Here is a 115,343-nt window from a genome sequence, read left to right on the forward strand (position 1 = left end):
TCAATCACCCTTCCACTGCAATGCGATGGGATGTCGTAGCCAAGGATATCGAAAATCGTTGGCACCATATCGATGGCATCAACTTCGCCCCGGTAACGACCGCTGTGAATGCCACTTCCCATCCAGATCATTGGAATGTGCGTATTGTCCGTGTACACCACTTTGCGGTATTTAAACTGTGGTTGCCAGCCATCCTCGAGCATAAACAGAATATCGCCCGAACGCTTAAAGTTGTATGATTTTGAAATTGTCGTCAGCAAACTGGTCGCATAGTCTCCTTGTTCAAAACCCGATGACGGCAAGGCGATTTTCACCCCTTCGAACTGGTTAATGAACGACGCCGCTTTGCTCATGAATTCATCAATCGAAATCTTTTGTTTCTCGATCAATTGCCGGTTGAAATAGATTTGCTGATCCATCACAAACTCAACCCAGTTTCCCTGTCCGTAAGTGATATTCAAATACGATTTCAACAGAGCAACCATACTTTCAGGCGACACGTAGCCGGCAGGCATATTGTATTGCTGTTGTAAAAAATCGACTGAGTAGGAAGAAGAGCATGATGAGGTAAGAATGACCAATGTGTTAGCCAATCCAATGTTTTTATCCACATAATCGAGCAAACCGGCGATATCCTGATCCAAGCGCAAATAAGTATCTTCCATTTCCACAGACGACGGCCCGAACAGGTTATTGGCGAAGTCCATAGACGAAAAATTGATAGTAAGCAAGTCAGGAACATCATCGCGTCCCAAGCGTTCATTTTCAATCAGGTTGACCGCGAAATCTTTGATCAGGCGATTGCCGTAGGGCGTTGTCTTCAGCACCCGGTAACTACCTTCTGTAGAGATCAATTTTTTCAAATCATACGGGAAGGTGTTCCATTTTTCGTAATAGCCTCGTTCAAATGTATTGTCATCTTCAACGCTTGCCTCGTAGCTCCCCATCGGCAACAAGGTTGTCCAATCACGATTGGCGAATGATTCAACCATCTGCTTGGCATTAAAGCTGAAGGCCCACGATGGAAACTGATCCACGTAATAAGAACTGGAAATCATATTTCCGGTTTGGTTATCCATCCAGTAGGCACCATCCGCCGCGTGACCGGACGAAAGTACGGCGCTGTAATCATTCAAACTAACCGAAAACACTTTGGCGTTTCCGTTGGTCGAAAGTTTTAGTCCATCACCTAAAGTCGGGCTTAACAGCTGTTTCGCCGAACGTTGTCCTTCATTCGAGTCACTCCCAACAGTAATGTAATTCTTATCTTCTACAGCATCCACCTGTTTCTCTTTCAGGCGATCCATCCAAATTTCATTGATAATCCCGTGACGGTCCGGATAGGCTCCGGTCATCAAAGTGGGAACGCCAGTCACACATTTCTGAATGTGCAGGTTCATGCTGGCGTTGGAACAAACAGCACCATGATTGACCAGGCGCAGAAAACCGTCGTTCTGAAACTTATCGGCATATCGCACAAGGTAATCGCTCCGCATCTGCTCCACATTGATAACCAATACCAACTTGGTTTTCGGGCTGGCCGAAGATTGCCCTCTAGCTGCACCAAAGCTGAAAACAGACAGGATTAGGAAGATTGAAAGTTCTCTGAATAATATTTTCATAGCTGTTTGTTCTTGAAAAGTCCCAAAAATAAGAAAAATGCGCTGATAAGTTCAAAAATCCATACAAATCCTTAACAAACCGTCATTCTAACTATTTAACTGAAAAAGAACAAACTAACTTTCAAGTTGTCAAAAAAGTCACAGCGAATTTGAAAAAATGTGTGCGGACACATCATTTTTTGACTATATTGCCGGTCACTCCTCTATCCTCAACCTGCTTTGTGAAATAATCCTTGAGAAACAGTATAACTTCAAATTGAATTTTTATGTCGAAAAAGAACAACAAAATTGTGGTTGCATTGCTGGTAGTGGGCGTCATGTTCTTTGCTATTGGGTTTGCACTTGGTATCAACAGCTACCTTATTCCGTTGCTTAAAAATGCACTAAACGTATCTTCAGGTGAGTCTTACCTTATCCTGGCTGCTACTTTCTCTGCATTCCTGATTTTTGGTTACCCGGCTTCGTTGGTGATCGGCAAAATCGGTTACAAAAACACGATGACCCTTTCGTTCCTGATGTTTGCCGTTGGTTTTTTGCTGTACCTGCCATCGGCAAGTAACGAAAGTCTGCCGCTTTTCCTGTTGGCATCATTCGTAAGTGGTATGGGAAATGCCTTCCTTCAGGCATCAGTAAACCCGTACATTACCATTTTAGGACCTATTGACAGTGCGGCAAAACGTATGAGTTTCATGGGTATTGCCAACAAACTGGCCTGGCCGGTAGCACCCTTATTCCTGTCGCTGGTAATTGGTAAAAGTGTTGAAAATGTACAGTTGGCCGACATCACGCTGCCATTCTACATTATTATCGGCATCTTCCTGTTGTTGGGTGTTTTGGCTTACTTCTCACCGCTTCCTGAAGTGAAAGCTGCAGGTGAAGACGAAGACAGCGCCGAAGAATGTGCCTATGCTGCCAACAAAACATCAATCTGGCAATTCCCGCACTTGCTGCTGGGTGTTTTAGCCTTATTCCTGTATGTTGGGGTTGAAACAATCTCGCTGAGTACCCTGGTTGACTATGCACAAAGTATCAATCTGCCGAACGCTGAGTATTACGCGTGGATTGCCCCCATCGGGATGGTTATCGGCTACATTTGCGGTATCATTTTCATTCCGCGTGTCATTTCACAGGCAACAGCTCTGTTGATTTGTTCTATCTTGGCCATCTTCGGATCCATCATGGTGGTGTTTACTCCTGAAGCCATTTCAATCTGGTTCATCGCCTTTATGGCCGTGGGTTGCTCATTGATGTGGCCGGCTCTGTGGCCGCTGGCAATGACTGAACTGGGTAAATTCACCAAAGCAGGTTCATCGTTGATGGTCATCGCCATTGTGGGTGGTGCATTAATCCCAACGCTGTACGGTTTTGCAAAAGACAGCTTTGGACCGCAAAAAGCTTACTGGGTTTGTATTCCATGCTTCCTGTATATTCTTTACTACGCGCTGAAAGGCCACAAAGTAAGAAGCTAATTCGCGAAGAAAATATTCATAAAAAAATCCGGGACGACAATCCCGGATTTTTTATGCTCTGTATTTGAGTTATTCTTTTGTTCTAAATTGAATCGGAGTGCAAATACGATTTGATGTTTTCCCGTGTGATGATCTCCAACGGGAACAAATCGTTTACCGGAGGTTGTTTTTTGAACAACAGGTAATTCACCAGGAAGTTAATTCCCCGAACCGCCTGTTTGCGCGGATTCTGGTGAATCAGGAAGTTGATCACCCCTTCGTACATATAGTGAATGTTGTCTTTCAGCAAGTCGTAACCAACCAGCGCCACATTCTTTTTGCCGGCCTTGTCCAACACTTGGGCTGTCAGGTGAGTACCTTTCGATGTTGCCACAAAAATACCGTCGATTGTTCGCTTACTCAGTACATCCTGGAGCTCGCGCATAAAAGCAGCATCGTTGAAATCGGTGAATTCGTACGACTCAATATTAAAATCGGTCAGATTGTTACTGGTGAAATAATCGCGAAACCCTTTTTCCTTTTCCTTCACGTGCATCGCGTTCAGTTTCTCTTCGTACACGTGCACCACCAAAATATTCCCTTTTGTTCCCAACTTGGTCGCAATCATTTCGGCCCCCACTCTACCGCTCTGGTAAAGGTCCTGGCCGATAAAGCTTAATGGATCAGCTTCGGGAATGTTCGTGTTGAAAATCACATAGGGGATATTCCGTTCTTTCAAATCACCGAAAAACTCCAGCGATTCGTGATACTGAATCGGTGCCAGCAAAACACTGTCCGGGTTGAAATCAAGAATTTTCTTGGACACCTGTTTAAACGACTTTTTATCGTACAGGTTGAAGTAGAATGACTCGATACGAACGTTGTACTGTGCCCATTCTTCGGTTGCTTTAAATATTCCGGAACCCGATTGATTCCAGTAATCATCCAAAGCCGGATCCGGCAACATCGCCGCTATTCTGTAAACTTTATTCGATCCCAAGGTACTGGCGATCAGATTCGGTTTGTAGCCGGTCTTTTCGAGTGCTTCGAGCACTTTTGCCTTGGCCTTCTCCGAAATCTTTCCCCGCTCGTGCAAAACGCGGTCAACGGTAGCTACCGAAACACCTGCGAGTTCGGCCACATCTTTGATACGAATATTTTTAAACTGATCCATCTAGTAATAATTCGAGTCTGTAAATTTAACGTCTAGCTGATGCAAAAATGAATTGTGAATTAGGCATGTTTGCGCACACAAAGATACAATATTATTAAACTGATCTTAATCCACGCCTCTAATTTATGGATAAATTAACATCTTAGTAACTGAAAATCTGCATTTTATTTCACTCCTGTCCCCATTAACTGCTTTTTCAACATGGAAAACGCTATCAATAAATGACTTTACACATTTTACGATTTACAAGTCCGACTAATTTTGCGCCCACCAAACAATAAAAATACACAGATGAAAATTGTTGCTTTTGAGACGAGAGAGGATGAACGCCCGACGTTCAGGAAGTTGGAACAAAAACACCAAATTGAGATTGTTTGCCTGCCGGAGGAAATATCGAAACAAAATATTGGACTGACGAAAGGAGCCACTGCCATTTCAATTTTAGGACACAGCCAGATAAATGCGGAATTGCTGAACCTGTTGAAGGAAAATGGCATTGACTTCGTTTCAACCCGAACTGTTGGCTACAACCACATCGACCTGGAAGAAGCCAATAAACTGGGCATCCGTGTTGCCAATGCTTACTACGATCCGCATGGGGTTGCAGACTACACGGTGATGCTGATCCTGATGTCGCTACGCAAATACAAGCAAGCAATGTGGCGCGCCAACGTAAACGACTACTCGCTAAAAGGATTGAAAGGCCGTGAAATGCGCAACCTTACGATCGGCGTGGTTGGCACCGGGAATATCGGGGCACAGGTAATTCAAAATCTTTCAGGTTTTGGTAGCCGCCTGCTAGCTTTCGACACCCGCAAAAACCCCAAAGTGGAAAGTTTGGTAGAATACATGCCGTTGGAACAACTGTATGCCGAGGCCGACATTATCAGTTACCACGTGCCGCTGCTCGCAAGTACTCACCGCATGGTTAACCGAGAAACCTTGGCACAAATGAAGGACGGCGTGGTATTGATCAACTGTTCTCGCGGCGAACTGATGAACGTGAGCGATGTCATCGACGCTATTGAGTCGCATAAAATTGGAGCGCTGGCGATGGATGTTTTTGAAAACGAAACCGGCATTTACCACCAGGACCGTCGGACAGACATTATCAGCAACCGCGACATGGCCTACATTCGCCAGTTCCCGAATGTCATCATGACCCAACACATTGCCTTTTATACCGATGCTGCCGTTGAAACCATGGTAGAATGCGGCGTCGAGAGTTTGTGCGACTTTGTTGCCAAAGGCGAAACCAGTCGCGAAATCCTCGCCCGTTAACAAGAAATAACATCTCCCCGGAGATCTTCAATAGAAACACAGCAAACGAAACTGTGTTTCTATTCAACTTCCATTATCTTGCATCTGCAAATACCTATTTGATTCGTATGCTGGATATCATTAATACTTTCTTTCTCCTTTTCGCCGTCATCGACCCCATTGGTACAGTACCTGTCTTCCTTTCGGCCACTCAAAATTTCGATGTGCCCGAGAAGAAAAAGATCGCAGTGCGGGCTTCAATCACGGCTGCCATCATTTTAATCTTTTTTATTGTCGTTGGGCAACTCATTATCGAAGGCATGGAAGTGACCCTGGATGCGTTCCAGATATCCGGTGGCATCATCCTCTTCCTTTTTGCGTTGACCATGATTTTTGGTGAAGGAAAACCGGAGAACGAAATCCACATGATCAAAGATTTCAAGCGGGTGACCATTTTCCCGATTGCCATTCCGTCCATCGCTTCTCCCGGAGCCATTATGGCCGTAGTTTTACTAACCGACAACCACATGTATTCGATCGGGCAGCAGGCTGTCACAACCTTTTTAATGCTGATCGTTGTCGCCATCACTGCCGTGCTGCTGGTCGTTGCCCGCTACATCCAAAGCTGGATTGGCGAGCAGGGCATTACCGTCATCAGTAAAATCATGGGGCTCATCCTGGCTTCGTATGCCACTCAAAGTATTCTCTCGGGCCTGAAAAGCTTCTTCATGAGTTAGTAAGCGGAGATTTCCTCAAGCCATACTTGGGGTTAAAAGGGAATTAACCTTGATCCCGAAACCAGACTCAACATACGAGTTCTTCGTCCTATCGGACTGATTTTCCTTTTTGGCTTGACCCTAAAAGGAAACAAAAAACTCAAGACTTATTTTTATCATCAGGCGTCAACTCCTGAAAGCTAAGTTCAGCCGGGTGATCTCCTCCTAACGTCGGAGCTTCCCGGTTTCACTAAGCTTCCAGTTCGTTTCTCACCTTCAATAAAAAGTAGGCCGAAAGCGATCCAAGCCAATTTATTACTTCCGTCACTTGTATTCTATTGATTTCAATAGCCTCCAATCCCTTCCAATTGCCTTCCGCCATTACAATGATTTCCTTGAACACGGATAGTTCAACTGTCTTTCATTTAACTATCTTTGCCGCCGATTTAAAAATTGAAGCATGATTTCAGCAGACGGATTAACGGTCGAATTTGGCGGCCAAACGCTATTCAAGGATATTTCATTCGTTGTGAATGAAAAGGACCGCATCGCCCTGATGGGGAAAAACGGTGCCGGTAAATCAACGCTTTTAAAGTTGATGGCCGGTGTGCAAAAACCGACGCGCGGTAAAGTTTCGGCTCCCAAAGAAGCCGTCATTGCGTACCTGCCCCAGCACCTGATGCACGAAAGCGACCGTACGCTTTTCGAGGAAGCGTCGCAGGCTTTTGCCGAAGTGCTGGACATGCAAAAAAAGCTGGACGAGCTGAATCATGAGCTAACCGTGCGCACCGACTACGAATCGGACGAGTACAGCCAGATTATTGAGCAAGTATCTGAACTAAGCGAGAAGCTTTACAGCCAGGGCGAGATTAATTTCGATGCTGAGGTTGAAAAGATTTTGCTGGGGCTTGGTTTCCTGCGCGAAGATTTCAACAAACCCAGCAGCGAATTCAGCGGTGGCTGGCGCATGCGTATCGAGCTGGCCAAAATCCTGCTTCAAAACCCGGATCTGATCCTGTTGGATGAGCCTACCAACCACCTCGACATCGAGTCGGTGCAGTGGCTGGAAGAATTCCTGATCAACAACTCGAAAGCGGTGATCGTGATTTCGCACGATAAGAAATTCATCGACAACATCACCACCCGCACCATCGAGGTGACCATGGGCCGCATTTACGACTACAAAGTCAACTACAGCAAATACCTGGAGCTGCGTGCCGAGCGCCGCGAGCATCAGCAAAAACAATACGACGAGCAGCAAAAAATGATTGCCGAGAACCAGGCTTTCATTGAGCGCTTCAAAGGAACCTACTCGAAAACCCTGCAAGTGCAGTCGCGCGTGAAGATGCTCGAAAAGCTGGAACTGGTTGAAGTGGACGAAGTGGATACTTCGCACCTGAAGCTGCGTTTCCCGCCATCACCTCGCTCGGGTAGCTACCCGGTAATTGCCGAACATGTGGGTAAAAGCTACGACGATTTCCTGGTGTTTAACGATGCCAGCTTTACCATTCAGCGTGGAGAAAAAGTAGCATTCGTGGGAAAAAACGGTGAAGGGAAATCGACCATGATCCGTGCCATTATGAAGGAACTGGAGCACGAAGGCAACATTCAGTTGGGCCACAATGTGCAGATCGGTTACTTCGCCCAGAACGAAGCTTCATTGCTCGACGAGCAACGCACGGTTTTCCAAACCATCGACGATGTGGCTGTGGGAGACATCCGCACCAAGATAAAAGATATTCTCGGCGCTTTCATGTTTGGGGGCGAGGACTGGGATAAGAAAGTTGGCGTGCTTTCGGGCGGCGAGCGTACCCGTCTGGCGATGATTAAACTCTTGCTGGAACCGGTGAACCTGCTCATTCTCGATGAGCCGACCAATCACCTGGACATCCGCACAAAGGACATTCTGAAGCAGGCGTTGCTGGAATTCGACGGAACACTGATTCTCGTTTCCCACGACCGCGACTTCCTGGATGGCATGGTGTCCAAAGTGTACGAATTTGGAAACAAGCGCGTGAAAGAACACCTGGAGGGCGTGACCGAATTCCTGGCCCGTAAAAAAATGGAACACCTCAACGAGCTGGAGAAAAAAAATAAATAGCGATTTGAGACTAGTTATTGAGGGTTTCACTTCAAGTGAAGCCCTCAATTGAATTTGCTAGCAGGTAACATGAAACATGGCAATCACTTTTCCTTCCAACACATTCCACACTTTGGCTGCTGTTGGTGTTGTAACCAGTTTCACCGGGCATTCCTTCTCCCGAAAAAATAAGTCAGCTTCCGTCGACAGTTCAATGTAGCCAATTTGCCCGGTACCAATAATCAGCTCCAGTGCACCTTCTTCGTAAATCTGCACAGCCTCTTCCAGCGAAATTTTGTGTGATGTGCCATACTTGGCTTTCGACAGACGCTTCTTGCGTTTTTCCACATGACCATCCAACCGAATGAGGATGTCGTATTCATAGCGTTTTCCGCCAACTTCAATGCTTCCGAACCCCGTTTTCGTAATTTGTGGTAACATCGCTTTACCTCCTCCCTTTTTCCGAATAAGGTATACGCAATTAATTGGAAATGGGTATGCGAGTTATTGAAGTTCAAGTTTTTGGGGACGGTTGAGTACTTTTACTCATAAGAAAAACGGGACACAATGAGACACATGCCTAGCGCATCGGCAAAGTTCCGTGACACTGTGCTGATAATAAACGTTACTCTTACAAAACACACATTGATCCAATGACTTCAAATTTCCTAGGCATTCGCCCCCAATGTCCTCCATCACATGATGGTGTGAATAGACACAACATCGGAGCGCGCATGCTCAGTAGATATTAATTTCTTAGCTCACACACTTTACCTAATTTAATGGACGGTATCATCAATTGACATCTTCTTGTTTATTTCCAGTTGAGAAACAACTCTAAATTCGAGTTCCTTGAACTTTTTTGTAATATTCTTGAGTTTTTTGACAATAGCTTCAATCCCACGCCCTGAGAATTCATTTTCCTGAAGTGCTTCAATTAGCAATAAGTCGTTTACGGTAGATTTCACCCAGTCAATATCTGTTTTGTAGCCACAAACAGCTAATGCCCCCGTTCTTTTGAGAAATCTTGCTATGTTTCTCCTATCTATATTCAACGTACTGCATGAACCAAAAATTAAAACTCTTCCTTTACATTTATCCTCAAGGATTTCGGATAGTTCATCGAGTGTGATGTCATCATCCGCTAAGGACAACGAATTTTCACTACCATGAAACGCAAGATATAGAATTGGAAAGTCATCATACTGTTTCAATCCCCATTTGTTCAAGTAAAACTTCATTTCAACTTTTGTAGCGCAGTTTTTATGAATGTATCTGACAGTTCCTCTTTTCTCAAGAAGCTGTAAAACTGGCTCAATCGTAGATTGATATTTCAAATTAACATCCCACATGCCTTCAAGGCAGAATACATTCTTCATTTGATTCTTTTTCCTCATAACATTTACGTTAAATTAATCCATTTATTTTTCAGTCGGTCGTTAGGTTTTAGAAATCGTTTGTCCACTCAAATCCTACAATTGCCCGATTCGCCCGGTCAATCACTGATCACCGTCTTTCCTTCCACTCCGGATAATCTTTCAGCACCACTTCGGGCCAGAAACCATACCACTCGTAGCCCACGCGGCGGTCGAAGGAAATGTCTTTCAAGTCGTACACAATCGTACCGTCAATCAGCGACAGGAACGGTTCTCCTTTTTCGAGGTCGTAATAACGGGCCCACACAGGCCGTGCGGTAGAGTCGGGTACAAACTCGCGGTCGAAATCGATGGTGGTTTCGTGGTAAGGGCGCTCCTCAATCGGGAAATTGCCGTAACGGTGGCCGGTGATTTTGGCTGCTTCGAGCCAGGCGACCGATGATTCGATGGCAGCCATAACAGCCGAATCGGGCTGCTCAATCCGCATCAGGAAGAGGATGATGTCGCAACTTTCGCGCGCAGTCACCGAAGGGTGCTCGTAAGCCCTCCCCTGCACCGGCGCATAGGTGTCGAAATCGTGCTGCTGGCACCAGGCCGTTTTCACACCGTTAATCGACACCTGGCATTTCAAGATCACCTGTAATCCGCGCTCGTACGCCGCCAACAGTTTGGTACGCATGTCGGGCTGCAGCCAGTTGTAGTTCGAATCGTTGGTTTTCACATCCAACAGCAGGTCCATGATGCCCGTCATCACATCGTCATTGAAGGTGACCACGTCGGCATCCCAACCGCGCCAGCCTCCAGTTGGGTATTCGGTATTCAGAATGTATTGAAAGCCTTTTTCGGCTGCATCGCGATATTTCTGGTCGCCGCTTTGTCCGTAAACCGCCGACAGGTATTCAATCTGTGGAAAAATGTTCCGGTTGTCGTAAGTGCTTTGGCGATAGTGTTCGCTCAGGTCGTTTACCACCGAGTCGCGCGGAACCAGGGTCAGCCAGTCGATATTTTTGGGCCAGCCTCCATCTTCATTTTGATAGGCCAGCAGATTGTCGGCAATACCAATGATATCGGCCGTATCCAACCGGTCGGTACTGTGAATGCGGCTGTACAGGTTCCAGTGATGAATGCCGTCCTCAAATTTCGACAGGTCGATGTAGCTGTATTTTTTGGCTTCGGGTTGATGCATACAAGCGGCCAATGCGGCCAGGCATAAGAAAAGGATGATTGGTTTTATTGATTTCATGTTTGGTTTTATTTCGTCGTCAATACAAAGAAAGCAGCTTTGCTTTTAATCAGGCAATTGATCCAGCACGTTTTTCAGATCACGGATCAAATCGTCGGCATCCTCCAATCCCACCGAGAGGCGGAAAATTCCTTCTCCGGCATAGTCATTCCAGGATTCCTGCTGCTGCTCAGTTGCAAATTTGAAGGAGGTTTCCAGTAAATCGGCCGAGTGCAGGTAGAAAATCAGCGAGCGGTGATGCCCCAACGAAACAGCATAGTGAATCACCTGCAACTGCTTCGAGAAATCGACCGCTGCCTTTTGACCGTTCTTCAGCTGGAAAGTCAGCATGCCCGAGAAATTCCGCATCTGCTTTTTCGCCAACTCGTGCTGCGGGTGCGACTCCAGCCCGGGGTAGATCACGCGCAATACCTTGGGATGGCTTTCCAGGAAACGAGCCACCGCCATCGCATGATCGGCATGGGCTTTCATGCGGATGGGCAAAGTTGCCATGCCCCGCATAATCAGCCAGGCATTAAACGGACTAATAATTCCACCCAAACGAATGGCCGTGCTTTTGCGCATCGGTGCCAATAACCGTTTACTCCCCACAACGGCACCACCAATGGCATCGCCATGGCCGCCCATGTATTTGGTTAGCGAGTGAATGACCAAATCGGCACCAAGTTCCAGTGGCTGTGTTGCCAGTGGTGTGGCAAAAGTTGAATCGACAGCCAGCAGTGCCCCATGCTCATGAGCCAGTTTGGCAGCCGCTTCAATATCCGTCAATCGTAACAGCGGGTTGCAGGGCGTTTCAATGTAGACCAGCTTCGTGTTGGGCTGAATCGCTTTTTCAACGGCTCCCAAATCAGATGTATTCACTTTGGTGACGCTGATGTTCAGCTTCGGAATTAGCTCGTTGGTCATTTCGGACATCGCGGCATAAGCCACATCGCTCACCACCGCATGATCGCCGGCCTGCAGAAAATGAAACAGCGTTGCCGAAATGGCGGCCATACCACTACCAAAGGCAATCGCCGACTCCCCTCCTTCCAGCGCAGCCACTTTTTCTTCCAACTGATGGATGGTGGGATTACCCCAGCGGGTGTAAATCCAGGCCGCATCTTCGTCCATCTCCTCCACCGAAAAACCGGCATCGGCATCGGTTAAAAAGGTGGTTGACATCGCAATATTGGGAGCAGAAGCCCTGCTCACCGGATCGGGTTCTTCGCCACAATGAATCGCTTTCGTCCTCTCCCCGATCTGAAATTCTATTTTCGACATAATCTCTTATTTTTTGAATCCCCCAAGTTACCAAGCTTAGCCGAATACCTGATGCGTATAAAAGTGGATTTTACGAAAAAGATTCCCGCGGGAAAGCCTGATTCCGCTGAAAACATCTTCGATTTGTTTTGAAGAAGTGAATTAACCCAAGCTCGAGTAATATCGTATGCCTAATTACCAATCGAGAAACCCGAATCACGCGAAGGCACATGTATAAGCGGCAAAATGGCGGTCAGGAATTTCTGGAGAGGTTGCAGCGAGTTATCGAAGAAAACCTTTCCAACAGCGATTTCGGAGTCTCTGAACTGGCGAGAGAAATCGGGATGAGCCGTTCCGCATTGTATGCCAGAGTTAACCTGCTTACCCGTAAGTCTGTTTCCTGTTACATCCGCGAAATTCGTTTGGCAAAGGGCTTGCACCTGTTGAAAAATTCAGAGTTGACGATTTCGGAGGTGGCTTATGAAGTTGGCTTTGGCAGTCCCAGCTATTTTATCAAATGCTTTCACGATTACTATGGTTTTCCCCCGGGAGAAGTCAAACAAGGCGAGAATACACAAATTAATCCCGATGCCGTTCATACGCGCGAAAAGAAGCCTACCAGCTCGAAAAGCAAACGCAAATGGACATATCGAATCGTAGCAGCATTGGCAATGATTCTTATCGCAGTTTCAATCATTGCTATTAAACCTTTTTCGTCTTCCAACGATATCGGCACAAAATCCATCGCTGTGCTACCTCTGAAAAACCTCAACAAAGACCAGGAAACTCAAATTTTAGCAGATGGCATTATGGAAGATATTCTTACCCGCCTGACGCACGTTAGCATGTTTCATATCAAATCGAGTAGCTCGACAGAAAAATATAGAGACTCCCAAAAGACGACGACAGAAATTGCAAAAGAACTGAATGTAAGATATGTGCTGGAAGGCAGTCTGCTAAGAGAAGGTGAAAAGATCCGCCTATACATCCAACTAATCGATGCCAAAAACGACAATCATATCTGGTCTGCTCACTATGAAAGAGATTTAACGGGAATTCTGGTGTTTGTTGCAGAGGTTTCTCGACAAGTGGCAGATGAACTCGAGGCCGTACTGACTCCTCAGGAACAAAAAGATATCGAGAAACAATACACTCTAAATACCAGTGCCTACGAAGACTATTTGAAAGGCCGGTATTTTTGGTCTCGAAGAACCCCCGAAGACCTGCAAAAAAGTGTCGTCTATTTCAACCGGGCAATTCAAACGGATCCAAATTACAGTCTGGCTTACGCAGGTTTAGCTGATTCATACTTTATCATGATATACTGGGGTTGGTATCCGCAACGCGAAGGATATATCCGGGCTAAGGAGTTTGCCTTAAAAGCCCTTGAGCAGGACAATCGCCTTGCTGAAGCACATGCCGTACTAGGCGGTATAGCGCTTTGGTTCGACTTAAACAACCTGGAAACGGCGGAACATGAATTTCGACTTGCGATCGAACTTAACCCAAATTTTGCAGTTGCCCATCAATATTACGGGGAATATCTGATGATCAGAGGCCGTTTCGAGGAAGCAACCGAACAATTGGATAAAGCAATTCAACTCAATCCAAATGCTCCGGCAACCTATGCCGTCAGAGCCCGTGTTTGTTACAATCAAGGAAATTTTGAAGAAGCGTTAAAAGACTCCAAAAAAGTGTCGGAACTGAACGGTTTTTACCAAACCACGCGAGTATTAAACTTTCAAATATACGTACGAACCGGGAAAAATAAACAGGCTATCGATGAGCTGAAAGCACTTTTCCAAATTGAAGAGCCCGATTCCGATCCACTAATTCTGGATAAAATTTATGCCGCTAAAGGGATAACAGGTATTATTGACTGGCTTATTCGTTGGCTTTTAACAAAAGGCTCGGACAATAACCGAACCGGATTATTTAACGATAACGGGAAAATTGCTGCCTTATATATGCTTGAAAATAAACCGGACTCGAGTCTGATATTTCTGAAGCAGCATTTTTTGTCTACATCACCAACACGCTTCAGCAATAAATACAGCCTCGACTTTAAACCACTTCGTGATGATCCCCGCTTTGATGCGCTGATAAAAAAACTGGGGTTGGAAAACATGTAGCACAACTTCGATCATTATGCACTTATCCCAGCGTCGACAGGAAACAACGCAGACGAAATCGCAACTTTTCTGCTTCAACGCGACATAGTTTAAATCAATTCGTCAATTTTTAAAGCCTATGGAACATGTGTCATATGTGTTGCGCGGGCTTTCTTCGGAACTTATAGGTCGGATTAAATCGATTTCAAGCCGACATGTTAAACCAAAAACTAAGAACTATGAAAGCATTGTTAAAACTCCTGTTTTTACTGGCAGGCATGGGGCTCGCCGTGATGTGTTCCGAATCCGACATCATTAATGAAGACCTGTCTGACTCAAATCTGAAAAGCGCCCGCATCGTGAATCATGATGCACCCGGTCTGGATCAGGACCGCTGGGTCACGATGAAAAATCTTGATCTTGATATTCACTACCGGATCATCGGGAAAGGTCCCATCGACCTTGTATTTCTTCCGGGATGGACAAACCCTCTGACTGTTTACAGCAAACAATTTGACTACTTCCGGGATAAGGCACGCTGCATTTATGTCGATTTTCCTGGTCAAGGAATGAGCAATGCTCCGGTGCCCGGTAATCCGATGGATGCCGACAATCCGGGTTTCCAGTATACAGCTGAGCTTTTAGCCGAAGCGGTCTACGATGTTGTGAAAAAAGAAGGACTCCACCAATTTGTTGCGGTTGGATTCAGCATGGGTCCCGCAATCTGGGCAATGTTCGAACGCAACTACCCCGGTATGATCACGAAATTGGTTGCCATTGATGGCGACATTGCTCCTTGGCCAACCGATCCTACTGAAAGAGATGCCCGTCAGGCAGTCCGCGAAGCAACCTATTGGGCAGAACTCTCCTGGGATGAGACAATCAAAGAAATGCTGGTTGCCTTTCTGATTCCGCCGGAACTGGCAGGAGACGATGCCGAAGAGCTAAAAGAGTTCGGAAAATATTTTATCACCTATCCGTCTGATATTCTTGCCGACATGGCTTATAACATCGAAGCTGAGAATGTTCAGGAACTGGTCGGTTGGGCTTACCCGATTCTGGCATTCTATTCTGATCCGGATACCGATATGGAAAAGGTGAACCTGGTCTATCCAAATAACACCACTTACTTTTTCCCCGGTGGCGGGCACGTCATTCATTGGATGTTTCATGAAGAAATAAATCCGATGATTTGGGAATTTGTAAAAGACAAACCCGGTAAAAAATATTGACCTAATTCTATGTAAAAACCAAAACAATGAAAACAATAGTCAGATTATTATTCGCTGTTCTCCTCATTTTAGCAAGTTGCTCCAAGGATGATGACTTTGCTCCGGAAAACAGCAACGATTACAATTTGAAATCTGCAGAAACCAGATCTGTCAATATTGACTTTTTGAGTGAATATTACGGACCGCTAATTTGCGATGGCGAAGTTGTGGATATTTTGTACGTACCTCTGGAGTCAGAACTAACATCACATGCAACACTCCACACGTCCGATGGAAAGCTAGTCTGGATGAAGGTTCATTTTATGGTAACAATTACCGGTCAGTTAACCGGCGAGACTTACAGAGTAAACGACCAAACGACTCTAACCTTTGATGAAAACGGGGAGATGGGTATGATTACCTATCACGTTCATGCGAAGAGTGACAACGGCTCTCATGTAAATCTATTCTTCGACTTCGATCCGAATGATCTGACATTTGAATTTATTCGAGGCGTCTGTCTGCAAAATAATGCTAACTGATTTAATTCGAACGATGAAAGTCAAGTTGACTATGAGAAACCTGGGGTTCAGTTTTCCGATCATTGCACAAATGCAGTTGATTGAAAGAAAGCGATAAGAACTTACATTTCCCCTTGTCACATATCTATAACTTAAAAGAATTAAAATCAACGTAAAAACTGGTCCTGGATTTCTCTCCTTGTCGATTTAATCCGATAAACTCCCCAGCGATACAGTTTTCCCCTTTGTCCGACAAAAGATTCATGTTGGGCAAAGGGGTTTTCTGTAGATACGGGCAATTACCGGGCACCTTGGGAGTTAAACAAAATAGCTTGAAATCCGTACAATCCGGCAACGCACTATTCACAACAGCCACCCCGAAAAAACCATTATCACCAAACCGGGAAAAGGGATGAATAGACGGCAATTTTCGGATTCTGAATTCGTCGACAAGCTAAGCCTGATTATTGAAGACAACCTGAAGAACGAGAAATTCGGTGTTTCCGAACTTGCCCGGGAAATTGGAACCAGCCGCACCAATCTATACCAAAAAGTCAAATCAATCACACACAAGTCAGTCAGCCGTTTTATCAGCGAAATTCGTTTGAAAAAAGCCATGGAGCTTTTAAAACAAACCGCGCTGAATGTTTCAGAAGTGTCTTATGAGGTCGGATTTGGCAGCCCCACCTATTTCATCAAATGTTTTCACGACTACTACGGCTTTCCTCCGGGCGAAGTGAAACCGGAAGACAGCGATAAACTCGAAAAAACAGAGCTCCCCATTGACAAACCGAAGCCGGTTCAACAGAAACGAAAAATCCGGAAACCAATCATCATTAGTTCGTTCATATTGATCCTGTTGATTTTGATGTCTGTTTTCATGACCACCTCTTTGTGGTCGCAAAACCAAAAAACGGAAAAATCAATTGCTGTTCTGCCGCTCCATAACCTGACCGGTAACCCTGATAATGATTATTTTGCCGATGGACTTCAGGATGCTATTATTGGCCAACTGGGACAAATCAGTTCGCTACGGGTAATTTCAAGAACCTCCACTCTTCGTTTTCGCAAAAGTAATCTCCTGCTCAAAGATATTGCCAGACAACTCGACGTCGACATCATCATGGAAGGTTCGTTGATCGGTGCCGGTGACTCGCTCCGGGTATTGATTCAGCTTATCGATGTTTACCCGAACGAACGGCACCTTCTCGCCAAAGAGTACAACGATGTTATGAAAAATGCTTTGTCGGTTCAAAGTTCCGCCGTAAAAGAAATTGCACAAACAATCCGGGTGAAACTGACAAACACGGAATCGGACAAGCTGGATCAGGTCAGAACCGTGAATCCGGAAACCTATAAAGCTTACTTGCGTGGCATGTATTACGTGCAACAGGGCAGCGAAGAAGAATTCGAAAAAGGGATCAGTTATCTGGAAGATGCAATCAAAAACGATCCGGGTGATCCGCTGGCTTACGCAGGGTTAGCACTATGCTACGCGACCAAAGGGCACGGCGTACTTGATCCTGCTGAATCGTTTCAGCGGGCGATGAGTGCAGCACAAAAAGCAATCAAACTCGCCCCGTCACAAGACGAAGCCTATACCGCTATGGCGCTACTTTACCTTTACGATCTTTGGGACTGGCCCAAAGCAAAACAAACCTTCGAGGAAGCCCTGAAAAACAACCCGAACAATGCTGTTGCCAATGCTCACTTTGCCTGGTACTACGTCCTTTTTAACGATTTTGACAAAGCCGTCTACTATGGAGAACAGGCGATCAAGGTTGACCCAATGTCTGCAGGTTACCAATCCTGGCTGAGCTTGCTTTACAGAGATCATGGACAAGAAGATAAAGCAGTTGCAACAGCGAAACGTGCTCTTGAACTAAACAACCAAACGCCTTACTCGTGGATACTTCTGGCCGAAGTAAGCCTGGATCGCAAGGAATTCAATCAGGCAATCGCCTATCTCGAGAACCTACCTGACGATATTTATTGGGATATGTACAGAGCCTACATTTACCTGAAAGTCGGACAACGAGAGAAAGCATTAGCTTACTGGGAGCATTACAAAAATATCCCCAACGAAAACCCCTGTATGTTAGGAGTTATGGCTGCATTCCTTGGCTATACCGATCGTGCCTTTGAGCTATTGAACGAGGCCGTCGATCGAAAGATATACCCTGTTCCTTATTTTGTAAACGGTTCCGGGTTCACCGAATCGCTCGCCACAGACAGGCGTTTAAATGAACTTCGTCGAAAATTAAACCTTCCCGAACTTGATCTCAAATTAGCCGTCCACCCTTGAATTTTCCACGATCCTCACTAATTTGAACCAATTTTTGGACATAATTGCTAGTTTCGAAACATAGTTGCTATCCGATGGCGCAATTTTAAGTTAATCAGAACATGGCTGCTAAGCTCCGGACACCCTGTGCGGGTATCTTTGTGTCGTTAGTTTTTCCTGTTGTCTTACCACCCCGTTTTATAGTAACTTAAATTCTCACAGCCATGAAAAGAATTATTTTATTGAGTTTTACACTCTTGATGACATTGGGCTTGTGGGCCCAGGAACCACTTGTTTCTGAAGAAGTGACCGTGAAACCACCGAAGTTTACCGGAGAAAAAGTACAACTTCAAAGCAATGAGATGTCAATTCAAAACTACATTATTGAAAACATGCAGTATCCGGCAGAAGATCTCACCTACAAACGCGAAGGAACCGAAGTGATTCGCTTCACCGTTGAAACCGACGGACGCCTGAGTAACTATGAAGTAGTTAATAGTGTTTCCCGTGCGATGGATGATGAACTGATTCGTGTTTTGAGCTCAACCAGCGGCTATTGGCTACCTGGCCAAAACAACGACGTTGACGTTGCTATGGAACGGGAAGTCGCAATTGCCTGCAAAGTACTGAATGAAGGTCTGGAAACTACGCAGACCAACTTCAAAGTTGTGGCTACCAACTATTTCAGACAAGGCTCTAAACTGCTTTACACCAAACATCATCCTCAACGGGCAATTGCCAAATTCGATCGAGGAATCCGCTACATGCCCTACGATGCCAACCTGTTGGTTTTGCGGGGCTATGCTCGTTTTGCGGCAGGCGATCGTGACGGAGCTATCGCCGACTGGAAAATTGTGAAAGAAAAAACAAACATCGACAATCTGAAATCGCTGGCCAGTACTTACAGCGATTTGGATGGCTATGCAGAATTAATAAAAGAAGTGGATGAATAATTCCACCGTCGATTAAATTTCTACAAAGTAGCAAAGGTGCACAGCTTGCTCCCATGAAACGGGAAGGAGCTTGTGCACCTGTTTTATGTAACAAAAGAGAAAAAAGGCTGCTATCCGTCTTCAAATCCGGGCAAAAATCGATAACTTGAATATTAAGACAGACACATTCAGTAAAAAATCCTTTTTCAAAAACATAGAACATTATGAAAGCTGAAGATCAATTTGGCATCTCGGATGCACTGCATCAACTCGGAATACAGGCTGTTAACGATGGCATTTGCACCGGAACTATTTGGATGGCCGGAAGCGGAGATTCCATCTCCTCCTACTCACCAGCCGACGGGACAAAAATCGCTCAAATCAAACAAGCCACACTCGACGATTACAAGGCTGTTGTGGACACGGCAAAAGCAGCCTTCCCAAAATGGCGGAAGATTCCGGCTCCGGCCCGCGGCGAAATTGTTCGCCAGATTGGTCTGGAACTACGCAAGTACAAAGAGCCACTAGGCAAACTGGTCTCCTACGAAATGGGGAAAATTTACCAGGAAGGCTTGGGTGAAGTTCAGGAAATGATTGACATCTGCGACTTCGCTGTTGGCCAATCGCGCCAGTTGTACGGGTTCACCATGCACAGCGAGCGCAAGGCGCACCGCATGTACGACCAGTATCATCCGCTGGGTATTGTTGGTGTTGTTTCCGCTTTCAACTTTCCGGTGGCAGTTTGGGCATGGAACGCCATGCTGGCGCTCATTTGCGGCGATGTGGTTTTGTGGAAACCTTCGTCCAAGGTGCTGCTTTGTGCCATTGCCGTGCACCGGATAATTGCCAAGGTTTTGAAAGAAAACAATGTTCCCGAAGGCGTGGTCAACCTGGTAGCAACCAGTTCAAAATATTTAGGTGACGAACTGTTCAGCGACCCCAACATTCCGCTGGTCTCCTTCACCGGCTCGACCAAAGTGGGCAAAAAAGCCGGTGGATTGATCGGTGCCCGGCTTGGAAAAGCGATACTTGAACTTGGAGGAAATAATGCGATCATCGTCACCCCAAATGCCGACCTGGAAATGGCGATGCGGGCAATTGTTTTCGGCGCTGTTGGCACCTGCGGACAACGTTGTACATCAACCCGCCGCATCATCGTCCACGAGTCGGTTTATCAGCAGTTAAAAGACAAGCTCATAGCCGTTTACCAAAGCGTACGAATCGGCAACCCACTCGATCCGAAAACGTTGGTTGGCCCGCTGATTGATCGGGCTGCGGTGCAAACCTACCTCGCAGCGGTTGTAAAAGTGACCGCGGAAGGCGGTGAGATCCTTTGTGGCGGAACCATTGTCGAAGGTGAAGGTTTTGAATCAGGCTGCTATGTTGTTCCGGCCATCGCCGAGGTCGAAAATCATTACAGCATTGTGCAGGATGAAACCTTCGCCCCTTTGCTGTACCTGATCAGATATACAGAACTCGACGAAGCGATCGCTATCCACAATGATGTTCCGCAGGGTTTATCATCAGCATTGTTTTCCACCAATCTGCTGGAAACCGAAAAATTTCTGTCCTGTGAGGGCTCCGACTGTGGCATTGCCAACATCAATATTGGCACTTCGGGCGCTGAGATTGGCGGTGCTTTTGGCGGCGAAAAAGACACCGGTGGCGGCCGCGAATCCGGTTCCGATGCCTGGAAAACCTACATGCGACGACAAACCAACACCATCAACTACAGCACCGAATTACCCTTGGCGCAAGGAATCGAGTTCAATGTTTAATTCGCGCAAAAAAGAGACAGAATGAAAAGAATTCTCATCATCGGGGCAGGACGCTCCTCCTCCAGCCTGATCAAATACCTGCATCAGCATGCCGCCGGGTTTGACTGGGAAATTGTTGTTGGCGACCTCGATCCCGAAACGACTGGTCAACGAATCGGCCATACTGCCAAACTCATCCGCTTTGATATTCTTCAGGAAGAAGCAAGTAGCCAGGCTATCGCCCAGGCTGACCTCGTAATTTCAATGCTGCCTGCAAAATTTCATATCCTGGTAGCCAAGCTCTGCCTAAAACACGGGAAGAATCTGCTGACACCTTCCTATGTAAAAAGCGAAATGAAAGCCCTGGAACCTGAAATCAAGGAGAAAGGATTGTTTTTTTTGAATGAAATGGGTCTCGATCCCGGTATCGACCACATGTCGGCCATGAAAGAAATTGATGCCATTAAAGCCGCCGGGCTGGAGCTTCTGGGTTTCGAGTCGTTCACTGGTGGCCTGGTAGCTCCCGAGTCGGACGATAATCCGTGGCACTACAAGCTTAGCTGGAATCCGCGTAACGTGGTGCTCGCCGGGCAGGAAGGAATTGTGAAATTCCGTCAGGAAGGAAAATACAAATACATTCCGTACAACCGCGTTTTTCGTCGTACCGAGATCATTGAAATTGAAGGATACGGCACCTTCGAAGGTTATGCCAATCGCGATTCTCTTCAATACATTGACCGGTATCATCTGCACGGAATTCCAACCATTTATCGTGGCACGCTGCGGCGCCCTGGATTTTGCCGGGCCTGGAACGTATTTGTGCAATTGGGCATGACCGACGACAGCTTTGAAATGGAAGGTTTGCAGGAAATGACCCGCAGGGATTTCACCAACTCGTTTTTGTACTACCACCCCAGCGATTCGGTGGAGACCAAACTCTTTCACGATCAAAACATCGCGCAGGATTCGGAGATCATTCCCAAGCTGAAATGGCTGGGCATTTTCGACAACGAACCCATTGGGCTCGAACGGGGAACTCCCGCTCAGGTACTCGAACATTTATTGAAAGAAAAATGGCTACTACTACCTACCGACAAAGACATGACCGTGATGTGGCACAAATTCACTTATCGCGACAACTCAACAAAACGGGTTATCGAGAAACACCTTTCGCTGGTTGTAACTGGTGAAGATCCAATCAACACGGCTATGGCGAAAACAGTTGGCTTACCATTGGGTATCGCCGCCAAACTCATTTTAACCGGCAAAATAGAGCGGTCGGGACTCTTCATCCCAACCCTACCGGAAATATACGAACCGGTTTTGACCGAACTTGAAGAACACGGCATCCAATTCAAGGAAAGCTTTAAAAACCCGGAATAAACTGAAGTCAACTCTTTCCCTTTTCCGTCGTAAACAGGATCGAAAACCATCAAAAATTCTGAAGTCATGAAGATAAACCGAAATGAGATTTTGACCAGGTTGCTGGATTCTCTTTGGCAGAAATACATCCAGCGGGTTTCATACGCAAAAACTTACGCTCATTTAGTTCAAAGCAAAGGCGGAAGAGTTGTCAACGACCACATTGCTTTTCGAACGTTCAACACCATAACCGGGAAACAGCCACACGGCATTGGCGGCATCTGGCATATTCTGGATGCATTCGACTATAAACCGTCGGGCAATTACACCTTCACCGAGAAAAAATTACACGCGGTGCATTTCCAGCATCCCGAGCCTCAATTTCCAAAAATATTTGTTAGCCAGCTGGAGGTAGGCGAATTGCCAAAATGGGCGCAGGACATGATTAACAAACATGTAAAAGACACGCCTTACCACTTGTCGGAAACTGCAGTGCTGGATCTTCTTGAGATCAATGAAAAAGGCGAGCTGGAAGAAGCGGCCGTGAATAACCTAGTTCGCGAATTAACCGCCTATTTTTCGCGGCCATGGGGTATTCCGGATCAAATGGTGGTGGAACAACTCAACGAAATATCTCAGTACGCTGCATGGACGTTGCTGCACGGTAATTCAGTCAACCATTTCACGGCCTTCATCAATTACCAGAATGTAGCCGACTGGCCCGATCTGCAGACAACCTGCGAAGCACTTGCTGATTCCGGCGTACCGATGAAAACATCGATCGAAGGTGAAAAAGGAAGCAAGCTGCAGCAATCGTCGACTCAAGCAGTCACTGAAATGGTGAAAGTGAAGAAACCTGACGGAGCTGTTGGCGAAATCCCCTGGACCTATGCCTACTACGAGTTGGCGGAACGAGGCTACATTGACCAAAACGGAGAGCAGATTCTATTCTCAGGTTTCCTGGGAGAACAGGCTACTCACCTCTTCGAGATGACGAAAACGAATTAGACTGGAGCTAGTCTGAAAAGAGACTCGAAAGATCTTCGAAAGAAACGGGATGTCAAACAAACGAATAATTGACATCCTTTTCTATTCACTTTACCTTACCAACAGCAATCACCGAATCCGATTTTTCGGGAAAGCTTATTTCATTTAAAAGGCTAACTTTGAATAAAAAACAGCATGGGATACGACGCATTGAAACTGGAATTAATTGAATGGCTTTCAAAATTGGAAGATCCTGAAACCATTGAATATCTGAAAATCGTTAAGGATTCAAAAAACAGCAATAAAGACTGGTGGAACGATCTTAGCGATTCAGAAAAGGCAGGAATTGCACGAGGTCTAAATGACATTCAAAACGAACAAACAGTTGCCCACGAAGATGTTATGAAAAAATATGGCCTATAAACTACGCTGGTCTGCGGAATCGATTCGAAATTTAGAAGAAGTCATCAACGACATTCAACAAAAATGGTCAGATAAGGAAGTCCGAGGATTCAAGCAGAAATTAGGGCGCCAACTGAATCTGATTATTCGATTTCCAACGCTTTTCCCGGTATCGCTGAGTAACCCAAATTTGAGGAAGGCTGTTTTGAGCAAGCAGACTACCGTATTTTACCAAATTACGAATAACACCATTTACTTGGTTCACATCCACCTCAACCGAAAAAATCAAATAGAATAGAGTTATCAGTTACTCGTAAAAAATGAGTCATTGATAACTCTACTCCGGAATTATTCGGCACGTTCTTTAAACTCTCCCATTGTTTTCGAGAAAACATAGAGCGCAACAATGCCCAATGCCATGTGAATGGCCAGTGTGTACATAATGTATTCCGGCTTTCCGGCTTCTTCAAAGTGGCCCATTAAGCCAGTGTACGAACCACTGAAAAATGCTCCAACTGCCGTAGCCAGGAAATTTGTTCCCATGTACAAGCCCGCTTTTTCTTTCGGCGCAATCCAGGTGATATACTCCTGAATACGCGGTGACGAAATCATTTCGCCAATTGAGAACAGGAAGACTCCCAGGAAAACAAAGTTATTTGATACTGTTACCGACAAAGCCAACACGACAAAAGCCGACGCAATAATGAAGAAACCAAGCAAGAACGATGGAATAGCAGCTCGCTTTTCAAAAATTCGTGAAACCAGAATCTGGAACAATATAATGACATAGCCCGTTTGCGAAATTGCCTCGGCGTTGATTTTCCAAACACCATTGTCATTCGTCGAAATAAAACGGGCTACAGGCCCTCCCAATACCGAACGAATCGATTCGTATAACAGGTTTGTGTCCATGTAATCGTTGATATAGACCGCCAGTGTATTGAAGAAAGCCCAGAAAGGCAACCAGAAAAACACACCTAACAAAGCCAAAAAGACCAGGAACTTTCCATCGGAAAGCGCCTCGCCCATATCCCGAAACTTCTGTCTCAAAGTAACTCCTTCCAGATCGCGAGCAGGTTCTTTGTAGAAGAACAAAGTCACCAAAAACATCACCGCGATGGCACCTGCAGCGGTGTAAAATACCGCGTCCCACGACCAGCCACGCAGTTTCCCCATGACGATCGGCCCAAAGGAAGCTCCAATGTTGACCATGGCGTAAAAAATACCAAAGCCAAGGGTTTTGTTGGTCGAGTCGGTTGTTGCCCGAACCGTCGATGCAATTAACGGTTTAAAAATCCCGGCAGCAAAACCGATCGTCAGCATCGACAGGGCAATGCCACTAAACGTTTTGGTCAGAATCAATAACAAAATGGACGGCAAATACGCGACATAAGCGATCAGCAACATTTTTTTAAAGCCGTAGCGATCGGCAAAGGTGCCCGAGAACAAGGGCATGAGATACGACAATGCCAGGAAGATGGACTGGATAATTCCCAGGTCTCCTTTCGAGAAACCCAGCTCGCCCAGGTAAATACCAAAGCTGAGGTAAATACCGTAATAGGCGAATCGTTCCAGTACTTCAATGCCGTTAGCCACCCAAAATACCGGTGGAAATGACGTTCTTTTACTCATGGTTTTATTTTTCAGGATTTAACAAATGCGTTCAAGTTGCAGCCGAAGTTAACGAATAAATGAGCAACTACCCCGGACTTTTGGCAGCTTTTTGGATCGGCTTCAAGCTCACTTCCTCGGATCAAAAATTACAACTAAATGCGATGTTTCCACATTCAATTCAATCCCGACTGTAATCAGCACAAAACCAAGCATTTTTTTATTTCGAACAATTCAATTAAAAACCATACAACCAATGATAAACTCGATTACTTTTGCCGCAAATTTGAATGATTAAAATGGAGAATGACAAGGCAGAGAAGCAGGCACTGAAAGCCGAAGAAATTGAAAAGTGTATTTCGGTGTTGGAGCATTTGCTTGAAAACGGCGACCAGCTTGTTCACCTCAGCGATGAACAACGCATCAAACTGATGAAGGCTGCGGGACAAATTACCCGACCGGACCGAGCCGAGCGCAAAAAACGCAACAAGGGCGTCAATAAAGTGAAAAAGCAGGAGCTTTCGGAAATTAACCGGAAAGCCCGTGCGGCATCAAGCATCCGTACTGCCCGCTTGGCCAGCGTATTCGAGGCACCCGAACAAATTGCACTTGAAGAAGCACAGGAAGCTACCGGCAAACACATTCTGACCACAGAGCACAACTGCTACGTCTGCAAAAAGAGATACACCGAGGTACACCATTTTTACGATGCCATGTGTACCGAATGCGGCGACCTGAATTACCAAAAGCGATTCCAAACCTGCGACCTGACCGGACAGATTGCCCTGATTACCGGCTCGCGGTTGAAGATTGGCTACCATGCCACGCTGATGATGCTTCGCTCGGGCGCTACCGTTATCGCGACAACGCGTTTCCCGGCCGACTCAGCCATTCGCTTTGCCAAAGAAAAAGACTTTGCCGACTGGGGCGACCGCCTGCACATTTACGGCCTCGACCTGCGCCATATTCCCAGCGTGGAACTGTTTGCTGCCTACATCGAGCAAAAGTACCAGCGCCTGGACATTCTCATCAACAACGCCGCTCAGACCGTGCGTCGTCCTTCAACCTTTTACGCTCACCTGATGCCGGCTGAAAACATCGGCTATCACGAGCACTCGCCGAAAGTGCAACAATTGCTGGCACACCACCACCAGTGTTTGCTGGAAATTGACGGGTACTCGGTTCAGGAAGGCGATCACCAAAAAGCGTTGTCGGTAAACTGGAACAGCCAAACACCGGGGATGGGTATCAAAGCCTCGGCACAGCTGTCGCAAATTCCATATCGCATCGACAACTCGCTGGACGTGGCGGAAGTGTTCCCTGAAGGCCAGTTGGATGCCGACCTGCAACAAGTCGACCTGCGCAAAACAAACAGCTGGCGTCTTCGTATTGGCGAAATCGCCCCGGTTGAAATGATGGAAGTGCAACTGGTCAACTCCATTGCTCCTTTTGTTTTGTGTAACCGTCTTTCAAGCTTAATGCGCAAAGATTACACGGGCAAAAAGCACATTGTGAACGTGTCGGCGATGGAAGGGAAATTTCACACCTTCCGCAAAGAAGATCGCCATCCGCATACGAATATGGCCAAAGCGGCCCTCAATATGTTGGTACATACTTCTGCCAGCGACCTAGCGAAGGACGGCATTTTCATGAACGCCGTGGATACGGGCTGGGTAACGGACGAAGACCCAGCCGATATTGCCAAGTACAAACAGGAAGTGCACGATTTTCAACCGCCGCTCGACATTGTTGACGGGGCAGCGCGTGTGTGCGATCCGTTTATCGATGGCATCAACACCGGCAAACACTGGAGCGGTAAGTTCCTGAAGGACTATTTCCCAATTAGCTGGTAATTTTCGACGACAAACAATCCACTATAAAAAGCACCCGCTCACATCAGCTGAACAGGTGCTTTTCTATTTTCAAAACAAAAAAGTATTAGAGTTCTTTTATCCGCAGGTTGCGCCAGTAGATTTTTATGCCGCCACCATCGTGAATCTGAAGGGCGATCTTCCCGTTGCCTTCACCGATTTTATCATCTTCCAGATGAATCATTTCCTGCCCGTTTAGCCAGGTTTTAACCGAGTTGCCGATAACCCGGATTTTCATCGTATTCCATTCACCGTATTTTAGCAACTTTTCTTTTTCTGCATCGGGTTGAATGAGCCAACCACGCCCGTAAGACTCATAAATTCCACCGGTGTGCATGTCCGGCGGAGCCACTTCAACCTGCCAGCCCGAAATCTTTGAACCTTCAATTCCAGATCGAAAAAAGATTCCACTGTTCCCTTCGGCTTCCTGTTTAAAATCAGCAGTCAGCTCAAAGTCACGGTAATTCTTGTCGGTGGTCAGGTAGCCGTATTGGGCGTCGGGTCCGCTTTCCGAAACCAGCAAGCCATCGGCCACATACCACTTTTCGGTTCCATGTTTCTCCCATCCCCGCAAATCCTTTCCGTTAAACAAGGACATCTCGGCCGACTTACAGCCAGCAAATGATACGAGGATTAAAAATAGCCATCCGATCCTCATAACTCCCGGATTTTGATGTTGCGGTACCAAACAAAACTGCCATGATCCTGCAAGCCAATCAAGCCCGTTTTTTCATGCCCGTAATCCGGGTAATCTTCCCATTTACCGGAATCACGTCTTTTTTGCCAGTCATCGGACCAAGGCACAAAACTCACCGTTTTTTGCCCGTTCAAATAATAAGCAGCAGAGTCAGGTGTAAACACGATCCGGGCACTGTTCCATTCACCTGCCGGCTTAACGACTCCTTCAATATTCGGCGTGTACATGCCATAATCGGCACCAACCGACTGCCAGTCTTCCAGCTTTTCGGGAAAACCAATTTGGTCGATCACCTGGTACTCCGGCGCATTAAAATAAGGTGCAGGATACTGTTCGCCCTCTAACACATGATAGAAAATTCCGCTGTTTCCGCTATCGGCAATTTTCCATTCCAGCTCCAGTTCAAAGTTTTCGAATGACTTGGCTCCGTAAACAATATCGCCACCAATATCACCGCCACGGCCCAACGATTTCAGACTACCGTCTTCGATAATCCAGCTTTCCGGAAGCTTGTCACCATTAAAAGCCCGCCAGCCATCCAGCGATGTACCATCGAACAAATACTGCCATTCGTGGCTCTTTGGTACTTCCTGATTGACTTCGGGATTAGGATTTGGCTTTTTAGACTGACAGCTCAGCAAAGCAAAAACTGCCAATAGCATCAACAAGTTTGTTTTCATGTTTTTGTTGGTTATTGATTGGTATAGGTTGATATCGGCTGCAAATCCTATCCCAAAGGGGCATCAGAACCATATGCAACCGATTTGAACGAATTTAGGGAAAATCGCCAGTTAATCAGTTAACTCCAAATATGTTCAGGAATACATCAACCGAAATCGGCGCACATCGCCTTCCGAACTAGTTTCATTTTTTATTTCTTTGCGGCATGAATTTATTGCTGCTTTTCGACTATATCGGAACCTTTGTGTTTGCCATCAGTGGCACACTGACTGCCGCCAACAAGCGACTCGACTTTTTCGGGGCAACCATGATTGGCTTTGTGACAGCGGTTGGCGGTGGCTCGCTGCGCGATGTGATGCTGGGCGATACACCCGTTGCCTGGATGCGCGATCTCAACTACTTTTGGCTGATTATTGCGGGCGTGTTGGTCACTATTGTCTTCGGGAAAGTGGTGATGACACTGAAAAAAACACTCTTCCTCTTCGACACCATCGGGATCGCTGTGTTCACGATCATCGGTCTAAAAAAAGCACTATTAATGGGCATCAACATTCCGATGGCTGTGATGATGGGATTGGCATCGGCTGTAGTCGGCGGCGTGATCCGCGACACGCTTTGCAACGAACTACCCTTGATCTTTCACCGCGAGATTTACGCCACAGCCTGCATTATTGGCGCACTAGTCTATTTACTTTTAAACTACCTCGGAATGAACGAACACATCTGCGAACTGGCAACCGTCGTTACTATCATTGCCATTCGGATTGTGGTTGTGCGTTTCGATATCGCCTTACCGAAAGTGGAACTGAAAGAATAGATTTTAACTAAAGAGGCTGTCCAAACGGTCCGAAGAGTTTTTTCGTAGCCTTTTAAAAAAGTACGCATTTCTTCAACCTATTTTCTGAACAACCTCTTTATTTCATCAGGGAATATCGAGATGCCGAGACTTTCTCGATTTTCTATTTTTTTTACGCTTATTCCACCAGACAAAAAATCCGGTAACAGACAAACTCGAAGCAATCAGGCCACCAAGAAACGTTACTATTTTACCGAACAAACCAAGGTAATTTCCCAAGTGCAGTGTCCAATACATATTGCTGACTGCTTCATTAATCACAAGTTCCTTTTGTAACGGTACACGCTTACCTGAGTATTTGTCGTAAGCAGCAAGTTTTCCATTCATCGCGCTTTTTATTCCAATTTTATTGGCCACATACATCGCATAATAGCCCCAATCATCCAGCCAGTAAGTGTATAACTGAATCTCCGTTTTTTCCGGGAAATCAACAAAAGCCTGCTGCACAACCTCATTAATAGGTGAAGCTGTCTTCGTACTGTCGTTGACTGAAACAAAAACAGATCTCATTTGGACTTCGGGATCTCCGCCAAAGCTTTTTTGAGTGAAATCGGAGAAGGGTTTGAAGGCAATGAGAAGGCCGGTGATCGTTAACAACAACCCGAGGCCCAGACCATAAAATCCGCCGACTGAATGAAGGTCATAATTCAGGCGTTTGCGGGAGCCACTCAGCTTGAATGTGAATGCCTTTTTCATATTCTTCCGTTCAAGACTTCGGGGCCACCAAAGCACCAAGCCAGTTATTAAGGCGATCAGAAAAACGATTGTACCGATATCAATAATCCACTCGCCCGGACCATGCCACAACAACGAGTGGTGCAGATGGGCGACTATGTAAAAAAAGTTAATCGTGGGATCGTCTTTCAAAATCTCACCGGTGTACTGATTCATATAAACCATGTGCAAGCCCTCCGTTGGGCCGAAACTATTAATGCGCACACTTCGGCGAGGATCGCGGTAATAAACAATGTAACTTGGGTTCCATCGGTTGGGGAACTCCGTCTTCAAAATTGAAATCAGAGCTTCGGTTTCCATCGGCTCTGCCTTCACTTCGTTCACGTAGCGCGCATCTCCGGCGGAAAAATCCATTATCTCGTCGCAAAAGACGATAATCGTTCCGGTGATACAAATAAAAAATACAAGCGGTGCTGTAAACAGCCCCAGCCAGAGGTGCAATTTTTCAATGAGGGTGCGGATTGAGAAATTCATAGGATAATTTTTGGTTGCTGAGATTATTCGTGATTTTTTTTGCAGTCCGGGAACTTAACCACCACTGCAGTTCTGCTTTTCGAATCTGAAAGAAAGCCAAAAACTACCGGAGCAACTCCGGTAGTTCGATTATGAAATGGGTCGCGCTTAGAAGCGCATTGTGAAATTCGCTATAAATGATCGCGGACTTTGCGGCTCTGCATCGTAGTCCGACATCCAGTATTCTTTGTCCGTGAGGTTATTCAATTTAAGTCCGATCCGGAACTTGGGGCGATCCAAAAACAGCGTTCCGTCAAATTTAAAGTGCCCGGGAACTGTTATCGTATTGGCGTCATTCAGGTAATAATCGCTGGAATAATCTCCTCCAAATCCAATTCCCAGTCCTTCACACTGCCCTTTTGTAAGGCGATGGCTAATCCAGAAATTTGCAACCTGCTCCGGTGCTGAGTAAGGACGATTTCCATCCAGATTTTCAGAAATATTCGTGTATTCACTATCGTTATAACCATAGCCCAACACAATGTGCATCCCTTTCACCGGGTTGGCAATTAAATCCATTTCGAAACCAGAGCTCTTCTGTGTTCCATCCTGAACACTGTAAGCAATGTTGTCCTCGCCGGTTACGCTACGTACTTTGTTTTCAACCTGAATATCGTAATAGCTTAGCGTACCATTCAATTTATTCCCGATCAGCTCAAATTTGATACCTCCTTCAAACTGATTGGCATGTTCGGGTTTAAAGGCAACTGTTTCGTCGGGACTCGCTTCGGTATAACCGGGAGCCACATTGGAAAACCCGTTCATGTAGTTCCCAAACAAGGAAATTTTATCGTCGACAAGCTGATAAATTAAGCCGGTTTTGGGCGACCATGCTGTTTGGTCGTAGTCTTCAACAATATCGTGGAAGCTATCAAACCGCAGACTGACCATTGCAATCAGGCGATCGGTCACATGCAAAACATCCGATGCATAAGCAGCATAAGTTCGGCGGGAACGTTTGTTGCGAAGGAAAGGTGCACTGGACGCCATTTCCTGTTTCGCCTGTCCTGCATCGAACTCTGAATCTTCAGCGTTAATTTCAACTTGATCAAATGATGTTATCCGGTAGCGGGTATCCGTTGTCTGTAGCTGTGTATAATCTAAGCCAACCAGCAACTTGTTATCCATTCCTGCAATTTTGAACTTCCCTATGAAGTTTTGTTGTAACTGCAGCGTATTGAAAAGGCTGGGAATATTCATCACCATCCGGGTTAGGGTTGTCGGAGCACTTTCTCTCAGCAACAAAAACAGGTAGTTGGCATTGTTATCGGTATTTGAATACGAAAGAGCCGTTTGCGACTCCCAGTTTTCTGACAATTTGTAGGTTGCCTTAGCCAGGGTATTAAATACTTTGGCCGAACTTAGAAACTCATTTGACGTGTATGATTTTTCGAAGTTCCAATTCAGCTCGTCCAAATTAGTTACCGGAGTTCCCGAAATACGCACATAAGTGGTATTTCTGTTCGATTCGAAATATTCAAGATCAAAATTCAAAGTTAGTCTGTCCGATACCAGGTAGGTGAAGGTCGGAGCAAACATCATTGTTTTATTTACACCGTAATCCTGAAAGCTTTTTTCACGATGAATAGCAGTGTTCAGTCGAAAGAATAACGTTTTATCACTGTTCAAGGGCGTATTGTAGTCCATGGTAACACGGCCCAAGCCGTTGGCTCCCGTTGAAAAGCCAACTTCTCCACCAGTACCATTAAAAGCTTGCTTAGTAACGCGGTTAACCAAACCACCGTACGAAATCAGAGTCGAGCCAAACAATGTAGCCGATGGCCCTTTGATAATTTCAAGGCTTTCCAGATTTACCGGATCGGACAAAGAAACCCAGTTTGTAGCCATTCCGTTACGTATTGCTCCGGCGCCGTTCGCCCCGCTAAAACCACGCATACGCATTGACAAACCTGTACCTCCGGAACCTACTCCCAGCACAACATTGGCTACACCCGGAGAAGACATCAGAGCTGATCGGAAATCAACATCTATCTGTTCTGTGAACAGTTCCTTCGGGACGACCGTGTATACCTGTGGATTATCCAAATTTTTCAGAGGCATGCGGGCTACGATCTCCGATTCTTTTTTCGAGAATTTTGTAATCATTCCGTCGACCCGTATTTCATCGATCATCTCACTCGATTCCTCCAGGACAACCGTTCCTACACTGGTTGTCTCTCCAGCCTTCACGATTACTTCCTTTTCAACGGGTTTGTAACCGGTAAACGACAGATACAAAATATGGCTACCAACAGGCACATCCAAATTGAAATTACCGGAATCATCCGTTGTCGTTCCGATCCTTGTGCCTTTAATACTCGCAGTGGCAAAAGCCAATCTTTCTCCGCTAGTTGCAACAATGGTTCCTGTCACTGAGCCACTAAGTCCTTGTGACAATACATAACTATGACACACAAGACTAAAAAAAAGAACAGATAATACTCTGTAAATGAATTTTGATTTGGGGGTGGTTTTTTTCATGTCTTAAAAGAGATATTTATTATAACTAGTAAAACAGAAACAACAATTTTATCCCAATATGTAGATCCTGTACATTACAAAATTGCGTTTAGGAAGTAGCGCTCGACCACTCCCGCGATTAAATTATTTCGGTGATTTATATCGTCGTCCTGTTTCAGTTCAAAAGTACTGACCTCCCCAGACTGACACAATCGCTAAATATTGGGATTTTTAGCAGCTAAATGATAGAAATAATCCCCAATAAAAAGATTGACGCATCCCTCATTGAGGGGAGTGTCATCAATACCCAATTCTAATCAGGGAAATCGAATCCTACGAATGATAGAGTTGTGAATCTACCTGACACCTGTTAATGCAGAAGTAACAAAATTCAAATTTATTATCAAAATGAAGCTTTAACCAGCAATTCTCTGAAGTCCAGGTGATGCATCACCTCCCGAATAATCAACAGGTAGGCCGCAAAACCCAAATCATCGGGGATGACATCCTGGCTTGCGGGCAGGCCTTTAACAATCTCGGCAAAACGATCAAATACATTCTCGAGTTCGATCTGAGGCACTAAAGTCTCTCCTGCTTCCGTTTTGGTGGTATTAAAAGCCAGTTCTGCAATCACCTCTACCTGCGGATCATCGGATTGCAATATCGATTCGTCTCTAAACTTCACTTCTAACTCCGCTAGAACCTCTTCGGTAAAATTGATGGCCCGATCCACGTCATCATAAGTCGGCGGAAAGGCTGTATAAAACTGCTCAGCCAATTGTTTCCAGCCAATATTCAAGGTGGTTCTAATTTCCGAATTGTTACGACTCTGAACAAAGTCACTTGCTTGTTCGCCAATATGCAGGTATAGGGTATTATTTGTTTTCATGACAAAAAAATGAAAGAATCTGGTTTCTTAGAAAAAAGCAGAGCAACAAAAATTACTTCTCGTTGCTCTACTCCAAAATTAAAACTTATCTGTTTTCTGCAACAATTGCAGTCATGGCTCGCGATAAATTGTTGTCGACAAAGAAATCAACATAAGAGTGTAGCTCAAACTCGTCAGCAACAGTCTTTATATTTCATTATTACATTAATCCCAATTGCGTCATGTACGTTTTGTTGTCCCAGAACAACCATTCTTCAACCATAACTCCGTTTTCCCAGCGGCCGATGGTACACATTGGCATTTTCACTTTTTTACCGGTAGGTTGAATGAACTTGCCATTTCCAATGGCCATGGGTTCGGTGAAGGTGGCCTCAAACACGCCTGTCACAGCAGTCCATTGTCCGTCGGCACTACCGAATTTTACGGGGTGCTCGGTAATACGGGTATCGGGAGCATACGGGAACATGGCATCCAGATCTTTAATGTGCTGCTCAATTCCGACTACAATGCGTCCGTCGGGCCAGTGCACTTTAATGTCTTTGGCATGGCTCTCGTGCAGGCGAACCCACTCCCGATGACTAAACACCGTAAAATCGAGCGTATCAAATTTCATCAGGTTTTCGGCTAAGACGGCGTTGCCGACAACCATTTCGTTTACCTGGTTGCGCAATGAGTCTAGTTCGGTTTTGCTAACCGTAACCTGGTTTGGGTTCGTATTACAAGACGATAGTGTACTTATGAATGCAATAACAGCAGCCATTGCTGCTACTCGGATGGTTAATTTTTTTGTTTTCATCGTTTGTGTTGTTTTGATCAATGATTGTGATACAAAGATCTCCTGAAAAGCAGCGCAGGGGGTATCACTTTTCAGAAATAGAGTATCAGTTTTAGGAAATGTGAACAAAAACTCATATTCCACACCCCCAAAACAGAAACAAACAAGAAAAACAGCGGCTTAATCAGCTCGTTTTGCGGTAGCGCCAAATGGCTAAAGTCAGAAAGGAAATGCCGATGATGGTCAGTGAAACAAACTCGGTTATCAAATCACCAAAGCCGGAGCCTTTCAGACAAACCATGCGCATGATGCGAATGAAATAGTAGATGGGATTGAGCCGGTCGAGTTGTTGCGCCCAATGCGGCATACTTTCAACCGGGGTGAAAATTCCGCCCATCAAGACAAAGATCATCATGAAAAAGAAAGTGATGAACATGACCTGCTGCTGGGTTTCGGTCACGGTGGAAATAAACAATCCGAGTCCTAGCACGCCAACCAAATAGAGCGCACCAAAGCCAAACAACAATACCAGGCTTCCCTCAATCGGCAGGTTGAAAACAATGCGGGCGATCAGCAAACCAAAAGCCAAATCGAGCAAAGCGATCACAAGGAAGGGCAACAGCTTACCGAGGATGAACTGCCATTTTTTAATCGGCGTGACGTTCAGCTGTTCAATGGTTCCCATTTCTTTTTCACGCACCAGGTTCATTCCCGACAGGAACATACCAATAATAGTCACCAAAATGGACAAGATTCCCGGTGCCATGTACCATTTGTAATCCAGTTCGGGGTTGAACCAATAGTTGTCATGTGCTTCCACACGCATCGGTGGATTGAACTCGGGCAAGCTTTTCCAATGCATGATGATTTGCTTGTTGTAAGCTGAAATAATACTGCGTGTGTATTGGTAGATCAATGAAGCTTTGTTGCCATCGATCGCATTAATTAGTAGTTGCACATCGGCTTCATCCTCCCGAATCAGAGAGCGCTCGAAGTCCGGCGGAATCACCAGCACAAAGTCTGACTCTTCCTTTTTCAGTTGATTCATGCCATCCTCCAAATCGAACGAGGCATCGTGAATATTGAAAAAGGGAGATGCTTCGAAATGATTAATCAAGCCGCGGCTGGTGTCCGACAAATCCTGATCGACCACGTAAATATCGACATTCTTCAGGTCGTAAGTGGCAGCAAAAACCAGCACCAGCATCTGCATCAACGGCAACATAACAATCATCCGCAACATGGTTTTGTTCCGCAAAACCTGGATGAATTCCTTTTGGAGGATGTATTTGATCGTTCTCATCTTTCTATTTTTTGTTTCGCTCCGTAAGCTCTGTGCCTTACTCCGTGTCACTCTTCGGTTTTAATTACAAGAGCTAACCACCTAGTAATCATGGTTTATCACGGAGTTACACAGAGAGTATTTAGTTTTTTCGCTCTTTGAAAACGTTGCCCACATTTTTTACAATGAACCTATTTTCGTTGCGGCGCATGAAAGCATTGATCATTTGTCAACTTTGCAGTTGCGCCTTTTTTCATTTCTTATATTCATCCCCGGGTGGCAATCACCTCCTTCGTCGGTTCATTTACCCGGGGCTATTGCTGTCTAACCCCTTCGGGGTAGAATAAAATCACTCATATCCTCTCTCCCTCTTCACTCATTTCTCACGACTCATTACTCATATCTATTTCTTGCGGCTTCATTCTAACCTCGTCTTAAACTTCTTCACGGCAACTGCCACAAAAAACGCAGTCATTCCGAGCAGCACCGCTGTTTCTTTCCAGACGTAAGCCAGGCCAACTCCTTTCAACATTATATTTCTAAGGATGACAATAAACCAACGCGGTGGAATGATATGGGAGACCACTTGTAACGGCAGGGGCATGTTCTCGATTGAGAAGATGAAACCTGACAATAGAATTGTCGGCAGCATCAAGGCTATTACCGAAATAAACATGGCAACCATCTGTGTTTTGGCCAGCGACGAAATCATGATTCCCAAACTTAGGGCCATCATGATGAACAGGATACTCTCGCCCAACAGCAACACCCAGCTTCCCTTGATCGGAACTCCGAAGATGAAATGCCCAATCCCCAAAATGACGAGTGCATTGATGAAAGATAAAACCAGGTAAGGCGTCACCTTCCCCAGAATAATTTGTGCCGGACGCAGTGGTGAAACCAGAAGAATTTCCATGGTTCCAAGTTCCTTCTCACGCGTGATGGAGATGGAGGTCATCATGGCGGAGATCAGCATCAGGATCATCGCCATAATACCCGGAACAAACATGTACACCGACTGCAGTCCTTCGTTGTAAACCATGCGTACTTCCGGCTCAATTTGCATAGGCAGGTGCAAGTCGCCCATTTGCTTCAGGATGTAATCGTTAATAATTCCGGTGGTGTAAGAGGCCAGCATCTTCCCAAGATTTGGGTCAGAAGCATCGACAATAATTTGCACATCTGCTTTTCCCTCGCGCTGCAATTTTCGGCTGAAATCGCGCCCAAAGACCAGCACTTCCTTGACGGTACCTTGCTTAAAAATGGCTTCAATATCCTTTGTACTCTCCAGGTTTCGGTCGAGCAGGAAATAGCCCGAGGACAATAACTTGCTGGTGATTTCCGCTGTTACTTCATCTTTCGACTGGTCGTAAATCGCAATGCGAGCATCTTTAATCTCGTTGGTTATCACCGTTCCAAACAGCATAAGCTGAATAATCGGAATCCCAAACAGGATAATCATTGTTCGCCGGTCGCGAAAAATGTGAAAGAATTCTTTTTTGACAAAACCCCAGAAACGGTTCATAGTTTCGTTATTCTGTTTTAATTTATTTTTACTGTTCTGTTTCGAGCAAAAAGTCTCAGTTTTCAGTCACAGTATCCAGTAAAGCTCTCTGCAAACCGCGACTGCGACTGAAAACTATTCTGTCCGCTGCGCGGATCTCGCCAACTGCAAAAACACGCCGTTCATATCTTCGGCGTTAAATTGCTTTTTCAGGGCATCGGGTGTGTCGAGTGCGGCAATGCGGCCATCCACCATGATGGAAACCCGGTCGCAGTATTCCGCTTCATCCATATAGTGAGTGGTCACGAAAATGGTCTTCCCTTCAGCGGCAGCTTCGTAAATAAAATCCCAAAATTGGCGCCGGGTAATCGGATCAACGCCTCCTGTTGGTTCATCGAGAAATACGATTTGTGGATCGTGTAACAAGGCGATAGAAAACGAAAGCTTCTGTTTCCATCCGAGTGGCAGCGATGCAATCAGCTTGTCGCGCTCGGGTTCGAGCCCAAGTTTTTTCAACATCCGATCTTCCTTTTCTTTTCGCTGCTGACGCGACAATCCGTATATACCGGCGTAAAACCGGATATTTTCAGCGATCGTCATGTCCTCGTACAAGGAAAACTTCTGGCTCATGTAGCCAATATTCCGCTTGATTAATTCGGCCTGTTTGTAAACGTCGAAACCGCTAACAGTCAACTCTCCTGATGTGGGACTACTCAAGCCGCAAAGAATACGCATCGCCGTGGTTTTTCCAGCACCATTTGCTCCGAGGAAACCAAAAATCTCCCCTTTGTAAACCTCGAAAGTCAGGTGGTCGTTGGCCACAAAGTGCCCAAACTTTTTGACAAGATTTTTGACTGATATCACAGGAATTGTTTTGTTCATATTTTCAATTTTAACCACAGAGGACTCAGAGTTTCACCGAGTCGTTTCTCACCTTCTCATTTTTCAACGCTCACTCTCCCCCATCAGTGCCATAAACACATCTTCAATTCCAGCTTTGATGAATGACGATTTCACCTGCTGATGACTGAGCTTTTCCAGATGTATTTTTACATCCTCCGGTTGAAGTTGATCATTCGACGGCGTGATATGCACAAACTGACCAAAAGCATAGGCTGTTTCTACCTGGTTCCATTCCCGTAAATCCTGAATCAGTCGGTGCATCTCATCGGAGCGGGCAGCGAGCAACGGGCGATGGTAATTATCGATGATCCCCTGCGGCGTATCAATGCTCAGGATCTCTCCTTTTTGCATCAAGGCTACCCGGTCGCACAACCCGGCTTCATCCATGTAGGGGGTTGAAACCAGGATCGTAATTCCCTGCTGCTGCAACTTTTTCAGCATCTCCCAAAATTCCTTCCGCGAAACGGCATCCACACCGGTAGTTGGCTCGTCCAAAACCAAAATCTCAGGTTTGTGAATCAGAGCACAGGATAAAGCCAATTTCTGCTTCATCCCACCGGAAAGCCTTCCGGCCAAACGATCTTTGAATGGTTCGATCTGCACATAAATATCGCGGATGAGTTCGTAGTTTTGCTCGATTGTTGTTCCGAATACCGTCGCAAAAAACGAAAGATTTTCTTCTACTGTCAAGTCCTGATATAACGAGAACTTCCCGGGCATGTAGCCTACAATCCGACGAATCTTTCGATAGTATTTCACCACATCCAAGCCGCTCATGCTGGCTTGCCCGCCATTGGGTAAAAGCAAAGTCATCAGGATGCGCATGAGGCTGGTTTTACCGGCACCATCGGGACCAATCAAACCAAACAACTCTCCTTTTTCAACCGAAAAAGAAATGTCTTTCAAGGCCTGTACATCGTTGTAAGATTTCGATATGTTTTCGACTTTTATCATCGTTTTACTCTTTTAATCACAGAGGACACAGGGGGAAACACAGAGCTCCACTGTGAGCGTGCAATGGTAAATCGTAAATAGTTAGTTTGTAAATTATTGAAAATTCACTTCGCCCGGCATGCCAATTTTCAGGCGGCCGTCGTTTTTCACTTTTACTTTCACAGCATAAACCATCTTCACCCGTTCTTCTTTGGTTTGGATGATTTTGGGCGTAAACTCTGCCTCTGATGAAATCCAGTTCACAACTCCAATCAGGTGTTGATTCGTTTTCTTGTCTTCATCAATCAATACTTCAACCTGCTGTCCGAGTTTCACATGTGGCAATTGAGCTCCGCTAACATACACCCGCAGATCAAGTTCCGACAAATCTGCGAGCTTAACCAAGGCTTTGGAAGGTGCTGCCAATTCGCCCAATTCGGTGTACTTCTCCAGAATCGTCCCATTCACCGGACTAGTAATCACCGATTTTTCCAACTGATTTTCGGCAGATGCAATTTGAGCCTGCAGCACCGCCAGCTCGCTGTCGATGGAGGCAAACTGGGTCTGCTGACTCAAAACCTGCTGTTCAAGCACACGAACCTGCCCGTCCACATCATCGACCTGTTGCTGCGTTGCCGCCTTATCGGCAAACAATTTGTGCACCCGATCCTTCGTGATCTTTGCATTCTGCAACTGTTGCTGCGACACATCAATTTGCCCGCGAAGATTGACCTTTTTTACAGCCACCGCTTTCATCTGTGCCTGCAGTTGCTGAATTTGAAGGTTTACCGTGCTACTATCGATAATGGCCAGCACGTCTCCCACTTTCACCTGTCGACCTTCTTCACCGTCAAAACGGATCAGTTTTCCGGCAACCTCCGAAGAAATAATTGTTTCATCGGCCTCAAAGTTGCCGTATGCGTCGGATGTCTGATCACCATTATTGCACGCTGATGCCATTACAACGAGCAAGAGTAAAAGATAAATTCGATTCATGGTTATGCTTGTATTTTATTGTCCGAGTAAATTCTGATAATTAACTTTTGCTGATTCCAGCTGCACTTTGTGCGTTTCAAAAGTGATCCGGGCGACCAACTCTGCATTCAAGTCCTGCAAATAATCTGCTGTTGTAATTGTTCCGTTTTCTAGCTTTGAGGCCGAACTTTTAGTGATGCGTTCCTGCAGTTCGATCAGCTCCCGGTCACTTTTTAGTATTTGTTGCAATTGCTCTATTTTTCGCCTTTGGCCATCCAAAGCAATCGTAATATTTCGTTCAAATTGTGTCTGTTGTGTTTGCACCATTTCTTGCTGCAGCTGAATCACTTCTTTCGACCTTTTGGTTTGTTTCCAATCGAACAGTGTCCAGTTCAGGCCAATGCCAACCAGGTAGTAGGTATCAAAATCATCGTTCAACATGTTTATCGCCGGACGACCATAGCCTGCCTGCCCAAAGCCGAACAATTTCGGATTGCGCGCCTTTTGAGTCAAGTCGGCCGAAGCAGACAGCAAATCGGTTTGTTGGCGAAAGAGGTCGATTTCGGGACGCACGATTTCATTTTCCGTTCTCACTTCGCTGGTTTCAATCTGAAGATTTTGCAGATCAGAAGGCTCTTTGCCGGTCAGGATAGCCAAAGCGGCCAAGGTCGTTTCCCGACCAGACTGCAGCTCCAACTGTTGCTGCTTCACTTTTACCAACTCTGCCAAAACCTGATCCAAATCAGATTGAAGAATTGCCCCGTTAGACAATGCACTCTCCATTTGCTTCTTCCGAGCCTCGAGTGTTTCCTGTTTTTTAGCCAGTAAGTCCAGGTTTTGTTGAATGAGGAATGATGAAAAAAACAGGTTGTTCACTTGCTCCTTCACTTGGTACAAATCAACTTCAACACCTTGCTGATTCGTGAGGTCCTGTGCCTTTTCAAGCTCACCTTTCGCTTTCGACACGCCTCCATCCCAGATATTTTGCTTCACATCGAGGTATGCTTTATACTGGTCTTTGGAAACAGATGGAATATCAATTCCGGGCAAGGACGCTCCCAATCGCGTCACATCCGACTGGTAACTGGCCTGTGCTTTCAGGTCGAGCGTTGGATACCAGGCTGTCTGAATATTATCCAGTTTCAGCTCGCTCATTTTCTGGTAAATTTCCTTTTGTTTGAGTAACGGATGGACTTCACGCGCCCACTGCTGGCAATCGAACAAAGTCACCCCCTGCTGTGCAAACAACCATTGAGCAGGCAGCAACAATAACATAATTAGACTAATTCTGGTCTTCATAAAATCTGATTATTCGGGTTGAATAGCTTTGAGAACAAACTCCTTCGCTTCTGCTTTCCGTTCCTCAAGGAAATTTTTCAATCCCTGCTCATCACCATGGAAAGCGACGTATCGAATCATCGGGCGAGCAGCAAACGGGAAGACACACAATGCAATGATATTCACCAACAGATGCTCCGGTTTCATCCGTCGGATTTCTCCGCGATCCATGGCGTCCTGAAACATTTTTATAATCGGGGCGATCGTGAAACCGGAACGTTCAACAAATCCGAAAAACGGGGTGGCATCACGATTCATTTCCTTGATGATAAAAGCAGGCAGAAACGGATATCTTACAAGTAGGTCGAGATAAGTATCGATCGCCTGCTCCACCTTTACTGCAAACGGCAGTTCCGAGAACAAGATTTGTCCAATCCGGGGGAAAGCGATACCAATTAACTTGGCGAAAATCGCATCAAACAACTTTTCTTTACTTCTGAAATAGTAGTGCAGCAATGCTTTATTAATCCCCGCACGGTCAGCAATCTCCTGCATACGAGCACCGTCCATTCCCTTCTGAACGAACACATCGGTAGCTGCATCGATAATCTTATCCTCTGTATTGTCTTTTTTAGTTTCCATTTTCTATTTGGTTTAACTACTTGGTTAAATCTTCAGCAAACGTAAAACATTTCAAGACACAAGTCAACACTATTGACTAAATATTTAAACCATTTGGTTAATTTTTAATCCAGATGAACAATAAGCATGAAATCAAGTGACGAGCAGACGGGTAATCTATTTTTTTAATGTAAATAAAAAGTAAACAGTGTTACAAAGACACACATGAAAAACTGTAGATATTCTTCTCTAATTATACTTTTAGGGCGCTTAAAAGACCCCTTGGAATGAAACTTCACTTAAAAATTTCGCTGCTACTATTTTCGTTTGCGGCTGTATTGATTATTGCTTTCACCTCGCTGAACTACATCAACCGATCGGTACAGGATGTTTTCATGAAGGAAAATCAACGCAACCAAGCTCAGATCATAGACAAAGTTATTGCCATCAAATTCGGTTCCCTCAAACAAATTGTCGACGACAATTCAGCCTGGGATGAGTTGGTAGATTTTACCGGCAAGCCCGATTCGGTTTGGGCAATCGACAACATCGACTTCATGGTCAACGTTTTCAACCACTCAACCGTTATGGTTTTTAACAAAGATGACGAACTTATTCACCAGTTTTCGGATTCAAGCCTGCTTTGTCAGCATTTTCAGCCAGACGAAACGAAAATAAAACAGTTATTTGCGCAATCGCCCTACTGTCATTACTTTGAATATTCGGGGAATCGTTTGATTGAGTTCTGCGGAGCTACAATTGTTCCTTCTGCTGATGCGACCGATAGACAAACAGTGCCACAAGGTTATTTGCTTGTCGGCGAAGAATGGAATGAAGCTTACCTGAACAATCTTTACGAGTCGACAGGATTTGAGCCTGAACTAGTTGCTGCAGCCGATTCTACTCCAATCGAACTCGATAAAAACCGAGAGTACATTATCAAGGAACTTCACGGAGCTGACGGGAAGACTTCTGCTAAAATTATTTTCAGCCGGGTGAGCCCCATTCAACAGGATCTAAAAAATTTTCTGATCCTAACCATACTGGTTTCCTTGATTGCTTCATTAGCTCTCCTTGTTTTCATACTTTATTTCCGGCGCATTGTAGTGGAGCCATTCTCTGTTATTAACCGAACTCTTGAAACCCACAACCAACAGCACTTGCATCGTCTTCGGTCGAAAACGCCGGAATTTGTCAAACTAAAAGAACTCATTCTGAATTTCTTCAAACAACAAAACGAGTTAAAATCAAATAACGTCCGGCTAGTCGAGTTAAACGGAACGAAAGACAAACTTTTTTCCATTATCGGGCACGACCTGCGAAACCCGATTGGGAATATCTTATCAGCCTCCGGTATCATGATTGAATCAATTCAAGAACAGGACTTTGAAAACATCGAAATCCTGTTGAGTCTAATTGAAAAAGAAAGCGGCGAGGCTCTGAATTTATTGGAAACGCTTTTGGACTGGGCGAAAACTCAAACCGGCAAATTACAATACTCCCCCAAACAAATTCAACTTAAAGAGATTATCGATCGGGTGTCGACGAACTTAAGCTTTGCAGCCCGCATGAAAGAAATCAAGATTGAAACCGTGAGCAATGTTGATTTTGAAGTTTACGCCGACTACAACATGATTGTAACGATTCTTCGCAATCTGATTTCGAATGCCATAAAATTCACGAACCCGGGAGGCTGGGTCCGAATTTCAGCATTGAGAAACGAAGATGGAATTGAGTTCCGGGTTGAGGATAATGGTATCGGCATGGACGATAAGGCTGCAGGTAGACTATTTAAAGCCGAAACCAACTACTCGACTTACGGCACCGCAAACGAAAAAGGAACCGGATTAGGTTTGATAATTTGTAAAGAGTTTATCGAAAAACACGGAGGAAACATTCGTGTGCAAAGCGAAAAAGGAAAAGGAACCTGTTTTATATTCAACATTGTGGAGCACAAAAATTAGCAAAAAACAAAAAGGGCAACATCCGTTGCCCTTTCATATATCTAACATTTTCGGTTATTTCAATTCTTCCGGTTCGTCCGCTACAACTTCAGTTGACTCCGGCTTTGTGGTTCCTTTCAGGTAATCGGGCAACTCCAAACCAGCGGATTTGAATACATCATCCAGTGGCGGGATCGATCCCAACATGCCCTGCATGAAGTTCGCAGTGGAAGTTTTACCATCTTTTCCATTGCCGGTTTCCCAAACAGTAACTTTATCGATTTTGATATTTTTGATGGCCTCAACCTGGGTTTTAACAAGCTCCGGCAACTTGTCGGCAATCATCATCATCACGGCATCTTTCGAATTATTTCCGGCAGCTTTCACCAGCATCTCGAAACCTTCGGCCTGCTTGCTCAGGATTTCGTAGATACCTTTCGCCTGTGCTTCCATCTTCATATAAATCGCATCGGCCTCCCCTTTCGCTTCGCGGCGGGTTTGCTCGGCAATCGCTTCAGCAGCAATTTCAACTTTTTGCTTGTCAATTTCGGCATGCACAACCACGTTCGCAATCTGCGTCGCCTTGTCGCGGGCAGCACGAGCTGTTTCTGCCTCTTTCTCAGCCGCATATGCTTCTTCCAGGGCTTTTGCCTCAGTCACCTTTTCGGCGGCAACCGCTTTCCGGCGAGCTTCAGCTTCCTTCTCACGACGATCGGCATCCGAGTTTGCAATCGTTACTTTCGCAATGTTTTCCCCTTCTACAGCAACAGCATCAGCCTGCGCCACTTTCACACGTTGTTCCTGGTGCGCTTCTGCCTGACCAATTTCACCATCACGGTTTTTCTCGGCAACGCTCTTCTTCGCATCGTTAATCGCTTTTGCGGCAGCTTCTTTACCCAAAGCATCAATATAACCCGACTCGTCGTTGATGTCGGTGACGTTTACGTTGATGAGCTTCAAACCGATTTTTTTCAATTCAGCTTCAACGTTCGACGAAACAGCGGCCAAAAACTTATCGCGGTTACTGTTGATTTCTTCGATATCCATGGTCGCAACCACCAAACGTAATTGACCAAAAATGATGTCTTTTGCCAGGTTGCTGATGGATTCCTGCGACAAGCCCAACAAACGTTCAGCAGCATTGGTCATAATGCTTGGCTCAGTTGAAACACCAACCGTAAAACGCGAAGGAACATCGACGCGAATATTTTGCTTACTCAAAGCACTCTTCAAATTAATCTCGATAGAAATCGGAGTCAGATCAAGAAACTCGTACGAATGAATAATGGGCCAGATGAAAGCGGCACCACCATGAATACATTTAGCCGAGCGGGATTCGCTGTTAATACCTTTCCCAACCTTACCGTAAACAACAAGAATGCGATCGGACGGACAGCGCTTGTAGCGCTTGACCATAGCCATAATAATGATAAACAAGAACAGTACAGCAACGCTGACCATTACAACAAAATAATTGTCCATAGATAGTAATTTTAGATTTATGCGTTAAAGGTTTCTTTTGACAACGAGAATCTGATTGTCGATTATCCGCTCAACCCGTACAATGGAACCAGTCGGGATCGGCTCCTCGTCTTCGGTCATTGCGTCAAGCGTTTGCAGACTTTCCTGGAAGGTAATTTGCACTTTCCCCAAGCCCTTCGATTGAGCAGGAATAGTCAGGTAAACTTCCCCCAGCCTTCCGACAGCATTATTCAGGTTCAGGTTTCCGGTTTCTACCAATTTCGACATGAGGTAAAAAACAGTTGCCATTGCCAGCATCATCAGAAAGCCGCAAGCAATTGAGGCCAGAATAACCTGGTAATCCGGCCAACCCAACCCGATAAAGCCGAGGCCCGACCAGGCAAACATGGTGAAAAAGCCGATAATGTTCTTCAATGACAGAAACTGGAACGGGATGCTGTCCCCGTCTGCTAAAACAGAATCCATATCCGTTTCTACGTCAACATCAACACTTGATCCGATGACTGTAGTTACTAAAATAAAGAGGAAAATGAGCGTCGACGGAACAGCAACAACCCAGTAGATTTGCTGCAAGAGGCTTAATTCAGCCCAATTAGGTAAGATAGAAAGTAGCATAGCACAGGTCTAAATAATAGTTTTGTTAAAAGTAGAAATTAATCCACTTCATTTGAACTATTTTTCAGATTTAAGTCGGAATAAAATAGGTAGACTGTCGAAAAAAGCGGGCAAACGACTTTTATAGTTGGTTCCCTGATCGCGGTATCGAACCTTATTATTACACCCCTGATTCTACAGTGCGAACCCGAAAACAGGCCTCCTCCACGGAATCAATATTACCTCTTGCCTGCTGCTATCCGGTTATTTCTTCGATTCGAGTAGTTCATCACCAATAGCGATGAAGCAATCACCAGCATACCAATGATAGAGACAAGCTCCGGCTCTTCATCGGGCATTATTAACCAACTCAAAATGGCACCCGAAACCGGGATCAGGAATTTCCAGGTATTCAATTCAGATACCTTCACTCCCGGCCGACCAAGCAAAGTAAACCAAATCGCAAAAGCCGCGGCTGAAAGAAAACTCAGCCAGCCTAACGAAACGAAATACTCAACAGAGACGGCCTTCAATCCATATCCCTCGATTGGGATCGAAATAAAAACCAAAGCTACGCCACCGAAAAACAAGGACGCTGAACTTAATACAACAGGCGACAATTCCTTGGGCTTTTTAGTCACCAAAACATTGGCAAAACCGGAAACCAGGTTATTACACAACAACAGCAAAACACCCAATAAGCTAATCTGCTGCCCCACCGGCAAGCTCGAACGAGAAAAAGTGATCAGCGCGACGCCCACCACACCGAAGATGATGCTGATACTTTTCAGCCAATCCATTTTATCGTTGTGTAGTGTGAAATGGGAAACCAACGAGATGAATAAAGGAGATGAACCAATAATCATGGCAGAAACCGAAGCCGGCAACAAATTAATACCGGAATAGAAGAGCATATAAATCAATACTGTCTGTAAAGCCGCTACTTTGGCTATGAATTTCCAGCTACTTTTCAATTGCCCCCAATACGACTTCCGGTTGTTGAAGTACATCATAATCAAGAGACCCGAAATCATAAACCGTACACCCGCAAACTGAAAAGGCGAATGATATTTTAAGCCAATTTTAACCCCAACAAAGGCGGAAGACCAAAGCAAGCAGGCCACAATCGCCAGGAAAACGGTATTTGAAAAAAATGATTTTTGAGTCATGCTGCAAAGATGCACTTTATTTCCCATTACCCCCGGTTTCCACGAATAACGAATCAGGCTTTCCACGAAAAGACAAAAGAGCATACGCCTGTCTCCAAAAGCCTGAAAAATCAACTTCGATATCTCAAATGACATTTTCACACACCAAAACATGCTATTTGAAAAATAAAAATATCTTTACACCACAATTTAAAATCGGGTTTGTGCGTTTAAACTCGAAACTTGTGCGCAATTTCTTAATCTATTTTTCACAGTGCTAAATAACGGATGAATGTGTCTTTTTACCGACAAATCCGCTATAGTGTGATTGATTGGTAATTACCCAACACAGGAACATCTAAAACCACGATTTACATACGTGTAAATATATTTCTAAAAGCAACAATGGAAGAGGTATCATTCGGTACCTCTTTCTAATTTATCATGATATACAGAGCTGTTTTTCAATCGTTTCAATAAGAAACTTCAAACAATTATTATTAAGATTAATATCTACATATGTGATGCTTTTCCTATGGTTATTTTACTATATTTGTCAACCAACAAATTAATCCAACAGAGACCCGGATGTTGCAGGACTTAGATGAAAAAGAATGGTTCGCGCTTGTTTTCGATAAGCATTACGACTACATCAGGAATTACCTGTATTATCTTTCCGGGGATATTGTGCTCGCTGAAGATTTGAGCCAGGACGTCTACCTCCAAATTTGGGAAGAAAGAACCAAAATCAACCGCGATACCGTTCGCTCCTACCTTTTTACGGTTGCTAAAAATTTATACTTCAAATATTACCGAAGGCAGAATGTAAAACTCAATTTTGTCAATTCACTTGCAAAAGAGGACAATAACGAGTCGCCTGAATTTATTCTGGAGCTAAAAGAATTTGATCGAAGGCTTCAACTCGTACTTGCAGAGATTCCGGATAAGACCAGGGCAATCTTCCTCATGAGTCGAATCGACTCCATGAGTTATAAAGAAATAGCTGTAAATTTGGAAATAAGCGAGAAAGCGGTTGAAAAGCACATGACCAAAGCCCTGAAGATATTACGAACCAAAATGGACAGAAAACTTTAATTAGCATGAAAAATACTGACAAACATATCGATCGGTTGCTTTCAGGCTACGAAGTTCCTGCAACAAAGTCCAGGAGGGAAGCATGGGAGCAACTTAACCGTAAAATATCCGCGAACGAGAAGCTGCCAAAACGCCAACCGGTTCGTCGCATCAACTTCGCTTATTACCTGACCGGAGCTGCCGCGGCTGCCGTCATCCTTGTTTTGGTTCTGTTCAATTTCTTCCGGCCCAAAGAAGAATTCAGCAACAAACAAATGGCCATTCAGGAAACCATTCTGCCCGATAGCAGCCAGGTTGTGCTGAAAACAAACTCGAAAATTGAATACCACGAGCGACTGATCGATGGAGCCCGCCTGGTTAACTTAGACGGAGAGGCTTTCTTCTCGGTTACCAAAGGCAAAAAGTTCCAGGTCGATTTCCCGGGTGGAAACCTGCACGTACTGGGAACAAAATTCAACATTCGGGCTTATTCTGAAGACATGGGTCGCGTTGATTGTTTTGAAGGATCGGTAAAACTGAAGATCAACCAGCAGGATATTGTTTTGACAAAGGGTCAGGCAGTGAGTTTCAGCCCGGACCATATCGAAGGGCCGTTTGAGATAAAGGCCGACAACCTGACCGGCATCACCGACAACCTGTATCATTGGTCTGACCGGCCGTTGCAAGAAATCCTGTCGCTCATTTGTGCGCGCGAGGGATACCAGTTGAGCGCTTCAGAAAGCATTTTGGAGAAACGTTTTACCGGCTCGCTGAATCTGACGAACGGCAAACAGGCCCTGACAATCTTAACGAAAGCAATGAACCTTGACTATAACCTGACTAAAAACCAACTAAAAATTGTTGAAAGCAATTAAAACTCAAATTATCTTTTGCCTGATCGCCTGCTTCTTATCGGTGCAGGCATTTGCGCAGCAGAAGCAAGTAACCGTCAACGCCAAACAACAATCGCTGAGTTCACTGTTGGAGGATATCGCTTCTAAAAACGACATTCAATTCGCTTTCGACGCCAATTATTTTTCACAAATCAAGGTTGATCTAAAGGTTGAAAATCAAGACATCGCTGATTTCGTCAACCTCATTTGCGACAAATATCACCTGCTGTCGGAGACCATTGACGGCACCATCATTCTTTATAAAAACCCGGCTCCACTCCTGGAACCCGTTGCAGAAATGATCAAAATATCGGGGGTTGTGCAGGATGAAACAACAGGCGAACCGCTGCTTTTCTGTCATGTTGGCTTTGTCGATTCGGAAATGAAAGGAACGACAACGAACGAACTCGGGATTTTCACGGCGACCATTGAAAAACAAGCGCAACTCCAAATCGCGATCAGCCACCTCGGCTACCAGCGTTTGGATACCACGCTAAACCTGCAGACGGGTCAATTTTTCACCATCAAACTGCATCCGTTCTCTATTAATATTGAAGCCATCCAGGTTTTTCAGCAAGAGAAAAACGTGATTGAAATGGGAAACCAATCCGAACGAATTGCCTTCAACCCGAAACAATCGGCTAATTTGCCGCGCGTTGACGACAGCGACCTAATCAGCTCGCTGAGCCTGATTCCGGGTGTCAACTTTCTGGGCGGGCAAACTTCCGGGATTTCCATTCGCGGCAGCTCCCCGTCGGAAAATATGGTCATGCTCGACGGAATTCCGGTGTTGGAAACGAGCCACTTGTTTGGCAACCTCAGTGTACTAAACTCAAAATACATATCGCAAGCATTTGTTTCGCGCGGTGCGTTTGACGCCACTTACGGTGAAAGAACTTCCGGAGTGGTTGAGTTGAAAGGGAAAAACAATTTTTACAAACCAAGCCTCGATCTTTCGGCCAATCTCCTGAATGTAAGTGGAACCGCCAATGTTCCGATCGGCAAAGTCGTTTCGGTAAGCGGATCATACCGCTTTTCGTACATCGACCGCTGGGAAAATTACCTGTACAAACAAATACTCGAGCAAGGAAGCAGCGACGACGAATCCACCGTCTCGCCATTCATTCAATACGATGACGTGAATGTGAAAGTGGGTATCAAGCCGTCTGACAAACACGAGATCTCCTTCAACTTCTTGAACAGTTACGACCTGCAGGTCCGCGACTACCAGTTCAAGGACGGTTCCCGACTTTTCCGCTACGAAGATGCCGTGAGCGAAAACCGTGGGATGAGTGCCAACTGGTTCTACCAAACAACTCCGAATTTCCAGCAACAAATTACCGCCGGCTACAACGACCTTACCCGCGATGCCTACGCACACTCGGGCATGGGCCCCAACAGCCAGGGCAATGGTGGTAAAGATGAAAAAGATGAAGGCAATAACTACCTCGAGGAATTCTCTGCAAAATGGTCGGGCGAGCTGAAAACCGGGCGGTTTACGCACCAGGCCGGATTTGGAGCCAACATCAACCAGGTAACCTACGACTACCGCTCCGAAAGATCAACCGGCAACAAGCTGACTGACTCGATCGTTTTCGACTCAGAAACGAATTTATACCATGTTTATCTGCAGGAAAAAATTACGCTGTTCGACAAGTTGGAGGCCCGTCTTGGTGTTCGTGGAAACTACTTTGACATAACACAAAAATTCTACCTGCAACCACGCTTCGGACTGCGATACGAGATTAATGACTATCTGGCTGTGCTTTACGCCGGTGGTATTTACAACCAGTTCCTGACGCGAATCCGGAAAGTAGATATCGATGGAAACAGCGATCTGGTCTGGTTTCTACCCGACGAATCGGGCGAAGGAATCTTGAAAGCACAACAGCATGTTCTGGGACTTCAGTTCGATCAAAATGGCTGGGCCGTCAACGTGGAAGGATATTACAAAAAGACCGATGGCCGCGTTAACCTGTTTGCCGAACAAACAGGCGGGCAACAAAAGTTGATTGAATACAACCAGCGAAACGGAAAATCCAACAACTTCGGAATGGATCTCCTGCTTCAATACAAACACGGAAAGTTCACACACATCCTGACTACCTCGGTTTCGAAATCAGAAGAGCAATTCGAAGTCTTCAATAATGGTGAAACTTATCCGTCATTCGACGATCAGCGCGTACGGCTGCGCTGGACAGAAATGGCCAAAATAAAAGGATTTGTAATCGCTGCAAACCTGGTTTACAACAGTGGCAGTCCGTATCTGGTAACGGAATCCGGTTCGGGTAATTCGGAGTTCGATCGGTTACCCTATTTCATGCAGGCCGACATCTCATTCATCAAACGCTTCCAGTACAAATTCTTCAATCTGAGTACAGGCATTTCATTAATGAATATTACCAACCGGGAAAACATTTTGGAAGTCGACTACTTCAACGTGTCAGATGCTACCGGCTCATATTCAGTCAGAACAGACGTAACCGCCATGCGGTTTACACCGGTTTTTTTCCTCAATATCTTGCTTCAATAACTTACTCCGAGAAAAAAAATGAAAAAATTTCGATTTTAGGGGTAGGGTATTTCCCTTCGAAAGGATAATAGCTTCAGACAACGAAAAAAACGACATGTTTGAAGCAAGCAAAATAAGTCTATTCTCTGCCTTACTTGTTCTTCCGAATTCAGAAAACAGGATTGAACAAGTAATTCGTGCTTACAGCATTCCGGCACGAAAAGACAAACATGCTGCTTACAAAGAAACTCTGAGAAAGATTGAAGAAGGTAAAAGACGACGGACTGAGCACGGAGCACTATTACTAAGTCCTGTTTATCGAATCGCAATTTCAACCGCTGCTTCTCTCATCCTGATTTTCCTTCTTCAACTTCTTCTTTTTAGTCAGACGCGTTTCGAGAGTACTGGTCAGGCTGCATCTTTTCGCTTACCCGATCAATCAAGGGTCGTGCTAAGCGAAAACAGCTCGATCAGCTTTCCCAAATATAGATGGAATAGAAAAATAGAATTGCAGGGCGAAGCCTACTTCGAGGTAAAAAAGGGGAATAAGTTTATTGTAAAGACCGATGAAGGTAGTGTGAGCGTTCTGGGCACCCGTTTTCTGGTGACCGAAAAAGAAGACAACTTGCAAGTAAGTTGTTTCGAAGGAAAAGTTTTGTACGCAAACAAAAAGTTGGAAGAGGAAATTCCGGCAGGCTACTCTAAAGAGTTCAAAAAAGATGACTTGTTAACGACGCAACAAATACAGTCAGCCTACCCTACTTCCGCTCTTTTCTCGACAAATTATTCCGGCGAAAATTTACAGCAGGTTGTTTCCGACCTTGAAAATTTCTTCCAGGTAAAAATCCAATTGCAAACCGCCGGTAGCCACTTTTTCAGTGGAAACCTGGAAACTGCCAATCTGGATTCAGCCTTGAAAATCATTAGCCGCTCATTAGACCTTCATTACTCTTTCAAATCGAATGACGAAATCCTTTTAACAGAAAAACAGAAGAGTTATGAAAAGAAAAATTAAATCGGCCCTGGTATTATTAACTGCTATTACGTTAGGTATTTTCTCATCATGTACGAGTACCGACGACGGTATCTCAGGAAATGATTCAACAAAGGGAAGTTTGAAAATTTTACTGACCGACGCTCCATTCCCAAGTGATTTGGTTGCTGAAGTTAATGTGGTAATTGACGAAGTATCGATCAAAAAAGTAAACGACGATTCTTCGGAAGACGACGATTCCGGCTGGTCTGTCCTTTCATCAGAAGAAAGTTCCTTCAACTTGTTGGATCTGCAAAATGGCGCGGTAGCTGTCTTAGCCGACTTTGAAGAATTCCCGATTGGCACTTACAGCGAAATCAGACTTCATATTGTTAGTGCAGAGGTTGTGCTGACTGAAGATGCCGGTGGCGAAACCTACGATCTCAAAATTCCCAGCGGCACCAGCAGCGGCCTGAAAGTAAAAATCGATGGCAATTTGGAAGTGCGCGGAGGGAACGCTGCGGCTCTAATCGTTGATTTTGACGTGGCTCAAAGCTTCCTGGTACAAGGAAACCCAACTAAAAACGGAAAAGAAATTACCGGATTCAAATTCAAACCGGTTATCCGCGCAACTGCTGAAGATATTAGCGGAACTGTGGAAGGCTACGTTTCCGTTCAGCAATTAACTGACGGCGTTGTGTCTGAAGTCCCCGGTGTTGGTATTCAGGTAACTGTTACCGACGGAACAAACACCTACATCGCCATTAGCAGCGACAACGGCTACTACGCCATCATAGGTGTGCTGCCCGGCGAATATACTGTTTCAGCAACTGCTGATGGTTACAAAGATTTCTCAGCCACCACGAATGTTGAAACAAACATGGTCGCTACAGCGAACGTTCTGCTCGAGCTGCCACTAGGAACTATTACAGGAACTGTTACAGATGTGAGCACAGCAGCATTGATTCAAGCTGCAGCAGTCGAAATCCTGAATGGAGAAAGCACTGTGATTGCAACAGCAACGACGAACGAAAATGGAGTTTACGCAGCAGGAAACATTCCAGTGGGAACCTATTCAGTTAAGTTCACAGCAACCGGCTACGATGTATTAACTGTTGCCGACGCGGTTGTTAGCGATGCGACGACAACAACTGTTGACGCCGCGTTGACCGCAACTGTTGTATCTGAATAAAAAGAGGAACCAAGTTTCCTCGCCTAAGTTTTGAATTACCGTATTTACATACGTGTAAATATATTTCTAAAAGCAAATAGAGGTATCCTGTGGTGGGATACCTTTTTTCGTTGTCACTAAAACAAAAAAATCGCTGGCTATAAAGCCAACGATTATTCTAACCCATGTTCATGTCTTCCTCCGGTTTAAAAATACCATTCAACTCCGAGACGGGTTGAAAAACGCTTCATATTCGAATCGTTGCCATCATACAACTTTTTAAAGTAGAGCGTGTATTCCGGTGAAAGTGTCAATCCCAAATGCTTGTTTATATTGTATTTTAAAATCGCAGCAGTTGCAAAACCACTCATATTTTCGGAATAAGCTGATGAAACGTAGCTCCCGTCAGAAACTGATCCATCTGTCTTTTGTGTTTCCTGATCTGAATCAGAGATGTACTCCAATTTCAAACCGGGCGACAAGAACAGTTCAAACTTGTTCTTCGTCCAAACCCGAAAATCAAAGTAGGGGCTGATGCTGAAATAGTCCAGAGTCATGGTAGTGTTTAACAAATCGGCTCCAGAATAGGACTGTCCGTAGCTGTACTGTCCAAATCTCGACTCAACCCGAAAACGTACAACATCCGAGAATTTCATCCCAACTGACGCACCCAAACTGTATTCCATACCGTCGTGCTCATAAATATCATAATTGTTGTAATTATAATACTTATCGGTTGTGTAGTCCCAACCGCCATTCAGGTTAACGAAGAAACGGGATTGCGAAAATCCTACAAAGGGAATAACAGAAATAGCAAGTAAAATCAAATACTTTTTCATGGTAGTTCTAATAGTTATTTGTCTTAAAAAATAATCCGTGTCAAAGTTGAATAGGAACTACCAAAACTTCAAACCAAACCGATCGAATCAGAGATTTTACCGACGTTTAGCCAAATTTTGGGGAATCCACAGGCCACCTCTCCACAATGATTATTCCAATATTCCCAAACAAAGTCTCGTCACCCTACTTTATAAATTGTCTATTTCCGATTTTCGTCCTACTTTTGCGCTCAATTTACTGATAGCAAGAATGTAATCAATTCGGGCAAAAAGTAAGTTTTTTTTCACTGTTGAAATTTGGAATTTGAAATATGAAAAGGGTCGTTATTGGTTTATCGGGGGGAGTTGATTCGAGTGTGGCAGCGTATCTGCTAAAACAACAGGGTTACGAGGTTATCGCATTATTTATGATTAACTGGCACGATCGTACCGGCACGCTTACCGGGCAGTGTACCTGGGAAGATGATGCGTTGATTGCGGAGATGGTTGCAAAAAAACTGGATATGCCTTTTCACATTGTCGACCTGAGCACACACTATAAAAAGCGGGTCGTTGACTACATGTTCGACGAATACAGCAAAGGGCGGACGCCAAACCCGGATGTACTGTGTAACCGTGAGATCAAGTTCGATATTTTTATGGACGAGTGTCTGAAACACGGCGCCGACTTTGTTGCTACGGGACATTACTGCCAAAAAAGCGAATTCGAAAAAGACGGAAAAATGATTTACCAGCTTCGCGCCGGTGCCGACAACAATAAAGATCAAAGCTATTTTCTTTGTCAATTGAATCAAGACCAGTTAAGCAAAGCGCTATTCCCAATTGGCCATTTGGACAAACCCGAAGTTCGTCGCATTGCCGCTGAGCAACAATTACCCACTGCCACCCGCAAGGATTCGCAAGGAATTTGTTTTGTCGGAAAAGTTGACTTGCCGACTTTTCTTCAGCAACAGCTGGAACCGAAAACCGGCAACGTCATTGAAATACCGACCGAATTCATCGCCAAGAAAAAACAGGTAGAACGCACACCCGAGAATTTCCGGAAATTGTGTTTCGCTTACCCGTACAAACCTTGGAACGGCAAAATCATTGGCGAACACGGAGGCGCCCATTTCTATACCGTCGGCCAACGTAAAGGGCTGAATATTGGCGGGCACAACGAGCCGCTTTTCGTCATCGGAACCGATGTGAAACGCAATATCATTTATGTAGGTGAAGGCTCCGAACATCCTGGATTGTATCGTCCTGGACTATTTATTTCCAACGAAGAAATTCACTGGATCAGAACCGATATCGCCATGGAAGTTGGTGAAACGCGTCAATACGATGTTCGGATCCGTTATCGCCAACCGCTGGAAAAGGCAACACTCTACCGCCATGAGGATGGAATTTACATGTTGTTCGACGACGAGCAGCGCGGGATTACCTCCGGCCAATTCGCTGCCTGGTACGAGGGCGACGAGTTAATCGGCTCCGGCGTGATCGCCTGATTTGATGGCTAAACCAAGCGATTATTTGGCGAACACTATTCAACTAAAAATTGTACCTTTGGGCACCTTTAAATAAATACACACATGATCAAATCGATGACCGGCTATGGTAAAGCCGAATTTGAAAGCGGAAATAAGAAGATTACACTGGAGTTGAAATCACTGAACAGTAAACAACTGGATATCAACTCGCGTCTGCCAATGCTTTATCGCGAAAAAGATTTGATCATTCGGAAAGAGATTTCTGAAAAACTGATTCGCGGTAAGGTCGACTTTTCGCTATTCCTCGAAAACCTCGGAACAGAAAGTAATTCGGCGATCAACGAGTCAATTGTTACCGCGTATTTCAATCAACTGAGCGCGCTTCAAACAAAGCTTGGTCTTCCGGTTTCGGAGCAAATCATGCAAAACGTGATGCGTTTGCCCGATACGGTTAAGACAGTTTATGAGGAACTGGATGAAAACGAATGGCTGATTATTTTCGCAAACATTCAGAAAGTGATTGCCACTCTTGAGGAATTCCGTGTTCAGGAAGGTGCTGCCTTAGAAAAAGACATCCGCTCGAACATCTCCGATATTCAGCAATTGCTGAGCCAAATTGAGCCTTTCGAAAAGCAACGCATCGAAAATGTAAAAGCTAAAATTCAGGATGGCTTGAACGAGATTACCTTGAACGGCAATATGGATAAAAACCGTTTCGAGCAAGAGCTGATCTATTACCTGGAGAAACTGGATATCAACGAAGAAAAAGTGCGTTTGACCAACCACTGTGAATACTTCCTGGAAACACTGGATAACACGCAGGATGTTGGTAAAAAACTGGGCTTCATTGCACAGGAGATCGGACGCGAGATCAATACCATTGGTAGCAAAGCCAACGAAAGCAACATTCAGCGCTTAGTCGTTCAAATGAAAGACGCACTGGAGCGAATCAAAGAACAGCTGTTGAACGTATTGTAGAAGATAAAGTGAGAAAGCAAAAGTCAAAAGTCAAAAAAACAAAAATCGACCTATGGAAAGAGATTTGATGGAAAGGCTTTTCAATTTTGCTGTTCATGTAATCAAATTTTTGCGCGAAATTCCTTCAAATCAAGAAAATCGAGTTATTCGCTACCAACTGACGAAATCAGCTACTTCATCAGGAGCCAACTACGAAGAATCGCAAGCTGGCAGCTCTAAAGCGGACTTTATTTTCAAGGTTGAGATTTGCTTAAAGGAAATGCGCGAAAGCAACTATTGGTTACGAATTATTAAAGCTACTCACTTAGCCAGCGAAATTCCGTCAGCGGAATTGGAATTTTTGGTAAATGAATCTGAAGAATTAAAGAAGATATTGGCCTCAATCGTAAAGAAATCAAAAGCCCAATGAGCGCCTCTCACTTTTGACTTTTGACTTTACACTTTTGACTTTATTATGCAAAAAGGTAAGCTAATCATATTTTCAGCTCCGTCGGGGGCAGGCAAAACAACCATCGTCAAGCATTTATTACAGCAGGATTTCGGACTGGAATTTTCGATTTCGGCAACCAGCCGTGCTCCCAGACATACCGAGACACATGGTGTTGACTACTATTTTCTGAGTCCTGACGAGTTTCAACAAAAAGTGCAGGCCGACGAATTCCTGGAATGGGAAGAAGTTTACAAAGGCACTTGCTACGGAACATTGAAAGCTGAAGTGGAACGAATCCGCAACAAAGGCAAGCACGTTGTGTTTGACGTGGATGTGGTTGGTGGTGTGAATATCAAAAAATATTACGGCAACGAGGCTTTGGCTGTTTTTGTGCAACCTCCTTCCATCGAAGAACTTCGTAAACGCTTGGTCGGCCGTTCAACCGATGCGCCGGAAGTGATTGAAAAACGCGTGGCAAAAGCTGAATATGAATTGACTTTCGCCCCGCAATTCGATGTCGTTTTGGTCAGCGAAGAGTTACCTGTCACCTTGGCCAATGCCGACAAACTGGTAACTGATTTCATCCGCCAATAAACGTTTTCGGGGCAAACACAGTTCCTCTGGAATTAAAAAACTTAAACCAAAACTGCATTTCATCGTTTTGAAATTGAACAACTAAATTTTGAAATCGCAACCATGAAAGTAGGTCTCTATTTCGGCACATTCAATCCCATTCACATCGGGCACATGGCCATTGCCAACTACATGCTCGACTTTACCGAAATTGAGAAATTGTGGTTCATTGTTAGTCCGCAGAATCCCTTCAAAAATAAAAAACATTTGCTGGACGATTATCAGCGCCTGGAAATGGTGAACAGGGCAATCGACGACGACTACCGGTTTTCAGCTAATTCAATTGAATTCGGCTTGCCCAAACCGTCTTACACGATCGATACGCTGGCTCACCTGCAGGAGAAGTACCCGCAGCATGAATTTTTGCTGATCATGGGTTCCGACAACCTCGAGTTTCTGCACAAATGGAAAAACTACGAACAACTTCTGGCGAACTACCGGATTTTAGTATACCCGCGGCCCGGATTTGATCCAAATAACTGGGCGAGCTTCGAAAACATCCAACTCGTTGATGCCCCTTTAATGGAGGTTTCTGCTTCGTTTATCCGGAATTCAATAAAAGAGGGCAAAAACGTCCGCCATTTCCTACCCTACAAAACATGGCAATACCTGAGCGAAATGAATTTTTACAAATAGCATTCCGGTCAGGTATCACTATAAATCAATCGATATTTTTATTGTTTTGCCACACCGATCACACCAATCGCAACGCGGGCTCCAGCCGCTCCTGTTGGTTGTGAAACCAAATCATCTTCATCAGCATGCACAATAATTCCGCGTCCCAGGATTGATTCAGGACCGGCAAAGGTCATCGATGGGTAAGTTACTTCATAAATCGCAACGCCTTCGGCATTGGCTTCCAGGTTACCCAAATCGCCAACGTGTCTCATTTCGCCGGTTGGCGCACCATGATCGTGGCCTTCAGGATTGAAGTGACCGCCTGCTGAAGTACCATCAGGTGCAGTCAAATCGCCAAATTGGTGAATGTGGAAACCATGTTTACCCGGTGTCAAACCGGAAACTTCTGCTTTCACGACCACACCGCCATCGGTTTTGGTAAACGTCACCGTTCCCGATACCGTATTTCCTTCGGTCGGTTGCAACACACAAATCGCTTTTTCAACTCCGTTATCAGCCGGAGCAGGCATCACTTTATCGTGCATAACCATGTCGTGATCATGATCCGCCGGCTTTGTACCCGACGTACATGCCTGAGCGACCAACAATAGCATCGTTCCCCAAAAACTTAATTTTACTAATCTTCTGTTATTCATTTTCTCAGCTTTTTAATTTATGATGAAAACTGTGTCTAATTCGCATCGTAGTTGGAATATAAAACCGGACAATCGCTGGATTTCAGAAGCTTCCGGATCAATTCCTTTTTAAACAATTTGCTCCAGAAACCCTTTTTTTCTTCGACCACAGCAACCAGGCTGGGCGACAAAATCCGGGCATGGTCAATGAACTCATCGTCAAAATTGCCTTCTTGCAAGACCTTATAATTAACAGTTGCCTTCGGAAATAGTTGATCAATATCCATCAACGTTGTCATTTCTTTCTCGCCTTTTCTCTCAGGTCTCCCCAGTAAATTCACAACTGGTAGAAAATGATTGAGTAAACAGGCCAAGTGGTTAATTCCATCTTTCTCCTCGTTGGTAAATCCGGTTGGAATCAGGATTGAACTGTACGGAACAAATTGCTCTCCGGCCGGTACAAACAAGCAAAGACCGCTAAAAGTTTGACTGATGTCGATCGTTTCTTTCTGCGAATCGAAAATATAATTGTCGGGCGTTTTGCTCATCACAAAAATCGAATCCGGATACTCTTCGGCGATCGTTTTCAACCTATTCTCAATACTATCGATACGCAAATCCAGCTCCCACTTCAGCGGGTAGTTCAAACGGGAAATCTCATGACTCAAAAAGTCATCGAGCTCCTGTTTGCTCTGTTCCAATTCCTTACGATAAAATTCATCCGCCAATTGCTTTTCGCCCGGTGAAATACTCGACGAATCGGCAACGACACTTGGTACAGCTTGTTGCACCCGTGGGTCTACTACGTGAACCAAAATCACTTCAGCTTCCAAATACTTCGCCATATTCAGGCCATATGGGATAATACTCTCATGGTCTCCTTTAATATCATTTACAATTACAATTTTCATAGCTTCTAATTTCTATTTGCTCTTTAAAATGCAACCCTCGTTCCGGATCAGGCGACAAGCACGCAAAATGCTAATTATCTGCAAATTAAATCCGAGCACATTCAAACAACACCTGATTTACTCTGGGGAAAATTTGAGAAATCGAAGAGTATTTTCCACAACTCATCCACTTTGGCAAACTTGTATCCCATCCTGTTGTTTTATAACAGGCGCTATAATTATTCTAAATAGCAGCCACACCGAACAACAGATGTAGATATTTGTATATTTGTGTTCAGACTCCGAGTTTAATAAAGCTAAGTGCCAGGCATAAGTTTTTTAAACCGATGGGTTAAACCGGAAACGGTTTGGCCTCCCGATTTCACCAGGGGGTGAATGACTTTGGAAAGGAGAAAATCACGGCTCGAATTAAATAGTATAAATTGCCTGAGATTCCCCTTTTCATGAAATTTGAAACGGGGTTTTTCTTTTTAGACATGAAACAAAATTGGGCAAATATATTATTGGTGGCAGGTTCCGGACAAAACTCCGGCAAGACAACTTTTATCTGTCAGTTGGTCGAAAAGTTATCCGGCCATAAGCCAATCACCGTCAAAGTATCCTCGCATTTTTACGATCCGACACCCGGATTAAAAATTCTGGCTGAAGACACCAACTTTCAGCTATTTGAGGAAACGAACCGCGAAACAAACAAAGACAGCTCATTGTACCTGCAAAACGGTGCACACCGCTCGTTTTACATCCAGGCGAAGGACAAACAACTGGAGCTCGCTTTCATGGCGCTGCTCCCCTACTTGGAGGCGAACGAGCCCATTATCATTGAATCGGCAGCGATGCATCATGTAATTGATGCCGGCTTATTTGTTTTTGTACTTCGCGAAAATGCAGAGCAAAAACCATCGACGGAAATCAATAAAAAAGTCGCTGACCTAATTGTTTATTCCGATGGAGAGCGCTATTCGCCCACCGTCGATCATCTAATTTTTGAAAACGAATGGAAGCTCAAACTTTGATAACACTGCAACAGGCTATACAACTTGCTTCCACAAAAGCAATGGTTTTACCAGCCGAGCAAGTTGCTTTTAATGAGGCTGGCGGGCGAGTTTTGGCCGAAGATGTTTATTCCGACGTCAACATGCCACCCTTCAACAAATCGGCAATGGACGGGTACGCCTGTCGAAAAGAGGATTTGGGTCAATGGCTCGAAATGCTGGAAATTATTCCAGCAGGTAAGCCACCAAAATTCGAAATAAAACCAGGACAATGTTCGAAAATCATGACCGGAGCAGCAGTGCCCGCGGGTGCAGATGTGGTATTTATGGTCGAACAAAGCGAAGTAAACGCGGGCAAGCAAGTTCGCTTTACCGGCGCTAAAACAAACAGCAACATTTGTCTATTAGGCGAGGACGTCAAAACCGGCGACCTGGTATTAAAAACAGGAACAGTCCTGAAAGCACAACACATGGCCATGCTGGCTTCCGTTGGTTGTGTTTCTCCGTCAGTGTATCGAAAGCCGAGCGTTGGCATTATTTCCACCGGATCAGAACTGGTGGAGCCAAATGTCTTTCCGCAGGCGTCCCAAATCCGGAACTCCAACGGGCACCAAATGCGCATGCAGGCGGCTTCCTGCCATTGTGCCGTGAACTATTACGGCATCGTACCGGATGACGAAGACCTGACGCGCGACGCGATCAAAAAATCGGTTGATGAGAATGATTTGACACTGATTTCCGGTGGAGTTTCGGTTGGCGATTTCGACTACGTACCGGCAATCATAGAGCAGTTGGGATTCGAAATCCTTTTCAATAAAATTGCCGTGAAACCCGGCAAGCACACCACCTTTGCTTTCAACGGAAACAAATACATCATCGGGCTTCCCGGCAACCCGGTTTCGTCTTTCATCCAATTCGAAATATTTGCCAAGCCCTTTTTGAGGCAACTCATGGGTTATTCGGCTCCCGAAGTGAATCTGCCACTCCCTCTGGCTACCGATTACCAGCGACGCAAAGCAGACCGCGAGGAATTTATTCCGGTGAAAATTAACGACCAAAATGAGGTGGAGACGATCCGCTACCATGGTTCGGCTCACATTCACGCCTATCATGAAGCCTTCGGGTTTATGGTAATCCCCGAAGGAACGAGTTCAATTCCAAAAGGAACAACCGTCTATGTACGACCGCTTTAAACGACATATCAACTACCTGCGCATCTCCGTCACCGATCGTTGCAACCTGCGGTGTACCTACTGCATGCCTGCCGATGGCATCAAATTGATGGAGCACAACGAGATTCTCAGCTACGAGGAAATCGAAGCGTTTGCGCGCCTGGCAGTTTCCCGCGGAATCACCAAAATCCGTTTGACCGGAGGCGAGCCTTTGGTTCGAAAAGACATCGTCACGCTGGTTGAGAAATTGGCCTCTATCGATGGCTTGGAAGATTTAGCGATGACAACAAATGGCATTTTGCTCCCCAAATTTGCGCACGAACTGAAAGCCGCGGGCTTGAAACGTGTCAACATCAGCCTCGATACCTTGAACCCGGATCGCTATTGCCAGATTACCAGAAACGGTGACATTCGAGATGTTTTTGCCGGGATCGAAGCAGCACAAAAGGCTGGTTTTGCGCCAATCAAAGTAAACTGTGTTTTGTTAGGAGAGCCCGATGAAGAGATCAAGCTGCTGAAAGATTTCTGTGAAGCCAACGAGCTTGATCTGAGGTTCATTCATCAAATGGACCTCCAAAGTGGCGAGTTCTCCAAAGTTGAAGGAGGCGAAGGTGGAAACTGTAACCGCTGCAATCGCGTTCGGTTGCTGGCAAACGGTGATATTAAGCCTTGCCTTTTCAGTGATCTGGCTTTCAACATTCGCCAACTCGGAGCCGAAGAAGCGCTAAATCGGGCAATCGGGCACAAACCGAAAGCCGGTAGTTACAACAAATCGGGCGAATTTTATAATATCGGGGGATGATGAATGAGTAACGAGTCGTTAGAACTGAGTAATGAATAGCGAGAAACAAGAGATAGAAAAGTAAGTAGCTTTGTTTTTCAGTCTCATTACTCATGTCTCAAGACTCAAGACTATTAAATTAAAATATGAAATTTTATGAAAAAACTAACACATATCGACGACGCAGGAAGAGCCAATATGGTTGATGTTGGAAACAAAAACCAACAAAGTCGCTCGGCCACAGCGGAAGGCTTCATTAGCTTGAATGCGGAAACCGTCAAACTAATTGGCGAAAATCAAATAAAAAAAGGCGACGTCATTACTGTCGCCGAAATTGCTGGTATCCAGGCGGCAAAACGAACCAGCGAGCTCATTCCGCTTTGCCACACACTGCTGCTGACCAAAGTAGAAGTTCATTGCGAATTGCTGGAGGATGGTATTCGTGCAACCTGCACAGCCAAATGTATTGGCCAAACCGGTGTAGAAATGGAAGCGCTCACCGGCGTGCAGGTCGCCCTGCTCACCATTTACGACATGTGTAAAGCCGTCGACAAAGCCATGGTGATCAACCAGGTTCGGCTATTGGAAAAAACAAAATCAGACCTGTAAAAACTAACCGCATGAATACTTCTATCGCTGTTCGCTCCGTCAATATTTCCGAAAAAAAGGGAACAATCAAAAAGCCCGTTGACACCATTAAACTTACAGATATCGGGGTTGTGGGTGATGCGCATTCCGGAAAATGGCACCGACAGGTGAGCTTGCTTGCCTGCGAAAGTATTGAAAAATTCGCAAAGGAAGCCGGCCGCAATATCGCGTTTGGCGAGTTCGCCGAGAACATCACAACCGAAGGCTTGTTGCTACACACCGCCAAGCCACTGGATCGTTTCGTCGGAGAAAACGTGGAACTGGAAGTGACTCAGATTGGTAAAAAGTGCCACGGCGACAATTGCTCTATTTTCAGGGAAGTGGGTAACTGCGTGATGCCAAAGGAAGGTATTTTCGCCCGTGTAATGCAGGAAGGTGAGTTACAAGCCGGGGCAAAACTTCAGTACAAACCCAAAGTTGTCCGCATCAAAATCATCACGCTTAGCGATCGGGCATCCAAAGGTGAATATGCCGATAAAAGTGGCCCGCAGATCAAGAATCTCAGTCAAAAGCATTTCGAAAGCATCAACCGCCACGTTGCATTCGAGCAGGCGTTGATTCCTGATCAGGCAGATTTATTAAAAGGCGAGATTGAAGCAGCCGTAAACACCGAATTCGACATTATTTTCACCACCGGAGGTACCGGAATCGGACCGCGCGACATCACCCCCGAAACGATTCGTCCCATGCTGGATAAAGAAATTCCGGGTATCATGGAACTGATCCGCGTGAAATATGGGATGCAGAAGCCAGCCGCCCTTCTGAGCCGCGGAATTGCAGGGTTGATTGGGCAAAGCCTGATTTACGCTATGCCGGGCAGCGTAAAAGCGGTTACCGAATATTGCCAGGAGATTCTCCCAACCATTGAACATTCATTGTACATGATTCATGGAATTGACAGCCACTAACAAAAAAATCCCGACGTTTAGCCGGGACTTGTTATGACTGCTTAAAAAATTGCCAATTAATGCACGCCAATCAGATCCGAATTTCCATCAGGATCTGATTTCACGTAACCATTCGTTTTTACTGTACCTAGGGTTAAAACACCAGCCAAGTGCGGTGCCGCCATCGATGTTCCACTCAAAGTAGCATATCCGCCATCTTTATAGGTAGAATAAATACGGTAACCTGGTTCACAATATTCAATCGGCGGATTTCCGTAATTGGAAAAATAAGCGAATGTATCGTTGCTATCCATTGCTGACACCGTGTAGATATTGGCATGGTTAGCCCTTGCCGGTGAATGATTATTAGCATCGTCAGACTCATTGCCGGCGGCCAATGAAAAGAGTACTCCAGCTTTTGCTGCTTCAATCACCGCATTGTCCAGGGACGTGGACGGACTTCCCCCCAAACTCATATTTGCAACGTCCCCGCTGGCGGCATTAGCAGCAACATAATCCACTCCGGCAATGACGCCTGAAACGGTTCCGCTTCCCCGGCGATCGAGCACTCTAACAGCAACCACTTTCGCACCGGCAGCAACACCAACAACACCAATCGAATTATCCAACGCAGCTATTGTTCCTGCCACGTGCGTTCCATGTCCGTTAAGATCATCCGGAGTATAATCGCGGGAAATAAAATTCACGCTATGCTCAACATCTACATTCAAATCCGGGTGATCCAAATCAATACCGGTATCAATTATCCAAACCGTTTTGTCGCTTGCATCAACTCCTCCGTTTACGCGCGCTATTCCCCAAGGTATGGACTGTTGCGGCGGAGTTGTTGTACCGCCACCAGGTTTTCCTTTTTTTATTTGGATTGGACTCAAACTAACGATCTGATCCTCCTCAATTCGACTAACAATCGACTCTCCCTCCAGCTTGCGGAGCTGCCCGGGAGGTAACTTAACAGCGAATCCTTTGATCGCCGAACCGTAGACATATTCGATCTCTCCGTCCGTAATATCCAGCTTTTTCAACAGCTTTGTCGCCGTATCCAAAACCTTATCTTTCTTTTGCTTGTAGTCTGGTGTTTCGATTAACTCGGAATCCAACTCTTCATCTGAGAGGGTGATAATGTATGAGATTTTTGAAGCGTCTGCGGATTTTAGAATTGCTGAATCGGCATTTTCAACCTCTTCAACTGGTTTCTCGCACGATTGAAAAAACGAAAACGCGCATACAATGCAGCCGATAATCCATAGTTCAGGGAATTTCTTCATAGCCTTAGGATTTTAGATTTGTAAGTATAGTTAGCTCTTTTCCTTTTATATACGTCAACACGTAAGAAAAGGAACAATTCTGTTTCAGGAAAAGTTTACTGAGCTGAAGGACTGTCGCCCAGCGTCATACAAATCAGCAGTTTCAATTCATCGTCATAGGAGATTACGATTCGTTTCCCAAGTACCCGCAACACAGTGGCGATACTTTTTTCGCCTTCCTGCACCAAAAACCAGGGTTCATCAATGCCTACATTGTCATCCTCTTTCACCAAAACCGTCAGCGTTAGCTGCACAACCGACTGCGGGATGTATTTGTCAATGCGGATGTCGCGCTTGCCCGGCTCATTCCGTTTCACTTTACCCTCCAGTTCCTTGGTCAGCTCCTTCAGGAAAGCGTCTTCCGCACGGGTAAATTTACGCTGCCCAGCCCCTTGTGCCAAGCAAGTGATTACGATGAAAGCTATGAGGAAAACAATTCTTTTCAAAGCAATATAATTTAAGTCGACTGATCTTCTTTTCCGTACTTGCTGGGCGTAACGCCGTAGCGCTCTTTAAATTTCTTACTGAAGTATTTCAGATCGTTGAAGCCGGATAGATAAGCAGCTTCCGACACATTATAACCGCCGGAGACCAGGTATTGCGCAGCAACCTGAAGTTTCGTATTTCGCAGAAATTCCACAGGGCTCATGCCAGTGAGTGTTTTTACTTTGTTGTAAAAGACCGTCCGTCCCAGCGAAGTTTCTTTTACCAGCGCATCAACATTGAACTCCGAATCCTGGCAATTTTCGGTGATCAGATTGACGATTGATTTCAAAAACTCCTCGTCCTTGTTCGTGATCTTTATGTCGCCGGCGAATGGATTTGACTTGTTGAAATAGTCGAGCACATTTTTGCGCTGCTTGATCAGGTTCTGAACGACAGTCAGCAGATATTCCGAGTTGAAAGGTTTAATGACATAAGCTTCGGCACCCGATTCAATTCCTTCAATCTGCGAATCAATCGCTGACTTCGCCGTAAGCATGACAACCGGGATGTGGCTCAACTCGAAATCGTTTTTGATCTCACGTGTCATTTCATTCCCGTCCATCACCGGCATCATCAAATCAGTCACAATCAAATCCGGGTGTTTTGCACGGGCTAGCTCCAAGCCTTCCTGCCCGTTTCCGGCTTGAAGGATTTGAAAATGCCCATTCAATATGGAAGTCAGGTACTGACGAATGTCGGTCTGATCCTCAACAACCAACACCTTCAAACCGGCAAGTGTTTCCGAACCTGTTACTGTTTCTGTTGCTGTACCTCTTTCTGCATCCGACTCCAGTTCGTCGGTATGTGAAATGCTTTTCGACTGATCTGCCACCTTGTAATTCAGCTCATCCGCACTAAAATGTTTATTCCCGGTTTTCAGCGAAATCGTAAACGCACTGCCCTGCCCTTCCTCACTTTGCACCTCAATGTCGCCGTAATGCAACTTCATCAATTCGTAGGAATAAGCCAGTCCAATTCCACTTCCGCTGTACTCTGAATTCTCGTCCGACAAGGCTGTGAACCGTTGGAAAAGCATACCGATTTTATTTTTGGCAATCCCTTTTCCTTCGTCCTCCACCAAAATCCGAACTTCCTTCTCGTTAGCTGATTTTTCGATTCGAACAGCAATCCGTTTTCCGGGAGCGGTAAATTTGAACGCATTCGACAACAGGTTGAAGAGAACGGAGTCCATCTTCTCGCGGTCGACCCAAACCGAAACAGATTCGCTGCAATCGGGAAGCTGAAAATCGATCTGCCGCTGTTCCGCCATTTGATCGAAATTGCGGCAGATTTCGCAAACGAAAGGTGCGAGATCGACTTCCGACAACTTCAACTTCATTTTTTGATTTTGCACTTTCCGGAAGTCCAGCAACTGATTTATCAATCGCAGCATCCGCTTAACGTTACTGCTCATCATGGCAATCGGCTGTTTCACTTGCTCCGGCAGATTGTTCATCCGCTTCAAATCTTCCAGTGGCCCCAAAACCAAGGTCAGCGGCGTGCGGATTTCGTGCGAAATATTGGTGAAGAACTTCAGCTTGATCTCATTCACTTTTCGCTCAACGCGCAGGTCGGTACTCAGCCGATTGTATTTCACGAAAATTCGGCGTGAGATTTCGAAAATCAGCAGGACAAGCAGGAAATAAGCGACATAAGCCAATGTTGTTTTCCACCAGGGCGGCAATATTTCAATGTGTAATTCGCGTGGCTGTTCCGACCAGGTACCATCCCAATTTGCCGCTTTTACCTTAAATGTATATTCGCCCGGAGCAAGGTTGGTGTAGGTCGCTTTGCGTTCGTTGCGAACGTCATACCACCCTTCATCAAATCCCTCCAAAGTGTAGGAGTACCTGTTTTTCTGCGGATCAAAATAACTCAAAGCGGCATACTCGATGCTAAAACTCGACTGGTTGTATTTGAGCACCAAATCGTGGGTAAAGTTGATGTGTGTATGCAGCGGCGAGTTTTCATCTTTATAATCCACTTCCTGGTTAAAAAGCGAGAAGGACGTCAACACAACCGGCGGTTGAAAATTAGTGGTCTTCACCTCGTTTTCAGTCACAATCAACAAACCGTCCAAGGTTCCAAACAGCATGCGGCCATCTTTCAACTTGTAGCAGGTTCCTTCTGAAAAATTGCTACACATCAATCCATTGTTGGTATCGTAGTTTTCAAATTCTTTCGACTGAATATTATAACGCGAAATCCCATTCTCCGTGCTAATCCACAGATCCCCGTTGGTACTCTCCAAAATTCCGAATACGGCATCGCTGATCAAACCTTCCTGCTCGTTGATGTGGCTGAAAATAACCTCGTCGTCCGAGTTTTGCAGAATGCGATTCAAACCACCGCCAAACGTACCGAGCCACATGCGGTGAGTTCCATCTTCATAAAGATAGATCAAGTCATTGTAGCTCAAACTTTGGTCATAATTCACATCGTAGAAATACGAATTAAAGCTCGGGTGTTCGTCCGCAATCGAGTTCATCAATTCGTTCAGCCCAAACGTGGTAGCTACCCAAATCGTACCACCTAAATCTTCCAGAATATAGCGCACATCGTTGCTCGACAAGTTGCTGTTTTGGGTTGAAATATTCTTAAATCGCAGCCGATCAGAAGTTGGATTCTCAATCACATCAATCCCGCTACCGTAAGTTCCGACTAAAATTCGCCCTTGCTGGTCTTCGGTGATGCAATACACATTATCGTTCGACAACGACTGTTCGTTGGATGGCTGATGCTGATAGATTTGAAACGAAAGCTCGTTATAGTTCCTGTAATTCTGAAGCGGTCGCTGGCTACGTGCCAAACCACCTCCTTTAGACCCCAACCAGATGTAACCTCGCTTATCCTGCAAAATGGAATAAACGTTGAACCGGCCCAAGCGTCCCCGATCGGTTGGAATACCATCGAATTTATGAAGCAAATTGAAATCCGAATCATAAATATAAAGTCGTCCGGATTTTGTCGCGAGCCAAACATTTTCCCGGCTATCCTGCGAAATTGCCCGGACCACGTTATCGGTCAAACTTTTTACTCTTCGTTCAACCTTGATTTGCCGAAACAGCGGGTTTGCCGGAATGAGCTTATTGACGCCCGCATTGAATTGTCCGGTTCCGATCCATAGCAGTCCGGAATGATCCTGAGCAATACAATAGGCAATATCTGAGCTCAGCGAGTTGGGATCGTTGGGGTCGTTTCTGAAAAACCGAAATTCCTCTTTTTCCTGATCAAATAGCCCCAATCCACCGCCATGTGTCGCCACCCACAAATTGGAATCGCGGTCCTCGAATAAAAACTGCCGCTGCAGGTCAACCAACGTCTGAATATCGTCGGGAACCAGCTGGTAAAAACGTGCTTTGCCGAGATCAGGCTTTACCAGGTAAATACCGAACTCATCGGTTGTGACCCACAGATAACCTTTACTGTCTTCGTAGATATCAACGATTGTTTTGCCATCCAAATCATGATCAAGCACATGTCCATCTGCATCACAAACAAAAAGGCCACTGCTCTGTGTACCGATCAGCAACTGACCTTTCCTGTTAACTTGCAAAAGGCTGACAACATCATCCAAGCCGGCAATCGCAAGCCGATCCAACTTTTTTTCATCCGGTTCCATGCGCAATAACCCGTTCATTTTTGTACCGAAATACAGGTTTTGCCCGCTTGCCACACCACAAGTGAAATTCAGATCACGAGAGAACATTTCAGGCTTCAAACCGTCTTCCCGACTCAGATCGCTGGCAGTGTAAAAATTCAATCCCGCTTGTGTTCCAACCCAAACGCAGGAATCCTGATCCGTGATAATAAAGTTAACGGCCAGATTTGAAATCTCATCCGAGCTCGTTCCTTTTAGTTCTTTTAGTTTGTATGGTAATTGCTCGTCGTCGGATGCCATTAAACGATACACGCCGGCATTATTGGTTCCCAACCAAATATCGTCCTTCAACTCCAGGAAGGAGGTAATTTGTGTGTTACGGGGGTTTCCCGGTTCTGCTGTTGGTGGAAACGAATAAAATCGCTCGGTGCGCATGTCCATATAATGGTAGTGCCCATCGTGCGAAGCCAGCCAGATAAAACCGCGCCGGTCTTCCCAAATCGAAACGATCCGATTATTGGTTAGTGAGTACGGATTGTTGTATTCTGTCTTATAAACTTTGAAGTTGTAGCCATCGTAGCGGTTCAAGCCGTCCATGGTACCAAACCACATGTAGCCGCGACTGTCGCAAAAGATACTTTGCACCGCGTTTTGCGAAAGGCCATCCGTTGTATTCAAAACCTCGAAGCGCTCCACCTCAACAGCTCCACCCGAACCGCTGCACAGCAACAAAACAACCAATAAAATGAGACTGAGGATATTCTTCACGCCCTTCGATTTTTGGTGCCTCAAAGTTGAAAAAAAACAACGCTCCGGCAAAGATTAACGGTTTTAAATTACGACATTTTCCATTACGACAACCCGATCATCCGCCCGCGACACAAGGCTTTAGAAAAGGCATGTAACAATTCACCCCCACATAACAGTCAATTTATCTCCAATAAATAAACCGGAGAACAACTAAGTTTGCTACCGATTCAAATCGAGAACACTGACGCGATTGTCAGAGACAGAAACAGTAAATTCAAAAAACAATTATTCTTAAACGATGAAATCTTTCAAATTTATTCTAGCAGTTCTCCTTTTTTCAAGCCTAAGCTGGTCAGCCAATGCGATCCAGGACGAGAAAAAATGGGCCGAGATTTATGAAATAATCGACAATATTAAAGAACCTGTATTCCAGGACAAGACATTCAACATTGTTGACTTCGGTGCGAAAGCCGATGGAAGTACCTTGAATACTGAAGCGATTCAAACAGCCATCGACAAATGCTCGAAAGCTGGCGGCGGCACTGTGTTGGTTCCTGCCGGAACTTACCTGACAGGTGCGATTCACCTGAAAAATGACGTGAACCTGCACATCGCCGAAAACGCTGTTTTGAAATTTTCAACCAACCCCAACGACTACCTTCCGCTGGTACAAACCCGCTGGGAAGGTAACGACGTTTTCAACTACTCCCCGCTTATCTACGCAAACGGACAAAACAATTTTGCGGTTACCGGCAAAGGAACGATCGACGGACAAGGTTCCAGCGAAAACTGGTGGCCTTGGAAAGGTGCATCGCAATACGGTTGGAAAGAAGGCATGCCCAGTCAGCTGGACGAAGGCGTTGGCCGCCCTGCATTGGACAAATGGGAACGTGAAGAAGCTCCGCTTTTCGAGCGTCAAGCCGGCGAAGGTTTCTACCTGCGTCCACAATTTGTTAGCTTCATCAATTGCACTTCAGTGAAAATCGAAGACATTAAAATCATCAACTCACCATTCTGGGTGGTTCACCCGATTTTGTCGAAGGATGTCATCTTCCGCGGTGTTCACATTGAGAGCCTGGGACCAAACTCCGATGGATTTGACCCGGAATCATGTAAAAACGTTTTGGTTGAAAATTGTATCTTTGATACCGGCGACGACTGTATCGCCATCAAATCGGGCCGTAATTCAGATGGCCGCAAACCCAATGTTCCAACCGAAAATATGTTGATTCGCAATTGTAAAATGATTGAAGGTCACGGAGGTGTTGTAATCGGAAGTGAAATTTCGGCTGGTGCCCGCAATATTTTCGCGGAAAACTGCGTCATGAGCAGCCCTGATTTGGATCGCGCGATTCGCTTGAAAACAAACAACCACAGGGGGGGAGTTACCGACGGACTTTACGTTCGCAACATTGAGGTTGGCCAGGTGAAAGATGCCGTTATTCGCATTAACTGTTCTTACGATCCGAAAGAAGGACAAGGCAATTATCCGCCAATGGTTCGCAATGTGTATATTTCGAACATCACCGCAGACATGACAGGCAAAACACCGGCAAAATACGGTTTGCGACTGGAAGGAATTAAGGGCGAAAATGCCGTTGAAAATATTTACATCAGCGACTGTACGTTCAACGGAGTAGAAAAAGTGAGTCAAATCGAAGACGTTAAAAACCTGCATTTGGAGAACGTCATCATTAACGGTAAAAAAGTAGAGGCAAACTAGTATCGACACTGACTTAAATTAACCAAAAATAGATCACATGAACTCTCGTATTGCATTCTTTTTAGTGCTGCTGGCAGGGCTTTGGACAGCCTGCTCATCACCAGTCAGCACAACAATTACGAACCCGCTGAACGAAGAAGTCAACGAGTTAGTTGTTGAAATTACGGCTCCCGAAATCCTGCAGAAAGCAGCGACAATGAAGCACTTCAAATTGATGGATGGTGACACTGAAGTTCCCTACCAGCTTATTGCCGACGGAGACCAGATTAGTTCGATACTGGCACAAGTAAATTTCGCACCAAACGAAGAAAAAACAATCAGCATTACAAGCGGACACCCGGCAGAATTCGCAAAGAAAACCCAAGCCGAAATCTCAATTAAAGAAGGCGGTGTTTGGGAATGGGTGAAAAAGAAAAGCGGAAAAGAGCAATACGAATACATTGGCGGAACCTGGAAAAACGTCGATTCTTTGTGGGTTGACCCAAAACATACCGACCACTCCTTCGACATTCGTTACGAAGGCCCGGGTTGGGAATCGGATAAAATTGCTTATCGCTTCTACCTCGACTGGAGAAATGCAACTGACATCTTCGGTAAGAAAACAGACAGCATGGTTCTGCAACAAGTCGGCCTTGACGGTTTTGACTCGTACCACGAAATGAGCGACTGGGGTGCCGACATACTGAAAGTTGGAGATGCTTTAGGAATCGGTACAATTGCGCACTGGGCAAACGGCAAAGCAAACCGCGTGGCTGTTACCGATAGCTTGTACTCCGAAATCACGATGAATGGCGACCTCGAATCGAAAGTTACCACCCATTATATGGGCTGGGAATTCGACGGTGGAAAAACTGATCTGACTTCCGTGTTGACGATCAAAGCCGGTAGCTACCTGACCAAATGTGATTTGACCAGCAGCAACCCGATCGACAGCCTGGCAACCGGAATTATTCGTTTGCCGGATACTGAAATTTTACAATCAGCTGAGGGCGACGGAGAGTGGGCCTACTATGCCACATTCGGTGTGCAGTCGCTTAACAAAGACCACCTGGGCATGTTTATCTTCTACAAAAAAGACCAGCTGGAAGTGTTGGCGGAAGATGTAAAAAGCCATGTGATTGTCTTGCGCCCTGAAGATCAGAAATTGACTTACTATTTCGGTGGCGCCTGGGAACTTGATGCCTCAAACATGAACAACACAGATAAACTGAAGGTATTCTTAGATCATCAATTGGCGATGATGAATGCCGGACTGATTAAATAATTCGAACGAAGATAACGGGTATTGGCACGTCGATGCAGGATTTGTGGGTAGAGCAAGTGCCAATACTTCGTTTTTCTTTTCAAACCGACTCAAATGAAAACCAGTTACCTAATCATTCTTTGCCTGTTTGTTTTTGGTTTTTCAGCCTGTAAGTCAAAACCATTGCAACTGGATAGCCAGGAAGAAATACTGGCTCGCATTTCAGCTCCCGAGTTCCCCGAAAACAATTTTCAGATTACCGATTTTGGAGCAACATCCGATTCATTGGCCGACTGTAAACCGGCCATCGATAAAGCCATTCAAGCTTGCGCTGAGGCCGGAGGTGGTACCGTAATCATTCCCGCTGGTATTTGGTATGTTGAAGGTCCCATTCATTTCGAAAGCAACATCAATCTTCAGATTGATGAAGGAGCCACCCTGCGGTTCAGCTCCAATCCGGCGTCCTATTTGCCGGTCGTTGCCACAAGTTGGGAGGGAACGCTTGTGTATAATTACAGCCCCCTGATTTACGCTTACGGAAAAGAAAATATTGCCATAACCGGCAAAGGCACCATCGACGGCGAAGGCTCGAAAACATTTGCAGGCTGGCACGGTCAACAGAAGCCCGACCAGTTGCTCAGTCGCGACATGAACCACCAAAACACACCGGTTGAAGAACGGATTTTCGGAGAAGGACACTTCCTCCGCCCGCAACTGGTTCAATTCTACAACTGCAAAAACATCCTGGTTGAAGGTGTTAAAATCGAAGACTCTCCTTTTTGGTGCATTCACCTTTTGATGTGCGAAAATGCAACCCTCCGAGGTTTGACTTACGACGCCCAAAATAAAAATAACGACGGCATCGACCCCGAGTACTCACGCGATATCCTGATCGAAAACATCAACTTCAACAACAACGACGACAACGTAGCCGTGAAAGCCGGACGCGATGACGAAGGCCGGGCCATGCAACGGCCGAGCGAAAATATCATCATCCGCAACTGTCATTTCAAAGGCTTGAATGCAGTGGTGATGGGGAGCGAAATGTCATCGGGGGTTCGTAATGTTTTTGTTGAAAATTGCGATGCTGCAGGCTACGCACAACGAGGAATTTACCTGAAATCAAACCCTGATCGGGGTGGCGAAATCTCGAATATTTTTGTCAAAAATGTACACCTCGGGGAAGTGAAGGATTGCTTCATGGTAACGTCGAACTACCACAATGAAGGAACGGATTTCCCGACAAATATTCACTCCATCTACCTTGAAAATGTAAGCTGTAAAAAGGCCATCAAATACGGAATTTACATCAAAGGGCACGAGCTAAAAGATGTGCATGACTTTGTGATCAAGGATTTCAAAGTAGACAGCGCCGGCCGTGGCGTACATGTTGAACATGCTGAAAATATCCGTTTCGAGAATGTTGTGGTTAACAATGAAGAGGTGGTTTGGGATCCGGTAAAACTGCTTGAAAATGCGAGCACCGACTACGACTACTAACACCAAGGCCTGATCCCCAATTCAATTCAAACAACAGAAAACCAGCACAAACCAAAACAAGAGTGAATGAAAAATCAACTAGTAATCTTATTGACCGTTCTTCTATTTCCATTAGCCGGATTTAGTCAAAACGAATTTCCAAGAGATACATCCTACGCCGTTTGGTCCGACTGGCAAAAAATAAAAAAAGACTACCCCGAAGTTATTCCGGTTGCAGAATTCAAAAGTGATCAGTTTTTGACGCTGCCCAACCAGGTTTATCGGGTTCGCGACAACCGAATTCTGCGCATGGATGTCTTCATCCCCAACTGTGATCCCGGGAAAAAGCGCCCTTTGGTGATGATGATTCATGGTGGAGGCTGGCGTTCGGGTGACAAATCGCACCTGGTGCCTCTGGCTCAAAAGCTGGCTATGGAAGGATACGTGACTGCCAGTGTTGAGCAGCGCCTTTCGATGGAAGCGCTCTATCCCGCGGCTCCTCAGGATTTGAAAGAAGCCATTCGCTATCTAAAGCACAACTGCGATGTTTACGGAATAGACACGACCCGCATTGCCGTGTTGGGTGCCTCGTCCGGGGCAACCATGGCGAGCCTGATGGCGACAACCGGAACTATCGACAAATTCGACGATCCGGAATCGGTCTACCCGCATCATACAGCCGAAGTACAAGCGCTGATCAATGTGGACGGCGTTGTCGATTTTACCGATCCCAACGAAAGCGCGAAAGACACCAATCCGGATAAACCATCGGCGGGCGCCCTGTTTTTTGGCTGTACTTACAAAGAGTGCCCGGAGAAATGGGTTGAAGCCTCACCTATTCAATATGCCGGAAAAGACACGCCCCCGACCTTGTATGTCAACAGCGCGCAGCCTCGCTTCCATGCCGGCCGCGACGAGCTTTTCAAGGTACTCGATCAATATGGAATTTACCATGAACAACATACGATTGACAATTCGCCACATACTTTTTGGCTTTTTCACCCGTGGTTTGAAGATACACATTCATTTATTTTGAACTTCTTAAATCACGTCTTCCAATAAAACGATTAACAATGAAATTCAAAAATTTAAACTTACTCTTCGCGCTGTTCTTCGTTGTGGCAACGCAACTGCAAGCTCAACCATGGAATGCGGACCTCGGCAATGGAAAATATAAAAATCCAATCCTATTCGCCGACTACTCTGACCCGGATGTTTGCCGCGTTGGCGACGACTATTATATGACCGCGTCGAGTTTTAACTGTGTGCCCGGCTTACCCGTTTTGCACTCAAAAGATATGGTTAACTGGGAACTGATTGGTTATGCGCTGGAGCAATTGCCTCCGGTCGATCACTTCAATACGCCTCAACACGGAAACGGTGTTTGGGCTCCATCCATCCGCTATCACGAAGGTGAATTATACATCTACTGGGGAGATCCCGACTTTGGAATTTACATGGTGAAGGCCAAAGATCCCGCAGGCCCGTGGAGCGAACCAGTATTGGTAAAAGAAGGAAAAGGCTTGATTGACTCGTGCCCGATCTGGACCGAGGATGGCAAAGCTTACTTGTCATATGCATTTGCAGGAAGCCGTGCCGGCGTCAAAACCGTGATCCTGATGACTGAAATGACGCCCGACGGAACCAAAGCCATCGGCAATAGTGTGCTGATATTCGATGGACACGACGGACACACCACCTGCGAAGGAACCAAATTATACCAACACGGCGATTATTATTACATCATGTTCCCGGCCGGCGGTGTAAAACCAGGCTGGCAAATTGCTACACGGTCCAAAAACATTTGGGGACCATACGAAATGAAAGTTGTGCTTCACCAGGGCGACACCGATGTCAACGGACCGCACCAGGGCGCGTTGGTGGTGCAGGAGAACGGCGACAGCTGGTTCTATCACTTCCAGGATCGCTGGGCATACGGACGCGTTGTGCACCTGCAACCGGTTACCTGGGTTGACGGATGGCCAATCCCCGGAGTTGACACCAACAAGGATGGTATTGGCGAACCCGTAACTGAATGGACCAAACCGGATGTTGGCAAAACTTACCCGGCAACTCCCCTGGTTACAACCGATGAATTTAATGGTCACGAATGGGGACTTCAATGGCAGTGGCATGCCAACCCAACCGTCTATTTTGGTTACATGTCGGCAAACCTCGGTTACCTGCGCCTGAACTGCATTGCGCAACCGGAAGATTACAAGAGCTTGTGGCAACTGCCCAACCTGTTCCTGCAGAAATTCCCCGCTCCGGATTTCACGGCAACAACCAAACTAACCTTCAATAATCACGAAGAAGACGACCGTACCGGCTTGCTGGTAATGGGAGAAGATTATGCATACATCGGACTGCACCAGGTTGCAGGGAAACTAAAACTCGTGCAACGCTCATGTAAAGATGCGCGTACCGGCGGACTTGAAAAGCAGCATGCTTCCATTGATGCGGAGCACAACGAAATCTATTTGCGCGTCACCGTGAAACATGTTCCCAACTCGCCGGAACACGATGCAACAGCACAATTCAGCTACAGTTACGACGGAAAGAAATTCAAAGACTTTGGCGATGAGTTTAAGCCACGCGCCGGCCGGTGGATCGGAGCAAAAATAGGACTTTTTGCAACCAGCACCTCGGTGACCAACGACGCTGGCTATGCCGACATTGATTGGTTCCGGGTGGAATAAAAACCAAAGCAAAAGGCAAAAGTGCAAAGGCAAAAGTAACGCAGGATACATTCCTTCTTTTTACTTTTTACTTATCACTTTTGCCTTTACACGTTTATCTTCAATCTTGATAGAAAATAAAAAATCAATAAAGAATGAAAGCAAGAGTGATTTTACTTGCTGCAATTACGCTACTTTTCGGAGCATGCCAAAGCAGTGAGCAGAGCAAAGAAAAAGAAGAGCAGCATGTGAAAATCTACATGATTGGTGATTCCACAATGGCCAATAAAGAAGAAAACAGAAGACCGGAAACCGGTTGGGGAATGGTTTTCAGCGAGTTTTTCAATGATAAGGTAGAAGTTGACAACCACGCGGTAAATGGCCGAAGCTCGAAAAGTTTTATTGGTGAAGGCCGATGGGATAAAGTTTACGAGCAATTGCAACCCGGCGATTACCTGTTCATCCAGTTCGGTCACAACGACCAAAAATTCAAGAGTCCGGATCGTTACACCAACCCGTTTACCACTTACCGTGCAAACCTGGAACGCTATGTTACCGAAGCACGCGAAAAAGGTGCGATACCAATTTTGCTGTCATCAATTGTTCGCCGCAACTTCAATGAATATGGATGCCTCATCGACACCCATACCGATTATCCGCTGGTTACGCGTTTGGTTGCCGACGACATGGATGTTCCATTCATCGACCTGCAACGTCTGACTGAATTCCGCGTGACTGAACTTGGGCCGGACGATTCGAAAAAATTGTACAACTGGCTCGAGCCGGGTGAAAATCCCAACTACCCGGATGGCGTGCAGGACGATACTCACCTGAACAACGAAGGAGCTCACGAAGTAGCTCAAATGGTAATCAATGAGTTAAAGAAAAAAGATATTCTGACGAACTATATCAAATAATACGGTTTTTCATATAACAAATAAGGCTGCCACCTTCCAATGTCAGCCTTATTTGCTAATTCTCAACAAGATACCAAACATCGCCGGTTTCCCGCTCAACGATTCTAATGATGCCTTCACCATCCGAAATCAGCACTTTTGATATTTTCCCTATAGTTACCGGCATTTCAACAACGTTGCTATAAGTATTCTCACTCAAGCTGTCCTGAAAAACCACAGTGACCTCAGGTGAATCAATTCTAACGTAGCTGTCATTTGTATCCAACGAGAAGTCTGGACTAGAACTACCGATCCAGAAATCAAAATACTCTTTAAAATAGTGATCATCTGATGTGCTAAAATAGCCGATATCAGTATCGGTACAATCACAGTCGCAGGCCGGGCCCATCTTCTCTGGTCCACCAATATAAACAGATTCCACAATAAACAGAGTAGTATCATTCGAATTAGTGAAAAATAGCGAATCACCGCTTTCATACGGGAAATAACCAATAAACAGAGGAGAAAGACCTCCACATTGCACATCACAGCCGGTAAAGCCAAAACCGAGCAAAACTAAAATGACGACGGATATGGGTTTCATTCGTAAGGTTAATCTTTCAGCGTTGATGAACTTCAAAATTATGTTGTAATGTAAATAATCATCCCTTGATTTTGACAAAAAATTGAAATAAAAATGACCTAAGAGTTCTAAATATTGTTAATTCAGAATAAGCACCTTTGTACTAAGAACTCGAGCCAATGAGTACTTGAGAGATATTAAACCGCGAAACTGAAAGCTCAACAAACACCGTCTTTTTCTTGTTGATTAATTCGAGCTATTCACTATTTTAGCGAACGATGCATACCGAAATAAAGACATACGGCCTGGTGGACAAAGCGGGCCAGCCCACTGATTTCATTTTGAAAGACATGGGCGCCTTGTACGATTCGTTTGGCGGGCAGGCCGACCGCCCTCACCGTCACGATTACTTCACCATCCTTTTGATTGAAAAGGCCAAAGGAGTCCACGCTGTTGATTTCAAGTCGTATGATTTATTCGATCACTGCCTGTTTTTCATCTATCCGGGACAAGTGCACCAACTTATTGCCGAAGGCCGTCCGGAAGGTTGGGTCATCAACTTTTCACAACTCTTCCTGGTTCAGCATAGCATTCCCGACCGAATGATCAATGATGTGTACCTGTTCAACAAACATGGCGAAACGCCACCGTTGCCGGTTTCGGAGGATAACTTTCAACATTATAAAGACATCATTCGCCAGATTCAGCAGTACAGTCAGCTCGATTCCAGCATGAAGGACGATGCACTTGGAGCCTTATTAAAACTGATGCTGGTACAAAGCAACAGCCATTGCTCGCTGCAAAAAGAGAAAAACCCGCAAACCATTGAAGCGGGAAATCAACTGGTGCGTCATTTTAAAGAGTTGATTGAAAAACACTACAACGAGCTACACAAAGTGAGCGACTACGCCGACATGCTGGCAGTAACGAGCGACTACCTGAATAAATCAGTAAAATCAATCACCGGGAAATCGGCAAAAGAATTCATTCTGGATCGCATCTTGGTTGAAGCCAAACGTGTGCTGCTTTTCACTGAAACCACCAACAAAGAACTGGCTTTTCAGCTCGGCTTTGAAGAACCATCGCACTTCAGCAACTTCTTTAAACGATACACCAATAGCTCCCCATTAGATTTTCGCAACGCAGCCAGACAAGCCTAATTTCATTTACAATTGGACGATTTACAATTGACCATTAATCCGGTCCAAAGGCCAAAGAACTGCGTATTTCAATGGTAAATAGTCAATAATTGATTCGTAAATCTTCTTCACATCGGTTTTTTGCAATCCCTGTCCTGATTTTTATAAATTAGAAGACATCCAGGTCCTCTATCTTTGTACTATCAAATTAAAACAACGCCGCAAGGCAATTGAAAAGAAAGGACAAAGCGATGAAAACAATTTTGCACAAAGCCAGCACCAGAGGACATGCCAATCACGGTTGGTTGGATTCTCACCACACTTTCAGCTTTGCCAATTATTACAACCCCGAACGGGTTCATTTTGGCGCGCTGCGAGTGCTCAATGATGACACCATTGCCGGGGGAACCGGATTCGGAACTCACCCGCACGACAACATGGAAATTATCTCCATCCCGCTTTCGGGAGCCATCGAGCATAAAGACAGCATGGGTAACAAAGCTGTGATTGAAACGGGCGAAGTACAGGTGATGAGTGCCGGAACTGGTATTTTCCACTCCGAATACAACAAGAACAAAGACGTTACCGCTAAATTTTTACAAATCTGGGTTTTCCCTGACCGTAAAAATGTAACGCCGCGCTACGACCAAATCTCGATCCGTGACCTGGAAAAAGAAAACGAGTTTTTCCAAATTCTTTCTCCGAGCCCGGAAGACCAGGGAGTTTGGGTACATCAGCAAGCTTGGTTTAGCCTAGGTAACTTTACCGCCAACACCGAAACGAGTTACCAATTCCACAGCGGAACCAGCGGCCTGTATGTTTTTGTACTGAAAGGCAAAGCCGAGGTAGCCGGAACAGAATTGGCCGATCGCGACGGTTTGGGAATCTGGGATGCTTCATCAGTCGATTTTAAAGTTGAAGAAGGCACACAATTGCTCCTGATGGAAGTACCGATGAATTTGAATTAATTAGAAATAGAAATAACAATCCTTAAAATCAAAACATCATGAAAACAGTTAAAGTATTATTAGCAGTAGTCGCGCTGACTCTGGGTTACGGAGTACAAGCGCAAACATTAAAGGTTGACGCATCGAAAAGTGAAATTACCTGGTTGGGTAAAAAAGTAACAGGCGAACACAGCGGAACCATCGACGTGAAAAGCGGCGAGTTAAAACTAGACGGTAGCGCGATTGCCGGTGGCGAATTTGTGGTTGACATGACCAGCATTAAAAACACCGACCTGACAGACGCCGAATGGAATGGTAAATTGGTTGGCCACTTGAAATCAGACGATTTCTTCGCAGTTGAAAAATACCCGGAAGCGAAATTGGTCATCACGAAGAAAGCTCCGTTCTCAGGCGACAAAGCAACTGTAACCGGCGATTTGACCATCAAAGGAACCACTCACCCGGTAACTTTCGATGTAACAAAAGACGGTAAAGTTTACACAGCTGAAATCACTGTTGACCGTTCAAAATACGACATTCGCTATGGTTCTAAATCATTCTTCGACAACCTGGGAGACAAAGTGATTTACGACGACTTCTACCTGACCGTGAAATTGGCGGTAGAATAAGCAACAGATAACAGAGAAAAGGTACAACCCTTGCAAGCACCCCTTGCAGGGGTTTGTTTTTGGTAGAAACCTTGCATGTAAATTTTACGATTACGAAAAGAAATCGCCGCTTCGGCCCGCCAACTGAGTAAAACGACAAGTTTTGTGTATTTTGCCGGGGCTGAAATGTGCAGACATTAAAACGATAAACAGAACATGAAATATTTTACACTTCCCGGCTACGGCGGATCAGGAGCAGAACATTGGCAAACTTTTTTTGAAAAGAACCTTCCGCATTGCGAACGGGTTGAACAAGCTGACTGGGACAACCCCAATTGCATGGAATGGGTCAATACACTGGAGCAAAAAATCGCCCAATGCGAGGACGAGGAAATTGTTCTTCTGGCGCACAGCCTGGGCTGTATTACACTTGCCCATTGGGTTGCGCGTTTTCAGCGGAAGATAAAAGCTGCACTACTGGTTGCTCCACCCGATCTCGAAAACCAGGAACACAACTTTCAGTCATACCTTCCAACTCCATTGACGACTTTACCCTTTAAAACGATTTTGGTGTCCTCTGATAATGATCCGTGGATTAAAAAGGAACGGGCTGAATACATGGCCAAGCAGTGGGGCAGCGATTTTGTTTTACTCCCGAACGCCGGACACATCAATGCCGTTTCTGGTTATGGCGAATGGGAAGACGGCCTGAAGCTGGTGCAGAAGTTGACCACAGATTAGCCTCAACGGCTATTCACTTCTTTGCCCTGCAAAACTACTAGCGGGCTTTTTTTGCCAACACCCCCTCGGATTCGATCTGTCTAAAGATATCGTGCATGCACTCGAGATACAATTCTTCGCCATTCTCCTGATCGTTGTGGAACGGATAAACAACTAACAGAAACGCTTGCACCCAGGTGTCCAGGTGTGCTTCCCGATTGTAGGTCGCTAACAAGTTTCCGGCATTGTCACTCACACTGAACTCCGCCTTGTACTTATCCCGGAATCGATAAGGAATCAGCGTTAAACCACCAATCTCGATCAACGTTCCGATCGAAAAACTGACAAACGAATTCTCTTTGCTGAATTTCATATCAATAACATAGTCGTATTGGCTTTTCAAGTCATTCAATTCCGCATTTTCACGCGAATCATTTATACTATTTGCCGTAAGACTCCATGTCTCGAATTTCTCAATGTTGCTGAATTCGTCCAGCGCGCCGTTGAAAATCTGACCGAATCCATTGAGGTAAGGTGTGCTTAATTTGGGAACCACGTCGTAGCCGACCGATTGCTTGTAATGTCGAAAGACAAACAAGACAGAAACCTTCTCCGCTTCTTTGTTTATTTCCGGTTGCTGGTTGTAAAGCCCGCTCACCGGCGAGCGGAAACTTGCGCAGCTACATATAACCAGCCCGAGCAAGAGCAAACCAAATTGAATTGACGGCTTCATAATGAGTGTGGTGTTAGGTTACTATTTTCGAGAAATTGACAAACCAGCTAATCACTGCTGAAAACGATCTGCATCATTCTTCCAGCTTTGCAAAAATTCCAGAAATACAAACTGATTTGAAGTTCATTTCTTGCTCTTCGCCAACACCTAAACCACCTTCAAACCAGCTATCTCTGAAAGCAGCAACGATTAATTCAATATACTAGAGCGACTATTTAATGTTACAATCGGGCTAATCTATCTGAGTCCGGCTATCTACCACGAAAATCACTTACCGAGTATCAGTAAGGTTTTCAACAGCCGCTCTCTCAAGATCAGCCCGATCATTTTAATTCAAGCTTGAAGCTACTACTTCAACCAACCCGTAACGCTATAACGATTTCGGTTTGCGGGTAACACTTCGTGCTCAATCAGTTCACTCTTAAAAATAACGGTCGTTCCCCAGCGGGGCGTAACCTTCACATCTCCCGAAGGCAAATAGAGCACCAGCGTGCCTCCGTCTTCCTCTTTCCAGTCTTCGTTCAGGTAAGTAACCACCGAAAACTTCCGGCTCTCGTCATTCTTAAACCGGTCGAGGTGCCGTTTATAGAAGTTTCCTTTTTCGAAACAGGCATAGTGAAATTCCCAATCGTGAATCCCCGTATAGCAAGTCCTGTTCAGGTAATTGCTGAACTGCCCGATCCGATCGACAAATGCGCTTTCGGACGGTTGCTCTGTGCCATTTTCAATCCAGTGGATTTTATCCGATCGAATGGCTCGCTCCTCTGTCAAATTGAATTGATTGCCGACTCCGGCACGTTTAAACTCTTCCTCTTTTAGTAACCGAAGTAACTCCTGCTTTAAACCAGTTAATACCTCCTGTTCAAAAAGCCCTTCCACAACAGCATAGTTGTGATCTACAATTCCATCAATAATCGCTTCGAATTGATGAAAAAAATTCTCCGGCTCCATGTTTTTATTTCCGTCTCATAAATTTTGATGGATCAAAAACATCGAACCGGAGATATTAGTTCGTTCCTGCGAAAAATATATTTTCCTAGGCAAGCACCGGCCGTTCAGTAAGAAACTCGCTGCAGCTTTGTAGTTTGATTTTTTCGTTGGTCGGAGCCATTTCCGACCATAAATAATTGAAATAATCAATTACCAGTCGCGCGGTAATTTGCGGACGATTAGCCGTGGTGTGACCATCTTTGATCACCGTGATTTTATAGTCGCGGCTCAAACCGCCCTTCACCGTCGCGTCAACACAAAAGTCGGTTGCACAACCGGTCACCACCAATTCGTCAACCCCACATTTGGTCAGTATACTTTGAAGTGAAGAATTATAAAAAGCGTCGTTTGCTATTTTGGAAATAACAATATCGTCAGGTTGTCGCGTCAATTCGGGGATTATTTCCCACTCCCGGCTACCCGGCATGCAATAGCCTTCGGCGGTGCCGTCGTGTTGAATAAAAATAACGGGCATCCATTCCTCCCGAAACCGCTCGGAAAGCTGATTGATACGTTCAATCACCCCTTCCGCGTCGTGTCTTGATGTCATCGGATTGAACGCAATCCGCTGCATGTCGATAATTAATAAAGCTTTCATTGTCTCTGATCTGTCAATTGTTACGCCTTGACATTACAAATCCGATGCCATAAACGCGCTGTTAAACATATACCAAAAAAATGCAAAACCGCCGGCTAGTGTTGGTTACTTCGGATTCGAAATCCATGTTCAGTTAAATAATCCCTGTTTCCCTTATTTAACAATTAACACAACACCGCACCGGCGGGACTAAGCTAAAAATGTGCAGGCAATTTAAAATCTGGGTAATTGCCTGTTTATATGATTGAGCAATTTATATTCGCTAAAGATCTTTCGTTTCCAAAGCCATCTCTAAACGCTTTTTTTTCAGATCTAAAAATTTTTTTCCCAACTTCTCTAATTTCGTTTTACTCAACTTCTCTTCTGCTTCAGGGAAAAGATCTTCTTCCTCCTCATCCAAATGATGATTGAGAATTTCTTCCAAAACCCCCATTTTCACTTTCCATCGATAATTGTCCTTGGGGAAATCAGCCAGATCCAGCAAAAGAACGTTCAACACATAGTGCTCTTCCTGCGACTCCAACGACTCTTTTTTCACATCGTCCATCGTATTGAGTTCACTCAGGAGCAAATCCTCCTCGAGTTCGTGATGAACATCCAAATTTTTTTTCAGGAGAATAAAATTCTCAGGGTCTTTATCAATTTTTTTCATTAGATCACGCATCTCGTCGTGATGATCTTTTAAGGCTTCTGTTATTGTTTTCATGGCTATTGGGGATTGTTTGTTTGAGATTAAAAGTACAGGGGAGAAAAACGCTGTAAAATTCTCCCCTGCTATCGAATGCTTGAGTCGAAAACCGACTACAAACTATCTTTCAAGGATTCTTTTACATCCTGGGCTCCTTCTTTGATATCGTGGCCCATATCTTCTAATTTGTCACCGGCTTTGTCTGACCAGTCGTCCAGCTTCTCACGAAGTTCGCGACTTTCATCTTTCATATTTTCCCAAGCTTCCTTGGTTTCTTCGCCAACATTTTCACCGGCCTCTTCCAAATCATTCCCGATTTCATCAATCGATTCATCCAGACGATCCAAACGCTGTTCGAGCTCCGCCATCAGTTTGGGGTCATCTTCCGTAACACTGTCAATCTTGTTTTCCAACTCCGACAGTTCATCCTTTGCTTTATCCATCGGTGTTTTAGGAGACGTCTGGCTGCAGGCAGCAAATAAAGCCGCAAAGGCCAATGAAGCAAAAGCTAATTTTAGTGTGTTTCTTGTTTTCATAGTTCGCAATATTTAAGGGTTAAAACATCCTGTTGTTTCCCTTAAGTCGGAATATGATGCCAAAATTTGAAAACCGATGACTACTTCGGCTGAAACTCCCTGTTATCAGCATCTTGGGAAATAAAAAAAAAGAGCCTGATTGCTCAGACTCTCTTTTTTGTTCATTTCTTAGTTGTGGAATTCTATCCTCAATTTGTGGACTAATTCTGCAAATTGATGTCATCCTTAATTAGAAGTTCGAGGAACTCGCTGGACAGCGGTTTCTCTAAATAGGCATTCACAAAATGATATTTCATCACCTTATCCCGGTCTTCTTTGCTTCGCGAAGACGTGCATACAAAAACTTCAACCGAATCTTTGAGATTCTTTAGTTTCTCAAAAGCCTTAAGGAACTCAAAACCATTCATTTTAGGCATGTATAAATCCAGCAAAATGTAATCGGGCAGTTCCTTTTTCTTAAGCTTGCTCAAATACGTAATTCCCTCCTGTCCATCTTTACAATGAACTAAATAATCAGCGAGATTCTTTCGTTCAAGTATTGAATTATAAACATTTACCATCTCCCTGTCATCGTCGATAAAAACTACTGTTTTATATTCAGAATTTCTTACCATCAAATAATCATTTACCCTAATGGATCCGTTTACCGCTGCGGATAAACCGAATCCTAACGTTCAACAAATACTTTTATTTGTGAAGTTTTACAAGTCAATATCGTAAAGCTTCATTTTATTATATAGTGTTTTTCTATCAATATTCAAGATTCGTGCCGCCTTCGACTTGTTGTAGCCAGCCTCCTGAATTGTTCTCATGATTAATTGTTTTTCAATTTCGGATGACGCGTTTTTCAGCATCGAGTCCGAACGATTGACAGTGACCTCTGCCACAGCCAGCTCTTCTTTCTCCGGAAAGACGATTTCGACCGGCAAGCAGGTTTTATCAATCAGATCGCCGCTAGCCAGCAGCACCGAACGTTTGACCACGTTTTTCAACTCGCGCAGGTTACCGTACCACGGATAATTGAGGAAGATTTGCTCGGCGTCTTTATCCAGACCGATGATAGAACGGCTCAACTCGGTATTGGCCTGCTTGATGAAGCTGTCGACAAAAACCAGCACATCATTTCCCCGTTCGCGAATCGGCGGCAAGGATAATTTGAACTCGTTGATCCGGTGATACAAATCTTCGCGGAAAGTACCTTCCTGCACATCACTGGCGAGCTGCTCGTTGGTTGCCGCAATAATCCGGATATCAATCTTTCGGCTCTTATCGTCACCCAACCGCGATACTTCCCGCTCCTGAATCGCCCTCAGTAACTTTAACTGAATTTCGTAAGTGAGGTTTCCAATTTCATCGAGAAAAAGCGTACCGCCATCAGCTTTCTGGAAAACCCCTTCCTTATCAGTAACCGCACCGGTGAACGATCCTTTCACGTGGCCAAACAATTCGCTGTTGGCAATATCTTTCGGTATCGCACCGCAATCGATCGCCACAAACGGTTTTCCACTGCGCAGACTATTTTCGTGGATAAAACGGGCAATGTATTCTTTCCCGGTCCCCGTTTCACCTTCAATGATTACTGACATGTTTGTGGGAGCAACTTTTTTAGCCAATTCCACCACCTGCTTGATCCGAGGGCTGTTGCCGACGATAAAATCACCATTAGTAAACGAAGGCTTACTTTTCGATTCGACCCGTTCCTGAGTCTTCGGCTTTTTCAATAGTTTCTCGATAAGGCCCATCAGTTCCTCCTGCTGAATTGGCTTGGTGATGTAATCATCGGCGCCCATTTTCATCAGCTTTACCGCCATCCGAACATCCGCATATGCCGTCATGATAATGACGGGAATGTCGGCGTTCATCGCCCGGACTTTTTGCAACACTTCCAGCCCGCTTGAGTCGGGCAGGCGAAAATCGCAGAGAACCAAATCGATAGCACTTCCTTTAAAGATTTGAAAGGCACTTTGGGCTGAATAAGCCGTTTCAACCTGGTATTTGCGGTTTTTCAAGTGTTTTTTTAAAATCTCACAGATGAAAGAGTCGTCATCGATGATCAAAATTTTTCCCATATCTCGTTGTTCCTTTTATGATTTCGTGAATTTTAAATCGATCTCCTGATCCACTTTCCTGACAGCGGCCAAAGTTTCGTCCACCAGGCATGGAATATCTTTGAAATTGCGCACCCGCAGAGCCAAATCCTCCAGTTTTTGAAGGCGCTCGACAATTCCGTTCAACTTGAAGAATTTGAAAGAAGGAATCGCTTTATGAGCAGCTTCTCCTACCCCGTCGAAATTCTGATCAGCCAATTCCCGTTCCAATCTTTCCATCAACGCTTTGGCATTGCCCTGGAAGTTTTTGATCATCATCCCGATAAATTCCTGATCGCCGGCAGCTGTAGCTTCAAGCTCCGACATATCCAGCTCGTCAGCCTGTAAAGCCGCTTGAACTGCCTCCACCTTTTTCGCCTTCCGGGTCGTCAGCTTGGCGTCGATTCCCAGCGCATTACAAATTTTGTTATACAAGTCCGTTTCTTTATAAGGTTTAATCAAATAATCGTCAAAACCAGCTTTCAAGTACTTTGCCAAATCGGAATGCAGCGCATTCGCCGTCACAGCCATTGCGGGAGTTTTGTGATTGAGCTGCTTTCCCGATGAGCGAATCTTCTTTATCAGATCCACCCCGGTCATCTCCGGCATGTGAATATCCAGCAAAATCGCATCAAATTCTCTGCTTTCGAGCAAAGCCAGCGCTTCGCCTCCATCACGCGCCATCGTCAGGTCTGTTTCCCAACCCGTCATAATCATCTCGGCCAACAACAAATTGTGGTCATCGTCATCTGCAATCAGAATGCGCTTTCCTTTCAGATTTTTATCTTCCATTGAGAATTCTTTGGAATCTTTAGGCAATGACTCCCGATTAGCCTTTTCAAACGGCAGCTCAACAATAAAGGTCGAACCAACACCCACTTTGCTTTTGACCTTGATTTCCCCCTTCAGCATTTCGACCAGGCGCTTACAGATTCCGAGTCCCAAACCGGCACCGGTCCGTCGCCCGGGGGTACTCGCCGATCCCTGCTCGAACACGTTGAATATATTGGAGAGATCTTTCGCACTGATTCCGATGCCGGTATCCTCAACCTCGAAACGCAGCTCAACACGACGTTTTAGGTTCTTTTTTAATTTGCAGCGAAAAATAACTTTACCGGCCTCGGTATATTTAATGGCGTTCACAAGCAGGTTCATCAAAATTTGGCGTAGACGGAACGGATCACCGATCAACGCTTCCGGCAATTGATCATCGCACTCGAACTCGAAGTCGAGCCGATTTTCGATGGCTTGCGCTTCAAACATCACCTGTAACTCACTCAATATATCCATGAGGCTGAAGGGCACTTTCTCGAGGTAGACTTTCCCCATCCCGAGTTTAAATAGAAACACCACTTCCCCTACCAGGTACATCAAGTGGTCCGAGGCATTTTGCACAAGTCTGACCAGACGCCGCTGGTCTCCATTCAAATCGGTTTTGGCCAACTGGTTCGAAAAACCCACAATGGCGTTCAGCGGAGTCCGAATTTCGTGACTCATATTGGCAATAAAGATCGACTTAGCCTGGTTCGCTTTTTCGGCTTCTTCCCGGCTTTTCCGCAACTGTTCCTCTATCAGCTTGTCGTTCGTGACATTTTGTGCAATCAGGATTCCCGCCACGGTTTTTCCTTCCGCATCTTTCAGCGGAGAACCTACCAGGTAATAGATCTCGTCGCGGAAACGAACTTCACCCTCGGTTTTTTCACCATTTAAAATTTTATTATAGAATGGGTAAATGCTTCTTACAGTCTTGCGATCGTAAGCCTCAAAAATGGTCTTCCCTACGAAATCGATATTCGTAAAATTGAAGCGTTTCTTTTCGCCACCCGCAGCAAACAAGTAGCGATATTCTTTGTCAAATAAATAGATATCGATTTCCGGCATGTTCTCGAAAATCACGGATTGGTAATTTTCGAGGTAGACCAAGGGATTACTGGGACATCGGATAAATACAATGAAGCGATCTTCGGAAGGATTGCTGAGTTTCATCTCCACAACCAGCTTGCAATTGCCAATTTCTCCCTGGTTCGATTTCAGATTAACGTCTATTTCCTGCGTCGTATTTTTATCCAAAGCTTCGCGAAAGCAAGCTTGGAATCGCTTAAAATCCTCTTCCTCCAAAATGTCCCGAACAAACAGACGCGACTCCAGCTGCGAGTACTTTTGCTCGAGCAAACCATGCATGCCACCAAAATGTAAGATCTCGAACTCGGAATTCAGAACCCAGATGCTATCCTGCTTTTTGTTCTCCTGCAATTCGATGGTGGGATACTCAACCACTGCGTCCAGCTTACTTACCCTTATTTTATCGAGTTGTTGCAACAGCCAGGTCTCCAACTCCTGGATTTCCTTTATCGGCCGACTTTCGTTGGCTACTGTTTCACGAATAAGCTCGGATAATTGAAATAAAGAAGTATTCAAATTCTCTGACTGATTTGTCATACAACAGTTTTTGATTGTTTTGCCTGTGAATTCGAGAAATCGTTTCTCTCCCGTTCTGCCATTTAACGGAAGATTTTTTACAAAGGGAAATGACAGCCAAGCAAAAGATTGTTTAACCTTTCCCCACATGTATTACAACAACAATTTCCTGAATAAGTTATCGATCGCATCCTAAATTTAGGAAAAACCCAATACAAATCGATCAATCTACATACGAAACCTCCATCTGTTAACAATTCTTTTTCGGCAATAGGAAGATGAACATTTTGCACTAACGTTCCTCTATTTGAGGAAATTTGACCACACTATCTCACATAATCAAACATTGACAGCACAGGTACCAAAACACCGACAAACACCTAACCAACAACACATTAAACACGCAAAAATGCTATTGCCTTTTGCATTTGGCACACTTTTGAACCTATTCTTGTCAAACATCTAAAACCAATCGTTATGAAAATTATTGGAACAATTCTATTCATCGCAGGATTCATCGGCATCATCTTTTTCGGGATCCAGGCAATCAATGATTCCGACAGTTTTAACTTCCTCGGACTGGACGTTGCTGTTAGCTCAGCTAACTGGACTCCGCTTATCATTAGTGGTTTTGTTACCCTGGTCGGCATCATCTTGTTTCAACTTAGAGGACAACACGCCTAGATATTATTAACCTTAAAACATAAAGTCATGGATAAATTAGAAATTAAAGGACAATGGAATATTGTTAAAGGAAAACTGAAACAGAAATACGGAGATTTAACCGACGACGATTTGAGTTACTCTGAAGGTAAAGAAGACGAATTGATCGGCCGTCTTCAGAAAGCGACCGGAAAAGCCCGGGAAGAATTGGTGGACGAAATTAACAGCCTGTAGTCATGAGATCAATTTTATATATCCTTGCCGTGATCTTAATCATCGGCTGGCTGCTGGGAGTGTTCGTCTACTCCGTTGGCTCCTTAATCCACATCCTTTTGGTCTTCGCGGTTATCTCTATTTTAATCTCGCTGATCAAAGGCAGGTAAAGCAACATTTGCTTCGTAACTACTATAAAAGTCCGGCTGAAAGGATTAATACTTTCACCCGGACTTCTCTTTTTAAACTACTCCCTCAACGAAAACAAAACATCCAACACTTCAATCCCGGGGGCCTCAGCAAGCTCATAAGCTTTCGGAATTGAAGCCGCCAGCTCCGACTGCCGAAACGTCTGTAACGACTCCTCCGAATCCCAAACATAAACCCCTCCAAAACTGTTGGGTTCTCCCATTTTTACATAGTATTTTTGAACCAGGCCCGGAATGGCCTTAAACTGTGGCTCTCGCTCATGAGCGCGTTTCAACAACTCCTCCTCCGACAAGTTCGTTTTCAAACGAATGATTTGCATGATCATAACTTTCGATTTTCCGGATTAAACAAAATCGGCAAGTTCATTTTCAGGTTTAACTGCTCTAACGGAAAAACAAAGGCCGTCGTTACAAATCGCGAACAAGCGTTTTAACTACGATTTCCTGCGTTTTAAAAGCAAGCGAATATTCTTCACCTCTTTCACCTGATCATTCAATAGCACAAGCTGGTCGTAATCCGTTTTGGGAATCAAATCCGCAAAAATTTTGTAACTCGAATTAATAACTAACTGTTTGTTACCAACCAAATTCATATTGAATGAATACTCGCCAGTTTCATTCTTCAACTCGCTTTTCGGATCGTTGGCCCCGAGCAATTCGACTTCGTAGGGAAAAGTCAGAATGATGACAAAAGAATCGCTGTAGCTGTAATCCAGGTAATAATCCAGCTCGGTTGAATCATTCGGAGTTTCAATCTCGGTGTGCTCGATAAGTTGATCGAGCGAAAGGCTGACCAAACTATCATTCACAAAAGTGAGGGCATTTTCAATCCGTCCTTCTGCTTTCAAGTGGAACGAAAAAGGCTTGATCGAGTCCAGTTTGACGTCGGTTATGGTATCCACTTTAATCGCCGATTCACCGTCTTCGTACTCGGCCACTGCACCATAAAAATTGCTCATGGCCTCGTTCTGACTCAAGGTGCTGAAGAAATTTCGAACATCAGTCGACAAACCACCGGACAATTGATAGCTCGACTTAAAACTGACTTCCTTCGAGGCTGAATCGACCTGACAAATCAGGATCTGCTTGGCGAAATTCACATTCGCATTCATCCCCGGCAAAGTAAAAAGACTGATCGTCACCGAATCCGCCTCAGCCAATTGCAAGTCATAATCGATAAACTTGTCCTTCCGTTTCTTCTCCTCGGTTAAAAAAGGCTTTGCCGCAACAGCATCTGTGTGATACAAGGCTGTCGGAATCTCGTCAATCTGGTATTTGTAAGTCATATCACTCGGATAAAGCAAAGTCAAATCGCCCTTTTCATTCTCAAAAGCGAAAAAAATGTGATCGTATTCACCAATCCGAATGTAGTACGGATCGATCGGACCGGCTCTTTTGCTCCGCGCAAAAACTGCCCAGTAATCAATTCCCAAATCTTCCAGTACCTGCCGATAAAACCGTCGAATACTGATCAGGTCAAAATGCTTCTCTTTCAGAAAATAGCCACTCGACTTGAACAACTCACCTTCCTGCACCGGAAGGATGTCGAAATTCTTCCGCACATTGTCCAACAACAAATTGAGCTGGTAATACTTGCTGCTATCCGCAGCTACGCCAAGTACATCCTTTTTCCATCGTTTGTAATAGGTCGAATTCTCCCGATCCAACAATATTGGTTGCGTCAAATAATTAAATTCCTGGTTGTAAACATCCTTCCAGGCCCTGTATTCACTGTCCTTTTTTACCACCGAGTAATAAAAGTAAGGCAACTCGCAAGGTAAACAGGCGTATTGATTTTCTTCCAGGCCCTCAACCGCTTCCTTTTTAAACAAGCAGTAAATCATCGTATCGTTCGCTACAATCCGCGGATCTCCCAAACCGTTGTAGACTTTGTAGCGAATGGTTTGCCCCGGTGCCGTACGAATCGAAAACTCGGTATTCAAACTCGGCACCTCGTGATAAAGGTTCACAAATTCACCGGTCTCATTTTCGCCTTTAAACTCCGAATACTCATACGAAATCTGTATTGTATCGCCCGGTTCAACCCCCGGAATCGGGTAAGTCAGTATCCCGTCCTGCTCAAATTTATCACGATGACTGAATACCAGGCTCGAATCCATTTCGACAACGGAACCGTCGCATTTCAAGGTGCTGACGTGGATCGTTTGCAGGTGATCAGCAACCGACTTACTCAGCTCGAGTAACGCAAACTTCTCCACTCCTGCTTTCGTATTCACTACCAGTTTATTCTGATAGGACGTGTATTTTTTATACCGGCTAAAGGACTTCGAAAAAGTCACATCGGAGTATGAATACAGCAAATAGGCATCGGAATTTTGGCACCGCTTCCGGAATGCGGAGTCGACTCCGGTTTCGGCGGCAATCACTCGATTACAAACCAGCAAAGTGAAAGCCAGTAGAAGCAGGTTGCTAATTCTTAAGTTTAAGCAAGATCGGGTCATTGGTCAGTTTTTTGAAGTATTTTAAGATCTCGTTTGTTCGGGCAATATTTTCTTTATTCACCAAAATATAACCAAGCTGAAACTCGTATTTGCATTCGACCTCCGATTCGGAAAGACTACTCACCGAATAGGTCACCGAAATATCATCCTTGGTAAAAGTCTTCTCAATCGGACTAAATGACTCTACCGGGTCACCGAGCTTTATCCGCAGCTTGACTTTTTTGTCGAGCGTGTTGCCCAGGTAGGTTCCAGGAGTCAACTTATCGCGGGGTTCGTTTTCAAGCAAGGGTGGCAAAAAGTCGACAAAGAGAAACAGGTTCTGATTATCTGTCAAAATCTTTCCGTTGACCGCCAAATTTCCGGAAATCTCTACCCCATTCTCCCCTTTTGGCTGAATCTTCAAATCCGAAATCCGCTGATTCCCGAATACATCTTCGTAATAATCTTCACCAATCGACCGCCGCTTGTCTTCGTTCTGGTTCAACATGACAGCTTTCAGAAAATTACCGGAAATACCGCCGTACCGGGCATTAAAAACGCCATTCATAGCTTTGTGTTCCGAATCCGCCGTCAAATCAATCTCATAGTTTAATAGGTTGTCGGCTGCCGGAGGAATGCCTGTATCGTAGAAGAAGCCGCCATCAGGATTGAAAATAAAGATGGAACGCCCCTGGATCGCCTGAATGGATTTCCCGGGAACATGCAGAGGGTCGGTCGGATCCAATAAAATCATTTGATCATCGATGTAAGCAACGCAGATAATGTGATTGGCAGAACCGATCGAAGGGAAGTTACAGTCGGCAATATTGTCGTGGGTTGACGCCATGGCAACCGTACTTTTGATGCCTTTGTATTTCAGAGCGTCTGACAACAGATTCGACAAATCCTTACAGTCTCCGTGCTTGTTCGTAAACACCTCGTTCACATCTGACGGGATAAAAGCGCCCATACCGATTTCAATAGCCACGTACTTGAAATTCGAGCGAATGTAATTGTAAAGCGTATCCATAATCGCCCTCTGGTCAGTAATGCCCTGCGTTAATTCATCAATTTTCGCCTTCACCTCCGGGCTTAGTCCCCTGGTGGATTCGAGCTTGCCCAGGTACCAGTCTTTCAGATACTGTTCCCCTTCCTTCGGGTAATTTGCAGGTACAACCAAAATCCGCATCAACGGCACCGACATGTTTTTGTAGATCCCAAGCAAAGTCAAGGCATCAGGTTGAATTTTTTGAGGAGCAACTTCAATTTTCCATCGCATGTTCTGTTCCGATTGAATGGAATCCAACACCAGGTAGCTCAACGAATCCCGGCAAACAATATCATGTACCATTCGGAACGAATTCGGCACAATGACTTCATATTTGAGCGTGTCAATATTATCGTATGAAAAGAACTGCAAATTTGAAAAATACATCAACTCGGGGCATGAAACCGCGTAACAAATTTGTGCTTCCGTTCCGGGTGGAATCGCAATGGACTTCAGTTTTTTACTCGATACCACATCGGTATCAATCACGTTCTCCGCAATCACCGGGCTTTTCTCCTGCTTGTATCGTTTCCCCGATTTATACGACACTGTCAGACCGGACACTTTTTCAAGTTCCGAATCATAAATGATCGGGTACATGACCGGAATGTCAGTCTGTTTGAGGAAAATGTTGATCTGCCGGGTGAAACTGGTGTCTTCCCTCACTTCAATCAGTTCCGAGTACGAACTTATCTGCATATTCTGACCTGCAGCGGCCAACACACAGAAAAAGAAAGCGACCGGCAATGCTATTTTACGATAAGCGTTTTTCACAAGTAGTGCAAAGTTGGTTAAACTTGAATTCCATGATCAACGCAAAGGGCTGGACAAAAATAAGTTTAAAGATGATCTCGAACACCGGCATCGGTTCGCCGGCATAGCAATCTCCTCATTCTGTTTTCTCTCACCCGAACTGCATTTTGAGGTTAATTTACAAAACTTTGCAAAACATATTTATTAGCAAGCGTAATTTGTCTTCTTTCTAAACAAATTGGGTTGAGCTGCATAAAGGCAAGGCTTTTGAACGATAAAAATGATGTTTTCAACTCAAACATCCTTATCGATACGGAATGGTATTGCGTAATTATTCGGTTGGTTGCGATGCTGGCGAAAGCGCGAAAACTCGTACGAAAGTTGCACGCCAAAATAGAAAATCAGCGAAGAATAGTAAACCCACATCAGCAGTACGATGACGGAACTGGCTGCGCCGTAGACCGCCCCCAGATTACTGGAGCCAACCAAAATTCCGATTAAAATTTTCCCGAGTGTGAATAGTAGGGCTGTGAAACCGGCGCCAAACCAGGCGGCACTCCAATGCACCTCCACATCGGGTAAAAAACGAAAGATTAACGCGAATGCACTCATGATAATCCCCAGAGTCAACACATGATTCGTCAACCGGGCCAGAAACACGAAATTGGACGAAAAGTGGTTAGTCAGGAAATTACTGAGCACCGAAATACCGGCGTCGACAACCAGCGAAATGAGCAACACGAAACCAATACTCAAGATGACGCCGAAGGATGCCAGGCGATCCATGACCAGTTTCAGCAGGTTCATTTTGAAATTTGACTTCACTTTTACCCGCCAGATATAGTTGATCGAATCCTGCATTACCGTAAACAAAGTGGTGGCAAAAACCAGGAACAGAATAATCCCGATAATAGAACCAATCCCGCTGTTTTCGGCAATTTTATAATTATCGATGGCATCCTGCAGCAGGCTTGAACTCTCCGAACCAACCAGCACATTCAATTCGTCGAACAACTTTCCGCGAATCGTGCTTTGCCCGGCCAGATACCCGAAAACCGAAATAATAATGATCAGGATTGGAGCTGTCGAGAAAATGGCAAAGTAAGCCGTTGTTCCGGCCAGCTGAATCGGACGATTATCCAGAAAATGTACGATCGCCTTTCTAAAAATTTTCCAAATACTGTTTAACTTCTGCTTCATGTTTAATCGTTAGCTCCTCCTTCTCCATTCTTTCGCTTCAACAAGTTACGCCATTTATTAAACCGAATTTTATGATTCTCCACCCCGCGGTCGCTAATTAAATAGGCAAAAGGTTGAAGATCCTCAACATTGCGCATAATAATTTTCAGAATAGCCAGCAGCGGCACAACAATCAGCATTCCGGCGACACCCCAAATCAAGTTCCCGAGTAATAAGCTAAAAATGATGGCAAACGGATTGATCTTGATATTGCTCCCCACAATTCCTGGCGTGATCAGGTTGTTCTCAAGGAGCTGAACGATCCAGAAAAGCAGGAAGATTTGGACAATCATCTGAAATGGTTCCTGCTCGGTAAAAAACACGTACAAAACAGGAAGCAAGCCACCAACAAACGTACCGATATAGGGAATCAGGTTTAAGACCGCTGCACCGATTCCGAACAAAATGGCATGTGGTACCCCGATAATTACCAAACCAATGCTGTTCAATACCGCCAGTATCAAAATTACAATCAGCAAGCCACCCATATACCGCGTCGTTACGTGCGACACCTCGCGCATAATTTTAACTACTTTTGCCCGATCCTTACGCCGAACCAGGCGGATGATAAAATGAGCTGTTTTGGTGCGATAGAAAAGAAGAAAGAACGTATAAACCGGCAGAATGAGCACCTGAAAAATGGTCGTTGTTGTCGCCGAGAAAAAAGTTCCCAACTTGGTTTCCCAAGATTTAAAAACATTCTCTGAAATCCGGTTGAAATAGCCATCCAGCGTATGAGAGTTTAGCCGAAGTCGTTCTTCCAAAATCGCAATCAGCGAATCGATCTTCGTATCAACCTGTGCTTTCATCTGCGAGAAATCAAAATTCAGATTCGATATCCGAATCGAGACTAACAGGATGATCGTACCAATGATAGCCAGAGCTAAAAGAATAATGAGGAAAATCGCCAAACCACGTTGTACACCCCAATGCTCAATCTTTTCGACGACCGGATATAATAAATAAGCAAAAAACACACTCACCGCCAGAGGTATTAAAATATTCTTGGCGAGAATGAGTCCTAAAATAACGATCGAACTGCAGAAAAGAAAAAGAGCAACTTGGGTGAGGCTTGGAGTTTTCATATTTAAACAGGTATTATTTTACTATTCCTGAAAGAAAGAATTGTGCCAACAAGGCAAGGCAGCTCAAACCAAGGGTTCCGGGGCTTCACATATCATCTAATACAAACGAACAAGCCACAAAGTTGTGGAAATTGTGGAAAGAATTTCACGCGAAACCACAGCTATCCTGCACTAGTCGCATTCACCAAATCTGCCCGCCCCCCAGCTTCATCCAAGCGCAATTGTGTAGAAATTGCATCAAACTGTGGAGGCTCCGAAGCATAAAACCGTTGCAGAAACAATTTACCACAAATGACACCAACACAAATTTAAGCACTGATCTACTGTTCATTAGATACAGCAAAATTACATTTCCCAAAACAAATGGCACAGATATCGAACTAAAGGTAAGCGAAACACTAAATAGCAGTTCTATGAAAACGAAAACTTTTAAACCCCAACGGGTACTCTTTCTAAGCCTGATGATTGCAGGCTCTGTCGTCCTGAATTCGTGTAACAGCTCACGTACTTTGAAAGGTGGAGCAATTGGTGCCGGAGCCGGGGGAGCCATCGGGGGAATCATCGGATCGGGATCCGATCACACAGCAGAAGGAGCAATTATTGGGGCCGCGATCGGAGGAACAGCCGGCGCATTGATTGGACGATATATGGACAAACAGGCGGAAGAACTCGCCGCAGACCTGGAGGGCGCAACAGTTGAACGAGTTGGCGAAGGAATTAAAATCACATTCGACTCCGGTATTTTGTTCGGCTTCGACCAAAGCGCTTTGACACCCGAGGCCGAAGAAAATATTGCCGAGTTGGCCGAAACATTGCAAAAATATGATGACACTAATATCCTGATTGAAGGATACACTGATAACAAAGGATCAGAACAATATAACCTGGCACTTTCGGAAGCCCGCGCCGAATCGGTTGCCTTGCGGTTAACCAATCTGAATGTGGCTTCATCCCGCCTGCAGTTAGAAGGTTACGGCGAAAGCATGCCGGTTGCTGACAACTCAACTGAAGCGGGTCGCCAGAAAAACCGAAGAGTGGAAGTTGCCATCATGGCCAATAAGAAACTTCAACGGGCAGCCGAACGCGGCGACCTGGACGTCTAATAAAATTGAACAAACAACATGAAAAAAATTATTGTAGCGCTTACCGTTTTTACCGGACTGATGGCAGCAAAGCCAGCCGGAGCACAGGATTATACTGACAGAAAAAATTCGGCAATTGGATTGAAAGGTGGTTTAAATATGAGCAGTTTAACGATTGATGATAATTCCGACAAAAACCTGAAATTCGGATTTCATGTCGGAGCATTTGATAAGATCCCGCTCAGCGATCGATTCGCTATTCAACCCGAATTACTGTATTCGGTGAAAGGGTTGAACTACTCCTACGACAACACCACCGGAGTTGATGGCGACAGCCAGTTTAAACTCCACTACATTGATTTACCCGTACTGCTGGTTTTCAATCTTGCCGAAGATTTCTCATTTCAGGTTGGCCCATACGTTGGCTACCTGGCCCATGCAAATGTGGACACAGATGCAACTATTTTGAACAACTTCGGTATCAATGAGAACGAGGAGATTGACCGGGATAACTTTAACAAGTTTGATTACGGTCTGACCGCCGGGATGACTTTCGACCTGGATCCGCTCCTGATCGGATTCGACTACAGCATGGGCTTCAACCCTGTTGCCCGCGATGATCAATCAGCAGAAATGCTGCTGGGAGATGCCAAGAACAGAGTTATCCAAGTGTTTGCAGGCCTTAAATTTTAAAACCAAATTACCATGTTACGTTACGTTTTAATTTTCCTCGTTGTCGCCATTATTGCTGCAATTTTTGGATTTGGCGGAATTGCAGCCGGCGCTGCCGAAATAGCCAAAATTATTTTCTTCATTTTCATCGTGTTGCTTCTACTTTCGGTAATAGCAGGCGGTATAAGAGGTTTCCGATAGGAACTTGAAAACAGAACAACAGTTATTAATTTTTAAATTTCAAAAGCTATGAACAAAACAGTGAATTTAGTAATCGGATTGGCTGCCGGCGCAGCAGCAGGTGTATTGACAGGAATTTTGGTTGCTCCTAACAAAGGAAGCAGAACACGCAAAAAACTAATGCGCAAAACACGCAAAATGACCAATGAGGTTTCAAAATCTATTCACAAAAAACTGGATGACTTGGAAGACCAGGTAAAACACGTGAAAGACAAAACAGAAGCTGAAATCAAAGCAAAAGCCGAGCAGGTGAAACAAACCATCAACAACAAGATAGACAAAGAAGCTCACAAAGTTTCGTCGAACTAATTGTTGCGGTCAAGCCTACTAGCCGGAAACGGTTAGACTAAACAAAAAATCAGAAACGACAACTAAAATGACAAGAGTCTCATCTTCCGGTACAGGAGATAAATTGTAAAAAATTGTACTGGCGGTTTCACCTCCGCCAACGACAGGTATGACTGATTTGCAGCATACTGCAAAGAAGAAGGGCTCTGCAAAACAGGGCTCTTCTTCTTTTTACCAAATAAGAAGACAGAACAATAACAACTAAAAATAATTGCCATGAAAAAGATATTAGTATTTGCCTATCCTTTCAATCAGATTGAACGGATTGTAGACTACTCTGTACGTTTTGCCCGCGACCTGGGCTTGCCACTCGAGTTTGTCCATGTGGTCGAAGAACCGGTTATTCCGGCTGATCCAATGACCAGTAATTTCAACACTGGAGGTATTACAGCCGACACCGTCCCGAACGACTTTGTTGAAAATCGCTCGCGTGTGCTGCAGAAGGTACTCAGCATAAAAAATGCATCGATGGAAATCCCGGTTTCTTATAGTTTCAAAGTTGTACCAGGCTCCGTACAAATTTTGGCAGCCGACATTTCATCGCGAAATGATATTGAGATGGTACTGGTTCCAAACCTGCCCGACCAGGATTCGAACCAACCGTCAATTGACCTGATTGAAGGCACCGATCATCCGGTGTACGCCTTCCCTCTTGAATCGGAATACCACCCGATCCGAAAAATTGTCTACGCCTCCGACTACAACGAAAAAGATATGGAAGTCGTCAAACATCTTTCAAACATTGCCCGAAAAGTTGTTGCTTCAATTACTGTTTTCCATGTTAATAAAGATGACAAGTACGAAGCGCATTTGAAGAACGATGGTTTCAGGGAGCAGTTGGAACAAAATCCCGCCTTACGAGGGATAGAAGTTACCGAAACAAAATCAGAAAAGATTGTTCGCGGAATCAAAGATTTCAGTAAACGGAATTATGCCGACTTAGTCGTTCTGTTGAAAGAGAACAAAAACTTCATTCGCGAGTTTTTCGGGAAAAGCACAACCAAAGATTTAGTAAAAGACAGCCCAATACCTGTACTGATTTATCACGAAAGTTGATAAACGGAGACTCAAATGAAAGCTGGAGACAACCCGATTGTCTTCAGCTTTTTTTATCCCCAGGAACCAAACAAATTGATCCTTATTGTTTATCTCTGAAAAGATGACGAAGGTGATACAAACTCACTCCTAAAACTGTTAGAGCCAACAGTGTGACAAAAAGAAAGCGATCCACGCCGCCATAGTAGTCTGTAATACTACCGCCGGAGGTCGGATCTTCGCCGGAATAGTCTGAAATGAAAGAAGTTAAATTGCATGTAAAGTGGATTAAAATAGTAAACCACAGGTCTTTGGTGTTAACGTAAACCCAGCCCATCAATACCCCAACCGTAAAAGCAACCACGAACTGCGGAATATTCAGGTGAGCGATACCAAACAAGAGGCTCGACAAAAGGATTGCTTTCGTCGCCCCGTATTTTTTCAGCAAGCCATCCAGAATGATACCCCTGAAAATCAACTCTTCAAAAATAGGAGCAGCAATAACAACTGTCAGAAAGCCAAACATGCCCTTCATTTCGCCCATCTCCTGCAATACCTTTTTCAGAAAATCGGACATCGGGATGACGCTTAAAATCGGGCTGACGACGCCAATTAACAGCGCGATTGTTGCAATTACAACCGGAACAATTAACCGATAATCCTTTGTTTCGAACGAAAAAGATCTGCTACCCGACTTTCTTGCGCGATAGAAAAAAGCCCAGGCTAGCGTCGCTCCGTTGATCAACAAATAGATCAGAAAGAACTGAAGCTCTTTATCGATCAAACCATTCAAGGGTATAATAATCAATGTGGCCAGTAAAGTAAATAGGAAATACATGCCCAGAACTCCAAAGCTCTGTTTTACATCGGGATAGGCCTTCAAGCTCAAGTCTTCCATGTTCGAGGATCATTAAAAGGTTAGGGTGCTTTTGAACTACCCTAATAAACAAAATTATTCTTAATTATCCAAGTGGAAAATATGGCCTAACTCCGGAATTCAGGGAAGATGATCCATTAACTGTTGCCGGACAACTCTATCGAAGCCAATAGCTTTAAATACTCGTTCCGGTGTAACCAATCGTTGTGAACGAGCTCCAGTTCAGAAACCGGGAAACAACCAAAATCAAAATTGCGATATTTCTCCAGCAGCGCTAGAAGAGCCTGTCTGTCTTGGAGTTTTTTTCGGAAACGAACAACTGTAGAATGGGCCGTTTGAACCGAGTAGCTACCGCTGATCGCATGTTCCAGTTTATTCTCGTTCAACTTGTTTTGCAAATGGTATCGAATCGCAGCCAAGCACGGTTCGTTTTCAAATCCCTGAATCATCACCGCTCCTGGAGAAGCTGTGATTCCCCGAAAACAAATTTCAAAGGGTTCTATAGAAGACACAGACTCGCGGACCGTGCGAATGTATTCGTCCGTGTTGATCTGCGACAATTGGAACGCTTTATTGGGTAAAATCAACGAGGCCACCGACACGTGAATATCCGAATCAGGATAATAATATTGTTCGGGTTCAAGATGACGCAGCTCGGCCAAAAATGCTTCGATCCTGGCCCGAACTTCGGTTGGTGGCCGAAGTCGCAAAATCAGCCCCATCTCGTCAGGCACCCGGTTCATTCGGTCATCCAACTCTTCCTCGCCCGAAGCAATCTTCGAAACGGCCCGATCGTAAAGCTGGTTGTAGTATTCCGAAAGCGTCATCTTTGACCTTAGAGTGAAACTACTTCACTTCGAAATCGAACATCTTGCGACCTTCCAGAAAACCTTCCAAACGATCGCCAATAGCCACAGGCCCAACACCTGCGGGAGTACCAGTGTAAATCAAATCGCCGATTTTCAGTGTGAAATAGTTTGACACCTGGCTGATCAGCTCGTCAATTGGGAACAGCATGAACGAGCTATCGCCGTTTTGCACCAGTTCGCCATTCTTCTTCAACTGAAATTTGATCGCGTTCACATCGGGCAATTCCGTTTTCGGAATAAAATCGGTGCTGATGACTGCTGAACGGTCAAAGGCTTTGGCCTTTTCCCAAGGCAGACCTTTGTCCTTTAATTTATTCTGCAAATCGCGTGCTGTAAAATCAATCCCAAGTCCAATCTCATCGTAGTAACGACTGGCAAACTTGGGCTCAATATTCTTGCCCAAACGATTGATCCGCACAATCAATTCGCACTCGTAATGCACATCCTGGCTAAACGAAGGAATATAAAACGGATCGTTGTTGCGCAACAAAGCCGAGTCGGGCTTCATAAACATCACCGGTTCCGTTGGAATATCATTATTCAATTCGCGCGCGTGCTCGCTGTAATTCCGTCCTATGCAAATAATTTTCATGATTCAAATTCTAAACTAGTTCCAAGATATTGGCTGCAAGCCACAAGAGCATCCCAACCAATCTAAAATGACAAACTCGGATATTGAAAAATAGCCTAGTCGCGAGACTGAGACTGAGACTGAGACTTTACACTATTGGCTCCAAGCCCTTTGCACTTCGCCCCCTGCTAATTGTCTTTCATTCGCAGCTTGATGGCGGTCAATACCTTTTTGGTGTAAAGTGGGAACTCGCCATTCATAATCCAACCAAAGTAACCGGGCTGCTCGCGCAACACCTGCTCAACCGGGATTCCTTTATTCTTGCCAAAGTTGAACACTTCAACACCTTTCTCATCATAAACAATGCGACCAATGAAATCCACGTTGCGGTCGTACGATGAAAACTCGCTCAACGCGTTCACATCATTCTGAATCGGCTTGGTAATTTTACCTTTCGCATCTTCGAACTCGGCATCCTGATAAACATCCAGCTGAGCCTTCAGCACCTCGTAAGTAGCCTTGGTATCGGCTAACGCGCTGTGGGCATCTTCCAAATTCTGCTGGCAATAAAACTTGTAAGCTGCAGCCAAAGTGCGTTTCTCCATTTTGTGGAAAATTGCCTGTACATCAACAAACTTGCGCTTTTTGAAATCCACATCCACATCAACGCGCAGGAACTCTTCAGCCAAAAGCGGAATGTCGAAGCGGTTCGAATTGAAACCGGCCAAATCACAGCCTTCCATAAATTTTGCCAACGACTTGGCCACTTCCTTAAACGTTGGGCAGTCCTTCACGTCTTCGTCATAAATTCCGTGCACTTTGCTGGAAGATTCAGGGATCGGCATTTCCGGATTGATCCGCATTTCCTTGGTTTCTTCTGTTCCGTCCGTGTGGACTTTTATCAACGCGAGCTCTACGATTCGGTCCGTAGCAACATTAATTCCCGTTGTTTCCAAATCCAAAAAGATGAGTGGATTTCTAAGATTCAGTTTCATTTTGTTTGTTTTCTGATTCGGCTCGGCGGCCGGTTATGAATAAAAAGCCTAACAAGATGTCTCCTGTTAGGCTTCCGAACTATTTAAGTTACTTATTAAGCATTGATCATCATTGGCATCAACAGCATCAACACATCTTCTTCGTCGAAGTCTTTTTCGGCCGGGAGTAACAGACCTGCACGAGTCGGGTCTGACAGTTCTACGCGAACTTCCGACGAACTCAGATTCGACAAAATCTCCAACAGGAAGGTTGATTTGAAGCCGATCTCGATCTCTTCGCCCTCATATTGACATTTGATACGTTCAACAGCCGAAATGGAGAAATCGACATCCTGTGCCGACACCACCAGCTGGTTGCCATCGATGTGGAATTTAATGAGGTTGCTGGCCTGGTTGGCAAATACCGAAACACGTTTGATGGTGTTGTAGAATTCCAAACGGTCAACAATCAGTTTATTTGGGTTGTTGGTTGGGATCACCGAATTGTAGCTCGGGTAGTTTCCTTCAACCAAACGGCAAATCAATTTAAAATTACTTAGCGTGAAAAAGGCGTTCTTTTCGTCAAACTGCAGTTTCACATCGTAGTCTTCTTTCACCAACAGGTTCTTCAACAACGACGCCGGTTTTTTAGGTAAAATGAAAGAAGATTCCACTTCAGCTTTTGCATCGGCACGTTTGTAACGAACCAATTTGTGAGCATCCGAAGCAACGAAAGTCAAATCGTTATTTCCCAGTTCCAGGAAGATCCCGTTCATTACCGGACGCAACTCATCGTCGGCGGTTGCAAACAAGGTACGCTGAATACCACTTTGCAAAACATCGTGCGGAACCTGGATGGTAGAAGCTGCCGCTTCGTTCAGTTCGGGCAATTGCGGAAATTCATCTCCGTCCTGTCCAACAATACTGAACTTACCGTTTTCAGAGTAGATATCAATGCCGAAAGTGTCCAAATCAAATTTGAAAGTCAACGGTTGATCCGGGAATTCTTTCAGGGTGTCGTTTAACAATTTTGCGGGAACAGCAATATCACCAGTTCCTTCGGTGTTATCCAGCTCAAGACTGGTAATCAGTGTTGACTCCAAGTCTGAAGCAGTAACCGTCAATCGGTTTTCTTCCAGTTGAAATAAATAATTATCCAAAATGGGTAATGTATTCTTCGAACTAATCACTTTACTGATCGCATTCAGGTGACTTAGCAATTCGGTACTGGAAACAACAAATTTCATTGACATTCTCTTTTAGTTTGACTTATCATTTTAAGAGGAAGCGGAAATTCAACTCCTGCGCCTCGTGAATACACGAATATACAAACTTTGCATTGGTTTCCCGAGAATTTATATTCACAATTTATACAAAGTAATTAACCACGGTATTTCCGTATCCGGACGAAGTGGAAAACCAGTCCGAATACCACGATAATCAGCAGCGGAAGAACCACATTCAGCACTTGCCAAAAGGTTTTCTCCTCGCGCAAGCGCACCTTGTCGAGCAGTCGAATTTTAAACACGCGCGACCGCAGTTCCATTATTCCCGAGTTATCGCAAAGGTAGTTTACGGCATTCAGCAAAAAGGCCTTGTTACCGAAGGTTTGTTGCGAATATTCATCGTATCCCAAAGGCTGTGTGCGCACCTGTCCGTTTCGTCGCGAAACCTTGTTGGCAATCAGGCTGCCATCTGCCAAAACAATCTGTTTGGCAGGTTCCGATTTATCCAAAACATCAATACCAAGCGGATTGAATTCCCGGGTCATGCGATTACTAAACACAGAAGGAAAACTTCCTTCCAGTAGCACGCCGACCGGAATATTGGACATATGAAACAGCTCCTGCGCCGGTGGATCGTTGATGCTTTGCAAGCTAATTTGCTCGGGTGTTCCTATTTTTCGGGAATAGGCTGAAGTATGCAGAATAACTGATTTGCGGATCTCCGGATTTTTTCCAACCGTATCAATCGAGCTTACAAATTCAGATTTCAGGCGATTCAGATTCCGACTGATCACATTATCTTCCGCTGGCGTCAGCAAGGGCGAATAATACCAGGGTGCCGGCGTGAATTTGGGCTGCGATGCCACCGGCGAAGTGTTCACCGGAATAAGAACACATTCCACATCCTGCAGCAAATCCGGGTTCACCCGAACGCCGTACTTAAACAGCTGATCCATCAGATTCAGGTCTCGGGGGAAAGCGATTGTCGTTTCACCACGGCTCAAGCTATCCAGACTCACCTGCACCGGATCGAACAGCCACAGCAGGTTACCTCCCCGCATCAGGTACTGATCGATGTAAAATTTTTCCTGCTCACCAAAAGCTTTCGATGGGTCGGCAATAATCAACGCTTTCGGTAAGGTATCATTTTGGAACAATTGTTCCGCTGTTCGGTCAACCACCGTGTAATTCTCGGACAAGCCCTGGCGAATATCCCAGGTTTCGGGATCGCCCAGTTCATCTTGTCCGGACAGAAATGCTACTTCTTCCTTATCGCCCTGCTCAACCTGGCGAATCGCATTCATCAATTCAAACTCGAGCGTTTCAATCGAATTATTCAAGTTCTCGTCAGCAGACAGAGACGGGTTATTTTTCAACAGATTGATACCAACCAGCTGATCGCGATACCGAAGCACAGCTCCCGGAAAAATCAGCTTGGTCACTGTTCCTTCTTCTTTATTCTGGCGTAAATCGGTGGGCTGCAATCCAAGGTTCACCAACTGATTGAACAACTTATTTCGTTCGTCATTATTCGAAATATCGTAAGGATCCTTCCGAACCGACTGAATCCGAAAATCGGCCCAGGCATCCATATCCTGCACCTTTTCTTCCACGGCGCGCTGCAACTGCCGAAATCCCGGAGGCAAATCGCCGGCCAGATACAAATCAACTTTAATCGGCGCGTCCAGCTTTTCAAGCAGTGTTTTCGATACGGTTGAAAGGCTGTAACGTTTTTCCGTTGTCAAATCGATACGAAAGAACCAGGCCGAACCGATAAACATCACCACAATAACAACTGCAACCAGAAAGCCGGTTTTCTTCAATTGCCGCTTTAGGTTCTGCTGCTTGCGACGCAAAAACAGGCTGGTCAAAACCAACACGATGCCGGTTACCAAAACGAAGTACAGCACATCACGCGAATCAACCACTCCCCGGCTAACCGAGTCGTAGTGCTCACTAATTCCCATGTTCAGAAAAAAGGTTTTCACGACCATCGGCACTTCCATCGCCGCAACAAAATCAAAACCCGAGTAGAAAATAAAGCACAAAATTAGAGCTGTGATAAAAGCAAATACAGGGTTGTCGGTCAGCGAAGATGCCAACACGCCCAACGCGACGTAAAGTGCCGCCAGCAGAAAAAGCCCAATAAATGAGCCCCAGGCAGCACCACTGTCCCAGTTCCCAACCGGGTTACCGAGACTGTAGATGGAGTAGAAATAGACCAAAGTTGGGAGTAAACAGACCACCACCAAAAACAGGCCAGCCAGGTATTTGGCCCAAACCAACTGCAACAATGAATACGGCCGGGTAATCAGAATTTCGAGTGTCCCCAGGCGCTTTTCTTCGGCAAAAAGGCGCATCGTTAAAGCCGGAATAAGGAATAAAAAGATCCAGGGAGCCAACTGAAAATAGGGACTCAACGAGGCATATCCGTTCTCTATCAAATTATAAGTACCGGGGAAAACCCACAAGAACAAACCATTGGCGATCAAAAAAACGAAGGCTACCAAATAGCCGGTTAGGGACCCGAAGAAGCTGGTAATTTCTTTCCGAAACAGACTATACATATCAGAGGGTTGATTTGAAGATGAACGAAGATAAAAAAAGTCGGCTTACGACCGAAGCTTTTGCACAATCATTTGGGCCGCTCGCTTGGAGGCGCCTTCCTCGCCCAACACCTGGTGCAACTCGTCGTAGCTGGCTGCGACCTGCTCGCGGTAAGACTGGTCTTCCAACAAGCGCTTCACCTCTTTACGGATATTAGCTGCAGTACAATGGTGTTGCAACAACTCTTTCACCGCCATGCGCCGCAAAATAATATTCACCAAAGACACCCATTTAATATTCAGAATAAACTTACCGATGGCAAAAAAAAAGGCCCCCCCAGCCATGCGGTAACAAACCACCTGCGGACAACGCAAGATCGCCGTTTCAAGCGTCACGGTTCCCGAGGCCAACACAGCCGCATCGGCCATTTGCAAAACTTCGTAGGTTTTATCGCGCAACACGCTCACCTGGTAACCATTCACCAAACCAATATAAATGTGATCGGGGATTCCGGGAGCAGCGGTCACAACGATTTGATGACTCCGAACGGAATTCACCGCTTTCAGCATTCGCGGCAACAACGACTTGATTTCCTGCAAACGACTTCCGGGAACCAATGCCAAGATCGGCTTCTCATTCAGGTGATTCTCCGCACAAAAATCATCGAAAGATTTCGATATGCGCCTTTTCAAAACAGCATCCAAAACCGGGTTTCCGACATAATTCACTTCATAGCCGAATTTGCGGTAAAAATCGGTCTCGAACGGAAAGATGGTAAACATCTCATCTACCCGTTCTTTGATTTGCTTGACGCGACTGGATTTCCAGGCCCAGACTTTTGGCGAGATATAATAATATACTTTTATGCCGAGCGACTTCGCGTATTTGGCCATCCTCAGGTTAAAACCGGGATAGTCGATCAGCACTAAAACATCGGGATTAAACTCTTTGAGCGTTTTTTCGCAATATTGAAAATTCTTCTTAATGGTTCGCAGATGCATCAAAACCGGAATAATACCCATGAAGGACATCTCCCGGTAGTGCTTCAAAATTTTCATCCCTGCCTCTTCCATCAACTCACCGCCAAATCCACGGATTTCGGCATCCGGATCTGCTTTTACCAGCTCGCTGATGAGGTTTGATGCATGTAAATCGCCCGACGCCTCGCCGGCAATAAAGAAATACTTCATATACTGAAATTGCGAATCAGACCCCAAAAGTAATTTTTTAGGATGAAAGCGCCACATCGCCCCAAGCCAAGTTGCCTCGGGAACAGCGTCGCAAGTGTTAAATAATGTCAAAAATTAAGCAGCCAGCCCAATACAAGCTGACGCTAACCTACTCAAAGCTTTTAAATTACTCTCGAAAGAACAACAACGAAAGCATAAAAAAAGGTAGCCATCAAAACGCCTCTCGCGGCCAGGTCGTACTTAATCCGGTAAAAGTGAAGGAAAAGGATCAGGTTAGGCAAAACCGAAAGACTCATGATTTTCAGGAGCGCTCCCAAGCGCCAAAGGCTGACCAGGTAATCAGTTAAAGAAACTTCCTGTTTACTCAAAAAATAAAGTATAATGAAAACCACCAGAGGCAATCCCAGCCCCAGTAAAAAACCAAATCCCAGTTTATTTCTGTTTTTTCCACCCGCCATAATCAGAACCTCCAGTTTTTCATTTGCTCCAATGTTTTATTACAAGTCATATCAACCGTAACAGGAACCACCGATACGTGCTGATTTTCGAGCGCGTGCATATCTGTTCCCGGCACATCGGGTTCGAAGTTTTTGAAATAGCCACTCAACCAGTAGTAATCACGCTGGTGCGGATCGGTACGTTTTTCCATTTCTTCAACCCACTTACCCGAAGTTTGACGACAGACCTCGATTCCGCGAACCTCTCCTTTCGGGATATTTACATTTAAACAGGTGAAATGCGGCAAGCCATACTCGGCTACCGACTGAAAAATGCGAGCAACCCACATTTTGGCCCGGGTGAAGTCGGCGTCCGGATCGTAATCGCAAAGCGAAAATCCAATGGATGAAACACCGTGCAAACAGCCTTCAATAGCTGCACCCATGGTTCCGCTATACACGACACTGATTGAAGAATTCGTGCCGTGATTGATACCTGACACCACAAAATCAGGTTTGCGCTCCAACAGTTGATTAAAGCCCATCTTGACACAATCAACCGGCGTACCACTGCATTTATATAATATATAACCGTCCTCCTCTTCTATTTTTGAAGCACGCAAAGGCTTACCGGTTGTAATGGCATTCGACATGCCCGACATCGCTGCTTCGGGCGCAATGACAACCACATCGCCAAACAACCGCATCACTTCGGTTAGTTCTTTCAGGCCTTTGGCATAAATACCATCATCATTCGTAATTAGTATAAGGGGACGATCATTCATTTATCGAGGAATTTTCATTTACGAGCACAAAGATAGACGAATGCTTTAAAATCCACTTTCTGTGTCGCCGAAATAAATACGCGCTAGCTTCTCAACTATGCCCTATGTAAACACCAATCAAATAGACAAAATTGCCATCTTAAAAAAAACAAATTAACACACGAAACAGGCAAAACAGCATTATTTGTTAAGAATACATCAACAGAAACGACATAAAATAAAACCGACCGAAAGTCTTAAACCCAACTTAGAGGTTTAACATATCCAAACCTCTCAAATATCGTATATCACATTGTATTTCTGTAGTATAAGAAATAAACACCTAAAAATATTAATTAAAATATCAAACCTAAAAAGCCCCTACATTATTGCTATTATTTCCTTTTCTATTAATTCTTTTGAAATATTTTTCTAAAGTATACGCGATGAATGTGAAATTTCCTTAATATTGCCATCGATAGGTTAATAATTTTTAATTCAAAAGGACTTAATGGTGTCAAATCTTAAAAAACATTAACCCCATCTGTAGTCTCGAAGCCGAAAAAAAGTAGACAATTATACACGCTCATTTATTACAGCATTACAAGCAAAATGAACATCAAACATTAATTCAATTTTTATGAAAAGAACCTTGTTACGATCCCGTCATTATGGTCTAAAAAGATCATTAAAACTAATGATGGTGGTTTTGGGACTATGCGCTATGACAACAGCGCAAGCAAGCAGTCCGGCGAACAAAACAGATCTGGTCGGCGAACAGCAAAATCAAGGCAAAGTTGTAAGCGGTACGGTTACCGATAGCAATGGCGAGCCTTTGATTGGTGTTGCCGTAGCCGTTGAAGGAACTTCGAAAGGACTTATTACTGACTTCGACGGTAACTTCAAACTGGAAGTTCCGGACGAAAACAGCGTATTGGTATTCTCTTTTGTCGGTTTCGAAACGCAAAAAGTGACCGTAGGACAACTTACAGAGATTGATGTTGTGCTGAAAGACAACATCCAACAAGTTGACGAAGTAGTCGTTACAGCCCTTGGCATTAAGCGTGAAGCAAAAGCGCTGGGTTATGCTATGACTGAACTGAAAGGTGATGACATCAACATCAACGCCATTAACCCGGTAGATGCACTCCAAGGTAAAGCTGCGGGTGTTGACGTATCTCAATCAGACGGTGGTATGTTCGGTTCTACAAGAATCCTGATCCGTGGAGCTTCGTCCCTAAATAGCAGTAGCAACAATCAGCCAATTTTTGTTGTCGATGGCGTAATTCTTGAGAACTCGACTGCAGATGCCGGAGATGCCGACTGGTCTTCAACATCTGGTGACTACGGTAACGAACTGAAAAACCTAAACCCTGACGACTTTGCTTCAGTATCTGTATTGAAAGGTGCTCCTGCAACTGCACTTTACGGCTCCAGAGGTTTGAACGGTGCTGTGATCATTACAACAAAGAGTGGAAAAGCTCAAAAAGGTCTTGGAATCTCTGTTTCGCAAACATTCGGAGTTGACTACGTATATAAGCAACCAGACCTTCAGAACGTTTATGGTGACGGTGCAATCTCGGGCTATGTTGACTACGGTGAAACTGATGACAGCGGCAGCTATTATGCATGGGGCAACCAGAGTCAGTTCTACCTGAATTCAAATGATGAAAAGAAATTTAACCAGTGGGGAACGGGATTCGGACCTAAATTTGACGGCAGCTCAATCCTGGGTTACGACAACAAAATGACCACTTACAATGCGGTAAAAAACAACTACCGCGATATGTACGACCTCGGATTCAACACGAACACCAACGTAGCCATCCAGGGAGGAAACGACAAAACGACTTTCTATTCTTCTGTTTCTTACAAACACGCCAAAGGAACTTTAGGAAAGAACGAATTCAACCGTTTGTCTTTCCTGACAAAAGCTTCTCACAAACTTGCTGACAATGTATTGCTTGAAGCCAGCGTCAATTTTGCTGAGTCAACACCGAAAAATCCTCAGCCCAACATCGGGGAATACTTTATCAGCGGCACATTCGAACGTGAATACGATCCTTCTTATTACAAGAATAAATACAAAGGCACACACGGAGGACTTGCAAACTCAAGCGTTGGCGACGAATATGCAAGCTACCCGGGCATTAGCTTATACTGGGCTTTAAACGAAAATTCTTCTATTCAAACGGAAACATCGTTCCGCCCTGATCTGACTTTAACCATCGACCTGAACGACTGGTTGAAATGGAAATCGGAAGCGAACTACAACTACTATTATACCAATCGGGAAGTTAAAAACCCGAACTCTGGTATTAGCCGCACCTACGAGTTGGGAGCAGGTCAGTATTCAATGACTCAAACCACAAAAAAACAAACCAATGCAAATACCGCATTGATGTTCAACAAAGATGTAAACGCTGATTTGAACGTTTCAGGTTTCGTCCGTGGTGAGTACTACGACAACACACAAACTTACATGTATACTTCTACCAGTGGTGGTTTGGTTGTCCCAGATCAGTACTTTATTGCAAACTCCGTCGACAATGCCGACTATGACTCCTATGTAACAGGGAAGAAAAGAATGCTTTCTGTTGCCGGTCAAGCAAGTGCTGCTTACAAAAACAGATTATTCCTCGATGTTACCGGACGTAATGACTGGTCATCAGCAATGGTTTATTCTGATGCAACAGGGACCTATTCATACTTCTACCCTTCTGTTAGCCTTTCCGGAATCGTAAGCGACATGGTAGATTTGCCGGATTGGGTATCATTTGGTAAAGTTCGCCTGTCATGGGCACAAGTTGGTAACGACACTAGAGCATATTTGATTAACTCGGCCTACTCGCTGAACTCGACCTATAAAGACGGTGACTACATTAGTTCTGAAGAACTTTCTTCAACCATGTATGAAACCAATCTTCAACCAGAAAAGAAAACATCTTGGGAACTTGGTTTAGACTGGAGATTCTTACAAAGCCGTGTAGGCATTGATGCAACTTACTACAAGGAAAATACAAGAAATCAAATCATGTCTATTTCTGTTCCAAGTGTATCAGGCGTAAGCAGCCAGTTGGTTAACGCTGGTAACATGCAAAACAGTGGTATTGAGATTGCCTTGCACACAACGCCAATTAACAATGGCGACTGGAACTGGGATGTTGATTTCACCTACACACGCAACCAAAACAAAATCATCTCACTGCACGAGAACGTAGCAGACTACATTTTGCTGGATGGTTACACCAACTATGGTAACTATCGCATCGGATCGGTTGCAAAAGTTGGTGGTGCCTATGGTACTTTGATGACCGACTCAAAAGCAAAATTAGACGCAACAACTGGTCTTCCATTGCTTTCATGGTCAGATACTCGTCGCTTTGCGTACATGTCTCGTAGCGGAGAAGAAGAAGAAATCGGTTCTGTAAATCCAGACTTCCTGGGATCTGTTTCATCATCTTTACGCTACAAAAACTTCACTCTGAGCGTTGGTTTGGATATGCGCTTTGGGGGATATGTTGCTTCTTACGG

Annotated in this window: 103 protein-coding genes and 1 riboswitch (2 of these 104 running past the window's edge); of the genes, 51 read left to right on the forward strand and 52 right to left on the reverse strand. The window is 44.9% G+C overall.

Annotated elements, in window-relative coordinates:
- Positions 1-1,622: the 5' portion of an alkaline phosphatase family protein gene (locus BC643_RS06780; RefSeq protein WP_120272369.1), read on the reverse strand. It extends 16 nt beyond the left edge of the window; only the first 1,622 of its 1,638 coding nucleotides appear in the window; the start codon lies at positions 1,620-1,622; its stop codon lies beyond the left edge, outside the window.
- Between the two features lie 266 nt (positions 1,623-1,888).
- On the opposite strand from BC643_RS06780, the gene gluP reads away from it, so the two are divergent.
- Complete coding sequence (gluP, locus tag BC643_RS06785; protein WP_211338001.1) at positions 1,889-3,091, forward strand: glucose/galactose MFS transporter; 1,203 nt, start codon at positions 1,889-1,891, stop codon at positions 3,089-3,091.
- 82 nt (positions 3,092-3,173) lie between these two features.
- On the opposite strand, the gene BC643_RS06790 is transcribed toward gluP, so the two are convergent.
- Positions 3,174-4,244 carry a LacI family DNA-binding transcriptional regulator gene (locus BC643_RS06790; protein WP_120272370.1) on the reverse strand — a complete coding sequence of 357 codons (1,071 nt, stop codon included), beginning with the start codon at positions 4,242-4,244 and terminating at the stop codon, positions 3,174-3,176.
- A gap of 291 nt (positions 4,245-4,535) precedes the next feature.
- Between BC643_RS06790 and BC643_RS06795 the strand changes: the two genes are divergently transcribed.
- The 3 genes from BC643_RS06795 to BC643_RS06805 all read left to right on the forward strand — a co-directional run bounded on the left by BC643_RS06795 (position 4,536) and on the right by BC643_RS06805 (position 8,321).
- Positions 4,536-5,525 (forward strand): D-isomer specific 2-hydroxyacid dehydrogenase family protein, encoded by a 990-nt coding sequence (locus BC643_RS06795; RefSeq protein WP_120272371.1) that lies wholly within the window; start codon positions 4,536-4,538, stop codon positions 5,523-5,525.
- A 107-nt stretch (positions 5,526-5,632) separates the two neighbouring features.
- A complete protein-coding gene (locus BC643_RS06800) occupies positions 5,633-6,241 on the forward strand; it encodes a MarC family protein (protein WP_120272372.1) in 609 nt (202 codons plus the stop codon).
- Between the two features lie 439 nt (positions 6,242-6,680).
- Complete coding sequence (locus tag BC643_RS06805; protein WP_120272373.1) at positions 6,681-8,321, forward strand: ABC-F family ATP-binding cassette domain-containing protein; 1,641 nt, start codon at positions 6,681-6,683, stop codon at positions 8,319-8,321.
- A 57-nt stretch (positions 8,322-8,378) separates the two neighbouring features.
- Here the strand turns inward: BC643_RS06805 and BC643_RS06810 are convergent, their stop codons facing one another.
- The 4 genes from BC643_RS06810 to BC643_RS06825 all read right to left on the reverse strand — a co-directional run bounded on the left by BC643_RS06810 (position 8,379) and on the right by BC643_RS06825 (position 12,182).
- Entirely contained in the window at positions 8,379-8,741 is a 363-nt protein-coding gene (locus tag BC643_RS06810; RefSeq protein WP_120272374.1) for an Mth938-like domain-containing protein, read from the reverse strand.
- A 338-nt stretch (positions 8,742-9,079) separates the two neighbouring features.
- Positions 9,080-9,679, reverse strand: a complete 600-nt coding sequence (locus tag BC643_RS06815) for a DUF6642 family protein (RefSeq protein WP_147377157.1) — start codon at positions 9,677-9,679, stop codon at positions 9,080-9,082.
- Between the two features lie 127 nt (positions 9,680-9,806).
- A complete protein-coding gene (gene pelA, locus BC643_RS06820) occupies positions 9,807-10,919 on the reverse strand; it encodes a pectate lyase (protein WP_120272376.1) in 1,113 nt (370 codons plus the stop codon).
- Between the two features lie 45 nt (positions 10,920-10,964).
- Positions 10,965-12,182: a trans-sulfuration enzyme family protein gene (locus BC643_RS06825; RefSeq protein ID WP_120272377.1), complete on the reverse strand. Its 1,218-nt coding sequence runs from the start codon at positions 12,180-12,182 to the stop codon at positions 10,965-10,967.
- Positions 12,183-12,391: 209 nt separating this feature from the next.
- Between BC643_RS06825 and BC643_RS06830 the strand changes: the two genes are divergently transcribed.
- The 10 genes from BC643_RS06830 to BC643_RS06875 all read left to right on the forward strand — a co-directional run bounded on the left by BC643_RS06830 (position 12,392) and on the right by BC643_RS06875 (position 24,026).
- Positions 12,392-14,293, forward strand: coding sequence for a helix-turn-helix domain-containing protein (locus BC643_RS06830; RefSeq protein WP_120272378.1), 1,902 nt, complete (start codon positions 12,392-12,394; stop codon positions 14,291-14,293).
- Between the two features lie 218 nt (positions 14,294-14,511).
- On the forward strand, positions 14,512-15,504 hold the full coding sequence (locus BC643_RS06835) for an alpha/beta fold hydrolase (RefSeq protein WP_170154486.1): 993 nt from the start codon (positions 14,512-14,514) through the stop codon (positions 15,502-15,504).
- A 26-nt stretch (positions 15,505-15,530) separates the two neighbouring features.
- Entirely contained in the window at positions 15,531-16,025 is a 495-nt protein-coding gene (locus tag BC643_RS06840; RefSeq protein WP_120272380.1) for a hypothetical protein, read from the forward strand.
- A gap of 391 nt (positions 16,026-16,416) precedes the next feature.
- Positions 16,417-18,309, forward strand: coding sequence for a helix-turn-helix domain-containing protein (locus BC643_RS06845; RefSeq protein WP_120272381.1), 1,893 nt, complete (start codon positions 16,417-16,419; stop codon positions 18,307-18,309).
- A 203-nt stretch (positions 18,310-18,512) separates the two neighbouring features.
- Positions 18,513-19,241 carry an energy transducer TonB gene (locus BC643_RS06850; RefSeq protein WP_120272382.1) on the forward strand — a complete coding sequence of 243 codons (729 nt, stop codon included), beginning with the start codon at positions 18,513-18,515 and terminating at the stop codon, positions 19,239-19,241.
- Positions 19,242-19,444: 203 nt separating this feature from the next.
- Positions 19,445-20,998 (forward strand): L-piperidine-6-carboxylate dehydrogenase, encoded by a 1,554-nt coding sequence (amaB, locus tag BC643_RS06855; protein WP_120272383.1) that lies wholly within the window; start codon positions 19,445-19,447, stop codon positions 20,996-20,998.
- A gap of 21 nt (positions 20,999-21,019) precedes the next feature.
- Positions 21,020-22,360: a saccharopine dehydrogenase family protein gene (locus BC643_RS06860; RefSeq protein ID WP_120272384.1), complete on the forward strand. Its 1,341-nt coding sequence runs from the start codon at positions 21,020-21,022 to the stop codon at positions 22,358-22,360.
- 66 nt (positions 22,361-22,426) lie between these two features.
- Complete coding sequence (locus tag BC643_RS06865; protein WP_120272385.1) at positions 22,427-23,347, forward strand: DUF1338 domain-containing protein; 921 nt, start codon at positions 22,427-22,429, stop codon at positions 23,345-23,347.
- Positions 23,348-23,521: 174 nt separating this feature from the next.
- Entirely contained in the window at positions 23,522-23,749 is a 228-nt protein-coding gene (locus BC643_RS06870) for a hypothetical protein (protein ID WP_120272386.1), read from the forward strand.
- Positions 23,739-24,026 carry a type II toxin-antitoxin system RelE/ParE family toxin gene (locus BC643_RS06875; RefSeq protein ID WP_120272387.1) on the forward strand — a complete coding sequence of 96 codons (288 nt, stop codon included), beginning with the start codon at positions 23,739-23,741 and terminating at the stop codon, positions 24,024-24,026. Before BC643_RS06870 ends, BC643_RS06875 begins: the two co-directional genes overlap by 11 nt.
- 50 nt (positions 24,027-24,076) lie before the next feature.
- Here the strand turns inward: BC643_RS06875 and BC643_RS06880 are convergent, their stop codons facing one another.
- Positions 24,077-25,360, reverse strand: a complete 1,284-nt coding sequence (locus tag BC643_RS06880) for an MFS transporter (protein WP_120272388.1) — start codon at positions 25,358-25,360, stop codon at positions 24,077-24,079.
- Between the two features lie 278 nt (positions 25,361-25,638).
- Here BC643_RS06880 and BC643_RS06885 point away from each other — a divergent pair, with 278 nt between their 5' ends.
- Positions 25,639-27,192, forward strand: a complete 1,554-nt coding sequence (locus BC643_RS06885) for an SDR family NAD(P)-dependent oxidoreductase (protein ID WP_120274185.1) — start codon at positions 25,639-25,641, stop codon at positions 27,190-27,192.
- An 85-nt stretch (positions 27,193-27,277) separates the two neighbouring features.
- Here BC643_RS06885 and BC643_RS06890 read toward each other — a convergent pair whose 3' ends face one another.
- Positions 27,278-27,868: a 3-keto-disaccharide hydrolase gene (locus BC643_RS06890; RefSeq protein ID WP_120272389.1), complete on the reverse strand. Its 591-nt coding sequence runs from the start codon at positions 27,866-27,868 to the stop codon at positions 27,278-27,280.
- Complete coding sequence (locus tag BC643_RS06895) at positions 27,865-28,587, reverse strand: 3-keto-disaccharide hydrolase (RefSeq protein ID WP_120272390.1); 723 nt, start codon at positions 28,585-28,587, stop codon at positions 27,865-27,867. The genes BC643_RS06890 and BC643_RS06895 overlap by 4 nt, the downstream gene beginning before the upstream one ends.
- 206 nt (positions 28,588-28,793) lie before the next feature.
- Between BC643_RS06895 and BC643_RS06900 the strand changes: the two genes are divergently transcribed.
- Complete coding sequence (locus tag BC643_RS06900; RefSeq protein WP_120272391.1) at positions 28,794-29,405, forward strand: trimeric intracellular cation channel family protein; 612 nt, start codon at positions 28,794-28,796, stop codon at positions 29,403-29,405.
- Between the two features lie 105 nt (positions 29,406-29,510).
- Here the strand turns inward: BC643_RS06900 and BC643_RS06905 are convergent, their stop codons facing one another.
- From BC643_RS06905 to BC643_RS06955, 11 genes are all read right to left on the reverse strand, one after another.
- Complete coding sequence (locus BC643_RS06905; RefSeq protein WP_120272392.1) at positions 29,511-30,653, reverse strand: PepSY-associated TM helix domain-containing protein; 1,143 nt, start codon at positions 30,651-30,653, stop codon at positions 29,511-29,513.
- 147 nt (positions 30,654-30,800) lie between these two features.
- A complete protein-coding gene (locus BC643_RS06910; RefSeq protein WP_211338002.1) occupies positions 30,801-33,065 on the reverse strand; it encodes a TonB-dependent receptor in 2,265 nt (754 codons plus the stop codon).
- A gap of 490 nt (positions 33,066-33,555) precedes the next feature.
- Positions 33,556-34,041, reverse strand: coding sequence for a hypothetical protein (locus BC643_RS06915; protein WP_120272394.1), 486 nt, complete (start codon positions 34,039-34,041; stop codon positions 33,556-33,558).
- Positions 34,042-34,240: 199 nt separating this feature from the next.
- Positions 34,241-34,837 (reverse strand): ester cyclase, encoded by a 597-nt coding sequence (locus BC643_RS06920; protein ID WP_211338003.1) that lies wholly within the window; start codon positions 34,835-34,837, stop codon positions 34,241-34,243.
- Positions 34,838-35,000: 163 nt separating this feature from the next.
- Positions 35,001-36,119, reverse strand: coding sequence for an ABC transporter permease (locus BC643_RS06925; protein ID WP_120272395.1), 1,119 nt, complete (start codon positions 36,117-36,119; stop codon positions 35,001-35,003).
- Positions 36,120-36,516: 397 nt separating this feature from the next.
- Entirely contained in the window at positions 36,517-37,623 is a 1,107-nt protein-coding gene (locus tag BC643_RS06930; protein ID WP_120272396.1) for an ABC transporter permease, read from the reverse strand.
- Positions 37,624-37,737: 114 nt separating this feature from the next.
- Positions 37,738-38,484: an ABC transporter ATP-binding protein gene (locus tag BC643_RS06935; RefSeq protein ID WP_120272397.1), complete on the reverse strand. Its 747-nt coding sequence runs from the start codon at positions 38,482-38,484 to the stop codon at positions 37,738-37,740.
- A 63-nt stretch (positions 38,485-38,547) separates the two neighbouring features.
- Entirely contained in the window at positions 38,548-39,459 is a 912-nt protein-coding gene (locus BC643_RS06940; protein WP_120272398.1) for an ABC transporter ATP-binding protein, read from the reverse strand.
- Between the two features lie 93 nt (positions 39,460-39,552).
- Positions 39,553-40,434, reverse strand: coding sequence for an HlyD family secretion protein (locus BC643_RS06945; RefSeq protein WP_120272399.1), 882 nt, complete (start codon positions 40,432-40,434; stop codon positions 39,553-39,555).
- A 15-nt stretch (positions 40,435-40,449) separates the two neighbouring features.
- Positions 40,450-41,712, reverse strand: a complete 1,263-nt coding sequence (locus BC643_RS06950; RefSeq protein WP_120272400.1) for a TolC family protein — start codon at positions 41,710-41,712, stop codon at positions 40,450-40,452.
- 9 nt (positions 41,713-41,721) lie between these two features.
- Entirely contained in the window at positions 41,722-42,333 is a 612-nt protein-coding gene (locus BC643_RS06955) for a TetR/AcrR family transcriptional regulator (RefSeq protein ID WP_120272401.1), read from the reverse strand.
- A gap of 266 nt (positions 42,334-42,599) precedes the next feature.
- On the opposite strand from BC643_RS06955, the gene BC643_RS06960 reads away from it, so the two are divergent.
- Complete coding sequence (locus BC643_RS06960) at positions 42,600-44,276, forward strand: sensor histidine kinase (protein WP_120272402.1); 1,677 nt, start codon at positions 42,600-42,602, stop codon at positions 44,274-44,276.
- 54 nt (positions 44,277-44,330) lie between these two features.
- On the opposite strand, the gene BC643_RS06965 is transcribed toward BC643_RS06960, so the two are convergent.
- The 3 genes from BC643_RS06965 to BC643_RS06975 form a co-directional block, all read right to left on the reverse strand.
- Positions 44,331-45,737, reverse strand: a complete 1,407-nt coding sequence (locus BC643_RS06965; RefSeq protein ID WP_120272403.1) for a flotillin family protein — start codon at positions 45,735-45,737, stop codon at positions 44,331-44,333.
- A gap of 24 nt (positions 45,738-45,761) precedes the next feature.
- The gene (locus tag BC643_RS06970; RefSeq protein ID WP_147377158.1) at positions 45,762-46,352 is read right to left on the reverse strand and encodes a hypothetical protein; all 591 of its coding nucleotides are present in this window, start codon (positions 46,350-46,352) and stop codon (positions 45,762-45,764) included.
- A gap of 218 nt (positions 46,353-46,570) precedes the next feature.
- Positions 46,571-47,635, reverse strand: a complete 1,065-nt coding sequence (locus BC643_RS06975; RefSeq protein ID WP_170154487.1) for a DMT family transporter — start codon at positions 47,633-47,635, stop codon at positions 46,571-46,573.
- Positions 47,636-48,067: 432 nt separating this feature from the next.
- On the opposite strand from BC643_RS06975, the gene BC643_RS06980 reads away from it, so the two are divergent.
- The 5 genes from BC643_RS06980 (at position 48,068) to BC643_RS07000 (ending at position 54,123) form a co-directional block, all read left to right on the forward strand.
- Positions 48,068-48,574, forward strand: coding sequence for an RNA polymerase sigma factor (locus tag BC643_RS06980; RefSeq protein ID WP_120272406.1), 507 nt, complete (start codon positions 48,068-48,070; stop codon positions 48,572-48,574).
- A gap of 5 nt (positions 48,575-48,579) precedes the next feature.
- On the forward strand, positions 48,580-49,428 hold the full coding sequence (locus tag BC643_RS06985) for a FecR family protein (protein ID WP_120272407.1): 849 nt from the start codon (positions 48,580-48,582) through the stop codon (positions 49,426-49,428).
- On the forward strand, positions 49,415-51,979 hold the full coding sequence (locus BC643_RS06990; protein ID WP_147377159.1) for a TonB-dependent receptor: 2,565 nt from the start codon (positions 49,415-49,417) through the stop codon (positions 51,977-51,979). The genes BC643_RS06985 and BC643_RS06990 overlap by 14 nt, the downstream gene beginning before the upstream one ends.
- Before the next feature lie 94 nt (positions 51,980-52,073).
- A complete protein-coding gene (locus BC643_RS06995) occupies positions 52,074-52,973 on the forward strand; it encodes a FecR family protein (RefSeq protein ID WP_120272409.1) in 900 nt (299 codons plus the stop codon).
- Complete coding sequence (locus BC643_RS07000) at positions 52,957-54,123, forward strand: DUF4382 domain-containing protein (protein WP_120272410.1); 1,167 nt, start codon at positions 52,957-52,959, stop codon at positions 54,121-54,123. Before BC643_RS06995 ends, BC643_RS07000 begins: the two co-directional genes overlap by 17 nt.
- Before the next feature lie 185 nt (positions 54,124-54,308).
- Here BC643_RS07000 and BC643_RS07005 read toward each other — a convergent pair whose 3' ends face one another.
- Positions 54,309-54,941, reverse strand: a complete 633-nt coding sequence (locus tag BC643_RS07005) for an outer membrane beta-barrel protein (protein WP_120272411.1) — start codon at positions 54,939-54,941, stop codon at positions 54,309-54,311.
- Between the two features lie 311 nt (positions 54,942-55,252).
- Here BC643_RS07005 and mnmA point away from each other — a divergent pair, with 311 nt between their 5' ends.
- From mnmA to nadD, 5 genes are all read left to right on the forward strand, one after another.
- Positions 55,253-56,431, forward strand: a complete 1,179-nt coding sequence (gene mnmA / locus BC643_RS07010; RefSeq protein ID WP_120272412.1) for a tRNA 2-thiouridine(34) synthase MnmA — start codon at positions 55,253-55,255, stop codon at positions 56,429-56,431.
- 84 nt (positions 56,432-56,515) lie between these two features.
- A complete protein-coding gene (locus BC643_RS07015) occupies positions 56,516-57,391 on the forward strand; it encodes a YicC/YloC family endoribonuclease (protein WP_120272413.1) in 876 nt (291 codons plus the stop codon).
- Between the two features lie 52 nt (positions 57,392-57,443).
- Complete coding sequence (locus tag BC643_RS07020) at positions 57,444-57,800, forward strand: four helix bundle protein (RefSeq protein ID WP_120272414.1); 357 nt, start codon at positions 57,444-57,446, stop codon at positions 57,798-57,800.
- A gap of 45 nt (positions 57,801-57,845) precedes the next feature.
- On the forward strand, positions 57,846-58,415 hold the full coding sequence (gene gmk / locus BC643_RS07025; RefSeq protein WP_120272415.1) for a guanylate kinase: 570 nt from the start codon (positions 57,846-57,848) through the stop codon (positions 58,413-58,415).
- Between the two features lie 102 nt (positions 58,416-58,517).
- A complete protein-coding gene (gene nadD, locus BC643_RS07030) occupies positions 58,518-59,090 on the forward strand; it encodes a nicotinate (nicotinamide) nucleotide adenylyltransferase (protein WP_120272416.1) in 573 nt (190 codons plus the stop codon).
- A 38-nt stretch (positions 59,091-59,128) separates the two neighbouring features.
- Here the strand turns inward: nadD and BC643_RS07035 are convergent, their stop codons facing one another.
- Together BC643_RS07035 and BC643_RS07040 are read right to left on the reverse strand one after the other, a co-directional pair.
- Positions 59,129-59,728: a superoxide dismutase family protein gene (locus tag BC643_RS07035; protein WP_211338004.1), complete on the reverse strand. Its 600-nt coding sequence runs from the start codon at positions 59,726-59,728 to the stop codon at positions 59,129-59,131.
- Positions 59,729-59,763: 35 nt separating this feature from the next.
- Positions 59,764-60,618, reverse strand: a complete 855-nt coding sequence (locus BC643_RS07040) for a hypothetical protein (RefSeq protein WP_120272417.1) — start codon at positions 60,616-60,618, stop codon at positions 59,764-59,766.
- Positions 60,619-60,885: 267 nt separating this feature from the next.
- Positions 60,886-61,025, forward strand: a riboswitch (molybdenum cofactor riboswitch).
- A 69-nt stretch (positions 61,026-61,094) separates the two neighbouring features.
- On the opposite strand from BC643_RS07040, the gene BC643_RS07045 reads away from it, so the two are divergent.
- From BC643_RS07045 to BC643_RS07065, 5 genes are all read left to right on the forward strand, one after another.
- Positions 61,095-61,631, forward strand: a complete 537-nt coding sequence (locus tag BC643_RS07045; protein WP_147377160.1) for a P-loop NTPase family protein — start codon at positions 61,095-61,097, stop codon at positions 61,629-61,631.
- Positions 61,613-62,803 (forward strand): molybdopterin molybdotransferase MoeA, encoded by a 1,191-nt coding sequence (locus BC643_RS07050; protein ID WP_120272419.1) that lies wholly within the window; start codon positions 61,613-61,615, stop codon positions 62,801-62,803. Before BC643_RS07045 ends, BC643_RS07050 begins: the two co-directional genes overlap by 19 nt.
- The gene (locus BC643_RS07055) at positions 62,787-63,584 is read left to right on the forward strand and encodes a GTP 3',8-cyclase MoaA (protein ID WP_120272420.1); all 798 of its coding nucleotides are present in this window, start codon (positions 62,787-62,789) and stop codon (positions 63,582-63,584) included. Before BC643_RS07050 ends, BC643_RS07055 begins: the two co-directional genes overlap by 17 nt.
- Positions 63,585-63,719: 135 nt before the next feature.
- Entirely contained in the window at positions 63,720-64,172 is a 453-nt protein-coding gene (gene moaC, locus BC643_RS07060) for a cyclic pyranopterin monophosphate synthase MoaC (RefSeq protein WP_120272421.1), read from the forward strand.
- Between the two features lie 11 nt (positions 64,173-64,183).
- Positions 64,184-65,119, forward strand: coding sequence for an MOSC domain-containing protein (locus BC643_RS07065; protein ID WP_120272422.1), 936 nt, complete (start codon positions 64,184-64,186; stop codon positions 65,117-65,119).
- Positions 65,120-65,175: 56 nt separating this feature from the next.
- Here BC643_RS07065 and BC643_RS07070 read toward each other — a convergent pair whose 3' ends face one another.
- The 3 genes from BC643_RS07070 to BC643_RS07080 form a co-directional block, all read right to left on the reverse strand.
- Positions 65,176-66,384 (reverse strand): S8 family peptidase, encoded by a 1,209-nt coding sequence (locus BC643_RS07070; RefSeq protein ID WP_120272423.1) that lies wholly within the window; start codon positions 66,382-66,384, stop codon positions 65,176-65,178.
- Positions 66,385-66,479: 95 nt separating this feature from the next.
- Positions 66,480-66,869, reverse strand: coding sequence for a hypothetical protein (locus BC643_RS07075; protein WP_147377161.1), 390 nt, complete (start codon positions 66,867-66,869; stop codon positions 66,480-66,482).
- An 11-nt stretch (positions 66,870-66,880) separates the two neighbouring features.
- Positions 66,881-71,278 carry a two-component regulator propeller domain-containing protein gene (locus tag BC643_RS07080; RefSeq protein ID WP_170154488.1) on the reverse strand — a complete coding sequence of 1,466 codons (4,398 nt, stop codon included), beginning with the start codon at positions 71,276-71,278 and terminating at the stop codon, positions 66,881-66,883.
- 280 nt (positions 71,279-71,558) lie between these two features.
- Here BC643_RS07080 and BC643_RS07085 point away from each other — a divergent pair, with 280 nt between their 5' ends.
- From BC643_RS07085 to BC643_RS07110, 6 genes are all read left to right on the forward strand, one after another.
- Positions 71,559-72,983 (forward strand): glycoside hydrolase family 28 protein, encoded by a 1,425-nt coding sequence (locus BC643_RS07085; RefSeq protein ID WP_120272426.1) that lies wholly within the window; start codon positions 71,559-71,561, stop codon positions 72,981-72,983.
- A gap of 37 nt (positions 72,984-73,020) precedes the next feature.
- A complete protein-coding gene (locus BC643_RS07090) occupies positions 73,021-74,247 on the forward strand; it encodes a DUF4861 family protein (protein WP_120272427.1) in 1,227 nt (408 codons plus the stop codon).
- Between the two features lie 93 nt (positions 74,248-74,340).
- Complete coding sequence (locus BC643_RS07095) at positions 74,341-75,726, forward strand: glycoside hydrolase family 28 protein (protein ID WP_120272428.1); 1,386 nt, start codon at positions 74,341-74,343, stop codon at positions 75,724-75,726.
- Positions 75,727-75,792: 66 nt separating this feature from the next.
- Entirely contained in the window at positions 75,793-76,767 is a 975-nt protein-coding gene (locus BC643_RS07100) for an alpha/beta hydrolase (RefSeq protein WP_120272429.1), read from the forward strand.
- Between the two features lie 11 nt (positions 76,768-76,778).
- Positions 76,779-78,404: a glycoside hydrolase family 43 protein gene (locus tag BC643_RS07105; protein ID WP_120272430.1), complete on the forward strand. Its 1,626-nt coding sequence runs from the start codon at positions 76,779-76,781 to the stop codon at positions 78,402-78,404.
- Between the two features lie 134 nt (positions 78,405-78,538).
- Entirely contained in the window at positions 78,539-79,300 is a 762-nt protein-coding gene (locus tag BC643_RS07110; RefSeq protein WP_120272431.1) for a rhamnogalacturonan acetylesterase, read from the forward strand.
- Positions 79,301-79,355: 55 nt separating this feature from the next.
- Here BC643_RS07110 and BC643_RS07115 read toward each other — a convergent pair whose 3' ends face one another.
- Positions 79,356-79,883 (reverse strand): hypothetical protein, encoded by a 528-nt coding sequence (locus tag BC643_RS07115; RefSeq protein WP_120272432.1) that lies wholly within the window; start codon positions 79,881-79,883, stop codon positions 79,356-79,358.
- A gap of 257 nt (positions 79,884-80,140) precedes the next feature.
- Here BC643_RS07115 and BC643_RS07120 point away from each other — a divergent pair, with 257 nt between their 5' ends.
- The 4 genes from BC643_RS07120 to BC643_RS07135 all read left to right on the forward strand — a co-directional run bounded on the left by BC643_RS07120 (position 80,141) and on the right by BC643_RS07135 (position 83,297).
- The gene (locus tag BC643_RS07120; RefSeq protein ID WP_120272433.1) at positions 80,141-81,022 is read left to right on the forward strand and encodes a helix-turn-helix domain-containing protein; all 882 of its coding nucleotides are present in this window, start codon (positions 80,141-80,143) and stop codon (positions 81,020-81,022) included.
- Positions 81,023-81,252: 230 nt separating this feature from the next.
- The gene (locus tag BC643_RS23705) at positions 81,253-81,969 is read left to right on the forward strand and encodes a pirin family protein (protein WP_120274188.1); all 717 of its coding nucleotides are present in this window, start codon (positions 81,253-81,255) and stop codon (positions 81,967-81,969) included.
- Between the two features lie 38 nt (positions 81,970-82,007).
- The gene (locus BC643_RS07130) at positions 82,008-82,577 is read left to right on the forward strand and encodes a YceI family protein (RefSeq protein WP_120272434.1); all 570 of its coding nucleotides are present in this window, start codon (positions 82,008-82,010) and stop codon (positions 82,575-82,577) included.
- Between the two features lie 195 nt (positions 82,578-82,772).
- Complete coding sequence (locus BC643_RS07135) at positions 82,773-83,297, forward strand: RBBP9/YdeN family alpha/beta hydrolase (RefSeq protein WP_120272435.1); 525 nt, start codon at positions 82,773-82,775, stop codon at positions 83,295-83,297.
- Positions 83,298-83,334: 37 nt separating this feature from the next.
- Here BC643_RS07135 and BC643_RS07140 read toward each other — a convergent pair whose 3' ends face one another.
- The 8 genes from BC643_RS07140 to BC643_RS07175 all read right to left on the reverse strand — a co-directional run bounded on the left by BC643_RS07140 (position 83,335) and on the right by BC643_RS07175 (position 91,347).
- The gene (locus BC643_RS07140) at positions 83,335-84,009 is read right to left on the reverse strand and encodes an Ig-like domain repeat protein (RefSeq protein ID WP_120272436.1); all 675 of its coding nucleotides are present in this window, start codon (positions 84,007-84,009) and stop codon (positions 83,335-83,337) included.
- 348 nt (positions 84,010-84,357) lie between these two features.
- Positions 84,358-84,960, reverse strand: a complete 603-nt coding sequence (locus BC643_RS07145) for a 2OG-Fe(II) oxygenase (RefSeq protein WP_120272437.1) — start codon at positions 84,958-84,960, stop codon at positions 84,358-84,360.
- Between the two features lie 85 nt (positions 84,961-85,045).
- Complete coding sequence (locus BC643_RS07150; RefSeq protein WP_120272438.1) at positions 85,046-85,597, reverse strand: cysteine hydrolase family protein; 552 nt, start codon at positions 85,595-85,597, stop codon at positions 85,046-85,048.
- A gap of 262 nt (positions 85,598-85,859) precedes the next feature.
- The gene (locus BC643_RS07155) at positions 85,860-86,303 is read right to left on the reverse strand and encodes a hemerythrin domain-containing protein (RefSeq protein ID WP_120272439.1); all 444 of its coding nucleotides are present in this window, start codon (positions 86,301-86,303) and stop codon (positions 85,860-85,862) included.
- 95 nt (positions 86,304-86,398) lie between these two features.
- Positions 86,399-86,821 (reverse strand): YtxH domain-containing protein, encoded by a 423-nt coding sequence (locus BC643_RS07160; RefSeq protein ID WP_120272440.1) that lies wholly within the window; start codon positions 86,819-86,821, stop codon positions 86,399-86,401.
- Positions 86,822-87,021: 200 nt separating this feature from the next.
- Positions 87,022-87,435, reverse strand: coding sequence for a response regulator (locus tag BC643_RS07165; RefSeq protein WP_120272441.1), 414 nt, complete (start codon positions 87,433-87,435; stop codon positions 87,022-87,024).
- An 87-nt stretch (positions 87,436-87,522) separates the two neighbouring features.
- Positions 87,523-88,890 carry a sigma-54-dependent transcriptional regulator gene (locus BC643_RS07170; protein ID WP_120272442.1) on the reverse strand — a complete coding sequence of 456 codons (1,368 nt, stop codon included), beginning with the start codon at positions 88,888-88,890 and terminating at the stop codon, positions 87,523-87,525.
- Positions 88,891-88,905: 15 nt separating this feature from the next.
- Entirely contained in the window at positions 88,906-91,347 is a 2,442-nt protein-coding gene (locus BC643_RS07175) for a hybrid sensor histidine kinase/response regulator (RefSeq protein ID WP_170154489.1), read from the reverse strand.
- A 456-nt stretch (positions 91,348-91,803) separates the two neighbouring features.
- On the opposite strand from BC643_RS07175, the gene BC643_RS07180 reads away from it, so the two are divergent.
- Genes BC643_RS07180 through BC643_RS07190 form a run of 3 tightly spaced genes read left to right on the forward strand, consistent with a single transcriptional unit; the run spans position 91,804 to position 92,372 of the window.
- On the forward strand, positions 91,804-92,010 hold the full coding sequence (locus BC643_RS07180; protein WP_120272444.1) for a hypothetical protein: 207 nt from the start codon (positions 91,804-91,806) through the stop codon (positions 92,008-92,010).
- 27 nt (positions 92,011-92,037) lie between these two features.
- On the forward strand, positions 92,038-92,223 hold the full coding sequence (locus BC643_RS07185) for a CsbD family protein (protein ID WP_120272445.1): 186 nt from the start codon (positions 92,038-92,040) through the stop codon (positions 92,221-92,223).
- 2 nt (positions 92,224-92,225) lie between these two features.
- Positions 92,226-92,372 (forward strand): lmo0937 family membrane protein, encoded by a 147-nt coding sequence (locus BC643_RS07190; protein ID WP_120272446.1) that lies wholly within the window; start codon positions 92,226-92,228, stop codon positions 92,370-92,372.
- Between the two features lie 77 nt (positions 92,373-92,449).
- Here the strand turns inward: BC643_RS07190 and BC643_RS07195 are convergent, their stop codons facing one another.
- The 5 genes from BC643_RS07195 to BC643_RS07215 all read right to left on the reverse strand — a co-directional run bounded on the left by BC643_RS07195 (position 92,450) and on the right by BC643_RS07215 (position 98,977).
- The gene (locus tag BC643_RS07195) at positions 92,450-92,737 is read right to left on the reverse strand and encodes a YdhR family protein (protein WP_120272447.1); all 288 of its coding nucleotides are present in this window, start codon (positions 92,735-92,737) and stop codon (positions 92,450-92,452) included.
- Between the two features lie 108 nt (positions 92,738-92,845).
- Entirely contained in the window at positions 92,846-94,873 is a 2,028-nt protein-coding gene (locus BC643_RS07200; protein WP_120272448.1) for a DUF3857 domain-containing protein, read from the reverse strand.
- Positions 94,842-96,674: a transglutaminase-like domain-containing protein gene (locus BC643_RS07205; protein ID WP_147377162.1), complete on the reverse strand. Its 1,833-nt coding sequence runs from the start codon at positions 96,672-96,674 to the stop codon at positions 94,842-94,844. The genes BC643_RS07200 and BC643_RS07205 overlap by 32 nt, the downstream gene beginning before the upstream one ends.
- Before the next feature lie 273 nt (positions 96,675-96,947).
- On the reverse strand, positions 96,948-97,853 hold the full coding sequence (locus tag BC643_RS07210) for a YihY/virulence factor BrkB family protein (RefSeq protein ID WP_120272450.1): 906 nt from the start codon (positions 97,851-97,853) through the stop codon (positions 96,948-96,950).
- Positions 97,854-97,855: 2 nt separating this feature from the next.
- A complete protein-coding gene (locus BC643_RS07215) occupies positions 97,856-98,977 on the reverse strand; it encodes an AI-2E family transporter (RefSeq protein ID WP_120272451.1) in 1,122 nt (373 codons plus the stop codon).
- Positions 98,978-99,390: 413 nt separating this feature from the next.
- Here BC643_RS07215 and BC643_RS07220 point away from each other — a divergent pair, with 413 nt between their 5' ends.
- The 5 genes from BC643_RS07220 to BC643_RS07240 all read left to right on the forward strand — a co-directional run bounded on the left by BC643_RS07220 (position 99,391) and on the right by BC643_RS07240 (position 102,375).
- The gene (locus BC643_RS07220; RefSeq protein ID WP_120274189.1) at positions 99,391-100,080 is read left to right on the forward strand and encodes an OmpA family protein; all 690 of its coding nucleotides are present in this window, start codon (positions 99,391-99,393) and stop codon (positions 100,078-100,080) included.
- Positions 100,081-100,098: 18 nt separating this feature from the next.
- On the forward strand, positions 100,099-100,752 hold the full coding sequence (locus tag BC643_RS07225; protein WP_120272452.1) for a porin family protein: 654 nt from the start codon (positions 100,099-100,101) through the stop codon (positions 100,750-100,752).
- A gap of 12 nt (positions 100,753-100,764) precedes the next feature.
- Entirely contained in the window at positions 100,765-100,932 is a 168-nt protein-coding gene (locus tag BC643_RS07230; RefSeq protein WP_120272453.1) for a DUF1328 family protein, read from the forward strand.
- A gap of 48 nt (positions 100,933-100,980) precedes the next feature.
- Positions 100,981-101,280 carry a YtxH domain-containing protein gene (locus BC643_RS07235; protein WP_120272454.1) on the forward strand — a complete coding sequence of 100 codons (300 nt, stop codon included), beginning with the start codon at positions 100,981-100,983 and terminating at the stop codon, positions 101,278-101,280.
- A 255-nt stretch (positions 101,281-101,535) separates the two neighbouring features.
- On the forward strand, positions 101,536-102,375 hold the full coding sequence (locus BC643_RS07240) for a universal stress protein (protein WP_120272455.1): 840 nt from the start codon (positions 101,536-101,538) through the stop codon (positions 102,373-102,375).
- Between the two features lie 82 nt (positions 102,376-102,457).
- Here BC643_RS07240 and BC643_RS07245 read toward each other — a convergent pair whose 3' ends face one another.
- From BC643_RS07245 to surE, 9 genes are all read right to left on the reverse strand, one after another.
- Complete coding sequence (locus BC643_RS07245; RefSeq protein WP_120272456.1) at positions 102,458-103,252, reverse strand: CPBP family intramembrane glutamic endopeptidase; 795 nt, start codon at positions 103,250-103,252, stop codon at positions 102,458-102,460.
- A gap of 116 nt (positions 103,253-103,368) precedes the next feature.
- Complete coding sequence (locus BC643_RS07250; protein WP_120272457.1) at positions 103,369-104,058, reverse strand: 2'-5' RNA ligase family protein; 690 nt, start codon at positions 104,056-104,058, stop codon at positions 103,369-103,371.
- Between the two features lie 19 nt (positions 104,059-104,077).
- Positions 104,078-104,692 carry a fumarylacetoacetate hydrolase family protein gene (locus tag BC643_RS07255; RefSeq protein WP_120272458.1) on the reverse strand — a complete coding sequence of 205 codons (615 nt, stop codon included), beginning with the start codon at positions 104,690-104,692 and terminating at the stop codon, positions 104,078-104,080.
- 167 nt (positions 104,693-104,859) lie between these two features.
- Positions 104,860-105,666, reverse strand: a complete 807-nt coding sequence (locus BC643_RS07260; RefSeq protein WP_120272459.1) for a 3'-5' exonuclease — start codon at positions 105,664-105,666, stop codon at positions 104,860-104,862.
- A 95-nt stretch (positions 105,667-105,761) separates the two neighbouring features.
- On the reverse strand, positions 105,762-106,892 hold the full coding sequence (dnaN, locus tag BC643_RS07265; protein WP_120274190.1) for a DNA polymerase III subunit beta: 1,131 nt from the start codon (positions 106,890-106,892) through the stop codon (positions 105,762-105,764).
- Between the two features lie 134 nt (positions 106,893-107,026).
- A complete protein-coding gene (gene gldG, locus BC643_RS07270; RefSeq protein ID WP_120272460.1) occupies positions 107,027-109,438 on the reverse strand; it encodes a gliding motility-associated ABC transporter substrate-binding protein GldG in 2,412 nt (803 codons plus the stop codon).
- 45 nt (positions 109,439-109,483) lie between these two features.
- Entirely contained in the window at positions 109,484-110,608 is a 1,125-nt protein-coding gene (gene lpxB, locus BC643_RS07275) for a lipid-A-disaccharide synthase (RefSeq protein WP_120272461.1), read from the reverse strand.
- 161 nt (positions 110,609-110,769) lie between these two features.
- Positions 110,770-111,066, reverse strand: coding sequence for a hypothetical protein (locus BC643_RS07280; RefSeq protein WP_120272462.1), 297 nt, complete (start codon positions 111,064-111,066; stop codon positions 110,770-110,772).
- A gap of 2 nt (positions 111,067-111,068) precedes the next feature.
- Positions 111,069-111,830 carry a 5'/3'-nucleotidase SurE gene (surE, locus tag BC643_RS07285; RefSeq protein ID WP_120272463.1) on the reverse strand — a complete coding sequence of 254 codons (762 nt, stop codon included), beginning with the start codon at positions 111,828-111,830 and terminating at the stop codon, positions 111,069-111,071.
- A gap of 619 nt (positions 111,831-112,449) precedes the next feature.
- Between surE and BC643_RS07290 the strand changes: the two genes are divergently transcribed.
- On the forward strand, positions 112,450-115,343 hold the 5' portion of the coding sequence (locus BC643_RS07290) for a SusC/RagA family TonB-linked outer membrane protein (RefSeq protein WP_120272464.1). The gene runs 559 nt beyond the window's last position; the window shows 2,894 of its 3,453 coding nt (coding positions 1-2,894); its start codon is at positions 112,450-112,452; its stop codon lies beyond the right edge, outside the window.

This window comes from Mangrovibacterium diazotrophicum, from assembly GCF_003610535.1.
Lineage (GTDB): Bacteria > Bacteroidota > Bacteroidia > Bacteroidales > Prolixibacteraceae > Mangrovibacterium > Mangrovibacterium diazotrophicum.

What these genes read in the sequence shown, in the direction of transcription:
- gluP (WP_211338001.1), top strand. Translation starts at nt 1,889, where the DNA reads ATGTCGAAAAAGAACAACAAAATTGTGGTTGCATTGCTGGTAGTGGGC.
- BC643_RS06790 (WP_120272370.1), bottom strand. Translation starts at nt 4,244, where the DNA reads ATGGATCAGTTTAAAAATATTCGTATCAAAGATGTGGCCGAACTCGCA.
- BC643_RS06795 (WP_120272371.1), top strand. Translation starts at nt 4,536, where the DNA reads ATGAAAATTGTTGCTTTTGAGACGAGAGAGGATGAACGCCCGACGTTC.
- BC643_RS06800 (WP_120272372.1), top strand. Translation starts at nt 5,633, where the DNA reads ATGCTGGATATCATTAATACTTTCTTTCTCCTTTTCGCCGTCATCGAC.
- BC643_RS06805 (WP_120272373.1), top strand. Translation starts at nt 6,681, where the DNA reads ATGATTTCAGCAGACGGATTAACGGTCGAATTTGGCGGCCAAACGCTA.
- BC643_RS06810 (WP_120272374.1), bottom strand. Translation starts at nt 8,741, where the DNA reads ATGTTACCACAAATTACGAAAACGGGGTTCGGAAGCATTGAAGTTGGC.
- BC643_RS06815 (WP_147377157.1), bottom strand. Translation starts at nt 9,679, where the DNA reads ATGAAGAATGTATTCTGCCTTGAAGGCATGTGGGATGTTAATTTGAAA.
- pelA (WP_120272376.1), bottom strand. Translation starts at nt 10,919, where the DNA reads ATGAAATCAATAAAACCAATCATCCTTTTCTTATGCCTGGCCGCATTG.
- BC643_RS06825 (WP_120272377.1), bottom strand. Translation starts at nt 12,182, where the DNA reads ATGTCGAAAATAGAATTTCAGATCGGGGAGAGGACGAAAGCGATTCAT.
- BC643_RS06830 (WP_120272378.1), top strand. Translation starts at nt 12,392, where the DNA reads ATGTATAAGCGGCAAAATGGCGGTCAGGAATTTCTGGAGAGGTTGCAG.
- BC643_RS06835 (WP_170154486.1), top strand. Translation starts at nt 14,512, where the DNA reads ATGAAAGCATTGTTAAAACTCCTGTTTTTACTGGCAGGCATGGGGCTC.
- BC643_RS06840 (WP_120272380.1), top strand. Translation starts at nt 15,531, where the DNA reads ATGAAAACAATAGTCAGATTATTATTCGCTGTTCTCCTCATTTTAGCA.
- BC643_RS06845 (WP_120272381.1), top strand. Translation starts at nt 16,417, where the DNA reads ATGAATAGACGGCAATTTTCGGATTCTGAATTCGTCGACAAGCTAAGC.
- BC643_RS06850 (WP_120272382.1), top strand. Translation starts at nt 18,513, where the DNA reads ATGAAAAGAATTATTTTATTGAGTTTTACACTCTTGATGACATTGGGC.
- amaB (WP_120272383.1), top strand. Translation starts at nt 19,445, where the DNA reads ATGAAAGCTGAAGATCAATTTGGCATCTCGGATGCACTGCATCAACTC.
- BC643_RS06860 (WP_120272384.1), top strand. Translation starts at nt 21,020, where the DNA reads ATGAAAAGAATTCTCATCATCGGGGCAGGACGCTCCTCCTCCAGCCTG.
- BC643_RS06865 (WP_120272385.1), top strand. Translation starts at nt 22,427, where the DNA reads ATGAAGATAAACCGAAATGAGATTTTGACCAGGTTGCTGGATTCTCTT.
- BC643_RS06870 (WP_120272386.1), top strand. Translation starts at nt 23,522, where the DNA reads ATGGGATACGACGCATTGAAACTGGAATTAATTGAATGGCTTTCAAAA.
- BC643_RS06875 (WP_120272387.1), top strand. Translation starts at nt 23,739, where the DNA reads ATGGCCTATAAACTACGCTGGTCTGCGGAATCGATTCGAAATTTAGAA.
- BC643_RS06880 (WP_120272388.1), bottom strand. Translation starts at nt 25,360, where the DNA reads ATGAGTAAAAGAACGTCATTTCCACCGGTATTTTGGGTGGCTAACGGC.
- BC643_RS06885 (WP_120274185.1), top strand. Translation starts at nt 25,639, where the DNA reads ATGGAGAATGACAAGGCAGAGAAGCAGGCACTGAAAGCCGAAGAAATT.
- BC643_RS06890 (WP_120272389.1), bottom strand. Translation starts at nt 27,868, where the DNA reads ATGAGGATCGGATGGCTATTTTTAATCCTCGTATCATTTGCTGGCTGT.
- BC643_RS06895 (WP_120272390.1), bottom strand. Translation starts at nt 28,587, where the DNA reads ATGAAAACAAACTTGTTGATGCTATTGGCAGTTTTTGCTTTGCTGAGC.
- BC643_RS06900 (WP_120272391.1), top strand. Translation starts at nt 28,794, where the DNA reads ATGAATTTATTGCTGCTTTTCGACTATATCGGAACCTTTGTGTTTGCC.
- BC643_RS06905 (WP_120272392.1), bottom strand. Translation starts at nt 30,653, where the DNA reads ATGAATTTCTCAATCCGCACCCTCATTGAAAAATTGCACCTCTGGCTG.
- BC643_RS06915 (WP_120272394.1), bottom strand. Translation starts at nt 34,041, where the DNA reads ATGAAAACAAATAATACCCTATACCTGCATATTGGCGAACAAGCAAGT.
- BC643_RS06920 (WP_211338003.1), bottom strand. Translation starts at nt 34,837, where the DNA reads ATGAAAACAAAAAAATTAACCATCCGAGTAGCAGCAATGGCTGCTGTT.
- BC643_RS06925 (WP_120272395.1), bottom strand. Translation starts at nt 36,119, where the DNA reads ATGAGAACGATCAAATACATCCTCCAAAAGGAATTCATCCAGGTTTTG.
- BC643_RS06930 (WP_120272396.1), bottom strand. Translation starts at nt 37,623, where the DNA reads ATGAACCGTTTCTGGGGTTTTGTCAAAAAAGAATTCTTTCACATTTTT.
- BC643_RS06935 (WP_120272397.1), bottom strand. Translation starts at nt 38,484, where the DNA reads ATGAACAAAACAATTCCTGTGATATCAGTCAAAAATCTTGTCAAAAAG.
- BC643_RS06940 (WP_120272398.1), bottom strand. Translation starts at nt 39,459, where the DNA reads ATGATAAAAGTCGAAAACATATCGAAATCTTACAACGATGTACAGGCC.
- BC643_RS06945 (WP_120272399.1), bottom strand. Translation starts at nt 40,434, where the DNA reads ATGAATCGAATTTATCTTTTACTCTTGCTCGTTGTAATGGCATCAGCG.
- BC643_RS06950 (WP_120272400.1), bottom strand. Translation starts at nt 41,712, where the DNA reads ATGAAGACCAGAATTAGTCTAATTATGTTATTGTTGCTGCCTGCTCAA.
- BC643_RS06955 (WP_120272401.1), bottom strand. Translation starts at nt 42,333, where the DNA reads ATGGAAACTAAAAAAGACAATACAGAGGATAAGATTATCGATGCAGCT.
- BC643_RS06960 (WP_120272402.1), top strand. Translation starts at nt 42,600, where the DNA reads ATGAAACTTCACTTAAAAATTTCGCTGCTACTATTTTCGTTTGCGGCT.
- BC643_RS06965 (WP_120272403.1), bottom strand. Translation starts at nt 45,737, where the DNA reads ATGGACAATTATTTTGTTGTAATGGTCAGCGTTGCTGTACTGTTCTTG.
- BC643_RS06970 (WP_147377158.1), bottom strand. Translation starts at nt 46,352, where the DNA reads ATGCTACTTTCTATCTTACCTAATTGGGCTGAATTAAGCCTCTTGCAG.
- BC643_RS06975 (WP_170154487.1), bottom strand. Translation starts at nt 47,635, where the DNA reads ATGTCATTTGAGATATCGAAGTTGATTTTTCAGGCTTTTGGAGACAGG.
- BC643_RS06980 (WP_120272406.1), top strand. Translation starts at nt 48,068, where the DNA reads ATGTTGCAGGACTTAGATGAAAAAGAATGGTTCGCGCTTGTTTTCGAT.
- BC643_RS06985 (WP_120272407.1), top strand. Translation starts at nt 48,580, where the DNA reads ATGAAAAATACTGACAAACATATCGATCGGTTGCTTTCAGGCTACGAA.
- BC643_RS06995 (WP_120272409.1), top strand. Translation starts at nt 52,074, where the DNA reads ATGTTTGAAGCAAGCAAAATAAGTCTATTCTCTGCCTTACTTGTTCTT.
- BC643_RS07000 (WP_120272410.1), top strand. Translation starts at nt 52,957, where the DNA reads ATGAAAAGAAAAATTAAATCGGCCCTGGTATTATTAACTGCTATTACG.
- BC643_RS07005 (WP_120272411.1), bottom strand. Translation starts at nt 54,941, where the DNA reads ATGAAAAAGTATTTGATTTTACTTGCTATTTCTGTTATTCCCTTTGTA.
- mnmA (WP_120272412.1), top strand. Translation starts at nt 55,253, where the DNA reads ATGAAAAGGGTCGTTATTGGTTTATCGGGGGGAGTTGATTCGAGTGTG.
- BC643_RS07015 (WP_120272413.1), top strand. Translation starts at nt 56,516, where the DNA reads ATGATCAAATCGATGACCGGCTATGGTAAAGCCGAATTTGAAAGCGGA.
- BC643_RS07020 (WP_120272414.1), top strand. Translation starts at nt 57,444, where the DNA reads ATGGAAAGAGATTTGATGGAAAGGCTTTTCAATTTTGCTGTTCATGTA.
- gmk (WP_120272415.1), top strand. Translation starts at nt 57,846, where the DNA reads ATGCAAAAAGGTAAGCTAATCATATTTTCAGCTCCGTCGGGGGCAGGC.
- nadD (WP_120272416.1), top strand. Translation starts at nt 58,518, where the DNA reads ATGAAAGTAGGTCTCTATTTCGGCACATTCAATCCCATTCACATCGGG.
- BC643_RS07035 (WP_211338004.1), bottom strand. Translation starts at nt 59,728, where the DNA reads ATGAATAACAGAAGATTAGTAAAATTAAGTTTTTGGGGAACGATGCTA.
- BC643_RS07040 (WP_120272417.1), bottom strand. Translation starts at nt 60,618, where the DNA reads ATGAAAATTGTAATTGTAAATGATATTAAAGGAGACCATGAGAGTATT.
- BC643_RS07045 (WP_147377160.1), top strand. Translation starts at nt 61,095, where the DNA reads ATGAAACAAAATTGGGCAAATATATTATTGGTGGCAGGTTCCGGACAA.
- BC643_RS07050 (WP_120272419.1), top strand. Translation starts at nt 61,613, where the DNA reads ATGGAAGCTCAAACTTTGATAACACTGCAACAGGCTATACAACTTGCT.
- BC643_RS07055 (WP_120272420.1), top strand. Translation starts at nt 62,787, where the DNA reads ATGTACGACCGCTTTAAACGACATATCAACTACCTGCGCATCTCCGTC.
- moaC (WP_120272421.1), top strand. Translation starts at nt 63,720, where the DNA reads ATGAAAAAACTAACACATATCGACGACGCAGGAAGAGCCAATATGGTT.
- BC643_RS07065 (WP_120272422.1), top strand. Translation starts at nt 64,184, where the DNA reads ATGAATACTTCTATCGCTGTTCGCTCCGTCAATATTTCCGAAAAAAAG.
- BC643_RS07070 (WP_120272423.1), bottom strand. Translation starts at nt 66,384, where the DNA reads ATGAAGAAATTCCCTGAACTATGGATTATCGGCTGCATTGTATGCGCG.
- BC643_RS07085 (WP_120272426.1), top strand. Translation starts at nt 71,559, where the DNA reads ATGAAATCTTTCAAATTTATTCTAGCAGTTCTCCTTTTTTCAAGCCTA.
- BC643_RS07090 (WP_120272427.1), top strand. Translation starts at nt 73,021, where the DNA reads ATGAACTCTCGTATTGCATTCTTTTTAGTGCTGCTGGCAGGGCTTTGG.
- BC643_RS07095 (WP_120272428.1), top strand. Translation starts at nt 74,341, where the DNA reads ATGAAAACCAGTTACCTAATCATTCTTTGCCTGTTTGTTTTTGGTTTT.
- BC643_RS07100 (WP_120272429.1), top strand. Translation starts at nt 75,793, where the DNA reads ATGAAAAATCAACTAGTAATCTTATTGACCGTTCTTCTATTTCCATTA.
- BC643_RS07105 (WP_120272430.1), top strand. Translation starts at nt 76,779, where the DNA reads ATGAAATTCAAAAATTTAAACTTACTCTTCGCGCTGTTCTTCGTTGTG.
- BC643_RS07110 (WP_120272431.1), top strand. Translation starts at nt 78,539, where the DNA reads ATGAAAGCAAGAGTGATTTTACTTGCTGCAATTACGCTACTTTTCGGA.
- BC643_RS07115 (WP_120272432.1), bottom strand. Translation starts at nt 79,883, where the DNA reads ATGAAACCCATATCCGTCGTCATTTTAGTTTTGCTCGGTTTTGGCTTT.
- BC643_RS07120 (WP_120272433.1), top strand. Translation starts at nt 80,141, where the DNA reads ATGCATACCGAAATAAAGACATACGGCCTGGTGGACAAAGCGGGCCAG.
- BC643_RS23705 (WP_120274188.1), top strand. Translation starts at nt 81,253, where the DNA reads ATGAAAACAATTTTGCACAAAGCCAGCACCAGAGGACATGCCAATCAC.
- BC643_RS07130 (WP_120272434.1), top strand. Translation starts at nt 82,008, where the DNA reads ATGAAAACAGTTAAAGTATTATTAGCAGTAGTCGCGCTGACTCTGGGT.
- BC643_RS07135 (WP_120272435.1), top strand. Translation starts at nt 82,773, where the DNA reads ATGAAATATTTTACACTTCCCGGCTACGGCGGATCAGGAGCAGAACAT.
- BC643_RS07140 (WP_120272436.1), bottom strand. Translation starts at nt 84,009, where the DNA reads ATGAAGCCGTCAATTCAATTTGGTTTGCTCTTGCTCGGGCTGGTTATA.
- BC643_RS07145 (WP_120272437.1), bottom strand. Translation starts at nt 84,960, where the DNA reads ATGGAGCCGGAGAATTTTTTTCATCAATTCGAAGCGATTATTGATGGA.
- BC643_RS07150 (WP_120272438.1), bottom strand. Translation starts at nt 85,597, where the DNA reads ATGAAAGCTTTATTAATTATCGACATGCAGCGGATTGCGTTCAATCCG.
- BC643_RS07155 (WP_120272439.1), bottom strand. Translation starts at nt 86,303, where the DNA reads ATGAAAACAATAACAGAAGCCTTAAAAGATCATCACGACGAGATGCGT.
- BC643_RS07160 (WP_120272440.1), bottom strand. Translation starts at nt 86,821, where the DNA reads ATGAAAACAAGAAACACACTAAAATTAGCTTTTGCTTCATTGGCCTTT.
- BC643_RS07165 (WP_120272441.1), bottom strand. Translation starts at nt 87,435, where the DNA reads ATGGTAAGAAATTCTGAATATAAAACAGTAGTTTTTATCGACGATGAC.
- BC643_RS07170 (WP_120272442.1), bottom strand. Translation starts at nt 88,890, where the DNA reads ATGGGAAAAATTTTGATCATCGATGACGACTCTTTCATCTGTGAGATT.
- BC643_RS07175 (WP_170154489.1), bottom strand. Translation starts at nt 91,347, where the DNA reads ATGACAAATCAGTCAGAGAATTTGAATACTTCTTTATTTCAATTATCC.
- BC643_RS07180 (WP_120272444.1), top strand. Translation starts at nt 91,804, where the DNA reads ATGAAAATTATTGGAACAATTCTATTCATCGCAGGATTCATCGGCATC.
- BC643_RS07185 (WP_120272445.1), top strand. Translation starts at nt 92,038, where the DNA reads ATGGATAAATTAGAAATTAAAGGACAATGGAATATTGTTAAAGGAAAA.
- BC643_RS07190 (WP_120272446.1), top strand. Translation starts at nt 92,226, where the DNA reads ATGAGATCAATTTTATATATCCTTGCCGTGATCTTAATCATCGGCTGG.
- BC643_RS07195 (WP_120272447.1), bottom strand. Translation starts at nt 92,737, where the DNA reads ATGATCATGCAAATCATTCGTTTGAAAACGAACTTGTCGGAGGAGGAG.
- BC643_RS07200 (WP_120272448.1), bottom strand. Translation starts at nt 94,873, where the DNA reads ATGACCCGATCTTGCTTAAACTTAAGAATTAGCAACCTGCTTCTACTG.
- BC643_RS07210 (WP_120272450.1), bottom strand. Translation starts at nt 97,853, where the DNA reads ATGAAGCAGAAGTTAAACAGTATTTGGAAAATTTTTAGAAAGGCGATC.
- BC643_RS07215 (WP_120272451.1), bottom strand. Translation starts at nt 98,977, where the DNA reads ATGAAAACTCCAAGCCTCACCCAAGTTGCTCTTTTTCTTTTCTGCAGT.
- BC643_RS07220 (WP_120274189.1), top strand. Translation starts at nt 99,391, where the DNA reads ATGAAAACGAAAACTTTTAAACCCCAACGGGTACTCTTTCTAAGCCTG.
- BC643_RS07225 (WP_120272452.1), top strand. Translation starts at nt 100,099, where the DNA reads ATGAAAAAAATTATTGTAGCGCTTACCGTTTTTACCGGACTGATGGCA.
- BC643_RS07230 (WP_120272453.1), top strand. Translation starts at nt 100,765, where the DNA reads ATGTTACGTTACGTTTTAATTTTCCTCGTTGTCGCCATTATTGCTGCA.
- BC643_RS07235 (WP_120272454.1), top strand. Translation starts at nt 100,981, where the DNA reads ATGAACAAAACAGTGAATTTAGTAATCGGATTGGCTGCCGGCGCAGCA.
- BC643_RS07240 (WP_120272455.1), top strand. Translation starts at nt 101,536, where the DNA reads ATGAAAAAGATATTAGTATTTGCCTATCCTTTCAATCAGATTGAACGG.
- BC643_RS07245 (WP_120272456.1), bottom strand. Translation starts at nt 103,252, where the DNA reads ATGGAAGACTTGAGCTTGAAGGCCTATCCCGATGTAAAACAGAGCTTT.
- BC643_RS07250 (WP_120272457.1), bottom strand. Translation starts at nt 104,058, where the DNA reads ATGACGCTTTCGGAATACTACAACCAGCTTTACGATCGGGCCGTTTCG.
- BC643_RS07255 (WP_120272458.1), bottom strand. Translation starts at nt 104,692, where the DNA reads ATGAAAATTATTTGCATAGGACGGAATTACAGCGAGCACGCGCGCGAA.
- BC643_RS07260 (WP_120272459.1), bottom strand. Translation starts at nt 105,666, where the DNA reads ATGAAACTGAATCTTAGAAATCCACTCATCTTTTTGGATTTGGAAACA.
- dnaN (WP_120274190.1), bottom strand. Translation starts at nt 106,892, where the DNA reads ATGAAATTTGTTGTTTCCAGTACCGAATTGCTAAGTCACCTGAATGCG.
- gldG (WP_120272460.1), bottom strand. Translation starts at nt 109,438, where the DNA reads ATGTATAGTCTGTTTCGGAAAGAAATTACCAGCTTCTTCGGGTCCCTA.
- lpxB (WP_120272461.1), bottom strand. Translation starts at nt 110,608, where the DNA reads ATGAAGTATTTCTTTATTGCCGGCGAGGCGTCGGGCGATTTACATGCA.
- BC643_RS07280 (WP_120272462.1), bottom strand. Translation starts at nt 111,066, where the DNA reads ATGGCGGGTGGAAAAAACAGAAATAAACTGGGATTTGGTTTTTTACTG.
- surE (WP_120272463.1), bottom strand. Translation starts at nt 111,830, where the DNA reads ATGAATGATCGTCCCCTTATACTAATTACGAATGATGATGGTATTTAT.